Origin of the sequence: Nonomuraea sp. CA-143628 (assembly GCF_050942315.1) — a bacterium.
Classification (GTDB): Bacteria; Actinomycetota; Actinomycetes; order Streptosporangiales; family Streptosporangiaceae; genus Nonomuraea.
In genome coordinates, this window is record NZ_CP192072.1 from 9,548,117 (window position 1) to 9,663,459 (window position 115,343).

Annotated in this window: 78 protein-coding genes and 3 pseudogenes (2 of these 81 running past the window's edge); 39 read left to right on the forward strand and 42 right to left on the reverse strand. The window is 70.2% G+C overall.

The annotated features are described in order from the left end of the window. From ACQP2T_RS43390 to ACQP2T_RS43410, 5 genes are all read left to right on the forward strand, one after another. Positions 1 to 778, forward strand: partial view of an SseB family protein gene (locus tag ACQP2T_RS43390; RefSeq protein WP_433510677.1) — the 3' portion only. It extends 80 nt beyond the left edge of the window; only the last 778 of its 858 coding nucleotides appear in the window; its start codon lies off the left edge, out of view; it ends in the stop codon at positions 776 to 778. Beyond that, positions 775 to 1,173 carry a hypothetical protein gene (locus ACQP2T_RS43395; RefSeq protein ID WP_433510678.1) on the forward strand — a complete coding sequence of 133 codons (399 nt, stop codon included), beginning with the start codon at positions 775 to 777 and terminating at the stop codon, positions 1,171 to 1,173. Before ACQP2T_RS43390 ends, ACQP2T_RS43395 begins: the two co-directional genes overlap by 4 nt. Positions 1,174 to 1,270: 97 nt before the next feature. Further along, a complete protein-coding gene (locus ACQP2T_RS43400; protein ID WP_433510679.1) occupies positions 1,271 to 1,687 on the forward strand; it encodes a YbaB/EbfC family nucleoid-associated protein in 417 nt (138 codons plus the stop codon). Further along, a complete protein-coding gene (locus ACQP2T_RS43405; RefSeq protein WP_433510680.1) occupies positions 1,674 to 2,027 on the forward strand; it encodes a hypothetical protein in 354 nt (117 codons plus the stop codon). The genes ACQP2T_RS43400 and ACQP2T_RS43405 overlap by 14 nt, the downstream gene beginning before the upstream one ends. A 99-nt stretch (positions 2,028 to 2,126) precedes the next feature. Continuing rightward, complete coding sequence (locus ACQP2T_RS43410; RefSeq protein WP_433510681.1) at positions 2,127 to 9,590, forward strand: nucleotidyl transferase AbiEii/AbiGii toxin family protein; 7,464 nt, start codon at positions 2,127 to 2,129, stop codon at positions 9,588 to 9,590. Between the two features lie 70 nt (positions 9,591 to 9,660). Here ACQP2T_RS43410 and ACQP2T_RS43415 read toward each other — a convergent pair whose 3' ends face one another. Then, on the reverse strand, positions 9,661 to 10,458 hold the full coding sequence (locus ACQP2T_RS43415) for a hypothetical protein (RefSeq protein ID WP_433510682.1): 798 nt from the start codon (positions 10,456 to 10,458) through the stop codon (positions 9,661 to 9,663). Positions 10,459 to 10,598: 140 nt separating this feature from the next. Between ACQP2T_RS43415 and ACQP2T_RS43420 the strand changes: the two genes are divergently transcribed. The 8 genes and pseudogenes from ACQP2T_RS43420 to ACQP2T_RS43455 form a co-directional block, all read left to right on the forward strand. After that, positions 10,599 to 12,086: a mannitol dehydrogenase family protein gene (locus ACQP2T_RS43420; protein WP_433510683.1), complete on the forward strand. Its 1,488-nt coding sequence runs from the start codon at positions 10,599 to 10,601 to the stop codon at positions 12,084 to 12,086. Positions 12,087 to 12,275: 189 nt separating this feature from the next. Beyond that, entirely contained in the window at positions 12,276 to 13,688 is a 1,413-nt protein-coding gene (locus tag ACQP2T_RS43425; RefSeq protein WP_433510684.1) for an extracellular solute-binding protein, read from the forward strand. Continuing rightward, positions 13,689 to 14,603, forward strand: coding sequence for a carbohydrate ABC transporter permease (locus ACQP2T_RS43430; RefSeq protein ID WP_433510685.1), 915 nt, complete (start codon positions 13,689 to 13,691; stop codon positions 14,601 to 14,603). It abuts the gene before it with no gap. Then, positions 14,600 to 15,544: a carbohydrate ABC transporter permease gene (locus ACQP2T_RS43435; RefSeq protein ID WP_363991383.1), complete on the forward strand. Its 945-nt coding sequence runs from the start codon at positions 14,600 to 14,602 to the stop codon at positions 15,542 to 15,544. The genes ACQP2T_RS43430 and ACQP2T_RS43435 overlap by 4 nt, the downstream gene beginning before the upstream one ends. A gap of 8 nt (positions 15,545 to 15,552) precedes the next feature. Continuing rightward, complete coding sequence (locus ACQP2T_RS43440) at positions 15,553 to 16,566, forward strand: NAD(P)-dependent alcohol dehydrogenase (protein WP_433510686.1); 1,014 nt, start codon at positions 15,553 to 15,555, stop codon at positions 16,564 to 16,566. Positions 16,567 to 16,581: 15 nt separating this feature from the next. Further along, positions 16,582 to 17,691, forward strand: a complete 1,110-nt coding sequence (locus tag ACQP2T_RS43445; RefSeq protein WP_433510687.1) for an ABC transporter ATP-binding protein — start codon at positions 16,582 to 16,584, stop codon at positions 17,689 to 17,691. A gap of 717 nt (positions 17,692 to 18,408) precedes the next feature. Further along, positions 18,409 to 19,740, forward strand: a pseudogene (locus tag ACQP2T_RS43450) (PAS domain-containing protein); the annotation flags it as partial. A 204-nt stretch (positions 19,741 to 19,944) separates the two neighbouring features. Continuing rightward, positions 19,945 to 20,262 (forward strand): annotated as a pseudogene (locus tag ACQP2T_RS43455) (ATP-binding protein); the annotation flags it as partial. 68 nt (positions 20,263 to 20,330) lie between these two features. On the opposite strand, the gene ACQP2T_RS43460 reads toward ACQP2T_RS43455, so the two are convergent. The 3 genes from ACQP2T_RS43460 to panD form a co-directional block, all read right to left on the reverse strand. Beyond that, positions 20,331 to 21,560 carry a hypothetical protein gene (locus ACQP2T_RS43460; protein WP_433510688.1) on the reverse strand — a complete coding sequence of 410 codons (1,230 nt, stop codon included), beginning with the start codon at positions 21,558 to 21,560 and terminating at the stop codon, positions 20,331 to 20,333. Between the two features lie 187 nt (positions 21,561 to 21,747). After that, positions 21,748 to 22,707 carry a LacI family DNA-binding transcriptional regulator gene (locus ACQP2T_RS43465; protein ID WP_433510689.1) on the reverse strand — a complete coding sequence of 320 codons (960 nt, stop codon included), beginning with the start codon at positions 22,705 to 22,707 and terminating at the stop codon, positions 21,748 to 21,750. 206 nt (positions 22,708 to 22,913) lie between these two features. Beyond that, complete coding sequence (panD, locus tag ACQP2T_RS43470) at positions 22,914 to 23,330, reverse strand: aspartate 1-decarboxylase (RefSeq protein ID WP_433519908.1); 417 nt, start codon at positions 23,328 to 23,330, stop codon at positions 22,914 to 22,916. 130 nt (positions 23,331 to 23,460) lie between these two features. On the opposite strand from panD, the gene ACQP2T_RS43475 reads away from it, so the two are divergent. Next, the gene (locus ACQP2T_RS43475) at positions 23,461 to 24,471 is read left to right on the forward strand and encodes an ABC transporter substrate-binding protein (protein ID WP_433510690.1); all 1,011 of its coding nucleotides are present in this window, start codon (positions 23,461 to 23,463) and stop codon (positions 24,469 to 24,471) included. A gap of 131 nt (positions 24,472 to 24,602) precedes the next feature. Here the strand turns inward: ACQP2T_RS43475 and ACQP2T_RS43480 are convergent, their stop codons facing one another. Genes ACQP2T_RS43480 through ACQP2T_RS43510 form a run of 7 tightly spaced genes read right to left on the reverse strand, consistent with a single transcriptional unit; the run spans position 24,603 to position 55,787 of the window. After that, positions 24,603 to 48,332 (reverse strand): non-ribosomal peptide synthase/polyketide synthase, encoded by a 23,730-nt coding sequence (locus ACQP2T_RS43480; RefSeq protein ID WP_433510691.1) that lies wholly within the window; start codon positions 48,330 to 48,332, stop codon positions 24,603 to 24,605. 5 nt (positions 48,333 to 48,337) lie between these two features. Further along, positions 48,338 to 50,191 (reverse strand): ABC transporter ATP-binding protein, encoded by a 1,854-nt coding sequence (locus ACQP2T_RS43485; protein ID WP_433510692.1) that lies wholly within the window; start codon positions 50,189 to 50,191, stop codon positions 48,338 to 48,340. Beyond that, positions 50,188 to 52,017 (reverse strand): ABC transporter ATP-binding protein, encoded by a 1,830-nt coding sequence (locus tag ACQP2T_RS43490; protein ID WP_433510693.1) that lies wholly within the window; start codon positions 52,015 to 52,017, stop codon positions 50,188 to 50,190. The genes ACQP2T_RS43485 and ACQP2T_RS43490 overlap by 4 nt, the downstream gene beginning before the upstream one ends. Positions 52,018 to 52,070: 53 nt before the next feature. Beyond that, on the reverse strand, positions 52,071 to 52,361 hold the full coding sequence (locus tag ACQP2T_RS43495; protein ID WP_433510694.1) for an MbtH family protein: 291 nt from the start codon (positions 52,359 to 52,361) through the stop codon (positions 52,071 to 52,073). Further along, complete coding sequence (locus tag ACQP2T_RS43500; RefSeq protein ID WP_433510695.1) at positions 52,358 to 53,404, reverse strand: FecCD family ABC transporter permease; 1,047 nt, start codon at positions 53,402 to 53,404, stop codon at positions 52,358 to 52,360. Before ACQP2T_RS43500 ends, ACQP2T_RS43495 begins: the two co-directional genes overlap by 4 nt. Beyond that, positions 53,401 to 54,438 (reverse strand): FecCD family ABC transporter permease, encoded by a 1,038-nt coding sequence (locus ACQP2T_RS43505; protein ID WP_433510696.1) that lies wholly within the window; start codon positions 54,436 to 54,438, stop codon positions 53,401 to 53,403. Before ACQP2T_RS43505 ends, ACQP2T_RS43500 begins: the two co-directional genes overlap by 4 nt. Before the next feature lie 23 nt (positions 54,439 to 54,461). Next, positions 54,462 to 55,787 (reverse strand): lysine N(6)-hydroxylase/L-ornithine N(5)-oxygenase family protein, encoded by a 1,326-nt coding sequence (locus tag ACQP2T_RS43510; RefSeq protein ID WP_433510697.1) that lies wholly within the window; start codon positions 55,785 to 55,787, stop codon positions 54,462 to 54,464. A gap of 81 nt (positions 55,788 to 55,868) precedes the next feature. On the opposite strand from ACQP2T_RS43510, the gene ACQP2T_RS43515 reads away from it, so the two are divergent. The 3 genes from ACQP2T_RS43515 (at position 55,869) to ACQP2T_RS43525 (ending at position 60,583) form a co-directional block, all read left to right on the forward strand. Then, the gene (locus tag ACQP2T_RS43515; protein ID WP_433510698.1) at positions 55,869 to 56,807 is read left to right on the forward strand and encodes a methionyl-tRNA formyltransferase; all 939 of its coding nucleotides are present in this window, start codon (positions 55,869 to 55,871) and stop codon (positions 56,805 to 56,807) included. A 176-nt stretch (positions 56,808 to 56,983) separates the two neighbouring features. Further along, positions 56,984 to 58,549 carry a M28 family peptidase gene (locus ACQP2T_RS43520; protein ID WP_433510699.1) on the forward strand — a complete coding sequence of 522 codons (1,566 nt, stop codon included), beginning with the start codon at positions 56,984 to 56,986 and terminating at the stop codon, positions 58,547 to 58,549. 105 nt (positions 58,550 to 58,654) lie between these two features. Then, complete coding sequence (locus ACQP2T_RS43525) at positions 58,655 to 60,583, forward strand: cytochrome c oxidase assembly protein (RefSeq protein ID WP_433510700.1); 1,929 nt, start codon at positions 58,655 to 58,657, stop codon at positions 60,581 to 60,583. Here ACQP2T_RS43525 and ACQP2T_RS43530 read toward each other — a convergent pair. The 4 genes from ACQP2T_RS43530 to ACQP2T_RS43545 are packed head-to-tail and all read right to left on the reverse strand — an operon-like array spanning position 60,500 to position 65,561. Beyond that, complete coding sequence (locus tag ACQP2T_RS43530) at positions 60,500 to 62,419, reverse strand: hypothetical protein (RefSeq protein ID WP_433510701.1); 1,920 nt, start codon at positions 62,417 to 62,419, stop codon at positions 60,500 to 60,502. The two genes, ACQP2T_RS43525 and ACQP2T_RS43530, sit on opposite strands and share 84 nt — an antisense overlap. A 7-nt stretch (positions 62,420 to 62,426) precedes the next feature. Continuing rightward, the gene (locus tag ACQP2T_RS43535) at positions 62,427 to 63,317 is read right to left on the reverse strand and encodes a carbohydrate ABC transporter permease (RefSeq protein WP_433510702.1); all 891 of its coding nucleotides are present in this window, start codon (positions 63,315 to 63,317) and stop codon (positions 62,427 to 62,429) included. Beyond that, the gene (locus ACQP2T_RS43540; protein ID WP_433510703.1) at positions 63,307 to 64,179 is read right to left on the reverse strand and encodes a carbohydrate ABC transporter permease; all 873 of its coding nucleotides are present in this window, start codon (positions 64,177 to 64,179) and stop codon (positions 63,307 to 63,309) included. Before ACQP2T_RS43540 ends, ACQP2T_RS43535 begins: the two co-directional genes overlap by 11 nt. 11 nt (positions 64,180 to 64,190) lie before the next feature. Continuing rightward, the gene (locus ACQP2T_RS43545) at positions 64,191 to 65,561 is read right to left on the reverse strand and encodes an ABC transporter substrate-binding protein (RefSeq protein ID WP_433510704.1); all 1,371 of its coding nucleotides are present in this window, start codon (positions 65,559 to 65,561) and stop codon (positions 64,191 to 64,193) included. A gap of 101 nt (positions 65,562 to 65,662) precedes the next feature. Here ACQP2T_RS43545 and ACQP2T_RS43550 point away from each other — a divergent pair, with 101 nt between their 5' ends. Then, the gene (locus ACQP2T_RS43550; protein WP_433510705.1) at positions 65,663 to 66,430 is read left to right on the forward strand and encodes a FadR/GntR family transcriptional regulator; all 768 of its coding nucleotides are present in this window, start codon (positions 65,663 to 65,665) and stop codon (positions 66,428 to 66,430) included. An 87-nt stretch (positions 66,431 to 66,517) separates the two neighbouring features. Here ACQP2T_RS43550 and ACQP2T_RS43555 read toward each other — a convergent pair whose 3' ends face one another. The 3 genes from ACQP2T_RS43555 to ACQP2T_RS43565 all read right to left on the reverse strand — a co-directional run bounded on the left by ACQP2T_RS43555 (position 66,518) and on the right by ACQP2T_RS43565 (position 70,370). Continuing rightward, positions 66,518 to 67,963 carry an N-acetylmuramoyl-L-alanine amidase gene (locus ACQP2T_RS43555; protein ID WP_433510706.1) on the reverse strand — a complete coding sequence of 482 codons (1,446 nt, stop codon included), beginning with the start codon at positions 67,961 to 67,963 and terminating at the stop codon, positions 66,518 to 66,520. A 127-nt stretch (positions 67,964 to 68,090) separates the two neighbouring features. Then, on the reverse strand, positions 68,091 to 69,368 hold the full coding sequence (locus tag ACQP2T_RS43560; RefSeq protein ID WP_433510707.1) for an ABC transporter substrate-binding protein: 1,278 nt from the start codon (positions 69,366 to 69,368) through the stop codon (positions 68,091 to 68,093). 129 nt (positions 69,369 to 69,497) lie between these two features. Beyond that, on the reverse strand, positions 69,498 to 70,370 hold the full coding sequence (locus ACQP2T_RS43565; protein WP_433510708.1) for an AraC family transcriptional regulator: 873 nt from the start codon (positions 70,368 to 70,370) through the stop codon (positions 69,498 to 69,500). Positions 70,371 to 70,474: 104 nt separating this feature from the next. Here ACQP2T_RS43565 and ACQP2T_RS43570 point away from each other — a divergent pair, with 104 nt between their 5' ends. Both ACQP2T_RS43570 and ACQP2T_RS43575 read left to right on the forward strand, forming a co-directional pair. Further along, positions 70,475 to 71,341, forward strand: a complete 867-nt coding sequence (locus ACQP2T_RS43570) for a phytanoyl-CoA dioxygenase family protein (RefSeq protein WP_433510709.1) — start codon at positions 70,475 to 70,477, stop codon at positions 71,339 to 71,341. A 163-nt stretch (positions 71,342 to 71,504) separates the two neighbouring features. Further along, positions 71,505 to 72,467: a 2-hydroxyacid dehydrogenase gene (locus ACQP2T_RS43575; protein WP_433510710.1), complete on the forward strand. Its 963-nt coding sequence runs from the start codon at positions 71,505 to 71,507 to the stop codon at positions 72,465 to 72,467. A gap of 276 nt (positions 72,468 to 72,743) precedes the next feature. On the opposite strand, the gene ACQP2T_RS43580 is transcribed toward ACQP2T_RS43575, so the two are convergent. Continuing rightward, positions 72,744 to 74,234: an ice-binding family protein gene (locus ACQP2T_RS43580; protein ID WP_433510711.1), complete on the reverse strand. Its 1,491-nt coding sequence runs from the start codon at positions 74,232 to 74,234 to the stop codon at positions 72,744 to 72,746. A gap of 280 nt (positions 74,235 to 74,514) precedes the next feature. Between ACQP2T_RS43580 and ACQP2T_RS43585 the strand changes: the two genes are divergently transcribed. Next, the gene (locus tag ACQP2T_RS43585) at positions 74,515 to 74,838 is read left to right on the forward strand and encodes a L,D-transpeptidase (RefSeq protein WP_433510712.1); all 324 of its coding nucleotides are present in this window, start codon (positions 74,515 to 74,517) and stop codon (positions 74,836 to 74,838) included. A gap of 11 nt (positions 74,839 to 74,849) precedes the next feature. Here ACQP2T_RS43585 and ACQP2T_RS43590 read toward each other — a convergent pair whose 3' ends face one another. Beyond that, positions 74,850 to 75,689 carry a universal stress protein gene (locus ACQP2T_RS43590; protein WP_433510713.1) on the reverse strand — a complete coding sequence of 280 codons (840 nt, stop codon included), beginning with the start codon at positions 75,687 to 75,689 and terminating at the stop codon, positions 74,850 to 74,852. 162 nt (positions 75,690 to 75,851) lie between these two features. Here ACQP2T_RS43590 and ACQP2T_RS43595 point away from each other — a divergent pair, with 162 nt between their 5' ends. Both ACQP2T_RS43595 and ACQP2T_RS43600 read left to right on the forward strand, forming a co-directional pair. Further along, positions 75,852 to 76,406 carry a hypothetical protein gene (locus ACQP2T_RS43595; protein WP_433510714.1) on the forward strand — a complete coding sequence of 185 codons (555 nt, stop codon included), beginning with the start codon at positions 75,852 to 75,854 and terminating at the stop codon, positions 76,404 to 76,406. A gap of 243 nt (positions 76,407 to 76,649) precedes the next feature. Continuing rightward, positions 76,650 to 78,080: a PepSY-associated TM helix domain-containing protein gene (locus tag ACQP2T_RS43600; protein ID WP_433510715.1), complete on the forward strand. Its 1,431-nt coding sequence runs from the start codon at positions 76,650 to 76,652 to the stop codon at positions 78,078 to 78,080. A gap of 51 nt (positions 78,081 to 78,131) precedes the next feature. Here ACQP2T_RS43600 and ACQP2T_RS43605 read toward each other — a convergent pair whose 3' ends face one another. Further along, complete coding sequence (locus tag ACQP2T_RS43605) at positions 78,132 to 80,171, reverse strand: M14 family zinc carboxypeptidase (RefSeq protein ID WP_433510716.1); 2,040 nt, start codon at positions 80,169 to 80,171, stop codon at positions 78,132 to 78,134. Between the two features lie 224 nt (positions 80,172 to 80,395). Here ACQP2T_RS43605 and ACQP2T_RS43610 point away from each other — a divergent pair, with 224 nt between their 5' ends. From ACQP2T_RS43610 to ACQP2T_RS43635, 6 genes are all read left to right on the forward strand, one after another. Continuing rightward, a complete protein-coding gene (locus ACQP2T_RS43610; protein ID WP_433510717.1) occupies positions 80,396 to 81,667 on the forward strand; it encodes an alpha/beta hydrolase in 1,272 nt (423 codons plus the stop codon). 137 nt (positions 81,668 to 81,804) lie between these two features. Next, complete coding sequence (locus ACQP2T_RS43615; RefSeq protein ID WP_433510718.1) at positions 81,805 to 82,806, forward strand: LacI family DNA-binding transcriptional regulator; 1,002 nt, start codon at positions 81,805 to 81,807, stop codon at positions 82,804 to 82,806. A 26-nt stretch (positions 82,807 to 82,832) separates the two neighbouring features. Further along, positions 82,833 to 84,098 (forward strand): sugar ABC transporter substrate-binding protein, encoded by a 1,266-nt coding sequence (locus ACQP2T_RS43620; RefSeq protein WP_433510719.1) that lies wholly within the window; start codon positions 82,833 to 82,835, stop codon positions 84,096 to 84,098. Continuing rightward, positions 84,095 to 84,994: a carbohydrate ABC transporter permease gene (locus ACQP2T_RS43625; RefSeq protein WP_433510720.1), complete on the forward strand. Its 900-nt coding sequence runs from the start codon at positions 84,095 to 84,097 to the stop codon at positions 84,992 to 84,994. Before ACQP2T_RS43620 ends, ACQP2T_RS43625 begins: the two co-directional genes overlap by 4 nt. Next, the gene (locus tag ACQP2T_RS43630) at positions 84,994 to 85,800 is read left to right on the forward strand and encodes a carbohydrate ABC transporter permease (RefSeq protein ID WP_433510721.1); all 807 of its coding nucleotides are present in this window, start codon (positions 84,994 to 84,996) and stop codon (positions 85,798 to 85,800) included. Before ACQP2T_RS43625 ends, ACQP2T_RS43630 begins: the two co-directional genes overlap by 1 nt. A 10-nt stretch (positions 85,801 to 85,810) precedes the next feature. Beyond that, on the forward strand, positions 85,811 to 87,175 hold the full coding sequence (locus tag ACQP2T_RS43635) for a sulfatase-like hydrolase/transferase (RefSeq protein ID WP_433510722.1): 1,365 nt from the start codon (positions 85,811 to 85,813) through the stop codon (positions 87,173 to 87,175). Between the two features lie 45 nt (positions 87,176 to 87,220). Here ACQP2T_RS43635 and ACQP2T_RS43640 read toward each other — a convergent pair whose 3' ends face one another. The 7 genes from ACQP2T_RS43640 to ACQP2T_RS43670 are packed head-to-tail and all read right to left on the reverse strand — an operon-like array spanning position 87,221 to position 94,743. Continuing rightward, positions 87,221 to 88,138: a formylglycine-generating enzyme family protein gene (locus ACQP2T_RS43640; protein WP_433510723.1), complete on the reverse strand. Its 918-nt coding sequence runs from the start codon at positions 88,136 to 88,138 to the stop codon at positions 87,221 to 87,223. Between the two features lies 1 nt (position 88,139). After that, entirely contained in the window at positions 88,140 to 89,570 is a 1,431-nt protein-coding gene (locus ACQP2T_RS43645) for a sulfatase family protein (protein ID WP_433510724.1), read from the reverse strand. Continuing rightward, positions 89,567 to 91,018, reverse strand: a complete 1,452-nt coding sequence (locus ACQP2T_RS43650; RefSeq protein ID WP_433510725.1) for a sulfatase-like hydrolase/transferase — start codon at positions 91,016 to 91,018, stop codon at positions 89,567 to 89,569. Before ACQP2T_RS43650 ends, ACQP2T_RS43645 begins: the two co-directional genes overlap by 4 nt. A 14-nt stretch (positions 91,019 to 91,032) precedes the next feature. Next, a complete protein-coding gene (locus ACQP2T_RS43655) occupies positions 91,033 to 92,004 on the reverse strand; it encodes an aliphatic sulfonate ABC transporter substrate-binding protein (RefSeq protein ID WP_433510726.1) in 972 nt (323 codons plus the stop codon). Then, positions 92,001 to 92,786, reverse strand: coding sequence for an ABC transporter ATP-binding protein (locus ACQP2T_RS43660; RefSeq protein WP_433510727.1), 786 nt, complete (start codon positions 92,784 to 92,786; stop codon positions 92,001 to 92,003). Before ACQP2T_RS43660 ends, ACQP2T_RS43655 begins: the two co-directional genes overlap by 4 nt. Further along, positions 92,783 to 93,571 carry an ABC transporter permease gene (locus ACQP2T_RS43665; RefSeq protein ID WP_357952206.1) on the reverse strand — a complete coding sequence of 263 codons (789 nt, stop codon included), beginning with the start codon at positions 93,569 to 93,571 and terminating at the stop codon, positions 92,783 to 92,785. The genes ACQP2T_RS43660 and ACQP2T_RS43665 overlap by 4 nt, the downstream gene beginning before the upstream one ends. Next, positions 93,568 to 94,743, reverse strand: coding sequence for an ROK family transcriptional regulator (locus ACQP2T_RS43670; protein WP_433519909.1), 1,176 nt, complete (start codon positions 94,741 to 94,743; stop codon positions 93,568 to 93,570). The genes ACQP2T_RS43665 and ACQP2T_RS43670 overlap by 4 nt, the downstream gene beginning before the upstream one ends. A gap of 263 nt (positions 94,744 to 95,006) precedes the next feature. Between ACQP2T_RS43670 and ACQP2T_RS43675 the strand changes: the two genes are divergently transcribed. Next, positions 95,007 to 96,191: a helix-turn-helix domain-containing protein gene (locus ACQP2T_RS43675; protein ID WP_433510728.1), complete on the forward strand. Its 1,185-nt coding sequence runs from the start codon at positions 95,007 to 95,009 to the stop codon at positions 96,189 to 96,191. A 5-nt stretch (positions 96,192 to 96,196) separates the two neighbouring features. Next, entirely contained in the window at positions 96,197 to 96,808 is a 612-nt protein-coding gene (locus tag ACQP2T_RS43680; RefSeq protein WP_433510729.1) for a hypothetical protein, read from the forward strand. A 297-nt stretch (positions 96,809 to 97,105) separates the two neighbouring features. Here ACQP2T_RS43680 and ACQP2T_RS43685 read toward each other — a convergent pair whose 3' ends face one another. After that, complete coding sequence (locus ACQP2T_RS43685; RefSeq protein ID WP_433510730.1) at positions 97,106 to 97,423, reverse strand: helix-turn-helix transcriptional regulator; 318 nt, start codon at positions 97,421 to 97,423, stop codon at positions 97,106 to 97,108. A 28-nt stretch (positions 97,424 to 97,451) separates the two neighbouring features. Then, entirely contained in the window at positions 97,452 to 98,030 is a 579-nt protein-coding gene (locus tag ACQP2T_RS43690) for a cupin domain-containing protein (RefSeq protein ID WP_433510731.1), read from the reverse strand. Between the two features lie 154 nt (positions 98,031 to 98,184). On the opposite strand from ACQP2T_RS43690, the gene ACQP2T_RS43695 reads away from it, so the two are divergent. After that, complete coding sequence (locus ACQP2T_RS43695; RefSeq protein WP_433510732.1) at positions 98,185 to 99,138, forward strand: alpha/beta fold hydrolase; 954 nt, start codon at positions 98,185 to 98,187, stop codon at positions 99,136 to 99,138. 83 nt (positions 99,139 to 99,221) lie between these two features. Here the strand turns inward: ACQP2T_RS43695 and ACQP2T_RS43700 are convergent, their stop codons facing one another. After that, a complete protein-coding gene (locus ACQP2T_RS43700; RefSeq protein WP_433510733.1) occupies positions 99,222 to 99,761 on the reverse strand; it encodes a GNAT family N-acetyltransferase in 540 nt (179 codons plus the stop codon). 102 nt (positions 99,762 to 99,863) lie between these two features. Further along, complete coding sequence (locus ACQP2T_RS43705) at positions 99,864 to 101,087, reverse strand: MFS transporter (protein ID WP_433510734.1); 1,224 nt, start codon at positions 101,085 to 101,087, stop codon at positions 99,864 to 99,866. A gap of 57 nt (positions 101,088 to 101,144) precedes the next feature. Here ACQP2T_RS43705 and ACQP2T_RS43710 point away from each other — a divergent pair, with 57 nt between their 5' ends. Further along, on the forward strand, positions 101,145 to 102,164 hold the full coding sequence (locus ACQP2T_RS43710) for a DUF5937 family protein (RefSeq protein WP_433510735.1): 1,020 nt from the start codon (positions 101,145 to 101,147) through the stop codon (positions 102,162 to 102,164). Between the two features lie 2 nt (positions 102,165 to 102,166). Here ACQP2T_RS43710 and ACQP2T_RS43715 read toward each other — a convergent pair whose 3' ends face one another. Then, positions 102,167 to 103,381, reverse strand: coding sequence for a hypothetical protein (locus tag ACQP2T_RS43715; protein WP_433510736.1), 1,215 nt, complete (start codon positions 103,379 to 103,381; stop codon positions 102,167 to 102,169). Positions 103,382 to 103,729: 348 nt separating this feature from the next. On the opposite strand from ACQP2T_RS43715, the gene ACQP2T_RS43720 reads away from it, so the two are divergent. The 3 genes from ACQP2T_RS43720 to ACQP2T_RS43730 all read left to right on the forward strand — a co-directional run bounded on the left by ACQP2T_RS43720 (position 103,730) and on the right by ACQP2T_RS43730 (position 106,140). Continuing rightward, the gene (locus ACQP2T_RS43720; RefSeq protein ID WP_433510737.1) at positions 103,730 to 104,143 is read left to right on the forward strand and encodes a hypothetical protein; all 414 of its coding nucleotides are present in this window, start codon (positions 103,730 to 103,732) and stop codon (positions 104,141 to 104,143) included. Between the two features lie 186 nt (positions 104,144 to 104,329). After that, positions 104,330 to 105,478 (forward strand): sensor histidine kinase, encoded by a 1,149-nt coding sequence (locus ACQP2T_RS43725; protein ID WP_433510738.1) that lies wholly within the window; start codon positions 104,330 to 104,332, stop codon positions 105,476 to 105,478. Continuing rightward, positions 105,475 to 106,140, forward strand: coding sequence for a response regulator (locus ACQP2T_RS43730; protein ID WP_433510739.1), 666 nt, complete (start codon positions 105,475 to 105,477; stop codon positions 106,138 to 106,140). The genes ACQP2T_RS43725 and ACQP2T_RS43730 overlap by 4 nt, the downstream gene beginning before the upstream one ends. A gap of 152 nt (positions 106,141 to 106,292) precedes the next feature. Here the strand turns inward: ACQP2T_RS43730 and ACQP2T_RS43735 are convergent. From ACQP2T_RS43735 to ACQP2T_RS43750, 4 genes and pseudogenes are all read right to left on the reverse strand, one after another. Beyond that, positions 106,293 to 106,757, reverse strand: a pseudogene (locus tag ACQP2T_RS43735) (dethiobiotin synthetase). A gap of 466 nt (positions 106,758 to 107,223) precedes the next feature. Next, the gene (locus tag ACQP2T_RS43740) at positions 107,224 to 108,102 is read right to left on the reverse strand and encodes a hypothetical protein (RefSeq protein WP_433510740.1); all 879 of its coding nucleotides are present in this window, start codon (positions 108,100 to 108,102) and stop codon (positions 107,224 to 107,226) included. 462 nt (positions 108,103 to 108,564) lie between these two features. Then, positions 108,565 to 109,242 carry a GNAT family N-acetyltransferase gene (locus ACQP2T_RS43745; RefSeq protein ID WP_433510741.1) on the reverse strand — a complete coding sequence of 226 codons (678 nt, stop codon included), beginning with the start codon at positions 109,240 to 109,242 and terminating at the stop codon, positions 108,565 to 108,567. Between the two features lie 154 nt (positions 109,243 to 109,396). Then, on the reverse strand, positions 109,397 to 109,783 hold the full coding sequence (locus ACQP2T_RS43750) for a VOC family protein (protein ID WP_433510742.1): 387 nt from the start codon (positions 109,781 to 109,783) through the stop codon (positions 109,397 to 109,399). Between the two features lie 201 nt (positions 109,784 to 109,984). On the opposite strand from ACQP2T_RS43750, the gene ACQP2T_RS43755 reads away from it, so the two are divergent. Further along, the gene (locus tag ACQP2T_RS43755; RefSeq protein WP_433510743.1) at positions 109,985 to 110,335 is read left to right on the forward strand and encodes a DoxX family protein; all 351 of its coding nucleotides are present in this window, start codon (positions 109,985 to 109,987) and stop codon (positions 110,333 to 110,335) included. Positions 110,336 to 110,417: 82 nt separating this feature from the next. Here ACQP2T_RS43755 and ACQP2T_RS43760 read toward each other — a convergent pair whose 3' ends face one another. The 5 genes from ACQP2T_RS43760 to ACQP2T_RS43780 form a co-directional block, all read right to left on the reverse strand. Further along, positions 110,418 to 110,783 (reverse strand): DUF2809 domain-containing protein, encoded by a 366-nt coding sequence (locus tag ACQP2T_RS43760; RefSeq protein ID WP_433510744.1) that lies wholly within the window; start codon positions 110,781 to 110,783, stop codon positions 110,418 to 110,420. 144 nt (positions 110,784 to 110,927) lie between these two features. Next, positions 110,928 to 111,536 carry a TetR/AcrR family transcriptional regulator gene (locus ACQP2T_RS43765; RefSeq protein ID WP_433510745.1) on the reverse strand — a complete coding sequence of 203 codons (609 nt, stop codon included), beginning with the start codon at positions 111,534 to 111,536 and terminating at the stop codon, positions 110,928 to 110,930. A 9-nt stretch (positions 111,537 to 111,545) separates the two neighbouring features. Then, positions 111,546 to 112,469 (reverse strand): alpha/beta fold hydrolase, encoded by a 924-nt coding sequence (locus ACQP2T_RS43770; RefSeq protein ID WP_433510746.1) that lies wholly within the window; start codon positions 112,467 to 112,469, stop codon positions 111,546 to 111,548. Between the two features lie 218 nt (positions 112,470 to 112,687). Continuing rightward, complete coding sequence (locus ACQP2T_RS43775; RefSeq protein WP_433510747.1) at positions 112,688 to 113,347, reverse strand: dihydrofolate reductase family protein; 660 nt, start codon at positions 113,345 to 113,347, stop codon at positions 112,688 to 112,690. 59 nt (positions 113,348 to 113,406) lie between these two features. Then, entirely contained in the window at positions 113,407 to 114,129 is a 723-nt protein-coding gene (locus tag ACQP2T_RS43780) for a helix-turn-helix domain-containing protein (RefSeq protein ID WP_433510748.1), read from the reverse strand. A gap of 191 nt (positions 114,130 to 114,320) precedes the next feature. Here ACQP2T_RS43780 and ACQP2T_RS43785 point away from each other — a divergent pair, with 191 nt between their 5' ends. Beyond that, positions 114,321 to 114,977, forward strand: coding sequence for a hypothetical protein (locus ACQP2T_RS43785; RefSeq protein WP_433510749.1), 657 nt, complete (start codon positions 114,321 to 114,323; stop codon positions 114,975 to 114,977). A gap of 189 nt (positions 114,978 to 115,166) precedes the next feature. Further along, positions 115,167 to 115,343, forward strand: partial view of a transposase gene (locus ACQP2T_RS43790; protein WP_433510750.1) — the start only. It continues 186 nt past the right edge of the window; only the first 177 of its 363 coding nucleotides appear in the window; it begins with the start codon at positions 115,167 to 115,169; the stop codon falls past the right edge of the window.

Below are 115,343 nucleotides of genomic sequence, written 5' to 3' on the forward strand. Positions count from 1 at the left end.
GCGGGCGGCCGACTTCGCGATGCCGATCAGCGAGGCCGCCGCCGCCGGCGACGAGCCCATGGCCTGGGCCACTCAGGCCGACGACGAGCGTACGTGGCTGATCGTCTACACCTCGGCACGCGCCCTCAGGGCGGCCACCGGCGTCGAGAACCACCGGGTCGTGTCAATGGTGGAGCTCGCCGCGGGCTGGCCGGACCTCCGGTGGGGGCTGGCGGTCAATACCGGGCTGGAGCTCGCGTTCTTCCTGGAGCCGGGTACGGTGGCCAGGCTCGCCGTGCCCACACTGGCCCAGGACCACGCGGTCGAACCGGGTGTCCCGATCGTGCAGAAGCTGCTGGGGCCCGCGGAGATCCAGGCGCTGCTCGACGACGGCGAGCCGCGGGTGTCCGGATACTGCCACCACGCCCTCGACGTCGCCCACATCGCGACACCGTCCGTACTCGCCGAAGCGCTGTCGCGGGAGGACGCGCTCACCGACCAGGGCGCCCTGAACATCCTGCGCTGGCCCGCGATCGGCGTCGACCTCTACCCGACGCCCTACGGCGGGGAGGACGAGGAGGGGATGCGGGCCGTCGCCGGCTGGGTGGTCGAGGGGCCGCCCTTCGTCGGCATGGGACTGGTGCCGAGCGTAGATCAGACGATCAGGGAGTACAAGGTGACGGGAGTCGCGCTGCCGTACGGGGCGGAGATCGTGGAGTTGGGAATCGACGGGGTGACCCGTGGCCGCGCCGTCTTCGACGGGGACCTCGGACAGTGGCTCCTGCGGGCGGCGCGATGACGCGGTCCTTCTACCGCGCCCGCTGGGGCGGGGTCGACTACGAGGCGGCTCCTGAGCTGCGTGCCGACGGGGTGTGGCTGCGCCTGCGCGACACCTCCGCGGCCGAGGGCGCCGGATTCGAGGAGATCGCCCCCGGCGTCTGGGTCAGAGCGGTGCGCGCCACGGAGTGCGAACGGGTGGACCTCGTCACGACGGTCTGCGCGTGGAAGGGCGTGTCCTTCCTGGTCATCGCGGAGAAGGACGGCGAAGTCCTCCTGGAGTACGCCGGCGCGTCGGTGCCCGTGGCGATGGAGCTCGGGCTGGAGCGGGTCGAGCGAGGCGTGTACCGCCGCTGGGTCGCCCGTGACGAGGTGACCGCGCTGCGCGAGCACGCGACTGACCTCGGGAAACTCTAGTTTTTTGCGAATTCACTATGAACAACGGTGAATGACGCCTATATGATCCGTTACTCCTGGAGCGGTTGTTACCTCTCTGTAATAAGGAGATGACGGCGTGCGTTCGACTGAAGAAGCTGCTACATCTGGAATGCAGGCTTACGCCGATGAACTACGCCAGACGTTTATTCGGTTACAGGACGACGGGCTACGCCTTTTCGCGGAGGCGAAAGCCGTACAAGTGACGGAGAAATCCCAGGACGGCCTGGTCGCGGTAACGGTCGACGCGCGCGGTGAACTGGTCCGGCTGGATCTCGACCCCCGGATTTACCGCCGCCCCGATGCGCGTACTTTGGCCGATGTCATCACCGACACCACCCACCACGCGGCGGAGAAGATGCGGCAGCGCGTCGTGGAGATCTTCGAGCCGGTGATCCCCGCCGAGCAGATGCGGGCGCATCTCGACGGCGACGTGGAGACCGTGCTCGCGCAGCTCGCCGACCAGATGGCGGGGAGGGAGAATGCCGGCTCCTAGCCCCCGGACCCTGTATCTGGGCCCGTCCATCGAGAGCGGCATCGCCCAATGGAACACCATGGCTCTCGACCTGGAGCAGGCGTGGCCGGAGGTGTCCGCTGAGTTGAAGGCGCTCAACGCGGCCGCTCCCTGGGGGAACGGCGCGGAAGGCCGGATGTTCGCGCAGGCATACCTCAAGGACGACGGCCCCAGCAGGCTGGTCGAATCCGGGACCGAGCTGGTCGGCGAGATCGTGGACGTCGGGCCGCTGCTACGCGAGACCATCGCCAATTCCCGCTCCACGGACACCGCGATCGCGGAGGATCTCGCCTCCAGTGGCCGAATCAGAAGGGAAGTGTGACGGTCCAGCGTGGCGGGTCGCGGTGACGTCAATTCACAGACGCCGGATGGGCTGCCATCGGACAGGTTCGGGGGGATCTCGGCCAGCGATGTGCGTCCGGTGTGGGAGACGGAGAAGCTGCCGGACTGGGTGGTTTACTGGCTGATCCCGATGCTCATGTCGGGGCAGGCGTGGCCCGAGGCCAGCGAGAGCGGTCTGTGGCGGCTGCGGGAAGCGCACCGGCGGGCCGTGGACACCTATGTGGCCACGTTCGAGCCGACCGGCACGGCGGTTCGGACCATCGCTGCGGGGTGGGAGTCTCCGGCCAAACCCGTCACGTTCACCCGCGTGGAGCGGATGTACGACGAGCAGACCGGCGCGCTGGCCAAGATGGCCGCCCACCATCAGTACGCCCAGCAGGCCGATGCCTTCGCGCTGGAGACCCAGTACTCGAAGATCTCGATCAACGTGGCCTTCTGGGTGGCCGTCATCGCGATCGCCGTCGCGTTGCTCGTCTCGTTCTTCTCGGCCGGCGCGACGGCGCCGCTGGTGGGCCCTGCGGCGGCGAGCCTGCGGCTGGCCATCAGGAACATCCTCACCCGCCTGGGGATCGCGGCGGCCCGCCCCGCCGGGGTCACCGCTGCGGGCCGGCTGACCACCCTGGCGGGCGGCACTCTAGGCCGCCGACTGATGTCGGCCGGGCTGACCCACGAACTGATCGAGGAGATCGGTGAAGAGGTCTTCATCGACGCCTTCACCCAGTACAAGCAGATCCAGATGGGCACCCGGCTGAGCTGGGACTGGGACAAGACCATGGCCGCGGCGGTGGGCGCCGGTGTGGGCGCCGTCGCCGGCACCAAGCTCGGCGCTCCGGTGTCCCGGCTCACCAGCGCCGTCCCAGGGATCAGCCACCTCAACCGGACGGCGGGCGACCTGCCGGGGTGGGGCAACGCCTTCCGGCGATTCCCCGGCCGGGCGTTGAACACGGGCCTGAACAACGTGGTGGCCTCGCCTGCGGGCAGTTTCGTCGCCAACGGGCTCGTGTACGGGCAGTGGGAGCCGCCGACCGCCGACTCCCTGGTCGGTGGGTTCATGGGTGGGGCGGGCCGGACGAACACGATCAGCCCGTTCAACCCCAGCGTGGCCGGGGCGGTGCTGCACCCGATGAGCGCCCTGAACTCCGCCTTCGACACCGCGGCGGCCACCGACCTGGCGCGCGCCACCGACCTGGCGCGCGCCACTGACCTGGCGCAGGCCACCGACCTGACACAGGCCGACACAGACGCCCGGCCCGACACAGGCCCCGATACGGGCGCCCGGCCCGGCACGGATGCGCGGTCCGGCACCGACGCGCGGCCCGGCCACGGTCAACGGCCCGCTGGTGGTCCGCAGTCTCCGCCGAACGGGACGGGGTCCTACGGCGGATCGGCCTCCCCCACGGTCCCCCCGCAGGGTACGCCGGGCGGTCCGGGACGGCCGACGGCCGAGCCGCCGGTGAACGACTCCCGGCCGATGACCTCCCCGAGCCCTCCCGACACGCCCCAGACCAGGCAGCCCGCACCCCTGCCCGGGGATCCGCAGCCGGGTGGGGATCCGGGACAGCCCGGCTCCAGCGCATCGGCCCCCGGGCCGACCCGGCCCGCCGAGCCCGCGCCAGCCGAGGCGGCACGACCCACCGACCCCGCGGCTCTGGCCGACTCCACGGCACAGGCCGGTCCCGCAGCACAGGCCGACCCCCACGCGCAGGCGGATCCCGCACCACAGGCGGGTCCCCAAGCACAGGCCGATCCCGCACCACAGGCGGGTCCCCAGGCACAGGCTGGTCCCGGGACGCAGGTCGACTCTGCGACACGGCCCGACTTGGCGGCCCAACCGGATCCGCAAGCCGCCGGCCCAAGCCGACCAGGCCCGCAGGCGACGGGCGGCCAGGAAGCCTCGGCCAGCGGTCAAGGAGTCGGGGACGCGCCCGGCCAGCACTCCAGCCAGACGACCACGACGGCGCTCGCCACCGAGGGAGATCACCGGCCCGCGAGCATCGACGACCTCATCAACCGGGGCTCCGCACCCCGCACAGACGACCTCACCAACCGGGACACCACACCCCGTACAGCCGTGGACCACGCGACCCGGACCCCGACCCTCAACATGGACCCACCCCCCAGGTCCGGCCAGACGCTCGCCAACGTCCACAACCCCCGGCACGTCCCCCTGGCCGCCCAGTGGGAGCCCCTGCGCGGATCGGCCACCCCCGAGCCGATCACCGTCCCCCACACCGAGGGCGCGGCCCAAGTGGAGGCCCGCAGGCTGCTCGTCCCATGGCGGGGCGGGTTGCACCCCGTCACGGAGTTCACCGTCCGGGTCCAGTATCGCGCCGACCTCCGACTCACCCCCGAGGAGATCGCCGACGCGCACGAACGCCTGCTCGAAGGGATCGACCTCTACTACAACCACCAGCACAAACTGTCCGACGGGTCTCTCCTCCACGTACGGATGGAGTTCGTGGCCGCGCCCGACGAGGCGCCGGACGGCACGGTCGTCCTGCTGCACCCCGGGACCGGCACCCGCGCCGCCGACTTCGCCGACCGCCAGAGCTGGCACGGCGAAGGCGAGGTGATCAGCACTCCGCTGGACCAGCTGCGGTCCTACCGCGACCGGCCCCCGATCCACTACCTGAGCTGGTACGCGGGGATGGAGCCGGTCGTGTTCGCGCACGAGACGCTGCATCTGCTCGGCATGCTCGACGAATACGTCCACCCGCTCGCCGAGGACCGGCGCGACCTGGCCGCGGGCGGTGTGCACGCCGACTCCAACCTGCTGGGTCAGGCCCAGCTGTTCTGGTCGGCCGGCCGACCTGTGCTCGACCGGGACGGCCGTACGGTGGCCGAAACGGCGGGGCTCCGCGACCGGCACCTGGAGCACCTCTTCGCGCTTCTGCCGGAGAGCGACCTGCGGCCCAAGGTGCCGCTCACCCGGCCCGCCCCCGCCGCCCCGGCCGAGGAGTGGTCGCGGCCGGAGTTCGAGCCGGCCGGTCGTCTGCCGGGGAACGTTCTGAGGCTGGTCGAGGAGTTCCCGTCCGACGGGCGCCCGCTCGTGGAGCACCTCCGGCTGCTCGAACGCATGGACTGCCTGTTCGCCGACGGTCGCCCGCTGACGAACGAGCATCTGGCGTACACGGACGCGCTGGTCCGGATGACGCGGGACATCTACGGCACCGGGCCGGAGTACTCCTTCGCCATCGCCGAGCTCGCCGCCGTGAAACACCTGGCCGAGCTGCTGCTCGGCGACTCCGTACCGCGGATCGACCTGCTGCGGACGGCGGTCAACGCGTTACTGGGCCGGGACGCGACCACGGCGGTGACCACCCAGCAGGTCCACCTGCTGGTAAACCTCGCGGCTACCGTGTCGCCCCACCCCGGAGAGCCGGGAGCGGACACGCTGCGCCGGGCCATCCAGAGCTTCCGGCGCTCGATGCCGGGCGTCATCCAGCTCCGCCGCGCGGGAATCAGCCTGCCCACGACCCCGGCGCAGACAGACCCCACCGCAAAAGCACAGTCGGACCCCAGCGCGAAGAGACAGGCGGATCCCACCGCGACGGCGCAGGCGGTCCCCAGCCCGGATCGCAGCACGGATCGCAGCGCGGAGCCCAGCACGGATTCCGCCCCCAATCCCACCGACGGCCTCCGCTCCAGCCTCAGCCCCACCGGTGACCGCAACGCGGACAGCGATCCCCGCCAGTTCCTGCGCTTCTGGCGCGACCTGATGAACCAAGTACGCGCCGAAGCCCACCGGCGCGGGACGGCGCCGCTCGACGAGCTGCAGCAGTTCGCGCTCCAGCGCGCCATCGGCCGCATCTTCGCCGCCAACCCCGACGACTGGATGCTCAAGGGCGGCCAGGCGATGCTCTCCAGAAACCCGGGCGGGCGGGCGAGCACCGACATCGACCTCGTCCGGATGTCGGGGAACCCGGACCCGGACGCGATGGCCGACGAGTACGAGGCCGCGCTCGCCCGCGATCACGGCGACCAGCTGCGGTTCGTCCGGGAGTCCAAGACCTACATCCTGCACGGCAAGGCGGTCAGGATGGCGCACACGGTCTACTGCGGCGACATGGAGATCATGCGGCTCAGCGTGGACCTCGCCCCGCCGCGTACCCGTGCGGTGTGGAAGGAGCCGGAGATCATCCCCTTCCCCCAGCAGATCCTCGCGACGGGGCACCCCGACGAGAGCCCGCGCCTACGGGTGATCTCCTACCACGACACGCTGGCGCACAAGGTGTCGGGCATCTACACCCACGGCATCAGGACGCTGGAGACGCGCTGCCACGACTGCATCGCCCGTGGCAAGGGGTTGTTCAGCTGCAAGGCGGGCGACCTGCCGTACCGGTGCCAGGACCTGGTCGACATCCTGATGATCATTCTGAACTCCTCGTGGGACGGCCCGGCCACGCACGCGATGCTGCACGCGGAGTTCGCCTGGCGGCTGGAGCAGGGCGAGAACTTGAAGGTGCCGTCGGCCTTCGAGATTCCCAGCCCGGACTGGTTCCGGAAGTTCGACCAGTACGCCAGGACGACCCCCGGCCTGCCGTACGCCGGGCTCACCGAGGCCATTCCGGTCGCCCAGGCATTCCTCGATCCCCTGCTGCGGGAGGAGGCGCCGCCGCCGAGCCGCTGGGATCCCAACCTCCGCCGCTGGGTGGAGACGGACGACGTCACAGCCCCGGACGCCTCCGGCGACACGGTCGCGCCGGACGGCACCGCGGACGTACGGCACCTTCAGGTGCCCAGCACCGCACCGGCGTCGGCGGTGCACGCCGACCCGGACATGATCGCGACGTGGGACCGGCTGTCCGCGGGCGACCTCGACGCCGAACTGTCCGAGCTCAAGCAGCGCACCGACCTGTCCCCCGCCGAGAAGGTCGACTTCATCCGCAGCCGGATGATGTACGACAGCGGGTACGTCGAGCTGACCCGCGTCCCCGGCCCGGACAACCAGCACTTCAAGCACCTGCGCTTCTACGCCCACCAGCGCGGCGAGCTGTACAGCCACGCGGCGGCCCTGATGGCCGATCCGGACACCACGGTCGAGATCGCCTACGAGCCGGACCGCGGCTTCAAGACCTTCCAGTGGGACGCCCACCAGTCCCACCTGGCCTACCTCGGCACCCTGCCGAGCGGCATCACCCTGGACGAGGCCAACGCCGCCGTGCTCCACCAGATGATCAAGGGGCGCGCCGTCAACGACCCCAAGGCACTGGTCGACGCCCTCATCGAGCTGCACGCCAAGCCGCTCCGGGACGCCTTGGCCCTGCGGCAGCGGCTGATCGACGACTACGGCGTAGAACCGCACCGGGTCCGGCTGGCGTTCGCCAACACGAGCCAGAAGAGCCACTACAGCGAGTCGCAGTGGATGCGGGCCCAGCTCTTCGCCCTACAGGCGATCCAGGCCGACCCGGTTCAGGCGCGGCAGCGCATGGTGGACGCGATGCTCGGGCCGGACGAGGCCACGGCCGCGCGGCGCACGGCACGGGCCCAGGCGGTGATCGACCGACTCCACCAGGCGAACGGCCAGGCCGACAGGCAGGCGAACGGCCAGGTCGGCGAGTACGCCCTGCTCTGGGTCCGTGACACCCGAGGCCAGCCCGTGGGCGGCCGGCACGGCCCGCACCTGGACACCCGGCCCGAGGTCCTGCGTCAGACGATCGAGGCGCTGCGCGCCCGCCATCCCGGCCGGCGCGTCGTCCTCCTCGGCGACGACATCTTCGCCGGCCGTCCCGAGCTGGAAGAGGACTGGCGCCAGGAAGGGGTGCTGGACGAGGTCGACACACGGACGCTGGTGGAGTTCTGGGCGGCCGAGCGCAACGGCGGGCAGGCGTTGAGCTACGCCGAGCAGGGCCTGTTCTTCCATCGCCTGACCACCCAGAGCGACGTGGTGCAGATCGGGATGGAGAGCGGGGCGCTGGAGATCCCGGCCATGCTCGGCGTGCCCACCGTGTACTTCGAGGCCAGGGAGCACGACGGGAACAAGGGCAACCGCTGGCAGCTCTACTGGCAGGACTGGGCCTACGGCGACTCCGAGCCGGTCCTCGACGAGCGGGGCAATCCGCGCTTCGACCCGAGCGGGCGGCCGATCACGAGGTTCGTCACGACGGAGACCAGCCAGGCCCCGCTGCCGGCGATGCGGCGGCTGCTGTTCGGCCCCGACCTGCCCGACCCGGCCAACCGCCGGGGCCAGCCCGTCGCCGTCTACTACCCGGCCCGCGTCGCGGTCACGGTGGACCGGATCAACCGGCTCATCCGCGGCGGTGAGCTGGATCAATGGCCGGACCGGCTGGGCAGTAGCGCAACGCTCGACGGTGACCGCTGGACGTACTGGAGCGAGGAGGACTGGAAGCGCAGCGCGTACTACGCCGAGCAGCTGCGCCGATGGGTGCGCGTGGACGCCGGGACGCCCGAGGAGGCCGGCCGTAAGTGGCACGGCATCCGGCTCGCCCTGCTGGGCGTGCTGGAGCCGCAGTTCACCGTCGACCAGGAGTACGAGGGCGTGTCCCTGGCGCATCCGTACGCCGTGCTGCATCTTGAGCGCTCGCGCATCGACGTGGACGCCATCCGGATCTCCCGTGCGTACGGCCTGGATCCCGGCGAGCGCGCCGCCGCCGTCGCGAACGCGATCAAGTCCCTGCTCGACTCGCCGGGCTTCGCCCGCCAGGCCCTCGACGACCTGCGGCTCTTCCAGCTCGACCGGTCAGAGGTCCGCGACCTGGGCGAGGCGGTCGGCCGGGTGACGGCGGCGCCGGTGCGGCCGTACGCCGACCGGCTCGACGTCCCCTTCGGCGAGGGGCAGCCGACGCCCCGCCAGGTGCTCGACCGGTTCGACGCCACCAGGGCGGGGCTGCCGGAGGTGAGCGCGCGGGCGGCCGCCGCCTACATCGCGCGCCACGCCGCCGCGCGGCCGTGGCTGGCCGCCGCGGCCGGTCTGGACTCCGCCGTCCAGCGCGTGCTGGTCGCCATCGACCAAGGTCAGGGCCATCATCTCGCCCGGCACGGGGCGTTCGCCGCCGACGGCCGGCTGCACGGCCGTGTCGCGCGCCTCGAAGATCCGGCGCAGCTCGACGAGGAGCTGCGGGGGCGCGCCACCGACGCGTTTCGGCCGGGTGACCTGGAGCACCGCTGCCCGGACACGGCGACGGCCATCCACGATCCGGTCGCGTTCGCCGTGGCCTTCGCCCGCGCCCTTGAGCACCCGGTCATGCGCGGTGCTCTCGCGACCCCGTTCGACCCCGATCAGCGGCCCGGCCGGGTGTCCTTGCCGATCGACGAGCTGCTCGGCCCCGACGGCCATCTGTACTGCGCCGGATTCCGGATCGTGCCGGTCGACGGCAGCCCGGAGACCGCCGTCGCGAACCGGTTGATCTGGGTCAGGGCGCTGCGCGCCGGCGAGCGGCCGGGCGTGCCGGAGCCGCAGGCCACGCCCATGGAGAGCTTCGACGGCGGCACCGTCGAGTTCTTCTTCCAGGCCAACCGCCAAGGGGACGGGTACGAGATCTCCACGATGTTCGCGGATCCGCCGCCGCCGCCGGGGAGGTGAGTGAGCGCCAACAGCGGCCGGTCCACCGGAAGGTGAGTGAGCGTCAACAGCGGCCGGTCCGCCAGGAGCGTCAGGAGCGGCCGATGATTTCGGCGGCTATGTCCCAGCTCAGCGTCTCGTCCCCGCCCCCTGGGATCAGCCGCGCCACGGCGGGCTGCAGGTCCGCCACCCGGTCCGGATGCGCCAGGGCGGCGTAGCCACGCTGGTTACGGGCGGACAGCCCGGCCGGGTCCAGGTCGGGGAGGAAATACGCCATGAACTCCCGCCCATCCTCCGGGAACCCGTGCCGCCCGGCCAGCGGCGCCAGGTCCGCGTGGATCCGGCGCAGGTCGACGAGATCCTTCTGTACGGCGTCCATGAGGACGCGGCGCAGCTCGCCGTGCTCGGCCCAGCCGGCGGCGAGATCCGCGATCGTCCGGGCGGGAGCCGTCACCGGAATCCCCTCGACCACGCCCACCTCGTCCGGTTTCAGAGCCGCGACGTGCATCTTCGTCGCCCGCGGCCCCTCGAACTCCTCCGGCACGGTGAACGTCACCAAAGGGCTCGGCTCGGCGCCCAGCCCGTGCAGGCCGCAGGCCGACTCGTGCGACAGGACGGCGTCCTCATGCAGGCTCTGCGACCGCTCCCAGCGGAAACTCTCCGGCATGATCGCCAGCCAGGCGGCCAACGGGTAGGCGTAGCGCGGCCCCGTGGCCGACCACGCGAGCTGGTAGACCGCCCAATCCAGCTCGACCAGCAACGCGGACTCGGCGAAATGGAGCAGCGCCGGCTTGTCGATCTCCAGCCGGCCGGCCTGCGCCTCCGTGATCAGCCCGCTCTGGCGCGCGGCGACGGCCGAAAGCGTGGCGAACTGCTCTTCCCACATCATTCCTCCACCAATGATCCGCGTGACAAGGACAACCTAGCCGCCCCGGCCTCCGCCGCTGGTGCTCACGGGCATACACGCAGGTCAGGAGTTTGAAGCCGGTGGAGCTGGCCATGCTGAGCGTAGGGCCGAAGGGGGGACTCATGGCGGTGACGACGCTGACGCGGGAGACGATGACGAGCCTGTCGGAGCAGGTGGCGGTCCCCTCCTACGACCGGTCGCGGCTCACGACCGGCATCGTGCACTTCGGGGTCGGCGGATTCCACCGCGCGCACCAGGCGATGTACCTCGACCGGCTGATGAACGAGGGCAAGGCGTTCGACTGGGCGATCTGCGGGGTCGGGGTCCTGCCCGGCGACGCCCGGATGAGCGCGGCGCTGACCGCGCAGGACGGCCTCTACACGCTCGTGCTGAAGCACCCTGACGGAACGCGTGAAGCCCGTGTCATCGGGTCGATCATCGAGTATCTCTTCGCCCCCGACGATCCGGAGGCGGTCATCGAGAAGCTGGCCGACCCGGCCGTACGCGTCGTGTCCCTCACCGTCACCGAAGGCGGCTACAACATCCACCCCGTCACCGGCGAGTTCGACCCGGAGTCCCCGGCGATCCGCGCGGACCTGGCGCCCGGTGCGGTCCCGGCCACGGTGTTCGGCCTGGTCACCGAGGGGCTGCGGCGGCGGCGCGAGCGGGGCGTGACTCCGTTCACGGTCATGTCGTGCGACAACATCCAGGGAAACGGCGACGTGGCCCGCCGTACCTTCACCGCCTTCGCCCGGCTCGCCGACCCCGAGCTCGCCGCCTGGATGGAGCGCGAGGTGGCCTTCCCCAACTCCATGGTCGACCGCATCACCCCGGCCACCACCGACGAGGATCGCGAGGACGTGGCCCGGCGGTTCGGGGTCCGGGACGAGTGGCCGGTCATCTGTGAGCCGTTCACGCAGTGGGTGCTGGAGGAGCGCTTTCCCGGTGGCCGGCCGCCGTTCGAGGAGGTGGGGGTGCAGGTGGTCGCGGATGTCGAGCCGTACGAGCTGATGAAGCTGCGCCTGCTCAACGCCGGGCACCAGGCGCTGGCCTACTTCGGCTTCCTCAGCGGCTATTACTACGTCCACGAGGCGGCGGCCGACCCGGTGATCGCGACGTTCCTGCTCGACTACATGGACATCGAGGCCACGCCCACGCTGCGACCGGTGCCGGGCGTCGATCTGGACGTGTACAAGCGGACCCTGATCGAGCGGTTCTCCAACTCCGAAGTACGCGACACGCTCGCGCGCCTGTGCGCCGAGTCGTCGGACCGGATCCCGAAGTGGCTGCTTCCCGTCGTACGCGAGCAGCTGGCCATGGGCGGTTCGGTGACCCGGGCGGCCGCCGTGGTGGCCAGCTGGGCGCGTTATGCCGAGGGCGTCGACGAATCGGGGGAGCCCATCGCGATCGTCGACCGGCTGAAGGACCGGTTGACGGCCATCGCGCGGACGCAGCGCCAGGACCCTACGGCGTTCATCGCGAATCGGGAGCTCTTCGGTGATCTCGTGGATGACGAGCGGTTCGTCCGGCCGTATCTGCGCGCGCTGGAGTCGCTACGCGCCAAAGGCGCCCACGCCACGGTTCGGGAGCTCGCGGAGCACCGCACCTGACAATTTTACTTAACTCATGAAAGCCAAAATATCCCCTTATTTCTGCGAAAACCTCACATATGAGTTTTCAAACAATGTCGATAAGGGATAAACCTAGTCTCATCGCCCTTTTCTTATGCGGTATCGGGGGGTGAAGAGGCGGTGAACTATCCACCTCAACCGAGCAGGCGCGACATTCTCCGTGGAGCCATGGCCGCCGGGGCAGCGGTCACTCTCGGCGGCGGGCTGAGCGCTTGTGGATCTCGCGGGGACGTGGCGCGGGCGAGCACGACCGACCAGTGGCGCCAGTTCCAGGGCGCCACCCTGAACTTCATCTCGGAGAACACCGCCCCCACCGCCGCCATCGCCGCCAACACCAAGCCGTTCACCGATCTGACCGGGATCAACGTCAACATCGTCACGCTGGAGCTGACCGCCCTGGTCCAGCGGGTCGCCCTGGACCTGGCCTCGGGCCGGGCCCAGTACCAGGTGATCTACGCCGACCCCTACCAGGTGCTCGCCCCGTACCAGCGCGGGCTGGTGGACCTGCGGACGCTGGAGGCGGACCCCAACCTGCCCCGCCTGCCCGGCGGCATCGGCGACTTCATCCCCGTCCAGATGGACGCCGCGGGCCGGTTCGTCGATCCCGCGGCCTACTACGCCCTGCCCTATGACGCGCCGACGATGATCTGGCAGTACCGGCAGGACCTGTTCGCCAAGTACCACGACCGCATGGCCCACGACCTGGGGTTCGACCCCACGCCGGGCGGTGACCGGACCTGGGAGGAGTACTTCCGGATCGCCCAGTGGTTCAACAAGAACGCCACCTCGGACGTCAAGTACGGCACCGGGCACCAGGCCAGGCAGCACGACTCCCTCATGAACGACTTCAGCAACGTCCTGTGGTCCTACGGCGGCGCCTACTTCGACCACGGCAAGGAAGTGGGCCGTCTGGGCGCACGGGATCCGGGACCGTGCCGGCTCGACTCCGAGGCCGCCATCGCGGGCGCGGAGTTCTACAACCGGCTGCTGTCCATCGCCGACCCGGCCTCCAAGACGTGGGACTGGGACGGCGTCGGCGCCGCCTTCCGCGCGGGCCGGCTGGCGATGTGCCCGAACTGGCATGAGTTCGCGGCCAGCAACGAGCAGGTGCTGCCCGGCAAGGTCGGCTACGCGGTGCTGCCGAAGGGCCCGGTCGCCACGGCCAACATGTACGGCGGCACGGGGGTCGGGATCAGCGCGAACACGATGCCCAACGAGCGCGGCGCCGCCTGGCTGTTCCTCGTCTGGGCCACCTCCCCCGAGACGCAGCTGGCCAACCTCAAGAGCAAGGCCGGTGGCGGCACCCCCACGCGTACGTCCGTCTATGAGATGCCGGAAGTGCGCGCGGCCGAGAAGCGGCCGTCGTCGATGCCCAACATGCTCACGGCCGCCGCCGTACGGGAGGCATGGACGCCCGAGCGGATCGGCCTGCGACCCAAGATCCCCATGTGGAACGAGTGCAACACCGCGATCTTCACCCAGCTGTCCACGATGCTCAGCGGGGCGGAGTCACCGGCGAACGCGATGCGTTCGATCAAGTCCCGGGTCGACCAGATTGTGGCGCGAGGGTGGGTGGCCTGAATGGCGGAGGCGGCGGTACGCGGCTCGGCCCAGCCGAAGAGCCGCAAGGAGCCGCGGGTCGGCTTCGAAGGCTGGATGATGGCCCCCGGTCTGCTGCTGCTGGCCGCGCTGTCGATCGTGCCGTTCATCGCCTTGATCGCGATGAGCTTCTCCCGCGTCCGGCTGCTGGGCGGGGTGAAGCTCGACCTGGTGGGGCTCGGCAACTGGGCGCGCTTCTTCACCGACGCGGACATGTGGCTGTCCTGGCTGCGGACGATCATCTTCTTCGTGCTCACCGTGGGGCTGGAGATGGTCCTGGGAATCGGCATCGCCCTGTGCCTGTTCCGCGTGCTGCGCGGCCGTAACATCCTGCTCGGCCTGCTGTTGCTGCCGATGTTCGCCGCGCCGTCGATCGTCGGCCTGCTGGGGCGCTACCTCACCGACTCCACCTTCGGGCTCTACGCGTGGGTGCTGCGCGGGCTCGGGTACACCGGTGACATCCTCGGCGCCCCGGTCAGCGCCTTCGCCGCCGTCGTGCTCATGGACGTGTGGGAGTGGACCCCGCTGATCGCCCTGATCACCCTGGCCGGGCTGTCCAGCGTGCCGCAGTCGGTGCGGGAGGCCGCCGCGGTCGACGGCGCCCGGGGCTGGATGACGCTGCGCTACATCCTCTTCCCGGCGATCTCCAATGTGCTGCTCGTCGCGCTGCTGATCCGCTCCATGGACGCCATCCGCTACTTCGACATCATCTGGGTCACCACCAACGGCGGCCCCGCCGACGCGACCAAGATCGTGCCGGTCCGGCTGTACGAGACCGCGTTCCGCTTCTTCGACCTGGGCTACGCCGCCGCCATCGGCCTGGCGATGCTGGCCTTCTCGATCTTCATCGCGCGTACCTTCGTCCGGCTGCTGGACGTGAGGGGGTTGACCCGATGAGCACCTCGATGACACCGCCGGCGGCGCCCATGCCTCCGGAGACCCTTCCCGGCGAGGCCACCCGGCCACCGGTCACCGCCGCCCCGCGCGGCGAGGCCCAGTCGCCGCTGGAGGAGAGCAGCCGGCGTACGCGGTGGCTGGTGACGCTGCTCATCGTGCTGGCGCTGCTCTGGACGCTGGTCCCCCTGATCTGGATGCTGATGTCGTCGTTCAAGAACGCCGAGGCCGTGACGGCGGCCACGCCGCAGTTCTTCTTCTCGCCGACCTTGGACAACTACCGCAACCTGTTCACCGGCGCCAACAACCTCGGGCCGTACATCGTGCACAGCGTCCTGGCCGCCGGGATCTCCGCGCTGCTCGCGGTCGGCCTGGGCGCGCTGGCCGGGTACGGCCTGGCGCGCACCCACATGCGCGGGAAGAAACACCTGGCCTTCTGGATCATCTCCACGCGTATGGCGCCCATCGCGGCGGTCGTGGTGCCGCTGTTCCTCATCTTCCGCGGGCTCGGCCTGATCGACTCGATTCCCGGCCTGATCCTGGCCTACCTGACCTTCAACCTGCCCTTCGCCATCTGGCTGATGAGCGCGTTCTTCGCCGAGGTGCCCTCGTCGCTGGAGGAGTCGGCGCTGGTCGCGGGCTGCTCCCGCTGGCAGGCCTTCTGGATGGTCATCCTGCCGCTGACCAAGTCGGGGCTGGTCACCACGTTCATCCTGTGCCTGGTCTTCGCCTGGAACGACTACGCCTTCGCCGTGGTCTTCTCCGGGCCGAACTCCCAGACGCTGCCCATCGCCGCCTCCCAGCTGGTCACGCAGACGGGCATCGACTGGGGGCAGCTCACCGCGATCGGCACGATCGTGGTCGTGCCGATGATGCTCGCCGGGCTCGCCGTGCGCCGCTGGCTGGTCACCGGACTCACCCTCGGCGCCATCACCGGGGAGTAGGTGAGGCTATGCGCGCGGCCGTACTGCACGGCATCGGCAAGATCCTGCTGGAGGAGCGCCCCCGGCCCGAGCCCGGCCCCCGGGAGGTGCTGGTACGGGTCGCGTCGGTCGGCACCTGCGGCTCGGACGTGCACTACTACGAGCACGGCCGCATCGGCGACTTCGTCGTGGAGTCGCCGCTGGTGCTGGGCCACGAGGCGTCCGGCACCGTGGTCGTCAGCGGGCCGGGCGTCGGCCGTGAGCTTGTGGGGCAGCGGGTCTCGGTGGAACCGGGTACGCCCGACTTCACCTGCCGGCAATGCCGGGCCGGCCGGTACAACCTCTGCCCGCGGATGCGGTTCTTCGGCACCCCGCCGATCGACGGCGCCTTTTGTGAGTACGTCGTCGTGCGCGAGGAGCTCGCCTACCCCGTCCCCGACAGCCTGTCCGATGACGCCGCCGCGCTGATCGAGCCGCTGTCGGTGGGCGTGTGGGCCTGCCGGAAGGCCCGGGTCGAACCGGGCGCCCGCGTGCTGGTCACCGGCGCCGGCCCGGTCGGGCTGCTGTGCATGCAGACCGCCCTGGCCTTCGGCGCCACCGACGTCCTGGTCACCGACGTGAACCCCATACGGCTCAGGGTGGCCCGCGACCTGGGCGCGAGCGAGACCCTCGACGTGCGCGAGAACCCGCTGTCCGACGCCGGGTTCGAGCCCGACGTGCTGCTCGAATGCTCGGGTCAGCCGGCCGCGATAGGGCAGGCCATCCGCGCCGTCGGACGGGCCGGGCGGGTCGTCCTCGTCGGCATGGGCGGGGACGAGATCCCGCTGCCGCTGGCCCACGTACAGACCCGCGAGCTGGAAGTGACCGGCACGTTCCGCTACGCCGGCACCTGGCCGGCGGCCATCGCCCTGGCCGCCGCGGGCCGGGTCCAGCTGGACGCGCTGGTGACCGGCCATTACGGCCTGGCCGAGGTCGAGCAGGCGCTGACGGCCGGCGCCCGTGACCCCGAGCTGGTCAAGGCCGTCGTCCGGCCGCAGAAGTGAGTTTTGGGGGAGATCATGTCCAGAGTTCTTTACGACGAGGCGACCAGGGTCTATCCCGGAACCGAGCGGCCCGCGGTCGACGCGCTCGACCTCGACATCCATGACGGTGAGTTCCTGGTCCTCGTCGGACCTTCGGGGTGCGGGAAGTCCACCTCGCTGCGCATGCTCGCCGGGCTGGAACGGGTCGACGGCGGGCGTATCGCCATCGGCGACCGTGACGTCACCCACCTGGCACCGCGTGACCGGGACATCGCCATGGTGTTCCAGAATTACGCGCTTTATCCGCACATGTCGGTGGCCGACAACATGGGCTTCGCGCTGCGGGTGATGAAGGCGCCCAAGGAGGAGATCGACCGCCGGGTACGGGAGGCCGCGGGCCTGCTGGACCTGACCGAGTTCCTCGACCGTAAGCCCAAGGCGCTCTCCGGCGGGCAGCGGCAACGCGTGGCCATGGGCCGGGCGATCGTCCGCGAGCCGAAGGTGTTCCTCATGGACGAGCCGCTGTCCAACCTGGACGCCAAGCTCCGGGTGCAGACGCGCACCCAGATCGCCGCCCTGCAGCGCAGGCTCGGCGTGACGACCGTCTACGTGACCCACGACCAGGTCGAGGCCATGACGATGGGCGACCGGGTCGCCGTACTCAAGGACGGGGTGCTCCAGCAGGTCGACACACCGCTGCGGCTCTACCAGCACCCGGCCAATGTCTTCGTGGCCGGCTTCATCGGCTCGCCGTCGATGAACCTCGCCGAGTACCCGGTCGAGGGCGACGAGGCGATCCTGGACGACACCCGGGTGCGGCTGAGCCGCGAGACGATCCAGGCGCTCAAGGAGGAGGGCGGCAATCGCGTCATCCTGGGCTTCCGGCCGGAGGGCGTCGAGGTGGTGGGCGAGGGCACGCCGGGCAGCTTCCCGGTCACCGTCACCGTCGTGGAGGAACTCGGCTCGGACGCCTTCCTTTACGGCCAGTACGCCGACACGGCCGACCCGGTCCGCCTCGGACAGACCGTCATCGCCCGCGTCGACCCCAACATGCCCCCGGCCAAGGGCGAACGGGTCCGGCTGCGCATCCTGCCGGGCAAGGAACGCCTCTTCTCGGCGGCCACCGGCCGGCGACTGCCCGCCTGACCGGGTCCGTTGTCGTTCCTGTGTGGGCACAGCTGGGGGAAGAGGATGGCCAGGAACGAAACCTGGGCCGCCGGTTCTGAGAACGAGCGGCTTCGTGGGCTCGCGCTCGCCTCTGCCGGACTCAGTGAGACCGAGGTGCTGAAGTACGCGTTGGACCAGGCGGTCGCCGAACTGCGCGGGCTGAGCGGGATGGTGCACTGGTCCGGGACACTGGGCGGCGACAATGAGAAGCCGCGTCTGGTGGCGGCTTCCGGGATGCCTCCCGTCCGGCTGCAGGCCTGGGGCGAGATCCAGGGCGTCATCGTCCGGGTGTTGCGCGACGGAGCGCCCGCGTGCACATCCGTCGCCCTCGGCGCCGGGTGCGGGAGCGCTGAGAAGGCCGAGTACGGGAGCGCCGAGAAAACGGTCATGACCACCCCGCCTGTCGGGACCCTGACGACCGTGCCGCTGCGCGTACCCGACAGGCCCATCGGCGTGCTGTCCGTATTCTCCTGCGGGTCCGCCCAGCCGACCGGCCGCCAGCGGGCGTTCCTGCGATCGCTGGCCGGTTGGCTGACCCAGCGGCTGGCCATATCCGGCACCGGCTCGGACACCTGGCGCCCGTGGGAGGAGGACCTCTGCGCCGATTCTCATCTCCGGGAGGCGCTGAAGGCGACCAGGATCGGATCCTGGGACTGGAACATCGTCACCGGCGAGCTGTACTGGGACGAAGCCGCCATGACCATTCTGGGGATCGACCCGGCCACCGGCCCCCACACGATCGACTACTGGGTCGACCTCGTCCACCCAGATGACTATCCCCGGGTGATGGCCGCGACCGAGGAGGCCATCCGTACCAAGGCGCTGTACGAGGTCGAGTACCGTGCCCGCCGTCCGGACGGAACCACGGGCTGGCTGCAGGCACGCGGCCGGATGGTGCTGGACGAGGGCGGCGAGCCGGCACGCATGATCGGCACGGTCTGGGACACCACGGAGAGCCACATCGCCCGCGAATCGGTCAGCCGCGCGTTGCGCTACATGAGCGACGCCTTCCTCGCGGTGGACCGCGACTGGCGGCTCACCTTCGTCAACCTCGACGCCGAACGCCTCCTGGGGGTTAACGACCCCCACGGTCAGGTGCTGTGGGGGCTGCTGGCGGGAAAGTTGCCGAACCTACGGGCGGCGTGTCGCCGGGCCGTCGCCGAGCGGGAGCCGGCCACTCTCGACGTGCGGTGGCCGACCGACGGCCGCTGGTACCACGTGCGGCTGTTGCCGGTGCCCGACGGCCTGACCCTCTATCTCACCGACATCACCGACAAACGCCTGAGGGAGGCCGAGCGCGAGGCCGCCGAGCGGGCCACCGCCGAGCGGACCGCCTGGATCCAGGAGCTGACGCAGGCCCTCGGTGACGCCGTGACCGCCCGTGACCTCGTGCGGGTCATCGTCGAGCGGGTGCTTCCGCCGTTCGGCGCGGCGGGATTGATCATGCTGACGGTCGACAGCGGCCGCCTGCACGTAGCCGGAGCCTTCAACTACGCCGCGAACGTTCTCGACCGGCTGGAGGACCAAGTGCCCGTGGATCCGTCCGCCCTCTCCGACGCCCTGCGATCGCGTGCCCCGGTCTTCATCATCTCCAGGGCCGAGCACCGCCAGCGCTATCCGGACTTCGCCGGCTGGATGACCCCCAAGAGTGCCGGCAACTCAGAGGTGGGCGCCTGGGCGATCTTGCCGCTGCTCGTGCCCGGCCAGTATCAGGGGTGCTGCGTGATCTCCTACGACCACCCGCATCGCTTCCCCGGCGAGGAGCGTGCGCTGCTCACAGCGCTCAGCGGGCTGATATCCCAGGCTCTGGCGCGAGCCCGCCTCTATGACATGGAGCGCGCCCGAGTCAAGGAGCTGCAGCGCCTGCAGGCGGGGCTGCGCGAGTCCCTCGATCGGCAGCGGCGCTTCACCACCGACGCCTCCCACGAGCTGCGCACCCCGGTGGCCGGGCTGCGGGCCCAGCTGGAGGAGGCGCAACTCCACCCCGAGGAGACCGACCTCGGCGACCTGCTCGAACACACCTTGCGCGACGTGGACCGGCTGCAGGCCATCACCACCGATCTCCTCCTGCTGGCCAGGCTGGGGGCCGACCAGGACGTCGTGCTGGAGAAAGTGCACCTGACCCGGCTGATCGAGACGGAGCTTCCTTGCCGCGCGAACGGTCCGCGCCCCGTGCGATGCCGGCTCGAACCCGATGTGGTGGTCGAGGCCGTCCCCGGGCAGATCATCCGGATACTGAACAACCTGCTCGAGAACGCGCAGCGTCATGCGGTGTGCCGCATCGACGTCGGATTGCGGCGCGATGGCGACAACGCCGAGCTAACCGTCACCGACGACGGCCCGGGAGTCCCGGCGGCCGAACGCGAGAACATCTTCCAGCGTTTCACCCGGCTGGACACCGCGCGCAGCCGCGGCACGGGAGGCACCGGCCTCGGCCTGGCCATCGCCCGCGAGATCGCCCTCGCCCACCACGGCACCCTGCACGTAGAAGCCCCACCCACCCACGGCGCGCGCTTCATCCTCCGCCTCCCGCTCGCCCATCAGGGGTGAGGAGCCCGGTCAGCCGATCTCTGCGGCCACCGGTCGGCGACTGCCCGCCTGACCGGTGCCCGCTGGTCTCACGCCATCTTCTCCAGGAGGTAGGTTCCGGTGCCGTCCGCCATGCCGGTGCTGTACTGCCGCAGGGCCTCGCCACTCGCGACCCGAGCCTGACCGAACATGAAGCCGCCGGCCTTGACCTGGAGGCCGACCCGGTCCGAACCGGGCACGTCCCGGTAAATGTAGAAGCGCTGGCGGTCGTCCACGGTCTGGCAGCCACCCTCCTGAAGCCTGCCGCCCTCGTTGATCTCCTCTCCGGCGGTCAACGTGAGGCATTTGCCGCTGTAGTGGCTGAGGAGGATGTGCTCGGCCATGCCATTGCTCACCGGACCCTGGCACAGGGCCCACTGCGCGCGGGTGTTGCTCGACCAGCCCGCCAGGCGGATCTCGTCGGTTCCGTCGATGTTGTACCAGTTCAGCAGCCGGTCCGGGGTGCCGATCCGGAAGTAGCCGGGCTCGCAGACGAAGCCCGGCGGGATGGCGAACGGCGCCACCGCTCTGGCCGAAGCCTGCTCCTCCGTCTGCTTCTGCTTCTGTGCCTGCTTTCTCGCCTGCTCCTCTGCCTGCTTCTTCGCCGCCACACCGTCACAGCCGAGCTGGACCTGCGCCATCCTCATGATGCTGCCGGCGGGCACCACGTCCTCACACCGGATCGCACCTTCTTCCATCACCGAGTACGTCGTGTAGCTGCCGCCTGGCCGCTCGACCCACTCAGTGGCGTACTGGCCGCCGCCCTTGTCGACCCGGGTGCAGTTGAGGCCGCCGTATTCGCCGGTGACCTTCCGGGTCCCTTTGAACAGACCGTAATAACCCGGGGCGAGGAAGTTCCAGGTGATCGCCTGGACCTCCTTGTCCGTCGAGGCGGTGGTCTTCTTGACGGTCCGGTTCACGAACGCCTCGACCCTGCCGAGGACCCCGATGTTGAACCCGGCCAAGATCTGCGTCGTGGTGCCGACCTCGACCGTGACCGTGGTCGAGGTTTCGAGGGTGATGGTCTGAGAGCCCGTCGTGCCGGAGGTGACGAAGAAGGTCTTGAAGTGCGTGAGCGTCGGCGTCATCACCGCGCTTTTGACGATCGGGTAGCGCTTGCCGAGATCGGCCGCGGTGCAGGCTTCGCCCGGCTTCGGGTCCACCGCCGCCCCGGCGGAAGTGGACATCGCGTTCACGCCGACGAGCCCCGAGGCGGCGAGCATCACCAGGGTGAGCGCACCCTTGGTCCAACGACCGGGCGCGAAGCGTAACCGTTTCACTGTGCCTCCCTTCGGCCGAGCCCCACCAGCGGTCGGGGCCGGGCAGACCGTCGTTTGCTGAAAGCGCTTACAGCACGATTTACACAGTGATCAGCCGTGCTTACCCTGTCAAGACCCATGCGGGTTTGTGTCAAGTCCGCGCGCGGATTTGGGACCGTACCGAGGGGAGGACCGGAGCGCTAAGACGTCAGGCCGTTCCGCAGCCGCAGCTCCCCCGGATCACCAGCTGCGTCTCCAGCACCCGGTCGACCGCGGCCGGCCCGCCGCCCTCGATCTCGCGAAGGAGCAGCCGTGCCGTCTCCCTCCCGAGTTCGCGCATCGGCTGGTGCACTGTGGTCAGCCCCGAGACCGGCAGACCGGCCATCGGGATGTCGTCGAATCCGGTGACGGCGACGTCCTGCGGGACGCGATGTCCCATGTCAAGGAGGGCGAGCACGGCGCCGATGGCGGTCTCGTCGTTGACGCAGACCAGGGCTCTCGGCGGCGGCCCGGCAGCCAGCAGCCGGTTGACCGCGATGAACCCGTCGGACTGGGTGAGCCCCACCCGAACCGGCTCCGCCGGCATCGGCACCTGAGCCTGCCGGTGCGCCTGCTCGAACCCCTGCCACCGGTAGGTGGCGTCCGGCGAACTGCCGGGATCGCCGACAAACGCCAACCGTTCGTAGCGATGGTCGATGAGCAGATGCCTGGTCAGCCGGTCGAACGCCGAGACGTTCTCCACCCGCACAGTGGGAATGCCCACCCGCGGCCTGCTGGCCAGCAGAACCACCGGATCGCCCCGGTCCCACAAACGGTCCACGACGACGTCGGGCAGCACGCCGCCCATGACGGCGAGTCCGTCGACACGTGCCGCGGTATCCCTGACCAGCTCATCCGACTCACGCAGCAAGTGCGTGCCGAGAATGACGACCGCCAGCCGAGCCCGTACGGCCTCCTCCTCGAAGCCACCGATCACCTCGGAGTAGTACGGCCCTGACAAGCCCGGGAACACGATGCCGAGCGCGCCATGGGACCGCTTGGCGAGGTCGCGCCCCAGCCGGCTCGGCCGGAAGTCATGAAGCTCGATGGCGGCGAGCACCCGCCGACGGGTCTCCTCGGAGACCTGACCGACCCCACGAGCCACCCTGGAAACGGTCGCGGCGGACACCCCGGCCTCCTGCGCGACCTCCTGAAGGGTCGCAGGGCGCCTACCCCGCCTCGCCATCGCTCCCCCGTTCCCAGGCGCATCCGGCGTCTGAAAACGTTTGCCGAAATGTTTGCCGGGACTCTATTCCCCGGGAAACGAGGGTCGCAACCCTCGTTCCGCAGGGAATGTCGCTCGCCGGAGATCAGCGGGGCCGCCCGATTACTAGATCAACCGACCATTGAGCCCGACTTCTGGTCGAGGGAGCCCGGAACCGGAGCGGACGGGTCGGATCCGAGGTCGATGATCCGATTGCGCCCGTCGACGTGGACGACCGACGGGACGTACGACTTGACCTCGCTCTCGTCCACCTGCCGGTAGCTCATGATGATGACGAGGTCATCCGGGGACACCAGGTGTGCGGCCGCGCCGTTGATGCCGATCACCCCCGAACCCGCCGGCCCTTCGATGACGTAGGTCGTCAGCCGGGAGCCGTTGGTGATGTCGACGACGTGGACCTGCTCGCCCTCGACGAGGTCGGCCGCGTCCATGAGGACCTTGTCGATCGTGATCGAGCCGACGTAGTGCAGGTCGGCCTGGGTCACGGTGGCCCTGTGGATCTTTCCGCCGAGCAGGGTGCGCTGCATGTCCATGCCCTCCGAAGAGTCGGTAAAAGTTAGGTAATGCTATCCTAAGTACACCCATCGACTCCCGCCTGTGCAACCCCCCGGCCAGCGGTCACCGAGGCGCCGGAGGGCACAGAGACAAGGAACTCAGATGACTCCTCCCGGCACCATCCGTCCCTGGCAAACCGCGGCGATCGCCGTGGCGTGCGTCCTCATGGTGAGTTCGCTGATCTCGTGTTCGAGCTCCGCGCCGGCCCCGAAGCCCACGGCGGCGGCCGATTCGGCCTTCCCCGTCTCCATCGACCACAAGTTCGGGTCCACCACGATCAAGTCGCGGCCCACCCGGGTGGTCACCGTCGGGTGGAACGACCAGGACTACGCCCTCGCCCTCGGTGTCGTGCCGGTGAGCACGCGGGAGTGGTTCGAGGAATACCTCAGCTATCCGTGGGTCAAGACGGCGCTGGGCGGCAAGCCGCTGCCCACGTTCTCGGCGGAGATCAACTTCGAGGCCATCATCAAGCAGCGGCCCGACCTGATCATCGCGATCTACGAGACGATCAACAAGCAGACGTACGACAAGCTCTCGCAGATCGCCCCCACGGTGATTCAGTCCAGCGCGTACCCGGACGAGCAGACGCCGTGGGACGTCCAGACGCTCACCACGGGCAAGGCACTGGGCAAGTCCGCGCAGGCGCAGGCGCTCGTCGACAAGGTCAACAGCAAGATCGCCGCGGCGAAGCAGGCGCATCCCGAGTTCGCCGGGAAGGTTCTGGTGGTGGACTACGGTCCCGAGAACGGGCAGCACTACCTGATCCCGGGCCGCGACCCGCGCCGCGCGCTGTTCGACGCGCTCGGCTTCGCCGCCCAGAGCCAGAGCGGCGACATCAGCGAGGAGCGGCTGGACCTGCTCGACAAGGACGTGCTGTTCGTCAACGGCTCGACCAAGGCGAAGATGACCTCCTCGCCGGTCTTCTCCCGGCTGAACGTGGTCAAGACCGATCGGACCATTTATACGGACTTCTCCACTCCGCTTGGGGGCGCGTTGTCGTACAGCGGGCCGGACGCGCTGCTCTACGCGCTCGACGTGCTCGTGCCCCAACTGGCGATCGCGGCCGACATGAAGCCGTCGACCGCGATCACCGACCTGTCGAACGTCAGCTGACCGGCTGAACGGCCCTCCCCCGCCCAGCCCGGCCGAGGCCGTCTCGGCGCACCCGGCCCTCCCCCGCCCAACCCAGCCGAGGCCGTCTCGGCACACCCGGCCCTCACCCGGGCCCCGGCCCTCACCTGGCCTCACCGGGTGAGGTGGCGGGCGATCAGCGGGCCCAGGGTCTCCAGAGTGCGGGTGTCCAGCAGTTCGGAGTGCCCGCACTCGACGGCGAACGTCCGTAGCTCTCCCCCGACGTACCCGCTCCACTGCTCGGAGGCCGTCCCCACGAACCCCTGCTCCGGTACGGTCGCGTCGACGAAGACCAGGTCTCCGGGGAAGACGCCGTACTCGGCCCGCTCCATCAGGCGGTCGCTGGCCAGGTAGTTCTCGACTACCTGAGCGATCTGCTTGTCCTGCAGCGCTGCGACCCCACCGCCCAGATCCCGGACGAACCCGACCGCGTCGGCGATCGACAGCGTGGCCCGCCGCCCTTCCGGCACCTGGCAGCCCATCTCGGCCAGCAGGTCGGCGATCGCCGCGGGCCGATCCCATGCGCCTTCGGGTCTCTCGGCGAAGTCCTTACGCGTGTCGAGCATGCCGAGGAAAGTGACCTCGCGCCCGCCGGCCGCCAGGCGTACCGCCACCTGGTGGGCCACCGCACCGCCGAACGACCAGCCGAGCAGGCTGACGGGGCCCTCGGGCGCGGTCCGGTCGATCAGCCCGGCGTACTCCTCGGCCAGCTCGGGCATCGTCGTGGGCAGGTCGGTGGTACGGCTCAGGAGGGGCGACTGCAGCCCATAGAGGGGTACGTCCTCGGGCAGGTAGCGCTTGAGCCCGGCGAACTGCCAGCTCAGGCCGCTGGCGGGCGGCAGGCAGAACAGCGGTGGCCGGGTGCCGCCCGCTCGTAGGACCAGCAGCGGAGCCATCGCGTCGCCGGCGTGTGCGGGATCGCCGGCGTGTGCGACGTGATCGACGTGTGCGGCGTGATCGGCGGTCGCGACGTTGCCAGTGGGCGCGGCGTCACCGACAGGCCCTGCCTCACCGGTGGTTCGGGCGGGGGGCGCGTCGGCGATGCGCTGGGCGAGGGTGGCGGCCGTGGGCGTCGTGAACAGCTCCGCTATCGGGAGATCGGCGCCGAGCTCCCGCCGCAGGGCCGCGGCCAGCCGTACCAGCAGCAGGGAGTGACCGCCGAGGACGAAGAAGTCGTCGTCCACGCCGACCGAGTCGAGCCCCAGCACCTCCGCGATGACGGCGCAGACGGCCGCCTCGGTACGCGAGCGCGGCGCGGCGGGGGTGGTCAGCCGGGCGAAGTCGACGTCCGGCAGGGCCGCGCGGTCCACCTTGCCGTTCGGGGTGAGCGGCAGCTCGTCGAGCACCGTCACGACCGAGGGGACCATGTACGACGGCAGGCGCTGGGCGAGGTACTCCCGCAGCGCTGACGTCGATGAGGCGTCGCCGGTGGTGAGGTCCTCCCGCAGCGGCGGTGGAGATGAGGCGTCGCTGATGGTGAGGTTCTCCCGCAGCGCTGACGTCGATGAGCCGTCGCTGGTGGTGACGTACGTGAGAATGCGGGTCTCGCCTTGCGCGTCCTGGCGGACGGCCACCGCGACCTGCCGGACGGCGGGATGCCCGGCCGCGACCGACTCGATCTCGCCCGGCTCGATGCGGAAGCCGCGCACCTTGACCTGCTGGTCCGAGCGGCCGAGGAACTCCAGCGAACCGTCACCGGTCCAGCGGGCGAGGTCGCCGGTGCGGTAGAGGCGGGCGCCGTGCGTGTACGGATCGGCGACGAACCGGGACGCGGTGAGACCGTGACGGCCCAGGTAACCTCTGGTGACCTGGGCCCCGCCGAGATACAGCTCACCGACGGCGCCGGGCGGCACCGGGCACAGGGCCGCGTCCAGCAGGTGGACCGTGGTGCCCGGCAGGGGACGGCCGATCGTGGGGCGATCGCACCAGTCGGTGTCCACAGCGGCGGATGTCGCCCAGACGGTCGCTTCCGTGGGTCCGTACAGGTTCGTCACGCTCCGGGCTCTGGCCGCCAGCTCCCGGGCCAGCGGGGGCGGGAGCGCCTCGCCGCCGACCAGCGCCCGCACACCGCCGAGGTCGGCGCCGGGTGACTGTGTCAACGCCGACCACAGGGACGGGGTCGCCTGCATGACCGTGACCTGTTCTGCCTCGGCCAGCGTGGCGAGCAGTTGTGGGTCGCGTACCTGCTCTTCCGTGGCAATTACCACGCATCCGCCGGCGCGTAGGGGTGCCATCAGTTCGAGTACGGAGATGTCGAAGGAAAGGGTGGTGACGGCGAGCAACCGGTCGGAGTCGCCGATCGGGACGGCGGTGGCCACGGCGGCCAGGAACGTCTCCAGATCGCGCTGGGTGACCACCACGCCCTTCGGTCTGCCGGTGGATCCCGAGGTGTAGATGACGTACGCGGCGGCGTCCGGATCGGGCGAGACGGGATGGAAGGGGCGAGTGGGCGCGCCGTCCAAGTCGACGAGGGCCGTGCTGTCGAAGCCGGTGAGGGCCGGGTCGATGAGGGCCGTGCCATCGAAGTCGGTGAGGGCTCCCTCGACCGCCTTCCCCTCCATGTCCGCCTCCCGGCGGCCGAGGTGGATAAGCGACGTACCGTCACGCAGGGCGGAGAACAGCTCACGCGAGTGCTCGTCGATGACCACCACGGCGGGCCGGGCTTCGTCGATCATGAAGCGCAGGCGGTCGGCAGGGAACGCGGGGTCGAGCGGCAGGTACGCGGCTCCCGCCTTGGCGACGCCCAGCACGGCCACCAGCAGATCGGCCGAGCGCGGCAGGGCCAGCCCGACCAGGCTCTCCGGGCCGACGCCGAGGTCGGCGAGCCTGGCGGCGAACGCGTTCGAGGCCGTGTCGAGCTCGGCGTAGCTCATCGTCCGGCCGCCCGACACGCAGGCGTCCGCGTCGGGCGCCGCCTTCGCGCGTGCGGAGAAGCGCGCGTACCAGGACAGGTCAGCGGGTTCGGCCTGGGTAGAAACCCATGCGTATCCGGGCAGGTCATCCGATTCCACTGGCCCACCCGACCGCCACCTGGCGAGGTCGTCGAGGTCGCTCGCCGCGAGGATCGGGGCCGTGCCGACGGGCTGGTCCGGCCGGGCCGCGAGTGCGTCGAGCAGCACCATGAGGCGGTCGAGCAGGCGCCGGGCGGTGTCGTCGTGGAAGCGTCCGGCGTCGTACTCCAGGGTGAGTTCGACCGGCTGTCGTGGTCCGGCGTCGACGAAGGTGAAGTTCAGCTCGACCTTCGGGTCGGCGAAGTAGGAGGGCGCCTCGCCGGTGGGCATCCCCAGGACGGTGGCCCGGTCGCCCGGCCGGTGCAGGAAGCCGATCATCACCTGGAAGAGCGGGTTGCGCCCCTGCGCCCGTACCGGATTGACCACTTCGACGACCTGCTGGAAGGGCACGTTGGCATGCTCGAACGCGGCCAGGTCCGTCTCGCGTACCCGACGCAACAGGTCGGTGAACGACGGCGAGCCGGACAGGTCGGCGCGTAGGACGACAGTGTTGACGAAGAATCCCACGAGGTCGTTGAGCACGGCGTCGGCGCGGCCCGAGGTGGGACTGCCGATCGGTACATCGGTGCCCGCGCCGAGGCGGTGCAGCAAGGTAGCGAGTGCGGCGTGCAGCACCATGAACAGGCTCGCCGACTCGGCACTGCCCAACTCCCGCAGCGGGTCGATCAGCCCCGGCGAGAGCGGCACGGACACTTGACCGGCCCGCCGGGTGTCATGAGCTTGATCGGCCCGCCGGGCGTCGCGGCTCTGATCGGCTCGGCGGGCGTCCGGAGCCTGACTGGCCCGGCCATCGCGGGTCTGATCGACCCGGCGGGGGGCGCGTGCCTGCCGGGGCCGGTCGGCGGGGAGGGGGATCTCGTCCGGTAGGCCGCGCAGGCGCTCCTGCCAGTAGGTCCGCTCGGCGGCGTGCCTGCTGGCCGGGTTCCCGGGGTCGCCGAGCAGGTCGCGCTGCCACAGGGTGTAGTCCGCGTACTGCACCGGAAGCGGCTCCCACTGCGGGGCTCGACCGGCCCGCCGTGCGGCGTAGGCGGTGTCGAGGTCGCGCAGCAGCGGCCGGTCGGACCACTCGTCCATCGCGATGTGGTGCAGGATCAGGGCCAGCACGCTGTCCCCGGTGTCCTGCTCTTGGATCAGAGTGACCCGCAACGGCGGGTCCGCGGCCAGGTCGAAGGGTCGGGCCACCGCCGCCGACACCACGCTCCCGGTCTCCGCGGCCGGGCAGTCCACGACCGCGACTTCGATCGGGGACGGGTCGAGTACGTCCTGGAACGGCTGGTCGTCCATGACCGTGACCAGCGTCCGCAGCACCTCGTGCCGCGCCACGACGTCTCCGAGCGCGGCCCGGAGGGCGTCGTGATCGACGGATCCGCGGAGGCGGACGAGCAGCGGGTAGTTGTACGCCGTCGAGGTGGGGTCCAGTTGCTGGAGCAGCCAGAGCCGTTCCTGGGCCGCCGACAGCGGTGGGCGCTCCTGCCGCGGGCGGGAGGTGAGCTCGGGGGGTGCGGTCCCGGCTCGGTCGGCGAGACGGGCGGCCAGGCGCGCGGGCGTACGCGTGTCGAACAGGTCGCGCAACGACAGCTCGACGCCCAAAGCCGCACGCACCAGCCCGGACAGCTGGATGGCGAGCAGGGAGTGCCCACCACGGTCGAAGAAGTCGTCCTCAGCGCCGAACCCACCGGAGTCGCCGGGGTCACCCGGGTTGCCGAGGTCGCTGACGCCGAGGACCTCGCCGAACAGCTCGCACAGCCGCCGTTCCACCTCGTCCGCGGGCGCCCTCGAACTCGATGGCAGCGACCGTGGCGCAGGCAGCGCGGCCGTGTCCAACTTGCCGTTGATCGTCAGCGGCAACACGTCCACGACCGCATAGGCCGACGGCACCATGTATGACGGGAGCACCGACTTCAGGTCGCGGTGGAGCGAAACGAGCAGCCGGTCGACATCACTGGACGCGTCGAGGACGCCGACACCACCGAGCGCGTCAGGGACGACGTACACCACCAAGCGCTTGACTCCCGAGGGGCCGGGAACCGCGAGCACCGCGCTCTGGTGCACGCCCGGCCGTGCCCTCACGGCGGCCTCGACCTCCGCCGGTTCCACCCGATAACCGCGGATCTTGACCTGATCGTCAGTACGCCCCAGGAAATCGAGGTTGCCGTCGGCACGAGCACGTACCAGGTCGCCCGTACGGTACATCCGCCCGCCACGACGATGCGGATCCGCCACGAACCCCGAGGCGGTCAACGCGTACCGGTCGAGGTATCCACGGGCCAGCCCCGCCCCGCTGATGTACAGCTCGCCGGGCACGCCGACGGGCACCGGGCGCAGGGCGGCGTCCAGTACGTAGCCGCGGGTGTTCCAGATGGGCCGGCCGACCGTGGTGCCCGCGCTGTCCTCGGTGCCCGCGCCGAGGGTGTTGATCGTGTACTCGGTCGGACCGTACAGGTTGTAACCCGCCACCCCCTCGGCCTCGCTCAGTGCGTTCCACAACGTCTGCGGCACCGCTTCGCCACCGAGCAGCACCAGGGCCGGACGGTACGAACCGGGCGGCCCCCCATACCGCGCGCCGTCAAGCAGGCCCTGGTCGAGCAGGTGCTGGGCGTACGTTGGGGTCACGTTGACGACGTCGACGCGGTGCCGGTCGCAGTACGCGACGAGCGCGCGGGCGTCGCGGCGCAGCTCCTCATCGCAGATGTGCACGTGATGGCCCTCGACCAGCCACAACAGCTCCTCCCACGACATGTCGAACGAGAACGAGACCGTGTGCGCGATCGTGAGGATCCGGTTCCCGGCGGCGGCGATCGTGGGGGCGAAGATGGCCTCGCGGTGGTTGAGCTGCATGTTCGTCAGCCCCCGGTACGGCGTGACCACGCCCTTGGGCCGTCCGGTGGAGCCGGAGGTGTAGATGACGTACGCCGGGTGGTCGAGCCGTCCCGGACTGCCGGGTGCGAAGTCGCCCAGCTCGTGGTCCTCGATCGGGTCCGCCGATCCGGTACGCCCGCCGGCGCCGTCCAGGCACAGCACCGGCACGGGATGGGCGGCGAGCCGGGGCGCCACCGCTTCAGTAGTGACCAGCAGGACCGGCCCGGCGTCGGCCAGCATCGCCAGCAGGCGGTCGTCAGGATGGTCCAGTTCGAGGGGAAGGTAGGCGGCTCCGGTGCGGAGGACGGCGAACAACGCGGCCACCATGTCGACGGACCGGGGCACGGCCAGCGCGATGATCCGCTCGGGGCTCGCTCCCCGGTCGAGCAGCAGGCGCGCGAGCTGGTTCACCCGTGCGTCGAGCTCGGCGTAGGTCAGCGTCCGCGCGCCTGAGGTGAGCGCGGCGGCGTCCGGTGTCCGCCGGGCCTGGGCTTCCATCAGCTCCGCGATGGTCTCGGCGCCGATGGGATGGGTGACGGCGTCCCATCCGGCCTCCAGCGCCGCGCGCTCGTACGGGAGGATGACGGGCACGTCGGCCACGGTCGTATCGGGGTGTTCGGAGAGGTGGAGCAGTACCTGCTCCAGCCGGGACAGCAGCGCCCGCGCCTGCTCCGGCGCGACCACATCGGCGCGGTACTCCAACCGCACCGCCAGCCGCGCCCCCGGCGTGGCCACCCAGGTGAGCGGGTAGTGCGTGGCGTCCACGCTTTGCACGCCGACGATGCCGAGCTCCTGCTCCAGGTCGGTGAAGGTGTCGTCGTCGAGGAAGTTCTGCAGGACGTACAGGCTGTCGAAGAGCTGGTCACGGCCGGCCGCGCGCTGGATGTCGCCCAGGCCGAGGTACTCGTGCGGCATCATCTCCACGCGATCGGCCTGCACCCGCCGCATGACCTCCAACGCGGGCTCGCCCGGAGCCAGCCGGACATGAACCGGAACGGTGTTGAGGAAGACCCCGATCACCGAGTCGATGCCGTCCAGCTCGGTCGGTCGTCCGGCGACGGTCGTGCCGAACACGGCCTCCTGGCGGCCCGAGGCGTGGCTCAGCACCATCGCCAGCGCCGTACTGAGCAGCGCGTTGAGCGTCACCCCGCCACGGCGCGCCCGGTCGGTGACGCGCCCGGTCTGCTCCCGGGTCAACCGGAACGACAGGCTGGTGGCCAGCACCGGCGCGGTCTCTGCGGCCGCCGGGAACAGGATGGTCGGCTCCTCGACCCCGGCCAGCGCTCGCGACCACGCCCGCGCGGACTCGTCCGTGTCCTGCCGCCCCAGCCAGGCAAGGTAGTCGATGAACGTCGCCGTCTGTTCGGTTGGCGGCAGGTCGGGGTGGTCGGTGGGCGTCGCCATCTGCTCGGCGGTCTCCGGGGCCGAGCGGTCGTCGCGGGCGAGGGCGTACTGGCCGAACAGCTCGCGCAGCACCAGCTCGCGCGACCACCCGTCCCACAGCAGCAGGTGGTACGTGAGCAGCAGCCGGTCACGCCCGCTGGGCAGCCGGACCACGGTCAGGCGGCACAGCGGCGGCCGGGCCAGGTCGAACGGCCGCCGACGATCCTCCTCCATCAGCACGCGGAGCCGGTCATCGTCGACCGCTCCCGACCCGTTGTCGGCCGCTCCCAAGCCGTTGTCGGCCGCACCCGAGTCGCCGTAGACGGCTTCCGAGTCGTCGTCGGCCACCGCCGACAGGTCAACCACGCCGACTGAGCTGTCCAGCGCGGTCCCGACCAGGGCGACAGGCCGGGTCGTGCCCTCGGTGGTGAAGCCGAGCCGCATGGCCGGGTGCCGGTCGAGCACGGTGGCGTAGGCGCGGCGGAGGGCCTCGACGTCGAGCCGCCCGGCGAAGTCGAACGCGTTCTGCGCCACGTAAACGTCGGCGTCACCCGCGTAGCCCGCCTGGAAGTACAGGCCCTCCTGCAGCGGTGACAGGGGCCAGATGTCCTGTAGGTCGACGGGGGCCGCGGCGACCACCCGGTCGATCTCATCGGAGGTGAGGGTGGGGTGGGTGACCGGGGTGCGGCGGGCGGTCCCACTGGGCTCGGAAGACGCAGAACCGGAGGACGTGGCGGCCAGCTCGCGGGCGGCCGTCACCCAGCCATCTGCGAGTGTGTCCACGTCGGCCTCGGCGAGCCCCCCGTCCGCGTAGGTGAACACGGCGTGCAGTTCCGGCCCTGCCGCCGTGTCGTGGCAGCCGACGTTGATCTCCAGCAGGTACGGGGTGCCCAGGTCGGGGTCCGGATGTACACGCAGCGCCGTCGCCTCGGGTGCGGAGTCCCAGTCGCCGGATCCCCCGCTGGGGAATCGGCCGAGGTAGTTGAAGAGCAACTGGGGTGTTCGCAGCCGGGCGAGCGCGGGCGCGGTGCGCGCGTTGCAGTAACGCAACTGCCCGTACCCCAGGCCCCGGTCCGGGGCGGCTCGCAGCGCGTGACCCACGTCGCCGAGTACGTCTCGGGGGTCACCGGTAACGGCGGGCAGGCGTACGGGGGCGATGGCGGTGAACCACCCCACGGTCCTGGACAGGTCGTCTCCGTCGGCGATCTGCTCCCGCCCGTGCCGCTCCAGGTCGATCACCAGCGGCGTCCCGGGCTCACCGCCACGCGCCGCACGCCAGCGCGAAACGGCGAGATGCAGCGCGGCAACGAGCACAGCGGTCACATCGGCGACCGGGGCGGCCGACGCGGTGGCCAGCAGTGGTGCGGTCACCTCGGGGGGCAGGCGCACGACGTGGTCCCGGGTTCGGCCTGCTGTCAGGCCGATGGCCGGGGTTGACGGGTCGAGTTCGCCGCCCGGTGCCAGGGACGTCGTCCAGTGCTCGAACTCGGCGAGTCGGGCGGCCTGGGTGGCGTTCTCGGTGATGGACCGTGCGAAGGCGCGCAATGACGTGCCGACCGGTTCGAACCGGACGCGGCGCCCGGTGCTCACGGCCTCCCAGCCCTGTCGCAGGTCGTCGGTCAGGATCCGCCACGAGACCCCGTCGACCACCAGGTGATGTGCGACGAGCAGCAGCCTGCCCTGGTGCTCGGGTCCCCGATCGAACCACACCGCCCGCAGTACGTGACCGCCGTCGGGGTCCAGCCGATCGGCAGCGGCGTCGGACTCGGCGGCGACCAGGGCGCGCAGGGCCTCGTCGTCGAGACCCACCGCATCGACCGAGGTCACGGCGGGATCGGCAGCCGGGCGGACCTCCAGGGACCACAGCAGCGGAGACGGCCGATGGAGCCGCAACCGGAGCGCGTCGTGACGACTGATGAGCGCGTGGATCAGCGCGACAATCTGCTCGTGGGTCGCGCCAGGTGGGGTGAACAGCAGCTCGGACTGGTTCAGCCGGGAGATCCCCCCACCCAGCTCGGCCAGCCGGTGCACGATGGGCATCAGCATGACCTCGCCCACCCCGTCGGACAGGACCTCGTCCGGCTCCCAGCCAGAGCCGGACACGACCTCCGCCGACGCCCGCCCAGGGCCGGTGCCCGCGCCGCTGTGGCCGACCGCACCACGCTCACCATGGCCGATCGCCTCAGCGAGCGCGGCCGGAGTGCGGTGGACGAACACGTCACGGGGAGACAGCCGCAATGACCGGCGCCGAGCCAGGTTGACCAGTTGGATGGCGATGATGCTGTCACCCCCCAGCACGAAGAAGTCGTCGTCGGGCCCCACACCGTCCAGCCGCAGAACCTCCGCGTACAGCGCCCGCAACACCGCCACAGGCGACCCCCCAGTGTCGCCGACGACGGCGGCCCGAGCGGGCGAAGGAGCGGCCGAAGGGGCGGGCAGGGCCGGGCGGTCGAGCTTGCCGTTCACCGTGAGTGGCAGCGCGTCGAGCAAGACGAACGCCGAGGGGATCATGTAGCCGGGCAGCCTCTCGGCCAGGTGGGCGTGGGCCTCGGCGGCGCCGAGACGCGCCCCGTTCCGCACGACCAGGTACGCCACCAGCCGCCGCCGTCCCGGCTCGTCCTCCCGTACGGTGACGGCGGCGTTCACGACTCCGTCCAGCGTCAGCAGCGCGGACTCGATCTCGCCGGGTTCGATGCGGTATCCCCGTACCTTGACCTGCTGGTCGGAGCGACCCACGTAGACCAGGTCGCCGTCGGGAGTCCATCGCGCGAGGTCGCCGCTGCGGTAGAGCCGGGTGCCCCCCGCGTGCGCCACGAAGCGCTCGGCGGTCAGGCCGGGGCGATCGAGGTAGCCGCGAGCGAGCTGGTCGCCCGAGACATAGATCTCGCCGGTGACCCCCGGCGGGACCGGCTGGAGACGGTCGTCGAGCAGGTGTACGCCGAGACCGGGCAGCGGCCCGCCGACGACGCTGTCGCCGCTCGCGCCGGCAGCGTCGGCCGAGGTCAGCGCACGGAACGACACATGCACACAGGTCTCGGTGATCCCGTACATGTTCACCAGGCGCGGCGCTCCGTCCGCGTGAGCCTGATACCAGGGCGCCAGGCGCGCGAGGTCCAGCGCCTCGCCGCCGAAGACCACATAACGCAGGGCGAGCTGGCCCGGCCGCTCCCGTTCGGCCTCCATCAGCGGGTAGAACGCGGACGGCGTCTGGTTCAGCACGGTCACGCGCTCGCGTTCCAGCAGTGCCAGGAAGCGGCGCGGGTCGCGGGCCGCGTCGCGGTCGACGACGACCAGGCGCCCGCCGTGCAGCAGCGCGCCCCACAGCTCCCACACCGAGAAGTCGAACGCGTACGAGTGGAACATGGTCCACACGTCAGAGGGACCGAAGTCGAACAGCTCCCCAGCCGCCGCGAACAGCGACAGCACGTTGCGATGGGTCACCGCCACACCCTTGGGCAGCCCCGTCGAACCCGAGGTGTAGATGACGTACGCCGCGTTGTCCGCCGCCGCCGACGGGACCAGGGGCGGCGGGGCGGCGGAGTGGTCCGCGAGGAGGCGCGGGTCGTCCAGCAGCATGACCGGCACCGTGACGGGGGGCAGCGAGTCCAGCGTCGCGCTGTCGGTCAGCAGGCATACGGGGGCCGAGTCGGCGAGGATGTGGCTCAGCCGTCCGGCCGGGGCACTGATGTCCAGCGGTACGTAGCAGCCGCCCGCCTTCACGACCGCGAGCAGGGCGACGACGAGGTCCGCCGAGCGGGGCAGCGCGACGGCGACCCGCGACTCCGGCCGTACGCCCCCGGCGGCCAGCGCGCGGGCCAGCCGGTTGGCGGCCGCGCCCAGTTCGGCGTGGGTGAGCGCGGTGTCGCCCGAGGTGACGGCGATGGAGTCCGGCTGGACCGGCGCGGCGGCGTACGCATCGGCGAGCGTCAAGCCGTCCGCCACATGGGAAACAGCCGCTCCGGACGGCAACTCGGACAGCACCCCCGGCACGTCCAGCCGCGAGACCGGCGTGCCCGGCGCGGTGGCCAGCTGGTCGAGGACACGTCCCACCTGGTCGAGCAGCCGACGGGCAGCCCGCTCCCCCACCAGCTCGACGTCGTACTTGATCTCCAGCGTAAGCCGCTCCCCGGGAAAGGCCACCAGCGAGACCGGGTAATGCGGCGCGTCGGTGCCGGTGAACCCCAGCACGCTCAGCCCATCCCCCGCCCCCGCCCGTACGGCGGGGAAGTTCTCCACCACCACCATCGTGTCGAAGAACTCCCGGACCCCGGCCACGGCGGCGAGCTCCCCGAGCCCCACCTGCTGCACGTCCAGCAGGTCCGTCTGCTGCTCCTGCAGCCGGGCGAGCGCCTCCCGCAGCGTGTCGCCGGGACGCCAGGACATCGGCACCGGAACGGTGTTGATCAGGAGGCCGACGACCGACTCGACGCCGGGCAGCTCTCCGCCCCGACCCGACACCGTGGAGCCGAAGACCACCCGATCCCGCCCGAGCAGCCTGCCGAGCAGCAGCCCCCAGGCGCCGTGCACGAACGTACTGAGGGTCACCCCCTGCTCGCGGGCGGCCTCGACGAGGGCGCCCGTGCGTTCGGCGGGCAGCGCGACATGGACGCTGTCGTGCCGGGACACCTTCTGTCCCTGCGCGGCGTCGACCAGGCGGGTGGCGGAGCCGATGCCGGACAGCGCGCGGGCCCACACCTCGCGGGCCCGTACCCGGTCCAGGGCGGCCACAGCCTCCACATGGTCGCGGAACGTCACCGCCGGAGCGGGCAGGTCGTATCCGCTTCCGGACCGGCCGCGCTCGTAGGACTCCAGCAGGTCGCCGAACACCAACGGGTACGACCAGCCGTCGGCGAGAATGTGGTGCATGGTCTCCACGAGCCGATGTTCGGTGGGACCGAGCGAGACCAGCGCGTAACGCAGCAGGGGCGCGGCCGACAGGTCGAAGGGCTCGGCCAGCTCGGCGGCCGTGACCTCGGCCAGCCGCTCGCTCGCCACCGCCGCGTCCAGACCGGTCAGGTCCACCTCGCGCCACGGCACGTCCACGGCTCCGGCGATCACCTGGACCACCCGGCCGTCGGTCATCTCCTGGAAGCAGGCGCGCAGGGCGTCGTGGCGGTGGACCACCGCTTCCACGGCGCGGCGCAACGCCGTCCTGTCGACCGGGCCGGACAGCTCGGCCACCTGCTGCACGATGTACGTGTCGGTCTGGTCCTCGGCGAAGGACGCGTGGAAGTACATGCCCTCCTGCAACGGCAGCAGCGGAAGGATGTCCCGCACGCCGTCCGGCGCGAGCCGGTCCACGTCGCCCTGGGTCAGCTCGACCAGCGGGAAGTCGGAGGGAGTACGCCCGGCGAGCTCGGCGCACCGGGTCAGGGCGGTCAGCGCGGCCATCCACAACTCCGCCAGTTCGCCCACCTCAGCGGCCGTCATGACGCCGGACGGCCAGGACAGCGTGGCCGAGAACACGGTACCCGCCCGTCCGTCCTGGGCCAGCGCGTTGATCTCCAGTCCCATCGCGGGATTGTTCGGGTGGACGCCTTCGCGCAGCGCACCGGCCGCCGCCCAGTCCCCGCCCTCGTCGGCGGCGAACCGTCCCAGGTAGTTGAAGAGGATCTGCGGTGGTTCGCCCCGAAGGTCCGCCTCGCCGTCCAGGTAGCGCAGGATCCCGTAGCCCAGGCCCTGCCGGGGTACGGCGCGAAGCTGCTCCTTGACCCGCTTCGCCGCCGCCGCCAGGGCGGGCCCCGCCTCGGTGACCTCCGCCCAGCTCAGCGGCCCGGGGTCGAGGCGTACGGGGTAGATGGCGGTGAACCAGCCGACCGTACGGGACAGGTCCACGCCGTCTTGGGCGTCGCGGCCGTGGCTCTCCAGGCTGAGGACCATGGCGCTCTCACCACCCCGCCACTCGGCGAGTGCGGCGGCGAAGCCGGTCAGCAGGACGTCGTTTACGCCGCCGTGCATCGCGGCGGGCACGGCCGACAGCAGGGCGGCGCTCACCTCTCCGGGCAGCGAGACCGTCAGCGACTCCACGGTCGCGGCCGTGTCGGTCGCGGGGTCGAGCGGGCGCGTACCCAGCAAGGGGTCCTCGGTGGCGAGGACGGCCCGCCAATGGTCGAGCTCGTCGCGGAACGTACCCCGCGCGGTCGCCTCTTCGACCAGCTTCGACCAGGTACGGAAGGAGGTCGGCACCTCGTCGGGCACGGGCTCGCGGCCCGCCCGTACCTCCGCCCAGGCCCGCGTGAGGTCGTCGGCGAGCACCCGCCAGGAGACGCCGTCGATCACCAGGTGGTGGATGACCAGCAGCAGACGACCCGGCTCCGGCGCGAACCAGACCGCTTGCAGCATGATCCCGCGATCTGGGTCGAGCCGCTCGGCGGCCTGCCGGGTGGCCTCCTCCACGTCCCCTGGGGCGGACTGGATGAGCGCGTCCGCCGCGCTGAACGCCTCAGGTGGCGGCACCGACAGCACCCATTCGGCGTCGCCGTGGCGGTCGAGCCGGGCCCGCAGCAGGTCGTGGCGTTCGCCGACGGCCTGGAGCAGGCGTTCCAGCTGCGCGCGGGTCATGCCGGACGGGGTGCGGAAGACCATCGACTGGTAGAAATGCTCCAGTGGCGTCCGCGCCCGCATGGTCTCGACGAGCATCGGGGTGAGCGCGACCGTACCTTCGCCGTTGTCCCGTGGCCCGGCGCTCGGCGCGGCCTGGGGCGCGGCCGCGGCGAGCGCCCGTACGGTGCGGCGGCGGAAGACGTCGCGCGGGGTGAGGTGCAGTCCCGCCTTGCGCGCGCGGCCGGTCACGGCGATCGAGGAGATGCTGTCGCCGCCGAGGGCGAAGAAGTCGTCGTCGATGCCGACCTCCGGCAGGCCGAGCACCTCGGCGTAGATGGCGCACAGGGTTCGCTCGCGGTCGTCGCGTGGCCGGTCGCCGCCGCTGACGGGCGCTATGGGCTCGGGCAGGGCGGCGACGTCGAGCTTGCCGTTGACGGTCAGCGGCAGCTCGCCGACGACGCCGTACAGCGCGGGGACCATGTAGCCGGGCAGCCGCTCGGCCAGCGCGGCTCGCAGGTCCGCGACCAAGGCGGCGCCCTCGGACCCCTCCGCCGGGACCACATACGCGACCAGCTTCTTCAGGCCGGTCACCGCCGAGTCGGTACGGGCGATGACCGCGGCCTGCCGGACCTGGGGCAGCGCGGCCAGCGCCGACTCCACCTCGCCGAGCTCGACCCGGTAGCCGCGGATCTTCACCTGGTCGTCGACCCGGCCGAGGAAGTCGAGGTTGCCGTCCGGACGCTGCCGTACGAGATCCCCGGTCCGGTACATGCGCCCGCCCGGCACGAACGGATCCGCCACGAACCGCCCGGCGGTCAGGCCGGGCGCGTGCAGGTAGCCGTGCGCGAGCCCGGCGCCCGTCACGTAGAGCTCGCCGAGCACGCCGGGGTGGACCGGGCGCAGCCAGGCGTCCAGCACGTACGCGCGGGTGTTCCAGATGGGCCGGCCCACGGTCGGGGTGGCGCTGTCGCGCGTGCCCGCGCCCAGGGTGTTGATCGTGTACTCGGTCGGGCCGTACAGGTTGTAGCCCTCGGCGCCGCCTGGCTCGCTCAGCCTGTCCCAGACGGCTTCACTGACCGCCTCGCCGCCCAGCAGCACCAGGCGGGGCGGGTGCCCGTCCCGGTCAAGAAGCCCCTCCTCGAACAGGTGGTGGGCGTACGTGGGGGTCACGTTGATCACGTCGATGCGGTTCGCGCGGCAGTAGGCGGTCAGCGCGGCGGCGTCCCGGCGCAGCTCCTCGTCGCAGATGTGCACCTCGTGGCCCTCGACGAGCCACAGCAGTTCCTCCCACGACATGTCGAAGGAGAACGACACCGTGTGCGCGATGCGCAGCCGCTCCCGCCCGGCGCCGCGCGCGCGGGCGACGGCCGGGTCGAAGATCTCGGCCCGGTGGTTGAGCTGCATGTTGGTCAGGCCCCGGTACGGAGTGACCACGCCCTTGGGCCGTCCGGTGGAGCCGGAGGTGTAGATGACGTACGCCGGATGCTCCAGCCTGCCCGGAACCGTGCCGGCGAACGCCCCCAGCTCGGCGTCGCTCAGCGGGGGTGCGGCCGGTGTGGCCGTCTCGCCATCGAGCACCAGGCACTCTCCGCCCAGCCGCCGCTGCCGCTCGGCCAGCGATGTGCCCGCGTCGGCGCACACCAGCAGCACCGGCCGCGCGTCGTCGAGCATCTCGGCGAGCCGGTTCACCGGGTGATCGAGGTCGAGCGGGAGATAGGCGGCGCCAGTACGCAGGACGGCGAACAGCGCGACCACCATCTCGACGCCGCGCGGCAGCCCCAGCGCCACGATCCGGCCCGGTCCGGCGCCCTTGGCCAGCAGCAGCCGGGCGCAGTGGTTGATCCGGCCGTCCAGCTCGGCGTAGGTCAGCGACAGCTCCCCGAACACCAGGGCGACCTCGTCCGGGCAACTCGCGGCCCGCTCGGCGAGCAGGTCGGCGATGGTCGCCTCGCCGATCGGGTGCTCCGTGGCCGCCCACTGCCCGGCCAGCTCGGCGCGCTCCTCGTCGAGCAGCGGGTCCAGCGCGCCCGCCTGGACCGACAGGCCGTCGGCGAGCGACTCCAGCAGCCGCCTGAAGCGACGGACCAGCCGGCGCGCGTCCGCCTCCGTTACCGCGTCGGGCCGGTATTCGAGCTTGATCCGCAGGTTGGCGCCGGGGGTCAGCACCCAGGTGTAGGGGTAGTGGGTGGTGTCGACGTACTCCACTCCGACGATGCCCTGCTCGCGTTCCAGGTCGGTGAAGGTGGTGTCGGACAGGAAGTTCTGCAGGACGTACAGGGTGTCGAAGAGCTGCTCCTGACCGGCGGCGCGCTGGATGTCGCCGAGCCCCAGGTATTCGTGCGGCGCCAGCCGGATGCGGTCCTCCTGGGCCTGGCGCGCCAGCTCGATCACTGTCATACCGGGCGAGGCCGTCATCCGGGCCGGGACGGTGTTGAGGAACAGGCCGATCACGTTCTCGATCCCGGGCAGCCCCGCTGGTCGTCCCGCGACCGTCGTGCCGAACACGACGTCGGTGCGCCCGGTCTCGTACCCGAGGAGGAGGCCGAGCGCGGCGGTCAGCAGCGAGTTGAGCGTGACGCCGCCGCGCCGGGCCTGCTCGCCCAGCCGGGTGGTCACCTCGGCCGGGAGCGCGGCCAGGACGCGTTCGGACGGGATCGGCTCCCGGCCGACCGCCTCCGGGACGAGGATGGTCGGCCCGGAGACGTCGGCGAGCGCGGTGGCCCAGGCGGCGGTGGAGGCGTCGCGGTCACGGGTGGCGAGCCAGGCGAGGTGGTCGGTGAACGCCGCCTGGGTGGGCGGCAACGCGCCGCGCTCGCCTCGGGACTCGTACAGCGCGAACAGCTCGCGCAGCACCAGCTCGCGCGACCAGCCGTCCCAGAGCAGGAAGTGGGCGGTCAGCAGCAACCGGTCGCGGCCGCCGGGAAGGCGGATGACGGTCAGCCGGACCAGGGGCGGCCGGCTGAGGTCGAACGGCTCCTCCCGGTCGGACCGCAGCAGCTCCGCGAGGACGTCCGCCGGGTCCGTCGTGGAGTCGGTCGACAGGTCCACGACCGTGACCTCGGCCGGGACCTCGGCGCCGATGTACTGCACGACACCGGGCACGCCGTCGCCGGTGAATCCGGCCCGCAGCGTGGGATGACGCCGCAGCAGCGCCGCGAACGCCGTGGTCATGGCCTCGACGTCGAGCCGGTGGTCGAAGTCGAACACGTTCTGCGCGATGTAGGTGCCGGCGCCTTCGGAGTAGGCCGCCTGGTAGTAGACGCCCTCCTGGAGGGGTGAGACCGCCCAGATGTCGGCCACAGGAACCGGGCTGTTCGCCACGACGTGGTCGATCTCGGCCCGCGTCAGCGACACGGTCGTCAGCTCGGCCGGGTCCAGTTGAGCCGGAACCGGATGCGCCGCCGGTCCTGTCAGGTGCGCCGCGATGGCGGAGGGGGTGCGCAGGCAGAAGACGTCTTCCGTGGTCAGCTCGATCCCGTCGTCGGCGAGCAGGCTGACGACGCGGATGGCGAGGATGCTGTCTCCCCCGGCGGCGAAGAAGTCGTCGTGGACACCGATGCCGTCGAGGCCGAGCACCGTGCCGAAGTGCCGGCAGACCAGCGCCTCCCTGGGAGTACGCGGCAGTCCGCCTCTGGCGATGGGCTCGGGGTCCGGCAGTGCCCGGCGGTCCCGCTTGCCGTTGGGCAGGGTCGGCAGGCGGTCCAGAACGGTCACGGTCGCGGGGACCAGGTAGGCGGGCAGCTCGGCACGCAGGGTCGCGCGAAGGGCGTTGGGTTCGAGCTCCTCGCCCGGGGCGGGCACCACGTACGCGTGCAGGGAACGCGTACCGTGTGCGCCCGCACCCGCGCGTCCGTCCCAGCGCACGCCCACGCTTTCGCCGGTGGTGCGTACGGCGACCACGGCGTCGGCCACGCCTGGGCGGCGCATCAGGGCGGCCTCCAGCTCACCCGGTTCCACCCGATAGCCGTTGATCTTCACCTGGTCGTCGGCCCGGCCGAGGAACTCCACCCGGCCGTCGGCCGTCCACCGGCCGAGGTCGCCGGTGCGGTAGAGCCGGGCGCCGTCGGTGTACGGGTCGGCCACGAAGCGGGTGGCCGTCACGCCGCCCTGACCCAGGTACCCGAGAGCGAGCTGAACCCCGCCGACATAAATCTCCCCGACGGCACCGGCCGGAACGAGGTCGAGAGCGGCGTCCAGCAAGTAGACCCGCGCCCCGGGCACGGGCCTGCCCAGCGTCACCGGCCCCGCCGGTTCGACCTCACCCTGGAGTACGTCACCCACCACCTCCGAAGACCCATAGGAGTTGACGATCCGGGCATCGGGAGATGCCTGCCGGAGCGCGTTCACGCAGGCCCGATCGAGGGGTTCCCCACTGCAGATCCAGCGGCTGAGCGCGCCGAGCCGCACCGGTTCGGTGTCCGCCAGCGCACCGGCCAAGCTGGGCACGGCGAGCAGCTGGGTCGCCCCGGACCGCTCGACGAGTCTGGCCAGCGCGGCGCCGTCGGTGGCCTCGGTGGCGTCGGCGATGACCGTCGTGGCCCCGGCGACCAGGCCGCCGAGCAGCTCCGTGGTGCCGTCGATGAAGCTCAGCGAGCTCTTCGCCACCCGGACGCCGGACCCCCACTCCTGAGCGGCCCAGACCAGCCGATTGGCGAGCGCCTCCTGCGTCCCGACGACCGCCTTCGGCCGACCCGTCGAGCCGGAGGTGTACACGACAGAAACGGCGTCCTCCGGGCCGGCCGCCACGTCGGCGATGGGGTGCGCGTCGGCGATGGCGTCGGCCGCGGCTCGTACGGTGAGCGTCGGCAGGTCGTGCGGCGGCAGCGACCTGGCGCTCGCCTCGTCGGTGAGCACGCAAACCGGACGCGCGTCCCCGAGCATGAACTCGATCCGGGCCGCCGGATACCCCGGATCAACCGGAAGGTAGGCGGCCCCGGCGCGCATGACGGCAAGAAGAGCCACGGCCATGTCCGCCGAACGGCTCGTCGCCACCGCGACGACGTCGCCGCGCCGCACCCCCGCCCGGGTCAGCGTCCGGCCGACCCTCCGAGCGCGATCGTCCAGCTCGGCGTAGGTGAGCACGCGCTCCCCGCAGACGATGGCCGTACGCTCCGGATGCCCGGCCACCTGCCCCGCGAACAGCCCCACCACCGTGCCGCCCACCCGAGCCGGGGCACCGGAGCCGACGGCCGTCAGCCGCTCGCGCTCCTCCTCGGTCACCAGGTCCAGCCGCTCGCAGGCCCACTCGGGGTCGTCGGCGAGGGCGGTCAGCACCATCTCGTACTGGCGGGCCAGCCGAGTCGCGGCATCCGCCCCGACGACCCGCCGGTCGTGGGTCAGCGTGACGGCGATCCGCTCGCCCGGCTTGACCATCAGGGTCACCGGGTAGTGCGGCGCCTCGACGGTGTGCACCGCCGCGATCTGTATCTCGCCCGCCGGGGTGGGCTCGGCCGGGTAGTTCTCGATGACCACCAGCGTGTCGAACAGCTCCGGCACGCCCAGCCGCCGCTGCAGCCGGGCCAGCGAGACGTGTTCGTGCTCCACCACCTCACGCCGGTCGCGGGCGAAGCGCCGTACCGCGGTGGCGATGGAGTCCCCGGGCACCCACCGTACCCGCGCCGGAACGGTGTTGATCAGCAGCCCGACCATGGAGTCGATGCCCGCGACGTCGGCCGCCCCGCGGCCGGACACGGTCGAGCCGAACGTCACGTCGGACCGACCGGCCAACCGCCCGACGAGGATCCCCCAAGCGGCGGCGATGACGGCGCCGACCGTCAGCCCGTGCTCCCGCGCCCAGTCACGCACCCGGTCGCCGACGTCCGTGGGCAGCTCCCACTCGACCCGCCCGAATCCCCCGCCAACCTCGGCTTGAGGGGTGCCCAGCGCGTCGGCGAGCCTGGTCGGCTCCCGCACGTCAGCCAGGACGTCCGCCCATGCCTCGGTCGCCACGTCAGGGTCCTGCGCGGCCAGCATCCGCAGGAATTCCCGGTACCGCGCGGGCGCGGGCAACGCCTCGGACCGTCCCTCGGCCTCGTAGAGCGCCAGCAGGTCGCGCAGGAGCAGCGGCACCGACCAGCCGTCGGCCAGGATGTGGTGCACGGTGTGGATCAGCACGTGCCGTCGCTCGCCGAGCCTGAGCAGCGCGTACCTCATGGACGGCGGCCGACCCAGATCGAACGGCGCGGACCGCTCCGCCTCAGCGATGGCGGCCACCCGCGCTGCGACGTCCCCGGCACCAAAGCCCGCGAAGCCGTCCGCCCCTAATGCTGTGTCATCGGTGCTGGTGAGATCCTCCACCCGCCATGGCACCCGCGGACGGCCCGCGATCACGGACACGACCCGCCCATCCCCGACAGTATGGAAGGCCGCGCCCAGGTTGGGGTACCGGTCGATCAGCCGGTCCGCCGCCAGCCGCAACCGGTCGCCGTCGAGCGGGCCGGTCAGCTCGATGGACTGCTGGACGACGTACGGGTCGGCGTCGCGGGAGAAGGTGGCGTGGAAGTAGAGGCCGAGCTGCAGCGGAGACAGGGGAAGCACGTCCCGCAGGTCCGGTGCCGCGGCCTCGATGGCGGCCACGTCGCCGGGCTCCAGGGCGAGAAGGGGGAAGTCCGAGGGGGTGTGCCCGGCGACCGTCTCGCTCGTGGCGATGCCGGTGAGCACTTCGGTCCACAGATCGGCCAGCGCTCGCACCCGTCCGTCGTCGAGCACACCGCCGGGCCAGCTGAACCGCGTCTCCAGCACCGGCCCGTCCGCCGTGTCCACGGCGACCGAGTTGATCTCCAGTACGCGCGGCAGCGGCATGCGCGGATCGCGCCGCTCGACCACGATCTCGGTGTCACCGACGGCCGCCCACGCCTCGGCGGACCCGGCCGCGAACCGCCCGAGATAGTGGAACAGCACCTGCGGCGCCACCGCCAGGTCGGGACGGGGCTCGTCGCCGAGATAACGCAGGGCGCCGTAACTCAGCCCGCGCCCAGGGACCGCGCGGAGCTGCTCCTTGACCGCCTTCACCGCGTCGCCGTACGCGGTGTCGGCCGGGCCCGGATCGAGTACGGCGGGGAAGAGCGTGGTGAACCAGCCGAAGGTACGGGAGAGATCGACGTCCCCCACCGCGTCTTCCTCGCGCCCGTGCCCCTCCAGCTCCAGCAGCACCTCGGAACCGGCGTCCGGACGGTGCCCGGCCCGCCACCGGCCCAGGGCGCTCTCGGAACCAGCGTCAGGACGGTGTTCGGCCCGCCATCGGCTCAGGGCGATCGCCGCCGCCGCGACCAGCACGTCGTGCACGCCGCCGTGAACGGCCGCGGGCACCGCGCCGAGCAGCCGGGCGGCCACGGACGAAGGGACCGTGACCGTCAGCGACTCCTCGGCGGCCACCACGTCACGGCTCGGGTCCAGGGGCCGCTCTCCCAGCATCGGGTCCGGCGTGGCCGCGGCCCGCAGCCAGTACGCCTCGTCGGCGGCGAACGCGCCCGCGCGGGTACGTTCGCGCAGCAGGGTCGCCCACTGCCTGAACGAGGTGGGTGCGCCGGCCAGCGACACCGCCTGCCCGTCGCGTACCGCCGCCCAGGCGTGGCCGAGGTCCTCCAGGAGCACGCGGAGCGACACCCCGTCCACGATCACGTGATGGAGCACCACCACGAGCCGGCCCTGCGCGTGCGGCCCGGCATCCAGCCACACCAGATCGACCATCCGGCCACCGACCGGATCCAACCGCCGCGCCGCCGCCGTGACCTCACGGGCCACCACGAGGTCGAGCCACCGCACCGCCGGTGTGCTCTCGCCGTCGGGGACGGCCACCACCTGCGCCGAGTCGCCGCCGCTCACGACCGTCATCCCGCTGTCCGGGACGGCCGCCGCCTGCGCCGAGTCGCCGCCGCTCACGACCGTCATCCCGCTGTCCGGGACGGCCGCCGCCTGCGCCGGGTCGGTCACGTCCACGCGGGTGATCAGCTGTGCCGCCCGAGGCGAGCCCACCGGCTGGACCGACAGGGTCCAGGGGGAGGCGCCGTCGGTCCGGGCCCGCAGCAGGTCGTGGGTGGCGAGTACGGCGTCGACGACGCGTTCGAGCTGTTCGGCCGTCATGCCGGCGGGTGTGCGGACCGTCATCGACTGGATGAACCCGTCCATCGATGGGCCGGTGGCCTGGAGCCACTCGGTGATCGGGGTCGCGGGCACCTCCCCGACGGCGCCGGTGGCAGGCCCTGCGGTCGGGGCGACCTCGGTCACCGTGACCGCCAGCGCGGCGGGGGTGGGATGGGCGAACAGGTCGCGCGCCCGCACCACGAGTCCCGCGCGCCGCGCCTGCCGGACCACGCCGATCGCGACGATGCTGTCACCGCCCAGCGCGAAGAAGTCCTCCTCGGCCCCCACCCCCTCCAGGCCGAGGACCTGCGCGAATATCTCGCAGAGAGCCCGTTCCCGCGACTGGCTCACGCCCACCACCAGGCCTGGCGACGTGCGGCGACCCACCTCGGGCTCCGGCAGAGCTCGGCGGTCCACCTTGCCGTTGGCGGTGACCGGGAAGTTGTCCAGGACGACGAAGGCACTCGGCACCATGTACTCGGGCAACCGGTCGGCGCACCAGCGCCGCAATTCCGCCGCCGGAAGGTCGTCGTGGGAGGTCACGTACCCGATGAGGTGCCGTACGCCCGCCGCGTTCGTACCCACCGTGACGGCCGCCTGCCGGACCCCCGGGTAGGTGGCCAGCACGGCCTCCACTTCCTCCGGCTCCAGCCGCATGCCGCGGATCTTCACCTGGTTGTCCGCCCGCCCCACGAACTCCAGTGAGCCGTCGGCGTTCCAGCGCGCGAGGTCGCCGGTGCGGTACATCCGGGAGCCGCCGTCGCCGAACGGGTTGGCCACGAACCGGGAGCCGGTCAGCCCGGGGGCGTTGATGTAGCCGCGCCCGAGCAGGAACCCCGCCGCGTACAACTCCCCGACCGCACCCACGGGCAGCGGCTCCAGCCGGTCGTCGAGGACATAGAGCTGCGTGTGCGGGTTGGGGCGGCCGATCGAGGTCGCGATGCGCTCGGCGGTGTCCCGGTAGATGACGTGCGAGACACCGATGGTCGCCTCGGCCGGACCGTAGCCGTGGTAAAGGGTGGTGGACAGCCGGCTCCGGAACCGGTCGAACAGTTCAGGGGTGAGCACCTCGCCGCCGCACCAGACATGCTTGAGCCCGGACAGCAGCGAGGTCCCGTCGGCCATCTCCAGCAGGGTGTCGAGCATCGACGACACCAGATAGACGAACGTCACCCGCTCCCCCGCGATCAGATCCAGCAGGTATTGGGGGTCGCGTTCGCCACCGGGCTCGGCGACGACCACATAACCGCCGGAGACGAGCGGCAGCAGGATCTCGTTGACCGAGATGTCGAACGACAGCGGCGCCTTGAACAGCGACGCGTCCCCCGGCCCGAACCCGAGGATCTCCTCGACCTGCCACAGCAGCCGGGTGCTGATCGCCTCGTGCCGGATCATCGCGCCCTTGGGCGTGCCCGTGGAGCCGGAGGTGAACATCACGTACGCGAGCCGTCCCCCGCCGATGAGCGGCAGCGGCGGCGGCTCGACGGGTTCGTGGCCGTAGCGCCAGGTGCCGAGGTCCACCTCTATGACGGAATCACCGGTCTCCAGGCCGGGAGCGGCGATGACCAGGCCCGCCCCGGCCTCGGCGCGTACCTTGGCGCGGCGTTCCGCGGGCCAGGACGGCTCGACCGGCACGAAGGCGCCGCCCGCGACCATGACCGCCAGCACGGCGACGACCAGCTCCGCCGAGCGGGGCGTGGACACCGCGACGACGTCCTCCGCCCCCAGGCCGCGACCGCGCAGATGGTGCGCGAGCTGGAAGACATGGCTACTCAGCTCGGCGTACGTCAGGCGGGCGCCGGGCGCCACCACCGCGAGGGCGTGGGGGGTGCGGTGTACCTGTGCGGTGAACAGGTCGGCGACCGTGGTGATCGTCTCTGGAGTGGTCGCGTTGTTCCACCTGCGCAGTGCCTCAAGTCGCTCGCCTATGCCGTCCGGACGCCCTGGGTTCACGGTATTCGCCACGCGACTTAGGTTAGCCTAGCCTTACTTGATGGGGAAGTGGGTGTACCCGTCTCCCAAGCCCGCCACAGCTCGGCGTACCGGCCGCCGGCGGCGACCAGTTCGTGGTGCGGGCCCTCCTCGACGACCTTGCCGTGTTCGAGGACGACCACCCGGTCAGCCGACGCCGCCTGGGTGAGACGGTGGGCGACGATCAGGGTGGTCCGTCCCCGGGTCGCCGCTGCGGCGGACGCCTCGATATCGCGGGCGCCCAGGCTGCCCGCCTCCGCCGTGGCCTCGTCCAGGACGGCGATCGCGGGGTCGGCGAGTACCAGCCGCGCGAGAGCGAGCTGCTGGGCCTGGGCCGCGGTCAGCTCGTGACCGCCTTCGCCGACCACCGTGTCGAGGCCGTTCGGAAGGCTCCGCGCCCAGTCCAGCGCGCCGACGGTGTCCAGTGCCGCGGCGGCCTCGTCCGGCGAGACCCCCGGCCGGGCCAGGCGCAGGTCCTCGATCAGCGGCCCGGCGAAGACGTGGGTCTCCTGGGTGACGATCGCCACCCGCTCCCGCAGATCCGCCGGAGCCAGCTCCGCCAGCGGCACGCCGCCGACCCGCGCCTCACCGTGCCCGGCCCGCAGGATCCCGGCCGCGATGGCCGCGAGGGTGGACTTGCCCGCCCCCGTCGACCCCACCAGAGCCACGCGCGCACCGGCCGCGACCCGCACGCTCACGTCGTGGAGCACATCGACCTGGCCGTCATAGCTGAAGCGCACACCGGACAACTCAAGCGAGCCGTCGGCAGGTACACGTGGCGTCCACACCGAACGTTGGGGCGCCGGAGCGAATTCCACCACGCCGACGAGCCGGGCCAGGCTCGCGCCCGCCGCCTGTACCTCGTCGAAGGTGAACAGCAGCATCGCGATCGGGTTGAACAGCCGATGGAAGAGGACCGCCGCGGCGGCACTCTCGCCGACCGTCACCGACCCCCCGCGCACCAGCAGGAACCCCGCCACCAGGATCGCGGCCAACCCGAAGAACTCCGCCCGGTTGACCCGGCCGACGAAGCGCGTGAACAGCGTGAAGACCGAGACCGAGATGTCGCGGGCCCGCCCGGAGGCGATCCCGATGTCGTGCAGCCGCGCCTGCTCCAGACGGTAGGCGTGCACCGTGCGTACACCCTGCATGTTCTCGACCAGCAGCTGCGAGGAGTCCGCCACCGCCTGCCGCTCCCGGGCGTACTGGGGCGCCGCGCGCGGCAGGTACCACCGCAGCGCCACCGCGTACAACGGCACCGCCACCGCGCCGGCCAGCCCGAGCCGCCAGTCGATCCCGGCCATCGCGGCGACGCTCAGGACACCCAGCAGGAACGCCGAGATCATCGTGGGAATCACGTCGGAGGCCGCCTTGCCGATCGCGGCCGCGTCGCTGCCCACCCGCGAGAGCAGATCGCCCTTCCCGGTCCGTTCGAGCGTCGTGGCGGGCAGGGTCAGCGCCCTGGCCACGGTCGCCTCCCGCAGCACCGCGAGAATCTGCCCGCACAACCGGCCGATCAGGTACGTGGCCAGGCCGGTGGCCAGCCCGCCGACCACGGCCGCGACGGTGATCACGATCGTGATAGGCACGATCGCGGAGCCGGGGGCGTGCTCCCGCACCCGGTCCACGAGAGCGCCCAGCGCGTACGCCGGCACCACGGAGGCGACCGCCCCCAGCAGGCCCACCAGCAGCGCGAAGGTGAGGCTCGGCCACCGGGCGCGCAGTTCCCGCCACAGCCACGCCCACGTGAGGCGCGCGCCGGCGACCGGGAGCAGCTCGCGATCTCGCCCGGCGTCCGTCCCGTCGCCGCCTGATCCGGTCACGTCAGCACCGGCCTCGTCTGATCCGGTCATCTCAATACCGCCCGGTTGTAGTCGCTGTCGGTCGCGGCCAGTTCGGCGTGGCTCCCCTCGGCGACCACCCGGCCGCCGTCGATGACGACGACCCGGTCCGTCGCGGCCAGCATCGCGGGGCTGCTCGTGACCACGACGGTGGTGAACGGCCCCGCCTCGCCACGCGGGTGCCACGGAGGCAGTACGCCCTGCCTAGGAGGCTGTACGCCCTGCCCGGGGTCCTGCTCGGGGTCCTGCCCGGGATCTTGCCCGGGGTCCTGCTTGTGCCGCAGCGCCCGTACGCCCTGGGCGATCGCGTGTTCGGTGACGGCGTCCACGGCCGTCGTCGGGTCGTGCAGCACGAGGATCGGCGGCCGGGCCAGCAGCGCCCGGGCGAGCGCGACCCGCTGCCGCTGCCCGCCCGACAGACTGGCACCCCGCTCGGTGACCAGGTGCTCCAGACCCTCGGGATGGGCGGAGAGCACCTGGTCGGCGGCCGAGGCAGCCAGGACTCCAGCCAGCACCCCTGCCGATACCCCGGCCAGCGCCGGGTCCGCCGGGTCCGCCGCCAGTGCGCCAACGGTGAGGTTGTCGCGGATTGTGCCCGTGAACAGGTCCGTCTGATGGGGTTCCACCAGCATCGTCCGACGGGCGTGCACCAGCCGTATCTGGGTCAGCTCCCGACCGCCGACCAGGACCCGCCCGTCGTACTCCTCCGGCGCCACCCGCCCCGAGAGGACCTTGACCAGCGCCTCTCCGTCGGCGGAGCGGTGTGCCGCGACGCCCACGAACTCACCGGGCCGCACGAGGAGGTCCACCCCGTCGAGGGTGCCGTATCTGAGGGCGCGCACCTCCAGACCAGGCGCTCCGCTGCCTGACGCTCCGTTGCCGGACGCCCCGTTGTCGAGTGGCTCGGTGCCGTCGGGTACCAGTGGGTCCGCGTTCAGGATGACGGCCACGCGCTCGGCCGACGCCCGCGCCTCCGCCACCCAGCTCGGGACAATGGCGAGCAACCCGATCGGCTCCATCAGGAACTGGGCGAGCCCGATCACGGTGATCAGCTCCCCGGCGCTGATCCGCCCGGTCAGCGCGAACCACCCGGCCAGGATCGCGATGCCGCAGGCCAGCAGCGCGCCGCAGGTCGTCGAGGCGGCCACGTACACGCCCTGGGTGCGGGCCGCCCGCACGACGGCTCGCAGGGAACGCCCGCTGACCTCCCGGTAGCGCTGGGCGGCCGCGGCCTCGGCGCCGAGGCCGCGCAGCGGACGCAGTCCGCTGACCAGGTCGGTCGCCAGTGACGTGGCCTCCGCCGCGCGTTCCTGCTGCTCGGTCACCCGCTTGGTGATCAGCGGCGTGCCCGCCTGCAGCGCGAGGAGCACTACGGGCGTTCCGACGAGGACGGCCAGCCCGAGCCGCCAGTCGATCACGGGCAGCGCGACGGCGCTCACCACGGTCGCCGTCACCGCACCGGCGACGCGCGGCACGTAGTCCAGCAGGTACGAGGTGTTGTCGGTGTCGGTGGTCGAGACGGTGAGCAGGTCGCCGGCACGCTGGTCGGTACGGATGCCGCGCGGATGCATGATCTTCTCCGCCACCTCGACCCGGAGGGTGTGGGCCTCCACCGCGATGGCGAGCATGAGCTGCCGGGCGCCGAACCGGTACACGGTCGTCAGCACGACGAACAGCACCGCCAGGGCCGCCACCCAGAGCACGAGGGCGCCACCGTCGCCGGGACCGATGGCCCGGTCGACGATGACACCGATGAAAATCGGTACGAGTGACTCGCACACCTGGTGGAGGCTGATGAGAGCGGTGCCCAGGCCCAGCCGCCGCCGGTTGCGGGTCACCGTACGCAGGAGAACGCGCCACCCCGTCCGGGGCCGCGCCGTGGCTGACGTGTTCAGCTGTCGTTCACCTGGGCCGACGCGCGGGCCATGCTCTCACGCAGGCTCTTGGGACGCAGGTCCGTCCAGTTCGCGTCGACGTAGTCGAGGCACTCCTGCCGCTTGCTCTGGCCGCCTTCGCCGAAGACGATTCGCCAGCCGCCGGGCACCTCCTTGAAGGTGGGCCACAGGGAGTGCTGTTCCTCGTCGTTCACCAGGACGTAGAAGGTGCCGTTCTCGTCGTCGAAGGGATTGTCGGACACTGTGCCTCCTCGGCATCGGGGGTTGGTGGGGGTGACCAGGGTCATCGGCTGCGCGCCTGCCTGGCCAGCAGCCAGGCGAAGTAGACGCCGCCCAGCGACACCGTGACGATGCCGACCGGGAGCTGGGTGGGGGCGAAGGCCCGCTGCGCGAGCCAGTCGCTCGTGGCCAGCAGCAGCGCGCCCGTGACCGCCGACGGCATCAGCGCGATGCCGGCCGTACGCGTCAGCAGGCGGGCCAGCTGCGGGACGGCGAGCGCGACGAACGAGATCGGCCCGGCGGCGGCCGTCGCCACCGCCGTCAGCGCGACCCCGATGACGAGGTACGCCAGGCGCGACCGCTCCGTCCGTACGCCGAGCGCCGCGGCGGCGTCGTCCCCCATGGCCAGCAGGGACAGGCGCGGCCCGAGCGCCACCAGGAGCGTGGTCGGCAGCGCGACCGAGACGGCCACGGGCAGGACCTGGTCCCAGGTCAGGGTGTTCAGGCTGCCTTGGCCCCAGATGGCGGCGGCGACGGCGGTCTGGAGGTTCACCTTGATGACGAACCACTGGTTGGCCGCGCCGAGGATCGCGCTGACCGCGATCCCCACGATGATCAGCCGGAACCCCTGGACGCCCTTCCGGTAGGCCAGCAGGTAGACCGCTGCGGCGGCGAGCAGGCCACCCGCCAGCGCGCCGGCGGCCGTCTGGTAGTAATCGCGGCCGACGAACATCATCGTGACCAGTACTCCGGTGTAGGCGCCGGTGTTGAAGCCGATCACGTCGGGGCTGCCCAGGGGGTTGCGCATCAACGACTGGAACACGGCGCCGCTCAGCCCCAGGGCCATCCCGATGAGCAGGGACAGCAGCACCCGTGGCAGCCGCCACTCCATGATCACCAGCCGCGCGGGACCCGGCTCGCCGCCCAGCAGGACGCGGACCACCTCCCCCACGGGCACCTCGAACTCGCCGGTGCCGAGAGCCAGCACACCCACCGCGAGGGCCGCCAGACCCAGCACGCCGCAGATGACCGCCGTCCGCACACCGAACCGCAGCGACACCGACGCCCCACGCACGACCACGACCCTCCGGCCGACCGCCGGGCCGGTCACTGGCCGCTCACCGTTCTGCGGCGGATCAGCCAGATCAGCACCGGCCCGCCCACGAACGCGGTCACGATCCCCACCTGCAGCTCCGCCGGCCGGATGACCACCCGGCCGACGACGTCGGCGGCGAGCATGAGAACCGGCGCGCACACCATCGTGTACGCGAAGATCCACCGCTGGTCCGGACCGACGACCCAGCGGACGGCATGCGGCACCATCAGGCCCACGAACCCGATCGGGCCGACGGCCGCGGTGGCCGCGCCGGCCAGCAGGGTCACCGCGACCATGGACAGCGCCCGCGCCCGCGCGATGTTCGTGCCCAGGGACCGGGCGAGATCGTCCCCGAGGGCGATGGCGTTGAGCGAACGCGCGACGGCCAGTGCCAGGACCAGCCCCGCCGCGACGAACGGCGCCACGGCCCCCGCGATCGACAGCGGCCGGCCCGCCAGCGTGCCGACGTCCCAGAACCGCAGGTAGTCGAACGCCCGCGGCTTCAGCAGCCGGATCCCGGCCGAGACGCCCTCCATGACCGCGCCCAGCGCCACTCCGGCGAGCGTCAGCTGGATCGGCGTCGCGCCCCTGCTGCCCACCGACCCCAGGGCGTACACCAGGACCATCGCGACGGCGCTCCCGAGGAAGGCGAACCACACGTACGACCAGATCCCGGTGAGCCTCAGCACCCCGATCGCGAAGACCACGAACAGGCCCGCGCCCGCGTTGACGCCGAGGATCTGGGTGTCGGCCAGCGGGTTGCGGGTCACGGCCTGGAGGAGCGCGCCCGCGATGCCCAGCGCCGCGCCGACCAGCAGGCCCAGCGCGGTCCTGGGGACGCGCAGCTCGCGTACGAGCACCTGGTCGTCGGTGTTGGTGAAGTGGGCGAAGGCGTTCCAGACCGTGTCCGGCGCGATGTTCTTGGTGCCGATGACGATGCTCAGGACGCAGGCGACGGCCAGCAGCACCAGGCACACCGCCAGCCACGCGCTGCGGCCCGCGTTCGTCGCGGCGACACCGCCGACCGGCTGCTTCGGCTGCTTCAGCAAAGGTTGTGGGCGCAGGGATACCACTAGCTCGTGGCTCGCGCGCGGTTGGCGAGCAGCGAGTCGCGGATCTCGCCGGCGCGGACGGCCGTGGTGGACAGCAGGGTGGAAGTGATGCCGTGCGTGTGCTCGCTGGCCCCCTGTACGTAGATGCCGGCCGACACGTGCCAGGGCACCTCGACGCGGTAGTCGCGGCCGATCCGGACCTCGTCCTCCTCGTCGCGCAGGCAGAGCTTGGCCGTCTCGCCGAGCACGGCGCCGATGTCCTGGGGGCGGTAGCCGGTGGCGTGCACGAGGATGTCCGTGGCCAGCACCTCCCGTTCGCCGGTGGGCAGGAACTCCACCGTGACGTCCAGGCGGTCGCCGTTGACGCTGACGTCCCTGATGCGGGAGACCTTGAGGATGCGCAGGCGTTCGTTGCCCTGGACCTTCTCGCGGTACATGGTCGCGTACAGGGCCTCGATGAGGTCCATGTCGACCACCGAGTAGTTGGTGCCCCGGTGATAGTCGTGGAGCGCCTGCTTGACCGGGGGCGGAGCCTGGAAGAAGGTGTCGACGGCTTCGGGGTCGAAGATCCGATTCGCGAAGGGGCTGTCGTCGGCCGGGGTGTAGCCGTACTTCGCGAACACCGCGCACACCTCCGCACCGGTGAAGGTCCGGTGGAGATAGTCGGCCGTCTCCGCCGCGCTCTGCCCGGCCCCGAGCACCAGGATCCGGCGCACCTCGACGCCGGCCTCGGTGAGGGCGGCCACGCGCGGGATCAGCTCGCTGTTGTGCCACACCCGGTCGGACAGGGCGGCGTCCGGCGGCAGGTGGGGTTCGAGGCCGGTGGCGACGCAGATGTTGCGGGTCCGGCGGACGATGACGCGCTCCGGGTCGCCGGGGTCGCGGCTGGTCACGTCGAACAGGGGGACCTCGCCGTCCTCCGTGACGACCGGCTCGATGGACAGGACCTCGGCGGAGTACTCGACCATCTCCCGCATCCGGGCCGCGGCCCACTCGAAGTAGCCGTGGAAGTCGATCCGTAACGGGAACAGCGTCTTGTGGTTGAGGAAGTCGACCAGCCTGCCGCGCTCCTTCAGGTAGCACAGGAAGCTGAAGTCGCTCGCCGGGTCCCGCATGGTGACCAGGTCCTTCAGGAACGACACCTGCATGGTGGCGTCGTCGAGCAGCATCCCCCGATGCCAGCCGAAGGCGGCCTGCTTCTCCAGGAACCCGGCGCGCAGCCGGTCCGCTTCCGGGACCCGCGCGTTGTGCTCGTCGACGGCTATGGCCAGCGCCAGGTTGGATGGCCCGAATCCGACTCCCAGGATGTCGTAGATCGTGTCCGGACCACTCGGCAGGGTCTCCACCGCGGCATCGCCTCCCTTATCGGGGCAATAGTAGATAAGGTAAGGCTAACCTTTCAAGAAACATGACAGAGAGGATCGATCATGCGAGTGGTCATGTTCGGGTACCAGACGTGGGGCCATCGGACATTACGCGCCCTGCTCGACTCCGGCCACGACGTGGTCCTCGCCGTCACCCATCCCAAGAGCGAGCACGCCTACGAGAAGATCTGGGACGACTCGGTCGCGGAGCTCGCGGAGCGGCACGACGTGCCGGTGCTGCTGCGCAACCGGCCCGACGACGACGGCCTCCTCCAGACGCTCCGGGACGCCGCGCCGGACATCATCGTCGCCAACAACTGGCGGACCTGGCTGCCGCCGGAGATCTTCGATCTGCCGCCGCACGGCACGCTCAACATCCATGATTCGCTGCTTCCGGCGTACGCGGGCTTCTCGCCGCTGATCTGGGCCCTGATCAACGGCGAGCGGGAGGTCGGCGTCACCGCGCACCGCATGAACGCCGAGCTCGACGCGGGCGACATCCTGCTGCAGCGGGCCGTACCCGTGAAGGACGACGACACCACGACCGACCTCTTCCACCGGACGGTGGACCTGATCGAGCCGCTCGTACGGGAGTCGCTGGACCTGATCGCCTCCGGCCGTGCGCGCTGGGTCCCCCAGGACCGTACCCAGGCCAGCTTCTTCCACAAGCGGTCGGTCGAGGACGGCCGGATCGACTGGTCCTGGCCGGCGGAGGATCTGGAGCGGCTGGTCCGCGCCCAGTCCGACCCGTACCCGAACGCGTTCACCCGCCATCGCGGCGAGCGGATCCAGATCGTCTCGGCCGCGGTGTCGCAGGCCCGCTACGGAGGCACCCCCGGACGGATCTTCATCCGGGAGGGGGATGGCGTGGTCATCGTCGCCGGCGCGGACGCGCGGACCGGGCAGCGACGCGGGCTGGTGGTCAAACGGCTGCGGACACCGGACGGCGCCGAGCACGCGGCCACCGACTACTTCCGCACCATGGGCGGCTACCTCGGATAAAGCAACAGGTGCGGCTACCTCGGACAGCGCCACGACATGCCTGGCTGCCGGAGGGTGTCCGGTTTTCGTGGGGGCGGCTCCTAGTATGGGGTGATCATCTGACTGGCGGTCGCCAGGTTCTTCCCGGCTGATGGTGTCCGGATCGCACTGCACCCACCGCCAGTTGGAGGAGCCCTATGCGTACCGTCATGCGCGGGGGTGTCTACCGCGCCCTCACCGTGGTCGCGGCACTCACCCTCGCCCCCGTCGCCGCTCACGCCGACGCCGCCCCCGGCCCTGCCGAGGGGAGGCTGGTCGGTTTCGGGGCCCTCACGGCGGTCAAGGAGCACCTGCGGGCGTTGCAGGCCATCGCCAACATCCACCGCGGCACCCGCGCGGCGGGCACCCGCGGCCACGACGCCTCGCGCGACTACGTGGCCGCCAAGCTCAAAGCCGCCGGTTATCAGGTGACCGTTCAGCCATTCGACTTCCCCTTCTATCAGGAGAGATCCACCGCGCTGATGGAGCGGGTCGCCCCGGCGCCCAAGGTCTACGCCCCGACCCCGCCCGACGGCTCCAGCCTCGGCGACTTCGCCACGATGAGCTACTCCGGGCGCGGCGACGTCATCGCGGCCCTGCAGAACGTCGACCTGGTCCTGCCGCCCGGGCCGACACCGGGCAGCTCCACCTCTGGCTGCGAGGCCGCCGACTTCGCCGGGTTCACGCCGGGCAAGATCGCGCTGTTGCAGCGCGGCACCTGCACCTTCCTCCTCAAGGCGCGGAACGCCCAGGCGGCGGGCGCCGTGGCCGCGATCATCTTCAACGAGGGTCAGCCGGGCCGTACCGAGACTCCGCGGGGCAACCTCGGCGAACCGGTCTCCATCCCGGTCGTCGGCGCCTCCTTCGCGGTCGGCCAGGAGCTCGCCACGGGGGCGACGGTCCACCTGAAGACCGACACGATCAGCGAGGTACGCACCACCTCCAACGTGATCGCCGACTCCCCCTGGGGCGACCCGAACAAGGTGGTCATGTCCGGGGCGCATCTGGACTCCGTCCTGGAGGGGCCGGGCATCAACGACAACGGCTCGGGCAGCGCCGCGCTCCTGGCCGTAGCCGAGGCGCTCGGCAAGATCCCCACCCGGAACAAGCTCCGCTTCGCCTGGTGGAGCGCGGAGGAGCTGGGCCTGCTGGGCTCGAAGTTCTACGTGGAGCACCTGACTCCCGCCCGGCGGAGCAGGATCAAGCTCTACCTCAACTACGACATGATCGCCTCGCCGAACTACGCCCTCAAGATCTACGATGGTGACGACTCCGACGCCACGGGCGAGCCCGCCGGCCCGCCCGGCTCGGCCGAGATCGAGAAGCTGTTCGAGACCTACTACGACCTGCTGCAGCAGGGCCACAACGGGACCGACTTCGACGGCCGCTCCGACTACGGCCCGTTCATCGCGGCGGGCATCGCCTCCGGTGGCCTGTTCACCGGCGGCGAGGGCATCAAGACGGCCCAGGAGGCGGCCCTGTTCGGAGGTACGGCCGGACAGCCGTACGACGCGTGCTACCACAAGGCCTGCGACACCACGACGAACATCAACGACCGGGCGCTGGCGTTGAACACCGGCGCCATCGCCACCGCCGCCCTGGTCTACGCCTTCAAGCCCGTCCTGCCCGGCCCGGCCGCCGCCACGGAAACCGCCGCGGAAACCGCCGCGATCACCGCGATCGCCGACACCGGCGCCGAGCTGCGCGGAAGAACAAGGCGATAAATCCGTCCCCGGCGGCCATCGAACCACCACAGAGACGCGGACGTACCCGTCGATAGGGGGACGCTTACCCAACGGAGGGACACCCCCTGACAAAGGAGGACGCTGGTGCTGTCATCCGGGCGTCGGGCGCTGTTATACGCCGGTGTCGCCGTCGCAGTCGGCGTCCTGGCGCTGGTAGGCGCGTTATGGGTCGGCGGAGGCGGAACGCCGCCGCCGATCAAGGGACTCCCGACACCCGATCCGCTGACCGTCTGGGGAGTACCGCTGGCGTGGCTGGCGCTGGAGGTGTGCTCCGTCGGCACGGTGGGGACCCTGGTCGCCGGGGTGGTCCTGACCCGGCGCGACGCGCCGGAGGCGAGCGCCTGCGTACGCGCGGCGGGCGGCTGGGCACTGGGCTGGGCGGTCTGCGCGCTGCTGACCTACCTGCTGACGCTCGCGAACATCCTCAGCCTCCCGGCGAGCCACGTGTTCGGCGACTTCACCCTGCTGAACTTCGGCACCGCCCTCCCCCAGACGCAGGCCATGCTCGTGGTGACGTGCACGGCCACGGTCGTGGTGCTCGGCTCCTCGCGGGTACGGGACGGCCGGCGCCCCCGGTGGGCGGTGGCCCTGCTCGTGGCCGCCGCGTTCGGCCTGCTGCCGCCCACCTACGTCGGTCACGCCGCCTCGGCCGGAGACCACGACGTCGCGGTCTCGGCGCTGATGACGCACCTGCTCGCGGCGGCCGTGTGGGCCGGCGGCCTGGTGGCCGTGCTGATCCACTTCCGCCGCTCGGACCGGCTGGCCGGCGTCGTCGCCAGATTCAGCACGCTGGCCCTGTGCTGCTTCGTCGCGGTGACCGTGTCCGGAGTGGCCGGCGCCTGGGTCCGGCTGGACTCGGTGTCGCAGTTGTGGACGACGAGGTACGGCACGCTCGTCCTGGCCAAGGTGACGGCGCTGGTGGCCTTGGGCGTCATCGGGTGGACGCACCGCCGTCGGACCGTCGCCGGGATCGCCGGACGCTCCACGCGCGGCACGTTCGTCCGGCTGGCCACCGGCGAGATCGTGGTGATGGCGGCGGCCATGGGCCTGGCCGTCGGCCTGTCGCGCTCCGCGCCGCCGACCACCGGCAGCCACGACGACCTGCTGGGCTACAACCTGGCGCCCTATTCGATCGGCCACCTGATCACCGAGTTCCGGCCGAACCCGCTGGTCCTGCTCGCCCTGACGCTTCCGGTCATCGGCTATCTGGCCGGGCTGCGCAGGCTCGCCCGGGCCGGCCTGCCGTGGCCGGTGGGCCGGACGATCGCCTGGTTCGCCGGGGTGGCGGTGCTGGCAGTGGTGCTCGCCGGCGGCGTAAGCGCCTACGCGCGGGCCATGCCATCGGCGCACGCGCTGCAGTTCACGGTGCTCAACGTCGTCGGCCCGCTGCTGCTGGCCTTCGGGGCACCGCTGACGCTGACCGCGCGGGCCATCACACCCCGCTCACAGTACGGCGACGTCGTCTCCGCCATCCTGAACAGCCCCCTGGCCAGGCGGCTCACTCATCCGACGACCCTACTGGCCGTCTACGTCCTGCCGGTCCTCGTCCTGTACGGCACCGAGTGGCTGGCCTGGTCGGTCACCAACCAGGCGGTCCACCTGCTCACCCAGGGCCTGTTCTTCGGCACCGGGCTGCTGTGCTGCTGGGTGCTGGCCGGGGTCGACCCGCTGCCCCAGAGGATCACCCGAAGCGATCGCACACGGCTGCTCGCGGCCGTCGCCGCGGCGCAGGTGGTGGCCGGCCTGCTCCTGCTGTACGGGCCGGTGCTGGCCGGGGACTGGTTCGCGCAGGTGACCCCGCGCGGCGCGCCGGGCGTGGCGGCCGGGCAATGGCTGGCCGGCCTGATCTACCTGGCGCTGCCCGTGCCCGCCCTCGCCCTCCTGGCCGTACGAATGACCCGGTCGCGAAAGACCGCGAGGCGGAAAGGCTCAGTCCCACGGCTGCCGGTACGACGGCTGGTAAGCGTGCAGGCGCAGCCGCAGGGTCAGCGTGACGGTGGTGCCGGCCGGTAGCTCCACCGTGAGGTGCGGGCCGCCGACCGTGAGCTCGGTGGCCGACGGCACCGGCCGGTGGTGGATGTACTCGGTGTCGTGGCCGGTCCAGCCGGGTTCGGCCCCGGTCGCGACGGCGGTGGCGATCTCGTGCTCGCCGAACGCCCCCGCCTGGACGATGAGCACCCGGTCGTCGGTGGCCGAGAGGTTGACCAGCGTGACCACGGTGGCCTCCGGCTCGATCGCGCTGACCAGCGCGGCGACCTGCTCCGGAACGCCGGGGCGGCGGCGTTCGGCGTCGAAGTAGCGGACCCTGGCCTGCTGCAGGCCGCCGTTGTAGACGACCTGCGGGCCGCCCCACATCGTCTGGGCCAGCGCCTCGGTGACCACCGGGTTGACGTTCTGCCACAGGTGGATCGCCTCCTCCGGCAGGTCCCGGTCGGCGTTGGCGAGCAGCAGCGCGATGCGGCGCCGGGCCTGGGCGTGCGCGGCGGCGAGGATCTGCTGGGGGTAGTCCGGGTTGTCGCCGCACAGGTAGGCGTACCACGGCTCCTCGTGCCCGGCCTCCTCCTTGTCGCGGAACGGCCGCACCGTCGCCCAGTCATAACCGGCCGCGGCGCGCAGCGCGTCCAGGCGCGCCCGGTCCTCGGCCGCGCCGGTGTGGTGCCAGAGCGCGAACGGGACCGAGGTCTGGATCGGGTTGTAGTCGAACCAGCCTCTGTCGCTGTGCCGGTAGGGCACGAGCAGGGTGGAGGTGTCCACGTCCGAGCCGAGATGAGCGCGCCAGCGGCCCTGGTTGGCCGAGTCGCTCTGGCTGAACGGCAGCTTGACGCCCAGGCCGATGATCGCGTCCAGCAGCGACCGGAGCAGGTCGAGGTAGCCGTCGTCCCGCGTGGCCAGCGCGGCACTGAGCGCGCCGACGGCGCTCGCCTGGCCGACGCTGTACATGCCGTGCGGCCAGGTCCAGCCGTAGTGGCCGCCGTACCAGCGCCCGTCCAACCGGCTGCCGACCACACCGTCCAGGCCGACGTTGTCCGGGACGATCCCGCCGTTCTCTTGGGCCCGGCGCTGCCAGGCGCCGACGTACTCGCGCAGCCATGCGGCATACCGCTCGTCGCCGGAGACCAGGAAGGCGTTGCAGACCAGGCCGGCCACGCTCAGGTTGCCGACCGCGTCGCCCCGGCCCAGGCGCTCGCGCATCTCCGCGCCCAGCCGCGGGTCGTCGGCGAGCGGCGGCACCGGCGCGTCGGCCGGGACCAGCCAGTCCAGCGGGTAGCCGTACTGCGCGGCCTCGGCCTCGGTCCAGGGATAGGCGGGCGTGTCGGACAGCCCGTCGCGGGCTCCCCCGCTGCCGTTGTGCGGGGCCTTGATGATGCGATGGTCCGGGTCGTAGTTGGCCGGGCCCAGGTAGAGATCGGCGAACCGGGTCGCCCGCTCCGCCCAGGCCGCCGGGTCGGCGGCGGTGAGGAAGTAGGTGAAGAGCAGGCTCTCACCCTGGTGGAACCAGTCGTAGCCGATCTCGAACTCGTCGGCGAACATGCCGAGCTCGGTCATCTGCGCCGCCACACCCTCCCAGTGGTGTGCGCACGCCGGGAGCAGGTCGTCCGCGCCGCCCAGCAGGTAGAGCTGGGGCCAGTTGAAGAACGGTTCGAAGAAGTCGTCCGCGCCGTCGCGGCTGGACAGCCGGCCGGAGTAGCGCAGCGAGCCGTCAGGGCGGGTGTAGCGGGAGGAGAACAGCCGCCACCCGCTGTCCAGCAGGTCGAACAGCGCGCGCTGGGACAGCGCCCAGGCCGGTGGCTCGATGACGGGGACGCTCGCCGTGACAACGGGCGGGCGCCGGGCGGAGCTGTCGGTCATATACTCCTCATCCTTTGGTCGCGCCGGCGGTCAGCCCGGCGACCAGGAAGCGCTGAGAGAACAGGAACACCAGCAACACCGGCGCGATGGAGAGCAGGGTGGCCAGCACCAGTTCGGGCGGCTGCACCTCGGCGTTGGCACCGACGACGGGGTTGAAGGTGGGGGTCGCGGCCAGCATCTGCGTCAGGCCGACCTGCATGGGGTAGTTGCCGCTGTTCGGCAGCATCACGTACGGCAGGAAGAAGTTGTTCCAGTTGTTGACGAAGCTGAAGAAGGCGACCAGCGCGACGACCGGCTTGGCCAGCGGGAGCGCCACCCGGAAGAAGGTCGCGCTCTCGCCGCAGCCGTCGAGCCGGGCCGCGTCCAGCAGGTCGCCGGGGACGCTGGTGGAGAAGTAGATGTAGGTCAGGTACACGCCGAAGGGGAAGAACGACATCGGCAGCACGACCGAGGCCGTCTTGTTGACCAGCCCGAGGTAGCTGAGCTCCAGGAAGATCGGCAGCACCAGGGCGGTGGCCGGCATCAGCATCACCACAAGGGTGACGATGAGCAGCAGGCGGCGTCCGCCGAACCGCATGAGCGCCATCGCGTAGCCGGCCGGGATGCCGACCAGCAGGGTCAGCGCCACCGAGAGCGCCGAGTAGACGACGGAGTTCGTCATCCACGTGAGCACCGCCCCGTCCTGGAAGGACATGAGGTGCTGCCAGTTCGTGACGAGCGAGCCGATCGAGCCGGGTGACAGGGGGTTGGCATGGATCAGGTCGGCCGGGCTCTTGGTCGAGGCGAGCAGCAGCCACACCATCGGCAGGACGAAGAACAGCGCGAAGGCCAGCAGCAGCGCGGCGATCAGCCCCCGGCCGACCAGCCGGATGACGCCGGGCCGTTGATCAGTCCGCATCGAAGAGACCTCCCCGCGCGACGAACAGCCCGGCGCAGCACAACGCCACGATGAGCAGGTCGATCGCGATCGCCGCCGAGCCGTTGAAGTCGTTCTGGTCGAAGGCGTACAGATAGGCGAGCTGGTTGAGCGAGTAGTCGGTCCCGACCACCCCGAACCCGGCCTGCGAGACGAGCTGCGGCTCGACGAAGAGCTGCGTGCCCGCCGCGAGGGACAGGATGAGCATGTAGACGATCCACTTGCGCAGCATCGGCAGTTGCACCCGCAGCGCCGTCTTCACCGGTCCGGCGCCGTCCACCCGCGCCGCCTCGATCACCGTGTACGGGATGCTGTTCAACGCGCCGTACATGACCGTGATCCAGCCGCCCGCGCCGGTCCAGAAGGCGATGATCGTGAAGATCCACGGCAGGTGGCCCGGCGCGATCACCTGCACGAACGTGTCACCCCACAGCGAGCGGACCAGGCCGTCGACCGGGCTCACCGAGGGATCCAGCATGAACAGCCACAGCAGCACACTCGACGCCCCGGCCAGCGCGCCCGGCACGTAGTAGACGAACCGCAGCGCGGCCCGCGACCAGCGCGAGGCGAGCCGGTGCACCACCAGCGCGAGCAGCAGCACGAGCACGGTCAGGGTGACCAGCCACAGCACGAGGTAGGTCGCCACGTGCCCGAGCGCGGCCACGAACCGGTAGTCCTGGGCGGTACGCAGGAAGTTGCCGATCCCGGCGAAGCGCCCCTCGCCATCGGTGAAGGCCAGGTTGAGCGCGTACACCGTGGGCGCGATGCCGAACGCGACCAGCAGCACCACGTACCCGGAGACGAAGACGTGCCCGGCGGCAGGCCGCCAGGAACGACTCCGCACGTGCGTAACGCTCACTTGGTGACCTGGTATCCGGACACCTGAGCCTGCTGCTCGATCGCCGTCTGCCAGTCCGGCAGCAGCGACTCGATGGTCTTGCCGGCGGTCTGGGCGGGGATGACGGTCTTGGCCCAGACCGCCTCCTGGCTGAACTCCGGCGAGCCCCAGCCGGGCCAGACCTGTCCGGCCGCGGCGGCGATCGGGGCGGCGATGTCACCGGCGTAGTAGCCGCTGTCCTGCTGCTTCTTGATCCACTTCGTCGCGGCGGCCGAGAAGGCGGGGTAGCCCGGCGAGAGGGCGACCTGATACTCGTCGGCGGTGGCGACCCAGCTGATGAAGTCCTTGGCCGCCTTCAGGCGCGCGGTGTGCCGCGACAGCCACCAGGTGCCGCCGCCGACGTTGCCGGTCACCGGCTGGGTCTGGTCCGCCCAGTGCAGCGCGTCGCCGACCGCGAGCTGGCCCTTCGGGGTCTTGATCGTCCCCTGGAACACCGCCCCGCCGTACCAGGCCGGGCCGGGCAGCATGAGCACCTTGTCGCCCTGGTTCTTGACGAAGTCGGGGCCGAACAGCGGCAGCATGGACATCGTCTTGTTCGCGACGAGCTTGTCCAGCATCCGCGCGGTCCGTACGCACTTGGCGTCCGTCGCCTTGACGGTGATCGCCTTGGCGCCGGTGACCTGGTTGGCCGGGCACTCGCCGCCCCACATGTAGATCTCCGGCGCCCACGCGTCACCGGCCGTGCCGATGATGTATCCCGGGTGCTCGGCGGCCACCTTCTCCCCCAGCGCGGTGTATTCCTCCCACGTCTTGGGCAATGTGTAGCCGAACTTGTCGAGCAGCTTCTTGTTGTACCAGAGCACCACCTGGGCCAGGTCGTTGCGCAGGCAGTAGACCGTGCCGTCGATGGCGCACACGTCGAGCGCGCCCTTGGCGAAGCCGCTCAGCGTGGCGTCGTCGAGCAGGCCCTTGTTGAGCGGGGCGACGAAGGCGTCATCACCCTGCGAGGCCCAGGAGGCGGTGTTGTTGTCGGTGGTGAACACGACGTCCGGCCAGCCCTCGCCGGCCCGGTTGAACAGTTGCACCTTGGTCTTGAGGGTGTTGGAGCCGTTGGCGTTGCCGTCGTAGGTGACGATGTCCAGCGGCACGTTCGGGTGGGCCGTCTGGTAGGCCTTCGCGGCGTCGAGCCGGGTGGAGTCCACCCAGACCACGAGCTTGCCGTCCTTCTGCTCGGCTGTGCTGAACCCGTACTGGGAGGCGGCGCCGGTCGGCTTCGACGAAGCCGTGGGGTTGGGGGGACCGCAGGCCGCGACGGCGAGAAGAACCGCCGCGGCGGCGGTGGCCGCAGGTACCGCACGGCGGTACGCGGCATGACTGCGTCGTCTCATAGGGCCTCCGTTAACGGCATGTTTCGAGATATGACATCATACGAATGACGTCGACACAATGGCCTATACTCAAGGCGCTGTCGTGATCAAGGGAGGGCACGTTGACTCAGCACGCGGAGGGTCCGTGGACGGACGACGCGGTGCGGCCACCCGCGAAGCGGCCCCGCCGCGAGCGCGCCCCCAAGCTGGGCACCACGGTGGTCGAGCAGCTGGTCGACGACATCATCCGCGGCACGCTGCGCCCGGGTGCGACGCTGCCGCCCGAGGCCGACCTGTGCGAGGAGTTCGGCGTCAGCCGCACGGTGATCCGCGAGTCGGTCAAGGTGATCCAGGAGAAGGGCCTGGTCCGGATCGAGCACGGTCGCGGCACCCAGGTCACCGAGCCGAGGCAGTGGAACCTCCTCGACGACGTCGTGCTCACCTCAGTGATCGCGCACGACGAGACCGCGGCCTTCCTCGACGAGCTGGTCACCGTACGCACCGCGCTCGAAGCCGAGATGGCCGCCGCCGCGGCCCTGGCCCGCACCCCCGACGACGATCAGCGCATCGCCGAGGCGCTGGGCGTCATGCGGTCGAACCTCGCCTCTCCCCCCGATTTCGGCGCGGCCGACGTCCGCTTCCACGACGTGATCATGGCGGCCTCCCGCAACCGGCTCGGCCGCGCCATCGTCAACAGCATCCACGACAAGGCCCGCACCAGCATGCGCTACCACGGCCAGTACAACGAGGAGGTCATGCGCCAGACGCTGGACGAGCACCAGGCGATCAGCGACGCGATCTCGGCCGGCGATCCCGAGGCGGCGGCCGCGGCGATGCGCACGCACATCCTCGACTCCTGGAACCGGCGGCGTCCCACTCCGGCCCAGTGACCACGCTGGGTCCGATGACCGCCTGACATGACGAAGGCCCCGACGGCGATGCGTCGGGGCCCAGGTGTCGCTGCCGAGACGTTGCGGCTATCCGCAGTGCTCGGACGGGCTGTCGTAGGTGGACGCGCCGGCCTTGCCGCCCCACTTGACGCACTTGCCGGCCGCGTTGGCCCGCACCGGACCCGCGTAGTAGGCGAAGTTACCGCTGTCGCTGAGGCGCGCCTGGTCCTCCACCTCCAGGTAGGCGCTGGTGGCCGAGGCCGTACCGAGCTGGGTCTGCTTGATGGTGGCCACGCAGTTGTATCCGGTGGTCGAGTTGTAGGTCAGGTAGACGGTGCCCGCCGTGCCCAGAGGCGCCGAGTCGATCACCTTGAACCCGCTGCCGCAGACCGACTCGGCGGTGTGCGGGTTGGTGGGGCCGCTGCCACCGGTGACGTAGTTCATGTACGTGGTCCAGTTCCAGTTCGGACCCGGGTCGGTGTGGTCGGCGCCGGGCACCTCGCTGTGGCCGACGATGTGCGCCCGGTCCTTGGGGATGCCGTACCGGTCGGCGATGTTGCGGGTCAGCGCCGCCGAGGAGCGGTACATCGCGTCGGTGAACCAGGAGGCGTTGTCCACCCAGCCCTCGTGCTCGATGCCGACCGAGCGCCTGTTGTAGTCACCCGCGTGGAAGGCCCGGTCCTTCTCCCTGACCATCTGGGTGATGGCGCCGTCGGACGAGCGGATGACGTAGTGCGCCGACGTGGGGTTCGGCCGCGGCCCGGTCTGGAACCAGTCGATCGTCCCGGCGTAGGTGCCCTGGGTGACGTGGATGACGATGCGGTCGATCGCGTCGCTGGTCGGGCGGTTGGAGACGGCGAAGTTGCTGCTGTGCGCCGCCGCCCACGTCGCCCCCGGGTAGTCGACCGCCGCCGCGAGCGTGTCGGTCTTGCCCAGCTCCTGCGCCTTGGCGTACGAGCCGCGCTCGGGCTCGACGACCCGCGGCGCCGCCGTGACGGCCTCCCCCTCCGGGGTGGTGGCGCGGATCCCCTGGGCCATCAGGTCGTAGACGGTGTCGGCGTACAGGCGGGCGACCTCCGGCGAGGAGGCGCCGCCGTACTTGGCCACCGCCTGATACCACTTGGCGGCGTCCTTGCGGGCCTTGGCGTCCAGCCCCAGCTCGTCGGCGTAGGCGCGCAGCACGGCGGCGCCGCCGGTGATGTTGGCCGCGGCGTCCGCCTTCAGGGCCGAGACGGGCTGCTTCGTCAGCGTGGCCGCGCGCTCAAGAGTTTGCTTGACGGGGTTGCTGACCAGGTGCATCACGCCGTAGCCGCCGGACGCGCTGGGCTGGCCGCGGTGGCCGTCCAGGTGGGTTTCGGAGTAGGCGAGGGACACCAGCAGGTCGCGGGGCACCTCGTACGTGGCGGCCGCGCGGGCGAACGCGTCGGTCAGGGGATCGGCGGACGCGGCTCCGGCCGGTTGGCCGGTGAGCAGCGAGAGGGGGATGAGCGCACCGGCAAGCAGCGCGGCCGAACGACGGAGTCGGGCCTGCACAGGTTTCTCCTCAAGAACAGTTCCAGGGGGGCATCGAAAGGAGTGGAGGCCGCACGCGGCACCCGCTGATGATCAGCCTGCAAGCGCGGCGTACAGAATTCGTACAGGTGCCGGTGCGCTCCGAACCTCAGCTGCCGGGCTGGTGGCTGCTCCAATACTCGTCGGCGGCACCCTGGATGTCCTCAAGGACCTTCTGGTAGCTGTCCGGCTTGACGAGGAAGGCGCCGAAACCGTCCAGCGCGGCCGTGAGCACGGGCGGCGGCGTGGCCTCGAAATAGCGGTTGACCAGGCGATACTGTCCGCTGCCCGCCGCCTTGCTGACCTCCGCGATGGCCTGGTCGGTGATGGCGACCTTGGGGTTGGCCGAGACGTCTCCCCTGGCGGTCGCCCATTTCTCCTGCGCGGCCGGCGTCACCCACCACTTGAGATACTTCGTGCTGGCCTCGGGGTCGGGCGCCTTGGCCAGCGAGCAGAGCGGGCCGCTCTCGAAGATCATCGAGGTCTTGGGCAGCGCGGGGTTGACGTTCGGGATCGTGAAGTAGCCGTAGTCGGTGCCGGCCTTCAGATCGCGCTGCGTCATGCTCGTGTTGAACCACGTGCCGAACGACACCATCGCGGTCTTGCCGGTCTTGAGCACGTCACCCGGGTCGGTCTTGTCGCCGGCGTTGTTGAAGTATCCGGCGTCGATCATCGACTTCCACCGCTTCATGACCTCGACCACGCCGGGATCGGTGTACTTCGCCTGGCCGGTGGACAGGCGGTCGTACAGGTCGGGGTCGGTGCCGGCGAGCAGTTGCTCGAACCAGACGAAGGAGAACAGCACCGAGGTGTGGTAGAACGCGGGCACGCCGTTCTTCTTCAGCGTGTCGGCGATCTTGATCAGCTCGTCCCACGTGGTGGGGGGCTTGAGACCGTACTTGTCGAAGACCTTCTTGTTGTAGAACATCCCCCAGTAGGCGGCGTTCAGCGGCACGCAGTACTGCTTCCCGCCCACGGTGTAATACTTCGCCAGGTCAGCCGACAGGTCGCCGTTCTTGATGGCCTCCTGCCAGAGGGCGGTCGTCTCGGCCAGCTGCTTCTGGGCGACGACCTCGGCCAGCCCGCCGCCGGTCGTCCAGGTGAACAGGTCGGGCTTGACGTCGGTGCGGAAGGACGCCTTGATGAACGCCTGGTACGTCGGCTCGTCGGTGTAGCCGACCGGCTTCATCGACAGCCCGATCTGCTGCTTGGACAGGGCGCCCATCTGGTCGAAGTATTTGCTCCAGGCGCCCTTGTCGTTGTACAGCTTCAGCTCGGTCTTGCCCGCCTCCTTCGCCGTGTCACCGCTGGAGGAGCAGCCCGTGAGGGCGAGCGGGGTGACGACGGCGCAGATGGCGGCCATGCACAGTAAACGCGACCGGATCATGCCCGGCCTCCTGTTCGATCTTGGGGGGCGTCTCGTACGTGGGCGTCGAGTGGGAGGGCGTGCTCGTGTCCGCCGGAGGTGGATCGGGCGGCCGCACCATGCGTCCTTCGCCCAAGTGAAGTCATCTAATCACTTGATGTGTGGGGTGTCCAGGGCCGCAGGAACCACCGCCCGCCGGGTGGCCTCCCGATAGTCGCGGGGCGCCAGGCCGTATTTCTCGTGGAAGAGCCTGCCGAAGTACGACTGGCCGGAGAAACCGCAGCGCTGGGCGATCCGGCCGATGCCCTCGGTCGTCGTGGTGAGCAGCAGCGCGGCATGCTCCAGGCGGCGCCCGGCGACGAACGCGATCGGCGTGCACCCGTAGTGCGTACGCATGGAACGGGCCAGATGCCCCGGGCTGACCGCGGCCATCGCGAGCAGCCGGGGCAGCCCGTCGCGCAGGTTCTCCTCGCGGCTCATCGCCACACAGGCCGCCACCAGCCAGCCCGGCCGCTGGTCCACGGCGGTGCCGTCGGCCCGTTCCAGGAGCGGGACGACCGCCGTCCACAGCCCGACCAGGTCGAGTACGCGCGGCACGCCGGAATAGACGGCCAGCACGCGGGCGAACTCCGCCGCGACCGGCCCGTCCAGGTCGGTACGCGCCGCCAGGGGAAGGTCGCGCCGCTCCCATTCCGCCGTGCCCGCCAGCCCGGCGAGATCGGCGAAGGCACGCCAGCGCCAACTGGGGAAGGCGATGTTGATGAAGCGCATCCCATCGGCCGCCGTACCCGCGAACTCGTGCCGGTCGTGCGGCCGGACCAGCACCACGTCGCCCGCGCGCAGCGGCATCTCCGCCTCGCCGACGCGCTGCGCGCCGGCCCCCGCGGTCACGAAGACGAACTCATGGAAATCGGCATGACTGTGCGGCTCGGGCCGGTCACGACGGCCGCCGCTCACCGGCACCAGCGCCGCGTGGTAGGGCAGGCCGTACGCGAAATCCACCCAGCGCAGCACAGTCGGCATGTCAGGAAATTAATAGTTATGGGGCGGCGAGTGCTAGTAAGTCGGGGCGCGGAGGCCGAAAAATCGGGATCGATGTCCATCGCTCCCGCGCACAGGAGAACATCGTGACCCAGGAAGCCGACCGCACCCTCCCGGACTCCACCCGCCTCCAGGACCCCACCCGCCTTCAGGACCACGACCGTCTTCAGGACTCCACTCGCCTTCAGGACCGCGACCGTCTTCAGGACTACGACCGCGACGGCTACACGATCTTCCGGAACGTCATAGACCCCGGCCTGATCGCCGAGGCCGGCGACCACGTCGCCTGGCTCCAGGCCAAGCACCCCGAACTGCTCGGCGAGGACCTGGGCACCGAACTGGTGGCCGACGACCCGTTCTGGGTGCGGCTGATCTCCGACGATCGGCTGCTGGACATCGCCGAGCTCTTCGTCGGCCCGGACCTCGCGCTGTTCGCCTCGCACTACATCAGCAAGCCGCCCTTCTCCGGCAAGGCGGTCCTCTGGCACCAGGACGGTGCCTTCTGGCCGCTGGAGCCGATGCGGGTGATCACGCTCTGGCTGGCCGTCGACGAGTCCACGCCGGAGAACGGCTGCATGCGAGTGATCCCCGGCTCGCACAAGGAGGCCCTGCACGAGCTGCGGCAGCGCGACGACGTCGCCAACGTGCTCGGCTCGGAGAGCGCCGTGACGGTGGACGAGTCCCAGGCCGTGGACCTGGTGCTGTCACCCGGCGACGTGGAGGTGCACCACCCGAACATCCTGCACGCCTCCAGCGCCAACACCTCCCCCAAGCGCCGCTGCGGCCTGACCATCCGCTACATCCCGACCTCGACCCGGATCACCAGCGAGGAGCAGCCGTTCGTCTCGGCGCTGCTGCTGCGCGGCCAACCGGGCGCGAACGTCTACCAGCCGTTCCCGAAGTACGTGGAAGGCGAGCACATGCCCTTCACCGGAGCCACCGAGCCACGCTGATCCGACCTCTCCTCCCCCGCCCGCTCGTCCCCCACCCGCCCCCTGACTTCGCCAACCTCGTCTGCCCACCCTCCCCCTGACTTGGTCAACATCCAGGTGATCTATGTTGTTGGAGGGATGTTGTCCGTGCTCAGGCCGGACCCCATCGGGAGGAGAGAGCAATATGCAGGCGACGGCGCCGATCGTGGTGGTCACCCGGCCTACCTTGCCGGGCACGGGTCTCGAACGGCTCGGCCGCGTCGCCCAGCTACGCCAGTGGTCGGAGGTCACGCCGCCGCCGCCCGAGCGGCTGGGCGACCTCCTCAACGGCGCGGACGCGCTGCTGTGCCAGAACTCCGACCACGTCGACGCCGCGGTGCTCAAGGCGGGCGAGCGGCTACGGGTGCTGGCCCTGCCGAGCGCGGGCTACGACGGCACCGACGTCGCCACCGCGCGGGAGCGCGGCATCGTGGTCACCAACACCCCGGGTGTCCTGCACGAGACCACCGCCGACACCGCCTTCGCCCTCATCCTGATGGCCCGGCGGCGGCTGCTCACCGCGGCCGACAGCCTCAGGAACGGCGAGTGGACCGGGAGCCGGCTGGACGCCTACCTCGGACTCGACGTGGCGGGGGCAACCCTGGGTCTCATCGGTTATGGCGAGATCGGGCAGGCCGTCGCCCGCCGGGCGGCCGGGTTCGGCATGACCGTCCAGCACACCTTGTCCCGTAAACCCGATGACGAGCTCTCCCAGGCGGTCTCCCTGCCCAAGCTCCTGAGCACCAGCGATGTGGTGTCTCTGCACGTACCGCTCACCGATCAGACCCGCCGCCTCATCGGCGCGGACGAGCTCGCGATGATGAAACCCACCGCGACCCTCGTCAACACCGCCCGTGGCGGCGTCGTCGACGAGGCCGCGCTCCTCGCCGCCCTGCAGGCCGGGCGGCTCCATTCGGCCGGGCTGGACGTGTTCGGCCGCGAGCCGCGCAACGGCGTCGGCGACCCGCTGATCCAGCACGAACGTGTAGTGGGGCTCCCGCACATCGGCTCGGCTACGGAGGCGACCAGGGCCCGGATGGTGGACCTCGCCGTCGACAACATCATCGCGGTCCTGAACGGCGAACCACCGCTGACGCCCGTCCCCTGACGCCCATCTCCTCCGAACGCCCGCCCTCTGACGCCCACCCCTTGACGTCCGCCCGTTGACGCCCGCCCTCTGACGCCCACCCCTCGGCGTCCGCCCGTTGACGTCCGTCCTCTGGCGTCCGCCCCTCGACGCCCGTCCTCTGGCCTCGCGCGATGACTCTCTGCGCGACCGACCTCGGCGCTCACAGACGCCGATCGGCTGCGGCGATGTGCGGGATGGCCTCAGCGAGCCGGTCATCCCGCACATCGCCCCGAAACAGTCAGCCGGACAGGATCGTCAGCCGGCCACGCGCAGGCGCGAGCCGACCGGGACGGGCTCGGGCGCCGGTTCGAGCCCGCAGTGGTGACCGCAGTTGTGGCGGTCGCGGTGGTGATGATCACGGTGGTGATCGGGTGTGCTCGTCCTGGAAGTGGATGTCGCCGTGGGAGTGGACGTCGCGGTCGCCGTCGGAGTCGACGTCACCTTCGGAGTCGCGACCGTTTGAGGAGTCACAACCGTCTGGGGAGTCGAGACCACCTTCGGAGGCGTAACCACCTTCGGAGGCGTAACCGTCTGGGGAGTCGAAACCGTCTGAGGCGTCGGCACCGCCTTCGGAGGTGCGTCCACCTGAGGCGTCGAAACCACCTTCGGCGTCGGAGTCGGCTTGACCGGCTGGGCCGGGGTCGGCCGCTCTATCGGAGTCGGCACCGGCCGCACCGGCGGAGTCTCCGCGCATGGCGGGAGGGCGGGCGGCGTGACCTGGTGCGCCAGAGGGCAGTCGTCCTTGACGGCCGTCTCGGTCCCGGGCCTCCCCTGATCCTCCTTGACCTCCTCGTCGACCTCTTCATCGACCGGTACGGTCACCTCCGGCATGGCGCCGGTCGTCACCGTGTTGCCCACCTCCCAGAAGACGTTGCAGTCCTGAGCGCCACCGACGAGTTCGACGTCGCTGTCCGGGCCGGTGAAGAACGTGGTGCCGATCTGGAAGATGAAGACGGCGTCGGGATCGCCCTGAGCGTCGAGGGTGACCGTGCCGGTCAGCTCGATCGAGGACGCGGCCGTGTAGACGCCCGGTTCGAGGGTCATGCCTTCGAGATCGCCCGAAATGCTGGTGGCCGGGCTGTCGCAGACGTCCTCGTTTTGGTGGCATGACCGCGGCTGGGCCGCCTTCGCACCGGATGGCCATGTGGTCAGCAGAGCCCCGGCGACGACGAGCACGAAGGCCCCCGCCAGCAGAGAGACCCATCGCGACCGGTGGGAAGCGCGACCAGAGATTACTTCCATGTAGTGAATCTTTTCTATAGGGGAGCGCGCTGGACACAGCCGGCTTCCACCCGCGCAGCGAGGTGAAACGGCAAGCAACTCGGCATGATATTCGGGGAGATCAACGACCGCTGACAACCGACCGGTAAAGGCGCGACAAAGCCTCTTCCACTTATCGACCAAGACCCGAGACCATCCGATAGAACGACTTATCCCAATTCTCGGACCAAGACGCTCAAGACTCCGCCGTAAACTGCCTCTGCTCACCCCGGAAATAGTGGAGGCCGCCTTGCGCGATCGCATGGAACTGGACAGGAACGGCAATGCGCGGCCGATCGCGTGGAGCACGGCATTGGCCGCCATGACCATGGCCGCGGCCTGCGGAACGACCGCCCCGCCACCGGCCACCGCACCGCTCGCCGCCCCGATCCAGCAGGTCGCGCCGGTGCCGGTGTCAGCCGCGCAGCGGGCTCGGCTGACTCGCTCCACGACGTACACGAGATTGCGCGGCGCGCCGAAAGACACCGCTCCTTTCGAGCCGGGAAATGGGCACGTGACACATCCCACGCAACCACAGGTGGTTTATGCCAGTCCCGGCGGCGCACCGGTGGGGATATTGCCGACCACTTCAGTGGGCGGCCCGGCTTGGGTGCCCATAGTGGAAGAGCAGCCGGGATGGGTGCGCGTTATGCTGCCGAGCCGCCCGAATCTGTCGACGGGCTGGATTTATACCGCGGGCGGCGGGTTGCGGAATGCATACAGCCCTTATTACGTACGCATCGATTTGGCCGCTCATCAACTCACGGTGGTCAAGTCCGATCGCAGTCTGGGCACGTGGAAAGTCGCCACCGGCGCCCCGTCGACCCCCACGCCGACGGGACGGACGTTCCTGCTCGCCTCACTGACTCCTGAGGACGCGACGTACAGCCCGCGCATGCTCGCGCTGGGCTCGCACTCGGCCGTCCTCCAGACCTTCGACGGCGGGCCCGGCACGATCGGGCTGCACGGCTGGCCGGACGAGAGCGTGTTCGGGCAGGAGGTCAGTCACGGTTGCGTCCGCGTCCCGGCCGCCGCCCTGCGCGTCCTGGCGCATGTCCCGTTGGGCAGCGCGGTCGTCATCAACCCATGAATGCTCGAAACTCAACCTGGGTCGTCCTGCTTGTTCCGGACCACGGCGAGCGGGCACGGGGAGTGGTGCAGCATGGCCTGGCTGACCGAGCCCATGACCATGCCGGCGAACGCGCCGTGCCCGTGCGAGCCGACCACGAGCAGGTCGGCGCCCTCGGCGGCCTGACGCAGCACCTCCACGGGGTGACCGTGCACGGCCTCCTCGATCACCTCGACGTCGGGATGGTCCTGACGGTGTCCGGCCAGCGCCTCGCGCAGGACGAGCCGCCCGTCCCGCTCATCCTCCTCGCTCGTGGGCTGGAACCCGCTCCAGGCGTGTACGGCCCGCAGGGTCACCCCCCGCAGCTCCGCCTCGGAGAAGGCGAAGTCCAATACCCGGCGGCGGGTCCGCGGCGAGCCGTCCACCCCCGCCACCAGCTCGCCACGAGGAAGGGACGGCAGTTGGCGCACGACGACCACGTCGCACGGCGCGTGCCCGGCCACCCCGTACGCCACGGACCCCACCAGCAGCCCGCGCACTCCCCCGAGCCCGTGACTGCCGATGACCAGCAGCTCCGCCTCCTTCGCGGCCTCGATCAGGGCGGCTCGGGGATCTCCGGGCAGCAGCATCGTCCTGATGCCGATCTTCGGGTGCTCGCCGCGCGCCCGGTCCTCGGCCGCGGCCAGCGCCATCTCGCCCCCGTCGCGCATCCACTTGGCCACGGCGGCATAGCGGCCGGACGCCGTCTCGCAGGCCCATCCCGGCATCGCGTGCACCACGGTCAGTGGCACCTCGCGCAGCGTGGCCTCCCTGGCGGCCCACCCGACGGCCTCGAGGCCCGCCCGCGAGCCGTCCACCCCGACAATGATCATGATCCGCCCCCGTCCGACGTCCCCTTCCCCGACACCCCTACCCGGCGAGCCGAAGTTTCCGCAGGTCAAGCCGGTGGAGCTCATGGGGCCACTCCCCATTACGGCGTGATCGAACCGAGACGTCCGCTGGGCCGTATCTGCACATGTGAGCGGTGATCGCGCGTGAGCGCCGATCAGAACGAGCCCGCCGGACGCGTCGTGCGCGCGGCGGTGTTCGCCGTCGTCTGCGTGTACGCCGCGCTGGGCATGCACGTGCTGGCCGGTGGCACCGGCGCCGGGCTGGGGATCGTCGCCGCCGCCACCGCCGTGACCGGCGCGGGGGCGTACGTCCTCGCGCGTCGGCGCCGGAGCATGGGGACGCTGCTCGTCGCCTCTTTCGCCGCGCAGTACGGCATGCACCACCTCTTCGGCCCCGGCCCCGGCCTTCCGCTGACGGGACACCACCTCGGCGGGCTGTCCGCCGGGGTCGGGATGCTGCTGGCGCACGTGCTGGTCGCCACGGTGTCCGCCTGGTGGCTGGAGCGCGGGGAGACCGCGCTGGCCACGCTGCTGTTCCTGCTGGCCTGCTCGCTGCGCGACCTGTGGCGCCCGCTGACCGACCTGCTCGTGCCGCCCTCGACGCCGCGCCGCGTGGCGCCGGTAGTGGAGGTCACGCCGGGGATGCTTGCCGCCCAGGTGCTGGCCTGGGAGCTGTGCCGCCGGGGGCCGCCTCAGTAGGCGACGCCTGCTGAAGCCGACCATTTACCGGCGCCGCGTGCCGCCGGGACCGACCGCGTGCATCGCCGTCGTACCCCCGGAGCCGCAACGTCCGGTCCGTCATGACCGCACGACGATCACGGCCCTCGCGGCCCGATCGTGCGTCGAAGCCCCGATCGCGCCTTGAAGAGCCGATCGGCCGGTCATGACCGCCCCCGCTGTTCGCGCGCCCTGAGACGGGCGCGTCTCCAGAATGGAGAACCCATGACCTCTGTAGAGGTACGGCCGCCGACCGTCCAGCCCACCCCGGCCCCGTCGTCCCAGCGCTATCGCATCATCTGGCGCTGGCATTTCTACGCCGGGTTGTTCGTCGCCCCCGTTCTGCTCATCCTCGCCATAACCGGGTCGATCTACCTGTTCAAGGAGCCGTTCGAGGAGTGGCACTACGCCGACGTCCGCACGCTCGCCGCGCCCGTGACCGCCGCGAAGCCCCTGTCGGAGCAGATCGCCGCCGCCCGTCAGGCGCGGCCCGGCGCAGCCGTCATGTCGATCATCCCGCCCACTGCCCCGGACCGGACCACCCGGGTCATCCTCCAGGGCGCCGACACCGGCCCCTTCGCTCAGGGCGTCTCGGTCTACGTCGATCCGGCCACGGCCCGCGTGGTGGGGCAGATCGACGACGGCACCACCTTCATGCGCGTCATACGCACCATCCACGGTGAGCTGATGGCGGGCACCATCGGCGACCGGGTCGTCGAGATCGCCGCGTGCTGGGCACTGATCCTCATCGCCACCGGCACGTACCTGTGGTGGAGCGGCCGGCGTACCCACAAGCGGGCCAAGCGGTCGGGGCGCGGCCGGCTGCGCCGCCTGCACACCCTCACCGGAGTCGGCGCCGGGGCGGTGGTCGTCTTCCTCGTCCTGTCCGGCCTGCCCTGGTCGGGCGTGTGGGGCGATGGCCTGCAGCGCATCCAGGACAGTACGGGCTCGACCACCCCCAGCGCGGACTCCTTCCCGAACACCTCGACGCTGTCCGGAGACCTGTCCACCAACCCCGACGCCAAGGTGCCCTGGTCGGCCGAACGACTCCCCGTACCGCAGTCCGAGGGTCACGCCGCGCACGAAACGGCGGGCGGCGTGCTGCAACCGGGTGCGGTGCCCATCGAGCGGGCCCTGGCCGCCGCCCGTCCGGTCCTTCGTGACTGCGCGCCCGCCGAGTGCGACGTCAAGGTCCTGCTCCCCAAGGACGCGAAGGGCGTCTACACCGTCGTGACCGACAACCGCCGTGACCCGGCCGCCGCGCAGACGCTCCACGTCGACCAGTACAGCGGCCGGGTGCTCGTCTCCTACGGCTGGGCCGAGTACGGCATCATGGCCAAAGCCGTCGAACAGGGCATCGCCCTGCACGAGGGCCGCCGCTACGGCACCGTCAACCTGCTCGTCATGCTCGCCGCCTGCCTGTCCCTGATCACGCTCGTGGTCACCGGCACGTGGATGTGGTGGAAGCGCCGCCCGCGCGGGCGGGCCGGAGCGCCCGCCCGCGCCACCAACAGGCGCGACGCGTACGGAGTGATCGCCGTCATGGCGGTGCTCGGCCTGCTGTTCCCGCTGGCGGGGATCACCATGGCGGCCGTGCTGCTGCTCGACTGGCTGGTGCTCCGGCGGATACCGGCGGTGGCGCGGGTGATCGGCTGACGCCCCGGCACGCCCGGCCGCCGCTGCGGCCGGGCGTGCGAGACGTGCTCGTCACGGCTCGCGATAGTCGGCGGCGACCCCGATCAGCGAGATGAGGCCGGAGGCGAACTCCATCGCCTCCGCGTGCCCTTCGCTGAACGGCGGCTGGAATCCCACTCCCTCCCACATCCGTGTCGTGGGGTTCCACAGGTCGCTGCCGACCTCGAAGTCCCACCCGAAGACGCCGTGGTCGTACCAGAGCTCGTCCGCGGAGTTGCCCGCCGCCGAATACAGCACGTCGGTCACCGGCCCGGTCTGCTGGGGCCAGGTGACCGTGCCGCGTTCGGCGGCGATGGCCTGCTCAATGGTGCGGGCCGAACGCAGGAAGTACGCCTCCTGCCGGGGTGTGGGCCGGGGCAGGGTGACGCGGCCGTCGAGTTTGTAGGCGCCGGGCGGCCACATGAAATAGCCGCCGTAGCTGTGGACGTTCATCGCGAACTTGATGTTGCGATACCGCTGCGCGAGCCAGATGACGTTGCGGCTCTCGGGTTCGGAATGCTCGGCGGGACCGGCGTACGTACCGCTCTGGCAGCTGGCCGAGGCGCCGAAGTACCCGTCCGACAGCGAGCCCACGGCGTAGTTGCGGTTGACGTCCACGCCCCAGGTGTTGCGGAGCGCCGGGTCGGACTGCTGCGCGGGGCAGTGGTTGGTCATGTTCTTACGCTGGGAGTTGAAGTCGTAGAAGCTGTAGTTCGCGCCGTCGGGGTTGACCGTGGGCACGATGAAGATGTCGGTGCGCTTCAGCAGCTCGCGCGTCGCCACGTCGCGCGCGTAGTTGCGCAGCAGCCGCTCGGCCGCCTCGATGGTGACCAGCGGCCCCACCCATTCCCTGGCGTGTTCCTGCGCGTAGGCGAGCACTCCAGTGCGCGAGCCGTCCCGGTGCACGCCGACGCGCAGGGCCAGCACCCGCCACGGCGCGCGGGGGACGTCGGCCGGCGCCTTGAGGAAGTCGCTGAGCTGGGTGAGCGGGGCGGGCGCCATGACGCCCTGTCCCGCGTCGGTGCGGTAGGTCGTGGCCTTGACGGCGATGCCCGGCGTCGCGTTGATCGCCGCGACCACCTGGGCCGCGGTGCTGGTGGGCGTGCCGGAGCCGTCGGTGGCCAGGCTGACGGTGATCTGCTTGCCGTTCACCGTCACCAGCAAAGGGCGGTCGGCGGCGCCGGGGGTGACGAGCTCGATGGCCAGGTCGTTGCCGCCCTCGGAGCCGTAGGCGTTCGAGGTGACCACGACGGCGGCCCCGGGCGAGGTGCCGATCAGGGCCTGGGCGTTGCGCCGGTAGCCGTTGGTCGGGTTCGGCAGCGTGATGATGTCGGTGAGCTTGGGGAAACGCCGGTGCAGCGCCTTGACCCGCTCGTTGAGCTGGGCCGGCGGCATGTACTGGCTGACGAAGTCCTTCTCGTAGCCGGGGCCCTGCCGATCGGGCCGCTCCCCGTCGGGCCACTCCTGGACCCGCGCGTCCGCCTTGCCACCGGCCGCCGACGTGACGGTGACCCACTGCGGCCGGCTCTCCGCCGGCACGGGGGTGCTGAGCTGGTGGCCCAGGTACGCGCCCGCGTCGACGTACGGCACCATCGGCGCCTGACCACTGGCACCGCCCTTGCCCGTCCAGCTCACGCTGAGCGTCGCCGTCGCCCCCGCGCTGCTGGACGCCTCGACCGACAGGAAGTACCCGTCACGGCTCTTGAACCACACCGCCCGCTCGATGACCAGCTGATCCGGCACGGCGGCGCCTTTCGGCGTCGCCCGGGAACCGGGCGGCGTGCCGGGCGCCAGGGTCGCGCCGAGCGCGGCGAGCGCCGTCAGCTGGCTCGGCGTGACGACCGCGTCGACCTGGACGCTGCCGTCCGCCTGTGGCCGTACCCGCTCGGTGAGGTCCGCCCCCGAGGCCGTCAGCCGCTCCATCGTGGCCTGGTCCGGCACGGAGAGCGTGACCAGCGAGGCCGGCTCCGGGTCGGACGGCCCGGCGACCGCCGGGACGGATTGCCCCGAGGTCAGGAACGTCGTGAGAAGAACGATCGCCAGAACGACTGCGGACGCCCGTAAGCCACGCATCGGCCCCTCCTGGATCACCGGTATGGAGATCAGTGAAAGCCGACATGACAAAACTGGCAAGACCCACTCGAAAGCCGCAATACGCCAGGCGACCTACCGCAGGAGTTGTACGCGGCCCCGGCCCGCGGCGTGAAGGTTGACCGCTTTCTCCACCCGGCGGTTGACGCGGAAATCGGCACTGCTTTGTAGCTTGATGCCCGGTTTCCCACTTGGAGGAGGAAACGATGCGAGGTTCCCCACGGTGGTTGTCGCGCGCATTGACCGGGCTGCTGCTGATCACCGGAGCGGTCGTGGTCCCGGCCGGGACGGCGCGGGCGCAGACCTGCTCGACGACCCTGCCCCACCCCGACGGCTACGGCATCACCTGCGTGAGCGTGGACCGGCACCTCCAGGACAACGGGTCCGAGCTGCGGGACATCACCATGACCTCCACGGCGATCTTCCAGGCGTCCGGCGGCACTCCGGCGATCGACCCGCTGGCCCGTCCCATCACCGTACGGATCTATCTGCCCAAGGACTACGACCCGGCCAGGAGCACCCGCTACCGCTCGCTCTACCTGCTCAACGGCGGCGGGGACAACTACGACGAGTGGACGACGAAGACCGATCTGGTCTCCCTGGTGGAGCAGGCGCGGGCCTATGACGGCATCGTGGTGATGCCGACCGGGGGGATGACCGGCTGGTACAGCGACTGGGTCGGCCGCACTGACGGATATTTCGCGCCCAAGTGGGAGACGTACCACATCGCCCAGCTCATCCCCTGGATCGACGCCAACTTCAACACCATCGCCAATCGGTCCGGGCGCGGGCTGGCCGGGCTGTCGATGGGCGGCTTCGGCACGCTCAAGTACGCCGCCGCGCACCCCGACGTGTTCTCCGTCATCGGCGCCTTCTCCCCCGGCATCGACCTGCGGGGCATGCCCGCCCAGCGGACGATCTCCGACTCCATGTGGGCGTCCGGCGCGGCGATCATGCCGCTGACGGACTGGGGGGCGTTCCGGGTCAACAAATACGAGGGCGGCATCCTGGTGCTCGACCAGGACAAGCAGCGGCGCTACCGGCTGGAGACCCTGTTCGGGCCGTACACGAGCACCGTCTTCAACGGCAAGACGGTCGACGACTGGCCGTCGGCCAACCCGGCCGAGCTGGTGACCCAAGGCAAGTACGCGCCGTACAGCGGCCGGTTCGGCCTGTACGCGGGCGGCTGCAAGGCGCTGCCGGGCGCTCCCGGCAATCCCGAGCTCGCCGACGGCCACCACCCGGCACCGGACGAGTGCGCCTACAACAGCGCCGCCCATGACGACGCCTTGACGGTCGACGAGAGCATCCTCGGCTCGTACGCGAGCGACTTCGACAAGACGCTGACCAGCCTGGGCGTGAACCACCGCTACTGCTACGGCACCGGCGGCCACGACTGGAACTCCTGGCCGGACGACCTGGTCGACTTCCTCCAGTACGCCTACGGCACGGCCCCGGCCCACTGCCCCAACGCGTAGACCCATCCCCCCAGGGAGTCTCTCTGGGGGTACTAGCGCTCAAAGATGTTAATCGTTTAACATCACACCGTGATGACCAATCAGGCACTACGAGGTCAGAGGTCTGGAGCTCCAGCGCGTTGTGTTAATCGACTAACATGAGACCCACAGCGCGACAGGTGGCCGAGCTGGCGCAGGTGTCGGTGGCGACCGTGTCCTATGTGCTCAGCGGCCGCGACCGTCCCGTCGCCGCCGAGACGAGGCAGCGGGTGCTCGACGCGGCCAGGCAGCTCGGCTACACGCCCGACCAGGCGGCCAGGAGCCTGCGCAAGCGCCGGACCCAGCGGGTCTGCCTGGTTCAGGCGTCACTCGGCGGAAATCCCAGCGACGAGCGGCTGGCCAGGGACCTGCACGAGATGGCCGACGTACACGGTTACTCCGTCATCACGCTCGCCGTCTACTCCGAGGGCCGCGCGCGGGCGGCGGCCGACGTGCTGCGGAGCGGGATCGCCGATGGCGCGCTGGTCAATCAGACCGGTGACCACCTCACCCACGATCTGCTGGCCGAGATCATCGCCGGCGGACTGCCGATGGTCGTGGTCCGCAACGAGAACGTGCCGGCCGGCTGCGACGTCGTACGGACACCGGAGACCGAGGTCAGTGCCGAGGCGGTCGAGCATCTGCTGGCCGAGGGCCGCACCCGCATCGCCTTCATGGCCCACCGCAACGAGCTCTACCGAGACCAACCCACCGGCAGGCTGCTGGGCTACACGACCGCCCTCGACCGGCACGGCGTGGACCGGCGGATCATCGTCTCCGGCGCGGACGACCGCGTGGCCGCCTACCAGTCCGCCACCGAACTCCTGCGCTCCCCCGACCGGCCGGACGCGATCTTCGCGGCTTCCGATCGGGCGGCGATCAGCGTGATCAACGCCGCCAGGGACGCCGGGGTTGACGTGCCCGGCGACCTCGCGGTCATCGGTGTCGGCAACATCGACGAGGGTCTCATCAGCAACCCGCAGCTCAGCACCGTCGGCCCGCTCAGACACGACTACACCGACGTCGTACGCCTGCTCTTCGACCGCCTCCAGGCCGATGGGCCCCTGCCCGCCCGCGAGGTGGTCCGTCCCTGGACGTTCCTGCGGCGGGGCTCTTCCTAAGGGCTCTTCAAGAAGGGAAACCCGAGATGTCCCCCGATCTCTCCCGCCGCGACCTGCTCCGCCTGGCCGGGGCGGCAGCCGCCGTACCGGTCCTGTCGTCCTGCGCCGGAGCCCCGGCCACGCAGGGCGCCGCGCCCGGAACGTTCACCGTCTACTGGAACGCCGGACACGACTACCAGGCCTACCGCAAGGTGATCGCCGAGTTCGAGCAGGCCAACAAGGTCAAGGTCAATCTGCAGAAGTACCAGTGGCCCGACCTGCGCACCCGGCTGCTCGCCGACTTCGCCTCCGGAACCGCCCCGGACGTGGTCGAAGAACCGGGCGGCTGGGTGCAGGAGTTCGCCATCTCCGGCAACGCCCGCCCGCTCCAGGACTACGTCGACCGCGACGGCGGCGCGATGGGCTTCCCCGCCGACTGGCGCCCGGCCACCGTCGAACGCAACTCCTACCAGGGCAAGGTGTACGGGGTTCAGCTCCATCTGACCTGCAACACGCTCTTCTACAACAAGGCCATGCTCCGGGACGCCGGGCTGGAGCCGCCCACCACCTGGGCGGAATTCCTGGCCGCCGCCCAGAAGCTGACCAAGGACGGCGTCTACGGCGTGGCCCTCAACCAGGACCACACCTACATCTGGCCCTGGCTCCTGCAGGCAGGCGTCACCCCATACGACCCCAAGACCGGAAAAGTCATGACCCCGGTGGCGGACGCGGTCGCCGCCCTGCAGTTCCAGGCGGACCTGATCCACAAGCACAAGGTGGCCCCCGTACCGGTGTCGAGCACCGACTACTCGGGCCCGCAGAAACTGTTCTCGGCCAAGCGCGCCGCGATGATCCTCACCGGCCCGTGGGACCTCGGCCCGATCAAGAAGACCAGCCCCGACCTGGAGCTGGGCGTGGCACCGCCGTTGAAGGACAAGCGACAGGTCACCCAGGCGGCGGGCGTCAGCATGTTCGTCCCGGCCAAGGCGGCCAGGCCCGACCTGTCGTGGGACTTCATCAAGCGCGTCACCACCCTCCAGACCGAACAGGCCGCCACCAAGGAGGTCGGCATGCTGATGCCCCGCACCTCCTGGGCCGACCTGCCCGAGGTGCAGGCGGACCCGGTCATCAAGGTGTTCGCCGACGCGCTCGGCTCCGCCGTCGACCCAGGGCAGCAGGTACGCCTCACCGGCCAGTCCGGCAAGTACGAGGAGCAGCTCAAGGTCATGTACCAGGAGGTGCTCATCCAGAACCAACCCGCCGAGTCGGCGCTGCGGAAGTTCAGCGAGGCGGCCGAGGGCTTCCTGCGATGACCCGCCTGAAGAGCCGGCGCAGACCCCGCGGCGAGACCCTCTCGGGCCGGTACGCCAGGACCGCCTACCTGTTCCTGACCCCGGCGATCCTGTTCTTCGCGGCCTTCTTCTACCTGCCGATCGGCAACGTGGTCGCCACCAGCCTGCGTACCGGCCCGCAGGCCGACCAGTTCGCCGGACTCGCCAACTACGGCCAGGCCCTGACCGACCCGGCCGTGCGCCACTCGTTCCTGGTCACAATCGTCTTCGCGGTGGCCGTGGTGATCGGCTCGATCGTCCTCGGGTTGATCCTGGCGATGGCGCTCGACCAGCCGCTCAAGGGGCGGGTGGCCTTCCGCGTGCTGCTGCTCGTGCCGTACCTCACCTCGGTGGCGATCGTCGGCCTGCTCTGGCGCAACATCCTGGATCCCGAACTCGGCGTACTGAACCGGTTGCTGGCCGCCCTGGGACTGCCCGAGCAGCAGTGGCTCAACACCGCGCCGCTGCTCACGATCGCCGCGATCACGCTCTGGCAGAGCGTCGGCTACACGATGGTGCTGTTCCTGGCCGGGTTGCAGGGCATACCCGAGACCTTCCACGAGGCGGCGAAGATCGACGGCGCCGACGCCTGGCTCCGGTTCTGGCGGATCACGTTGCCGCTGCTCGCTCCCACCACGCTGTTCGTCTCGGTGATGGCGGTCATCTCCGGGCTGCAGGCGTTCGGTCAGGCGTACATCATCACCAACGGCGGGCCAGGCGACGCCACTGACCTGTCGGTCTTCCACATCTTCAACGTCGCCTTCCGTACCAGGGACTTCGGCTACTCCTCGGCGCAGTCGGTGCTGCTCCTGGTCGTGATCGTGGCGTTCACGCTGGTCCAGCTCCGGGCCGGACGGCGCGGGGAGGTCCAATACTGATGCGGCGCGCTCTCCTCTACACCCTGCTCGGGCTCGCCTCGCTGGTGACGGTCGTGCCGCTGCTCTACATGCTGTCACTGTCGCTGCAGACCGAGGCGGAGACGCTGTCGGCGCACGCGGTGCTCTGGCCGGACTCACCCCAGTGGGGCAACTACGCCGAACTGTTCGCCCGCGCGCCCTTCGGGAACTTCATCGTCAACAGCCTCGTCGTGGCGGGCGCCATCACGCTGGCGCACCTGCTGTTCGACCCGCTCGTCGGCTACGTGTTCGCCAAGTTCCGCTTCCCGCTGCGCAACACGCTGTTCGTGGCGCTGCTGGCCACGCTGATGGTGCCGTTCTTCGTGCGGATGATCCCGCTGTACGTGCTGATGGCCAACCTCGGCTGGCTCAACACCTATCAGGGGCTGGTCACACCGTTCCTCATGGACGCGTTCGGCATCTTCCTCATGCGGCAGTTCATCCAGCCCATCCCGGACGACCTGATCAGCGCCGCCCGCATCGACGGCGCCTCCGAACTGGGCATCTACCGGCGCATCATCCTGCCGCAGACCAGGCCGGCGCTGGCCGTGCTCGGGCTGTTCACCTTCATCTTCCAGTGGAACGAGTTCCTGTGGCCGCTGGTCGCCACCACGACCCCCGAGATGCGCACCATCCCGGTCGGGCTCACCCTGTTCAATCAGGAGTACTTCACGCTGTGGCACCTCACGGCCGCGGGCTCGGTGATCCTGTTCGTCCCCACCGCCGTCCTGTTCATCTTCACCCAGCGCTACTTCGTGCGCGGCATCGCCCTGACCGGCCTTCGATAGGAGCTCCTTCTTGCGCCCGAACGTGATCGTCGTCTTCACCGACCAGCAGCGGTGGGACACCGTAGGACCCTTCACCCCGAACCTCGACCGGATGGCCCGGCACGGCACGCAGGCCACGGTCGCGCTGACCCCGCAACCGGTGTGCGCGCCCGCCCGCGCGGCCCTGCAGACGGGCCGCTATCCGACCACGACCGGGGTCTACCGCAACGGCCGCGCCCTGCCCGCCGAGGAGCGCACGCTGGCGCACCACTTCGGCGCGGCCGGATACGCCACCGGCTACATCGGCAAGTGGCACCTGGCCGCCACCGAACCGGTGCCCGAGGAGCTGCGCGGCGGCTACGGGTCGTGGCTGGCGGCCAACGCGCTGGAGCACACCTCCGACGCCTACCGCACGATCGTGTACGACGAGGCGAACGACCCCGTCTTCCTGCCCGGTTACCGATCCGACGCCCTGGTCGACGCGGCCGTCCGGTTCGTCGCCGACCACCACGACGAGCCCTTCTTCCTCTTCCTGTCCTTCCTGGAGCCGCACCACCAGAACGAGGTGGACAACTACCCGGCCCCCGACGGCTACGAGGAGCGCTACCAGGGCCGCTGGACGCCGCCGGACCTGACCGCGCTGGGCGGCACGGCCGCCCGGCACCTGGGCGGCTACCTGGGCCAGGTCAAGCGCCTGGACGAGGGGCTGGGCCGGCTGCTCGACGCGCTGCGGAGCATGGACCTGCTGGACGACACGATCGTCGCCTACACCTCCGACCACGGCAACCACTTCAAGACCCGCAACGGCGAGTACAAACGGTCCTGCCACGACGCGTCGCTGCGGGTGCCGCTGGCCGTGCGCGGGCCGGGGTTCGACGGGGGCGGCGCGATCTCCCGGCCGGTCAGCGTCATCGACCTGCCACCCACGCTGCTGGACGCGGCCGGGCTGCCCGTACCGGAGAACATGCAGGGCCGCTCGTTCCTGCCGCTGCTCAGCGACGCCCGCGCTCCCTGGCCGGACGAGGTGTTCTTCCAGGTGAGCGAATCGGAGGTGGGGCGCGGCATCCGTACCTCGCGCTGGAAGTACTACGCCGTCGCCGAGGACGCCGACCCGGTGGCCAGCCCCGCCTCCGCCCACTACCGCGAGCAGGCCCTGTACGACCTCGACAGCGACCCGCACGAGCTGGTCAACCTGGCGGGGCACCGGTCCCATCTGGAGGTGGCGGCCGGGCTGCGCGCGCGGCTGCTGCGGCGGATCGTGGCGGCGGGCGAGGCCGAGCCGGTCATCGAACCGGCCGTCGAGGTCGAGGCCCGGGACCAGGCGCTGACCGACCCGGCCGTCCGGCTGCGCGGCCCTGAACCGGTCAGGTTCGGCCACCAACCGGCGGCCTCATAGCGCCACGGTCGGCTTTCCGGCGGCCTCATAGCTTTCCGGCGGGCCTCACAGTGCCACGGTGCGGAAGCCGGCGTTGGCCATCGAGGAGTCGGGCGTGTTCGAGGACCGCGCCGCGTTCCGGTAGCGGTTGCAGTAGGAGTCGTGGCACAGGAAGGAGCCGCCGCGCAGCACCCGCGTCGTGCCACGGAGCGGGCCGCGCGGATCGGCCGACGGCGAGTAGGCGTAGTAGTCGGGGGCGTACCAGTCCGAACACCACTCCCACACGTTGCCGACCGTCTGCCAGAGCCCGTACGCGTTCGGCTCGAACGTACGGACCGGAGCCGTGGTCAGGTAGCCGTCGGCCAGCGTGTTCCGAGTGGGGAAGACTCCCTGCCAGATGTTCACCCGCCACTCGTCCTCGGGCAGGTCGTCGCCCCACGGGTAGCGGACGCCGTCGAGGCCGCCACGGGAGGCGTACTCCCATTCGGCCTCGGTCGGCAGCCGCCGGCCCGCCCACGAGCAGTAGGCGAGCGCGTCGTTCCAGCTCACGTGGACCACGGGGTGGTCGGCCTCCGCTGACGACAGGGCGCCGCCGGGGTGCCGCCAGTCGGCACCGTGGACGCCGACCCACCAGGGGGTGCCCGGGACGGGGTTCATCACGTCTTCCGGGCGGGCGCGCAGGGCCAGGTGGAAGACGGCGGAGAAGCCGTACTCCTCGGCCTCGGTCCGGTAGCCGGTCGCCTCGGCGAAGGCGGCGAAGTCGGCCGTCGTCACGCAGGTCGCGTCGATCGAGAACGGTGCCAGGACCACCGGGTGGACGGGCGTCTCGCCGTCGCCCCGGTTGCCGTCGCCGGTGGCGTCGCCCATCTGGAACTCGCCGCCGGGCAGGTCCACCTGCTCGATCGCGTGTGTGCCCTGTGCCGCGAACCGGGTCGGCTCCAAGGGTGCGGCCGGGGTCGCGGGTGTGCAGCAGCTACCCGACATGTCACACCCCGCCGGGGTGCAGCTGGCCGGGGATCGGCTGGCTGGGGTGCGGCTCGTCGCCGAGTGCCGCCTGCGCCTGCCACATGCGGGCCTTCATCTCCTCGCGGACCGCGAGATAGTCCGGCTCGAAGTAGACGTTGCGCAGCTCAGCGGGGTCGGCCTCCAGGTCGTAGAGCTCCCACTCCCCGCTGTAGGTGAACGGGCCCGTGCCGGGCAGTCCCATGCCGTCGTTGTAGAAGTAGATGATCTTGTAGCGGTCCGTCCGGTACCCATAATGCGCCGGCGCCTTGTGGAAGACGTCATCGTGCTCCCAGTAGCGGTAGTACATCCCCTCGGCGGGAGCAGGGCCGGGCTCGCCGGTCAGGTCTGCCAGGAAGCTGCGCCCCTGCATACGGGGATGGTGCGCCACCCCGGCCACGTCCAACACGGTCTGCGCGAAATCCACGTTCGTCACGATACCGGGGTGTACCTGACCAGCCGGTACGCGCCTCGGATAGCTCAGGACGAGCGGCATCCGCAGCGACTCCTCGTACATGAAGCGCTTGTCGAACCAGCCGTGATCGCCCAGGAAGAAGCCCTGGTCGGAGCAGTACATCAACAGCGTGTCATCGAAGTCGCCACGGGCCCGGAGCCAGTCGACCACCCGGCCGACGTTGTCGTCGACCGAGGCGACGACGGCCAGGTAGTCCTCCATGTAGCGCTGGTACTTCCACAGCGCCAGCTCCTCGTAGGACAGCCCCTCGGGCGGATCCTGCTTGAGGTCCTCGGCGTTCAGGTGCTCGGCGATCCGCATCGCCGCCCGCCGCGCCGAGGACGAGCGCGTCGCGTGGTCGTCGGTGAACGTCGCCGGCACCGGGATGGGCTCGGCGTACATCCCGGCGTGCTTCTCGTCGGGCTCCCACGGGCGGTGCGGCGCCTTGTGGTAGATCAGCAGGCACCACGGATCGTCACCGTCGAGCCCGTCGGCCCACGACAACGCCAGATCGGTGATGAGATCGGTGGCGTAGCCGGGGACGGTCCGCAGTCCCTCCGTCGAGAGGAACCGCGGATCGAAGTACTCCCCTTGCTCGATCAGCACGTCCCAGTAGTCGAACCCCTGCGGATCATGACCGAGCCCGTCCCCCATGTGCCACTTGCCGACGATGGCGGTCCGGTACCCGGCCTCCCGCAGCAGGCTCACGAACGTCGGCTGGGCGGCGTCGATGGGCGTCACAAGCGTCGAGACGCCGTTGACGTGTGAGTACGTGCCGGTCAGGATGCTGGCCCGGCTCGGCGAGCAGAGCGCGTTGGTCGCGAAGCAGTTGTCGAACCGGGCTCCGGACGCCGCGATCTCGTCGATGCGCGGCGTCCGGTTGACCACCGACCCGTACGCGCCGACGGCGTGCGAGGCGTGATCGTCGGTGAGGATCATGACGATGTTGGGCCGTCTCACCGGTAGGTCGCCTCGTCCAGCCCGCTCATCGTCGGGTCGTAGGAGACGTCGCCGACGTCGTACATCGACGTCATCCAGTGGTAGAAGTTGTCACCCCGATCCCGCAGCACCTGGTACAGCCGCCGCATCAGCCGGCCGCGCACCGCCTCCATCTCGGGATGCGCGTAGACGTTGAGCAGCTCGTCCGGGTCGGTGAACAGGTCGTACAGCTCGTTCGTCGAGTCCGGGTTGACGACCAGCTTGTAGCGGTCGGTCCGGATCATCCGCTGCGGGTACGGGAAGTGGTGCCCGTGGAACTCGCAGACGATGTCCTGCTCCCACGCCACCTCGTCGGCGGAGGCGAGCGGCACGAGGCTGCGCGAGTCGACGGCGGGAGCGGGGTCGATCCCGGCCAGGTCGAGGATGGTCGCCGTGCAGTCCAGCAGGCTGACGAACTCCGACCGGACGACTCCGGGCTCCTGCCCCGGGACGCGGAGCAGGCCGGGCGTGCGGTAGATGTCCTCGTACATCGCCGGGCCCTTGTCGTGCAGCCGGTGCGCGCCGGTGAACTCGCCGTGGTCGCAGGTGAAGAACACGGCCGTGTCGTCGACCAGCCCGAGGCGCCGCATGGCGTCCATGACCCGGCCGATCTGGGCGTCGATGAGCGCGACGTACCCCCAGTAGACGGCGATGAGCTTGCGCGTCACCTCCAGCGGCATGGTGTCGAACGTCCAGTGCGCGCTGTAGTTGGCCTGCACCGCGGGCTTGCCGGCGAAGGTCTCGGCGATCGACTTGGGCAGCTCGACCAGCTCGGGGTCGAACATGTCGAAGTACTCGTCCGGCACGATGTACGGCAGGTGCGGCCCGAAGAAGTTGAGCTGCAGGAAGAAGGGCCGCTGGTCGGCCGCGTACCGCTCCAGCATCTCGATCGTCCGCGTCGCCAGGTAGTGCTCGAACGTCGCCTCGACCGGCTGACGCAGCCGCGCGGCGAGCAGGTTGCCCGGCCCGCCGTTGGGCAGCGTCCCCCGGATGTGGTCGTGGATCTCGTACGGCGGCAGCCCGTTCTCGGCCAGGTAGTCCAGATAGTCAGGATGGTCCACGGGGTTGTGCCACCCCGGCAGGTCCGGCCCGTCGAAGCCGAAGTCGGCCGCCCGCCGGTGGTGCCCGACGTGCCACTTGCCGATGAGCCCGCAGTTGTACCCGGCCTCCCGCAGCGCTTCGGAGAAGGAGTACTGCCCGTCGGGCAGGTCCTCCATGTAGCCGACGTTGCGCTCGTGGTTGGCCAGCAGCTTGTGCCGGAACGGCGCCTGCCCGGTGAGCAGGCTCGCCCGCGCGGGCGTGCAGATCGCGGTCGGGGTGTACCAGCGGTCGAACCGGGTTCCGGTCCTGGCCAGCTCGTCGAGCACGGGGGTGGCGGCCAGGCGGTTGCCGTACGCGCCGAGGGTGTCGACCCGGTGCTGGTCGGTCATCAGGAACAGGATGTTCACTTGGCGGCGCCCGTGAACAGGTCGGCCGTGTAGTAGGTCTTGGGGGCGACGGCGCCGGTGAGCTTGCCCGCGCCGACGAAGTAGTCGTTCATGCCGGTCAGCCACTTGTCGATCGTGCCGTCCTTGGTGTAGCCGTCCAGCTCGGACAGCGACAGCACCTTGGAGTTGGCCGCGTCGGCCTTCACCTGCTCGGCCGGCTGGTTGAGCATCTTGGCGGTCGCGGTGATGGTCTCGTCGAGGTGCTCGCTGCGGTACTGGATCGCGTCGCGGAGCACGGCGATGACCTTCTGGGCCTTGTCCTTGTCCTTGGCGACGACGTCGTTGCCGGCGACGAACGCGGTCGGGAAGGACACCGTGTCGGCGAAGTCCTCGTTCTTGGCCAGCTCGACCAGGTCCGGAACGGACTTCTTGATGGTGGCGATGGCCGGATACCAGAAGCCGGCCGCGTCGATCTGCTTGGAGGTGAACGCCGAGACGATCGTCGCCGCGTCCATCGGGACGATCTTGACGTCGGTCTTCGCCAGCCCGGCCTTCTTCAGGGCGAGCGTGAGGATCATGTCGCCGGAGGTGCCCTCCGGCACGCCGATCGTCTTGCCCTTCAGGTCGGCCATCGAGGCCGTACCGGCCTGCGCGATGACGCGGTCGGCGTTGCCGAGCGTGTTCATCGCGACGACCTTGGCCTTGCCGGTGGCCGGCAGCCACATGGCGCCCGGCCCGATGTAGCCGAAGTCGAGGTCGCCGGTGCCCAGCGCCTGGATCTGCAGCGGGCCGTTGGTGAAGACGCTGGTCTTCGCGTCGACGCCGTGCTTCTTCCACAGGCCCTGCTGGTCGGCGACGGCGAGCAGGCTGGCGCCGTTGAAGTCGCCGATGTAGCCGAAGTTGACCTGGGTTCCGGCGTCGCCCGACGAGCAGGCGGCCGTGCCGAGCGCCAGCATGAGGGCGGCAGCGGCGATGGTTGTCTTTCTCATTGCGCGGGCTCCTTGACTTGCCGCTGGTGGTACACCGAATGCCAGACGCGGTTGCGCAGGTTCCCGAACTCGGGGCTCAGGCGCATGTCCTCGTCGCGTGGGTAGGGGAGGTCGACGTCGATGACGTCGGCGATGCGGCCGGGCCGCGCGGCCATGACGATCACCCGGTTGGCGAGGAACACCGCCTCGTCGACGTCATGGGTGATGAACATGACCGTCCGCCGCTCCTGGCTCCACGTCTCCAGGAGTTGCTCCTGCAGCCGCACCCGGGTCAGCGCGTCCAGCGCGCCGAAGGGCTCGTCCATGAGCAGGATCGACGGGTTCACCGCGTACGCGCGGGCGATGGCGCAGCGCTGCTTCATGCCGCCGGACAGCGTCTTGGGCAGCGCGTCCGCGAACCGTTCCAAGCCGACCAGGCCGATGAAGTGCTCGGCCCGCCGTCGCCGCTCGTCCTTGGGCACCTTGGCGGTGCGCAGACCGAACTCGACGTTCTCGCGGACGGTCAGCCACGGGAACAGCGCGTACTGCTGGAAGATCACGCCGCGCTCGGGACCGGGGCCGGAGACCGGCTTGCCGTCGACGAGCGCGGTGCCGCCGGTGGGCTGCTCCAGCCCGGCGAGGATGTTGAGCAGCGTGCTCTTACCGCAGCCGGAGGGCCCGACGACGGTCACGAACTCGTTGTCGGCGATGTCGAGCGAGACGCCGCCGAGGGCGACGAAGTCCTCCTTGCCTACGGGGTAGACCTTCTCGATGTCGCGTACGGAGATCTTGGGGGTGGTCATCGGCTCTCCTGCCAGGCCGTGAGCTTGTTGCCGGCCAGCATGAGCAGCCGGTCCATGATCAGGCCGAGGATCCCGATCGTGATGATGCCGACGAAGATCGTCGGCAGGTCGTAGTAGAGCTGCGCGTTCTGCATCCGGTGCCCGAGCCCCGCCTGCGCGGCCAGCAGCTCGGCGGCCACCAGCGTGCCCCAGGCCGAGCCGAGCCCGACCCGCATCCCGACGAGGATGAACGGCGTCGAGGCCGGCACCACGACCCGCGCGAAGATCGTCCCGTCCCCCGCGCCGAGGACCCGCGCGGCGTTGACGAGGGTCCGGTCCACGTTCACCACGCCCTGGTAGGTCGAGATGACGCAGGCCAGGAACGCCGCCAGGAAGATGACGAAGATCTTCGGGCTCTCGCCGATGCCCATCAGGACCAGCACCAGCGGCAGCATCGCCAGCGGTGGAACGGTCCTGAAGAACTGGATCCACGGCTCGAACAGGCCGCGCGCGATCGTGTACCAGCCCATGAGGAAGCCGATCAGGACCGCCGCGACCGAGCCGAGAGCGAACCCGGCCAGCACCCGCCCGAGCGAGGCGCCGACGTCGGTGACGAGCGTGCCGTCCAGGAGCATCCGCCAGGCGGCCGCGACGACCTCCCCCGGGGTCGGGAACTGCAGCCCGGCCAGGGACAGCCCCCACCAGATCGCCAGCCCGGCCACCACCGAGCCGATGTTGAGCATCAGCAGGGTACGGCTCTTGCGGGGGCGGACCTTCGTGGCCGCCGCCGCTTCCGTAGTGATCACGGCCACCTTTGGCCTCCGTCCGTTGTGACGTTCGCTTCGTATCCGGCCAGCAGCGGGGACTCGTGGAACAGGGCCGCGATGGCCCCGAGCGCGCCGCCGTCGTCTGCCAGCAGGGCGGCGCGGATCACCGGCGCCGCGTCGGTCAGCCACGACAGTTCGTACGTGACCGTGGCCGCGACCTGCTGCACCAGCGTGGGCGCGATCGTGACGATCTCGCCGGCCAGCACGATCTCGCTGGGGTTGAGCGTCATCGCGGCGGTGCCGAGCACCCGGCCGACCGCCGCGCCGGCCGCGCGCAGCACCTGGTCGACGACCGGGTGCGCGATCTCCACGGCGGCCCGCAGGTCGTCGAGCGTCCGCATCGGCAGGCCCAGCTCACGGCAGCGCCCGAGGATCGCCGGGACCGACGCGACGGTCTCCACACAGCCGCGCTTGCCGCACCGGCACTGCGCGCCGCCGGGCACGACGGTCACATGGCCGAGCTCTCCAGCGTAGCCCTTGGAGCCTCGTACGAGCTGGCCGCCCACCACGAGCCCGCCGCCGACGCCGTCGGACAGGCGCAGGTAGATGAGGTCGCGCACGGAGTCCGACTGGGCGTGCAGCGCCTCGGCCAGCCCCGCGAAGCGCACGTTGTTGTCGACGATCACGGCGGTGTGGAAGCGCTTGGCGAACAGCTCCGCCACCCCGTCGGCACGCGAGCGGTCACCCCAGCCCGGCACGCCGATCCCGATGGCCTGGAGTGCGCCGTAGTGGACACCGGTGTCGGCGCTGATCCGGTCGATCAGCGCCAGCCCGGCCTCGACCCGCTCAGGCCACTGCGCCGACTCCTCGTAGCGCGAGGTGCCGGACGCGATGATGTCGTGCGCCGCGTCGGCCACCAGGACGTTCACCCGCCGGTGGCCGAAGTCGACGCCCATGTACTGTCCCGAGCCCGGATCCAGCGCGAGCCGCTCGGCCGGCCGGCCGCTGCCGACGCGCTCGACGGCGTCGGTGTCGACGACCTGGATCGCGCCGCGCCCGATCAGGTCACTGGTGATCTCGGAAACCGTGGTGCGCGACAGGCCGACCCGCGTCGCGATCTCGCTGCGGCTCTGCGCGCCGTGCTGGCGTAGCAGGCGCAGCACTCGTTCCTCGTGGGACCGGCGGACGAGTGCGTGCGCTCCAGGGGGCATTGACACGCTGGAAACTTATGGTTCGTCCATTTTTTCCGTCAACCTTCCGGCAGAAAGAATCCGGAAATCTGTCGTGAGGCCGACGAAAACACCTGACCAGCCTTTTCCTCGCTCCGGCGACGGCTCAGAGGACGCGGCGGGCGGCGAGCCCTACGCCCAGGTGGGCGCGCATGCCGAGCAGCCAGGCCGCGCTGACATACACGGAGAAGGTGGAGCCACCCTTGAATCAAGATAGTATTCTTGATTCAAGAAGGGAGGCGGCCATGGATATCCGCGCCATCGGCGAGCGTGTCCGCGCCGAACGGGAGCGGGCCGGACTCAACCAGCGGGACCTGGCCGGGCCGGCCGGGCTGTCGCAGCCCACCCTGGCCCGGATCGAGCTGGGCACCCGCACCCGGCTGACCGTCGCCGAGCTTGACCGCATCGCCACTGCCCTCGGCATTCCCCTGGCTGATCTCACGCGCGGCAACCCGGTTCGCGAGCGCATCCGCATCGCCGCACGCATCAGCCAAGCCGAGCCGGAGGCAACCGCGGCGGCGGTAAGGCAGGCCGTCGACATCCTGGTCCTCGACGACCGGCTGGACCAGTTGGCCGCACCGCACCGCACCCCCGTCACAGCAGCACCAGGACTGCCGGATCCCGGCCTTCCACCAGATGTGCAGGGGCAGGGGCTTGCTCGCACGGTCCGCCACCTCCTCGACCTCGGCGGTGCTCCGCTGGCCGACCCGGGAGAGCTGGCAGAACGGCTGACCGGTGCCGACACCGCAGTGCTCGACTTCCCCGCTGGAATCGACGGGTTCACCATCACCGATCCCGTCCGCGGCGTCGTCCTCATCACCGTCGGCTCCCGGGCCGTCGCCGAACGGCAACGCTTCACCTTCGCCCACGAACTCGGCCATCTACTCTTCGGGGACGGCACTCACAGCGATGCGGTCAGCGCCTGCCGTACCCCCGCCGAAATCCGTTGCGACGCCTTCGCCCGGCATCTGCTGGCTCCGCAGGACGGGATCCGCGCCTGGCTCGGTCCCGCCCACGGCCCGCTCGACGAACGGGCCTGCGCCCTGCTCGCCCGCCACTTCGGCGTCAGCCTCATGGTGATTCTCATCCAGCTGCAACACCTGGGCCTGCTGACCGCAACCCAGGTGGACGCGCTGCGAGGCCCGACCGGGGCACAGCTCGCGCGCCGCTACGGGTGGAGCCGGCAGTACGAACGCGAGCAGGAAACCGCCCGCACCCGGCGTCCACCCCGCCGGGTCCTCGAACGCGCCACCATCGCCTACCGTGCGGACCGGCTCGGCATCCGGGCCTTGGCCGGACTCGAAGGCCGCGACCCTGATGACCTTGAAATCGGCCTCGCCGACGCCGGCATCAGCCCATGCCCCGCCAACATTCGCCACGCCGATCTCGGACGGCTCCTCACCCGTGCCCGCACGAGCGAGGAAGCCTAACCCACGTGTCCGATCCCGACGACGACATATGCATCCTCGACGCGGTGATCTGCGTCCACTTCACCGGCGCCAACCTGCACCCGATCCTGATCGACGTGCTCACTCGGGCCGGGCTTGTCCTCCTGGTCCCCCAAGAGGTCTGCCGTGAGATCGCCGGAAAGGACGGGAAATACCCAGGCCTGCGACAACGCTGGGCCAGGCTGGAAGCAAGCGATCGCATCCGCGTACTCCCCGAACTCGAATTGACAACCGCGCCACCTCGTGTCGTCGAGGTGATCGAGGAGATCCGCGGGCTCGAACTCGAACAGGCCATCCGCGCCCGCCGCGATCTGGGCGAGGTCGTCGTGGTCGCTCACAGCGTCCACCTCGCCGAGCAGGGCCATGAGGTCATCGCTGCCATCGACGACCAGGAAGGACAGCGACTCGCCGCGCGCTGGCGTATCCCCGTCCTCAGCATCGAAGACGTCCTCAGCCTCGCCATCCAGCTCGGCCACTTCCCCGCACTCACCGACCTCCGCCAGGCATACACACGACTCCGCCAGTACGGCGACGGGCTCTTGCCCCTGGAAAAGACCGGCCTACTCGATATTCATCAGCAATGGCTCCAGACCTCCTGATCGCCGATGTGATCGAGCGTGCAATCGGCCTGCCCGGCGTCGATCATCCGCCACAGCACACGCTCTCGTCGGGAAGACCTCGGGATAGGTGCGCATCTCGCCGTGCTGCTGGTCTCCGGCGCGAACTGGGAGGGCACCGGTGTGCAGCCGGACGTCCCTTGCGCTGTCGCAAAATCCCTCGACCAGGCACACGCACTGGCCCTCGCCCGACTGGCAGGTTGACGCAGTCCCCGGAACACAGCCCGCCGACAACCCGAGAGGCCGGGCAGCCCCTGGGTGGCGCGGACATCCTGATCGTCACCGAGCCCCTTCACGGACAGGAAGATCGGGCGAGGCGGACGTACGGTACCGGCCCGGCGCCACGCCGAAGGTTCGGGAGAACGCGCGGGAGAAGGCGAACTCCGAGGTGTAGCCGACCTCCCTGGCGATGGCGGCCAGCGGCTCCCCGCCCTCCCGCAGCCGGCGTGCGGCCAGTTCCATGCGCCGCCGTCGCAGGTAGCCCAGCGGCGGTTCACCCATCACACGGGCGAACCGCCGCATGAGCGATACTCGCGACAGCCCCGACAGGCGGGCCAGGTCCTCCAGTGTCCATGACCGGGCGAGATCCTCGTGCATGGCGTGGACCGCTGCGGCGACCGCGAGGTCACTCCACGGTTTGATCCGAGGGGGCCGCGCTGCCAGAGGGCAGCCAGAGCCGCACGGCCTGGACCCACAGGATGTCGGCGAGCCGGTCGACGATGGTGCGCGAGCCCGGTAGGTCTTGGGCGGTCTCGGTCATCAGCAGCCGCAAGGTGTCCGACAGGCCCGCCAGCCGCCGAGCGGGGACGTACAGCATGGCGGGAAGCAGAGCCCGCACCGGGGCCGGCAGGGCGCTGCTCGGCGGATATCCCGCGCAGAGCGACCGCATGCGTGGGCCCGCACCTGGGATGTCGATCTGTGGTGTGCCGGCACGACTTCGTGACCGGCCGCCGAGCAGGTCCGTGTCGAGGACGAGAGGGCCCCGCGGATGGCTGGACAGGGCATGCCCGGCTCCGTCCGGCAGGAGCACGAAGTCACCGCTCGCCAGCCGCAGCGGCTGCTCTCCCGGTACGCGCAGCCAGCAGTCACCCTGCGTCACCAGGTGAAAGCCCATGGAAGAAACCGGCGCCCGCTGAACGCCCCAGGGAGCGGCGGCGGTCAGTGTGACCGTTCGCACCTCGCCCGCCCGCGTTGGCGACAACATGTCGATCACGTTCATACGTGAGCGTATCAATCGGATGCATCGCTCCTGCGGCTGAGCCGTTCGGGCATCAACACGAGCATTTCGGCCATGGCCCTGCTGACCTGCGTACTCGTAGCGTCGAGGGGACAAAGGCAATCACACGAAGGACACTCTGTTGACCGAGATCACTCATCGTTTCGTCCAGGCGGGCGCGCTTCGGATGCATGTCGCCGAGGCCGGCTCCGGGCCGCTGGTCCTGCTGCTCCACGGTTTCCCGGAGACCTGGTACTCCTGGCGTCACCAACTCCTGGCGCTGGCCGAGTCCGGCTACCACGCGATGGCGGTCGACCAGCGCGGCTACGGGCGCACCGACCGGCCGGACGGGGTCGCGGAGTACACGATCCTGCACACCGTAGGCGACGTGATCCGCCTCATCGACGAACTCGGCGAGAACCATGCCGTGCTGGTCGGGCACGACTGGGGCGGGTCGGTCGCGTGGAATGCCGCCCTGATGCGGCCTGACAGGGTGCGCGCGGTCGCGTCCTTGAGCGCACCCTTCCAGCCGCGTCCCGACCGTCCGCCGCTAGGCACACTCCGAGCGAGCGCTGGTGACAACTATTACTCCGTCTACGTTCAGGAGCCAGACGTCGCCGACGAGGAACTCGCTCGTGACCCACGCGCGACCGTACGCCGCGCCCTGTACGGCGCCTCCGCCGACGGCTACCCGTGGAACCCTGTCATCCCCGACGGCGGCCGGCTACTCGACATCTGGCCCGAGCCGGCCAAACTACCTGGCTGGATCACCGAGGAACATATCAACACCTGCGCCACCGACTTCGAACGCACCGGTTTCACCGCCGCCCTGAATTGGTTCCGCAACTACGACCGCAACTGGGCCCTCACCAACCCCTGGCACGACGCCGTCGTCCAGCAACCCGCCCTCTACATCACCGGCGATCGAGACCTGGGCGGCATGGGGCAGGGCGCCGCGGCACTGATCGCCGGCCGGACGGCCGCGGTGCCTGATCTGCGTGAGGCGATCGTGCTGCCGGGTTGCGGTCACTGGATTCAGCAGGAGCAACCCGATCAGGTCAACGCGGCATTGATCGCTTTCCTGCGATCTCTGTGAGGCCTGACAGGTGCTCAGACGCTCGCTCCTTGTCGCTTTCTGAACGTCGCTTTCTGAACCTCGCTTTCTGAATGCGAAAAACGTCAGGACCTCGTACTACGAGCGATGCGGTACAGCACGTTCGGACGCAGTGGCCCTTCAGGCGCGGTGGGGTCGTCGAAGTCGTCGGCCGGATCCCGGGTCATGCCGATCCGGCGCATCACCGCCTGGGAACGGAGGTTGGTGGCTGTTGTCACAGCGAGGATCTCGGGAAGTTCGAGGGTGTCGAAGCCGTGGGCCAGGACTGTCAGTGCGGCCTCGGTTGCGTAGCCCTGCCCCCAGGCCGAGCGGGCGAGCCGCCAGCCGATCTCCACTCCCGTGAACGGCATGCCGTCGTCCACCGGATCCAAGCCCGCGAAGCCGATGAACTCACCGGTGGTCCGCACCTCGACCGCCCACCACCCGTAGCCTCGCTGATCGAACTCGGCCTGGAACCGAGCCACGGAAGCATCGCTCTGCTCGCGGGTCAGCAGGTCGCCCAAGTGCTGCCGAACCTCGGGATCGGCGTTCATCGCCGCCCACGGCTCAAGGTCGGAGTCGCGCCATCGACGGAGGGTGAGGCGATCGGTACGCAGTTCAGTCATGCGGTTCAGCCAACCGAAGCCATGTGTCCGAGGCAATTCCTTTTCTTCAGGGTGACACCGCCACGCAGAAGGCTGACGAAGCGACCACCGACCCGGCACACGCTAGGCGGCGGGGATCATCACAACTGCGTGCCGGGCCACCATGGCGGCGGCCGTGCCGGCCAGGACGAAGAGGGCGGCCAGGCCCATCCAGCCCGCGGTGCCGTGTTCGACGGCGGTGGTGGCGAGGATCGGGGCGAACATGGCGGCGATCGCGTAGCCGGTCTGGCTGAGGCCTTGGTAGGCGCCGGCGCTGCGTTGGTCGGCCAGCTCGAAGGCCATGCCCCAGCCGCCCGCCTCGCCCAGGATCTCACCCATGGCGTGGGCGAACGCGGCCAGGACGAGCAGGACGCAGGCGACGATCATGTTTCCGTAGCCGGCCAGGGCGTACAGACCGCATGCCGTCGCGAGCAGCCACGACGCGCGCCTGACCGTGCGCCCGGCCTTGCGCACGTCGTCGGTGCCGCGTGAGGCGCGCACCTGGAGTGCGGCCACGACCACGGTGTTGAGGACGAGGAGCACGGAGACGATGGCGGTGGGCGCGCCGGTGGTGGCAACCCAGAGCGGCATGCCGATGTTCAGCAGGCCGAACTGCGTGGCCACGACGGCGTTGCACGCCACGCTCGCGATGTACGTACGGTCCCTGAGCGGCGAAGGCCCGGTGGACGCGGTGCGCTCCCTGACGGCGCTCATCCTGGCGGCGAGCTCCGGCACCTGACGCCCGAGCCCGGCCAGCGGCACGGTGGCCGCCAGCAGCAAGACGCCGGCGACGACCATCGCCACACGGTACGCCGACGCGGTGCCGATCAGGAGCGCCGCCGCGGCGGCCACCGTACCCAGGCCGATGAAGACGTTCGTGACCACGCGCATCCGGGCCCGGACCTCGACCCGCTCCGGGCCGGTGTACCACCGCGCCAGCATCGTCTGCTTCGCCGAGGAGCCCACCGAACGCGTGATCACGGCCAGGCAGGCGATCAGGGCGAACACGACGGCGTCGGAGACGAACGCGTAGGCGAGCAGCGCGATCCCGTTGAGCCCGGTCGCCACCGTCTGGACGTGGTGCGCGCCGACCCGGTCGGCCAGCCATCCTCCCGCGTACGAGGCCAGCACCCCGGTGCCGCCCGCGATGCCCAGCCCGAGACCCACCGTCGTCGCGCCGAGCCCGATGACGAGCGTGAAGTACAGCGTGCTGACGGTGTAGAAGACGCCGCTGGAGAGCGCGAACGCCATCGTGCTGACGGTCAGTGAGCGGGCGACGCGGTCTTGAGGGAAGAAGGTCTGGATCACGGGCGCCTTTATCCCGTAATAGGGCCTTTGTCGCCAATTGATGTAGCGTATGGCTTCATGGCCGGGCTGATCGAGTACGAGCTCGCGGGGATGGACGTGGCCGACGTCCGCTTCGCCATCTCGCCGCTCAACGAGCTCACGTTGTCGTTGCGCACGTTCCGCGACCCCGGTCGCTATCCCGTGCACCTGCCCTGGCTGCGCCGCACGGAGCAGGCCCGATCCACGCTGGACTTGCCCCTGCTGCACGCGCTCACCAACGACGACATGTGGACACCGGACTACCTGTCACCCCGCCCCCACGCCCCGCTCACCCGCATCGACGACGAACTCGCCGCAGTCGCCCGCGTCCCGGTGGACCGGGTGCTCAACGACCTGCGCACCCTCCACCCCCGGCTCCCCGAGCCGCTGCGCGGCGACCCGTCGGCCCGCATCCTGGACGCGCTGCGGGACTACTGGCGCACCTGCTTCGCGCCCTGGTGGCCCAGGATGCGCGCGGTCCTGCAGGCCGACGTGATCCACCGCGGCCAGGTCATCTCGGCCCACGGCCTGGCCGCGATGTTCGCTGACCTCAGCGAGCGCGTTCAGCTGAAGGACGGCGTCCTACGCATGAGACTGATCAGCCACACCCGCTACCGGCGCTCCACCAGCGGCGAGGGCCTCACCCTGGTCCCGACCCTCTTCAGCCGGGCCTCCACCGTCCCCATCTCCCCGTCCGAGCCCCCTTTGATCATGTACGGCACTCGGGGCGCCGGCACACTCTGGCAACCGGAGCCCCGTCACTCCCCAGGGGTGCTCACCGACCTTCTGGGCGCCACCCGGGCAGGGCTGCTCACCATGCTCGAGACCCCCGCCTCATCGACCGAACTCGCCGGCCGCCTGGGCGTCACCCCCTCGGCCGTCAACCAGCACCTCCGTACCCTCCGCGCCGCCGGCCTCCTCGCCAGCGCCCGCCACGGCCGCTCGGTCCTCTACCTACGCTCGGAACTCGGCGACGCCCTCGTCACCGGATCAGGCCCCCGGGCCGTCGGCGTCGACCGCGAAGCGGAGGACGCCGCCGGCCCCGGCCCCGGCCAGTAGGTTCAGCCGGTGACCCGGGCCAGGAACTGGCCCTTGGCGTGCTCGTCGGTCTCCCGGGTGCCTAGGCCGGTGGCCCACAGGCCGCCGCCCGGCACAGCGCCGAGCTGCTTGATCCGGTAGTCGTCGAGCAGCGGCGGTTTCGGCGCCTGCTGCCAGGCGGTGCCGTTCCAGCGCAGCAGCACACCGACGCTGCGCGCGGTGTCGTCGTCCTGCCCGCTGCCTCCGGCCCACAGCTCGGTGCCGTTCCAGGCCAGCGAGGTGATGGAGGATCCGTACCAGCCGGTGATCGCCGGGGTCGGCGTCGCCGTCCACGCGCTGCCGTTCCAACGCATGGCGAACGCCTCGCGCTTCTTGACCGAAATGCCGTTGGCCTCGTAGGTGGTCCGCTGACCGGCCGCCCACACCTCGCCGGACCGCGCGGCCACCGCGTCCAGGGCCGTCTCGACCAGTGCTTCCTTCGGCGGATCCGGCAGCCGGGACCAGGTGCGGCCGTCCCAGTGCAGCACCAGGGTGTGCGCGTCGGTGCCCGACCCGTAGCGGTTGGTGGTGCCGACCGCCCAGACGTCGTCCGGCGCCAGAGCATGCACCGCGCTCAGGTCGGTGTTGCCCGCGAGCGGCGGGAGGCTCATCTTCTGCCAGGCGGTGCCGTTCCAGCGGATCACACCCGCCGTGGAAACCTCACTGCTCGGCTGGTACGACCTGCCGACCGCGAAGGCGGTGCCGCCCACCGCGGCGACATCATCAAGGTAGAAAGGGTTGTTCTGGTCGGTCGGGTACGGGGTGAGGGTCCAGGCCGTACCGTTCCAGTGGTAGGCGATGCTCGAACCGATGGCCCACACGTCGTTCGCCGCGGCGGCCGACACCGAGGTCAGCGCGCCCCGGCAGTTGATATCCGGCCGGTCGTTCACCCATGTCTGACCGTTCCAGCGGAACAGGTCGGGACAGACCGTACCCGGCGGGTTCGGCCAGCTCTCCATCCGCACCTGCCCCACAGCCCAAGCTTGGGTGCCGCTCAGCGCGGCGACATCGTTGAGTTCCTTGAGTTGCTTCTCGGATTCGACGTACCCGTAGGGAAAGGACGGCTGGTCCCAGACCGGCGCGAGTGTCGCGCCCGCCGGGGTCGCGGTCGCCAGGCTCGCGGTCGTCAGGCTCGCGGTGAGCGCGACCGCGCCGAGAATTCTGCTGGATGTCAGGGATAATATCTTTCGCTTGGTCACGAACGATTTCGTACCATCGCCGGTCAGCCGCGCCCATGGCCTGGGGAATGCATAGGGGACCCTCGAGAAACCATAGGGGTCCTAGGGGGTGCTCCACTGGCGCGCCCATTATCGATAGGCATTGGCCAATGACGTTTTCTCGCTGAATTTCAGCTGATCTGCCGGTGTTCGAAATGGAGGAGAACCACAGGCCGCCGGGCACTTCGTGCCTGATACCTACTCCCTTTGGTGTAGCTCGTACAGCGAAAGGTGCAAGGCCAAGTGACGATCAACGGACGACGCGCTCCCGCTGCGGTCCGGCCTACCGTTTCTCGTCGAGATAGCCGGATGAGAACTGGAGGAATCGCCATGAGCAAGAGAGTGATGACTGCGATCACCGGGCTGAGCTTGACCGCCGGTTTGCTGGGATTGGCCGGCGTGCCGGCTGGTGCCCAGGCCGGCGCGGCCACCGCTGCGATGGCCGCGCCGAATCCGCCGAAGGGCGCCAGGGCGGTGGTGCAGGTCAGCCCCAATCCCACTACCAAGCGAGGCCAGGAGGTGACGATCACCGGCAACTGCGGCGGCGGCAAAAAGCTTAAGGCCGTGCTCGCTGGGATCGACAGAGACCGCCCGACGCTGGAGAACATCCGCATCATTGACGACAACTCGCAGGGATTCGTGGCGAAGGCGGTTCTCCGCCCCACGATCGGTAACGGCGTCGGTCCCGTATTCGTCGACTGTGGCGGCGAGGCAGGCGTGGCCCTCCTGGTCACCCACGTCTGATCCGAACCTTCCCACCCGGGCTGGTAAACAGATCCAGAGCTTCCGCGGTCCTTGAGCCCGCCGGTCCACGCGACTATGGAAGCCGAACATCCCGACGGCGTCGCCCATGTGACCACCTGGCCGACGCCGTCCGGTACGCCCCGGCCCGGCGTTAACACCCGTCGCCCCTCGAGAAAGAGTTTCCGCATGGCCGAGCCGCCCGCACGACGCGAACCCGCGCCTGTCCGGCACTTTGCCCGGATCATCGATATCGCGCTCGCTGCCCTCACCCTGGTCTTCTTCGTCGCCGTAGCCCTCGCCACCGGGGTGCATTCCCCCTGGCGGGGCACGATTCCCCTCGGGCTGCTTCTCGGAGCGCTCCTGCTGGTCAGACATCGCTGGCCGATGGCCGTGCTGCTGCTGTCGATCGGCGGGATCTTCGTCTATCACCTCACCGGACATGGGTCTCCCGCCGGTTGGATCTGGCCGGCCGCGGTCGCCTACTTCACCGCCGCCACCACACCACGTGTGCGCTGGGTTGCCGCCATCGGCCTGGCCCAACTGGTCTACTCCGCGGTCGACGCCCGCTGGATCCTGGACAGGAACCTGACCCGGTACCTGACCCACGTCGCGGGGGAAGGACTGCTTCTGGCGATCCTCATCGCCGCGGGCCTCACCTACGTTGCCGCGATGCGCTGGCGCGAGCGGCTGCGCGAAACCGACAGCCGTGTGCACGCCGCCGAGGAACGGCTGCGCGTCTCGCACGAGGTTCACGACGTCATCGCCCACACGCTGGCCGTCGTCGGCGTGCAGCTCAATGTCGCCGCCGACTCTCTGGAGGAGGACCCGGCAGCGGCCGCCGCCGCGCTGCGCCTGGCGAAGGACGTCAGGAACCGGGCGATGGCCGACCTTCGCTCCCTCATCACGGTCCTGCGCGACAACCCCGCTGACACCGCGCCCCAGGCGGATCTGGCCTCCCTGGACACTCTCATCGCCGACGCCCGCGCCACCGGGCTCGAGGTGACCCTCAACGAGCATGGCGACCGCGCGGCTGTCCCCGCCATTACCGCCATCGCCATTCACCGTGTCGTACAGGAGTCCCTCGCCAACACGCTCAAGCACGCGGGAGCGAGCAAGGCCGAGGTGACGATCGACTACCAGCCCCGCTCGATCACCGTCGAGATCACCGACGACGGCCGCAACGTCCCAGGCGGCGCCGAGGTCGCTGAAGGCCATGGCCTGGCCGGCATGCGCGAGCGAGTGAGCGCACTCGGGGGCGCGCTCACCGCAGGACCGATCGCCGGCGGCGGCTTCGCCGTGCGGGCCGACATCCCTGTGGCAGGCTCGACGGCATGACGATCAAGGTGCTCCTCGCCGACGACCAGGCACTCGTACGGGCCGGCTTCCGCAGCCTGCTGGCCCGCTCCCGGGACATCACGGTCGTCGGCGAAGCCCAGGACGGCGATGAAGCCATACGGCTGGCCGCGAGTACCCGCCCCGACGTGATCCTCATGGACATCCGCATGCCCGGCACCGATGGGATCACCGCCACGCGCCGCATCATCACCGGCTCGACCACTCTGAGCTGTCGCGTCATCATCCTCACGACGTTCGACACCGACGAACACGTCTTCGCCGCCCTGCGCGCCGGCGCCAGCGGCTTCCTCACCAAGGAGGTCGAACCCGCCGAACTGCGCCGGGCGGTCGCCGCCGTCGCCGACGGAGACGCGCTCCTGTCTCCGGGCGTGACCCGCCGCGTCATCGAGCAGTTCGCCCACCGGCAGGACCTCACGCCCAGCGCGGGGCAGCGATTGGCCGCTCTTACCGTCCGGGAACTGGAGACGGTCAAGCTCGTGGCGCTCGGTCTTTCCAACAATGAGATCGCCGAGCGGCTCGTCATCAGTCCGCTCACCGCCAAGACCCACATCACCAGGGCCATCGCCAAGCTGAACGTGCGCGACAGGGTCCAGCTGGTCATCCTGGCCTACGAGAGCGGCCTGATACGGCCCGGTGCGTGACCTCGGGATCAAAAGTCAGCCACCAACGCCGGAACCAGGCATCCATCTCCCTTGGTTCGCTAAACATGCGTCGCTCCTGGCAACTGTGCGTGGCGACGGCGGCGTCCAGAACCAGGCTCTACATTCAGTCGTGATCTACCGCCACAAACCTGTCAGCTCGATCGCGTGTTCAGGACTATCGGCGTAATGAATGCCTGGAATCGGTTGCCCAAAGCGATCTTGAATGCGCCACCTCCGAGCTGGACAACGGGGCTTCGTCCTCTCCTCATCGCCAAGGCCAATTCGGAAAGCGTTCCCCAGGAGCCGCCGACCACAATCACGGCGTCACCCGAGTTGACGATGACGTTATTACGAGCTTCGCCGATCCCTGTAGGAATGACGAGGTCAGGTCGGGGTTGATGTGCTCTCGGTCAGCGCGGGAGGATACCCACCACCGTTCCACCCGCGGCGACCGCCGCCATGACGCCTGTGTATCCGCCGCATATCATTACCGCTCCACGTTCGGCCAGCATGCGACCCAAGTCGCGGGCATTGCGACGGTCATCTTCGGTACAGTCACGCGGCCCACATACCGATACCTGGATAGCCACCAAAGACCTCCTACGCCGTGACCTCACCCAGGGGGCGCTGCGGCCCTTCCATGGGAGGCCGCCCCCATACTGCGACTGACCAGGAGCTATTGATCAGGGTTATACACCCCCTGCGGCGCCCGTCACACGCTGCCCTGCCTGTTCATTCCGTCTGTCAGGGGCGCGGCAGACGAAACGAACAGGCCACCACCTCAGCCGCTTACGAAAATCCCGTTCGGCGCGGACTCAATCACTCTGGAGACCGTCCCCGCCGGAGGCGGATCTTGGTTCAAAGCATCAACACCACGGGGTCAGGGCTCCGGCGTTCTCGCGATAGATGCTTGAACATCCGATTCCCGTCGTAGAAGGGTCACCGTGCTTTGACACGCCACCGGCGTAGCGGCTGACTTTCGCCGCTGGTCACCCATGTGCCGTCCCGACCGCCGACAACTCCGCCTCGTTGGTCGTCCGTATAAGGGGCCGGATAGCGTATCCGCCCGGCCACTCGCAGCGTTTATACATCCAGCAACGCATGCTCGATCTCGTGCTGCTGTCGGCGTGGTACCAGTACTTGGTGCTCTGATGCGAAACAACCGGTGCCGTAGTCGAAGGGATCATCGTCGTCCATGACGTCGTAGAACCTGATCGGGTCGGCGCCGTCGAACCGGCCGATGACGGGGCGGCCGAACTCGCTTGCCAGCCAGCGATTCCGGTCCTGGTGGAGGTCCACGGGGATCGCGTCGGCCTTGGCGATCACCTCCGCGTCCGAGTCTGTCCAGCGCGTCCAATCGCCGTACTGCATGTGTCCGTCGGACGATCCGGTGCCGAGAATGCGTCCGCTGGAGTGGATCACCAAGCCTGGTTCGAAATATCCGGCGTACATCCGGGACAGCACGCGGCCTTCGGCGAGATCGATCACCCAGCGTTCGAGGAACTCCGCGCCGTCCTCCTCATCGTTGCCTCCTTGAACCGGCACGAATGCCCAGAGCTGATCACGGTCGGCCGGGAACACCACTGCACCGGGGAAGGACTCGGACCATGCATCTCTCATGTGGGGATGACGTGTCTGCCATACGATCTCACCCTCGACACCGACCGCTGCGATTTGCCCGAAACCCGCGAATGCCGCCCACCGGCCATCTTCGCTTACCACAGACTCATGCCCGCGGAATATCTCCTCATCCTCGGATGCACCGGTCAGGTCTACTCCATCGGGTGGCGCAAAACGTGCGGCTACCTGTAAGTCTTCATCGAGCAGCAACGCAGAGTCATCGATCCCGGCAACGCACCAGCCTCCCCGGATCCGGGTCGGCGACCCTGTCGTGTCACCGGGCCCCTCAGCGATCAAGGCTGCCGTGAAATCGACATGTTCAACTTCCGCTGGATTCGGCATTCGGCGATGTTAGCGTCTCGCTTCGCCAACCGGCCTTGGACGACTGCTTGGCTCCCGCAACCAGCGCCGCGCTCCCCGCTATGAACTGGGGACGGTCAACAAGCGGCCCACGGCCCTGACCGACAAACGCGACCCCGAAGGTTAAAGAACAGACTTAGGGCCCACGCGGTGCAAGAAGTCTGCCACCCCGCGAGCTCCGAGATCACCTCAGTCACCGTCTCCCGCGTCACCCGCTCGACCTCCAGACGAGCGGTCAACTCAGCGATCCGGGACTCCAGCTCCTCCACCCGAGCACGAGCCGCAGTCTCCCGCGCCTACAACTCTGCGACCAACGAACCCACCGTCACAGCCTCCTCCACCCCACGGTAGAAGAACGTCACCCCGGCCACAGCCCCCATCAGCGAACTTGCAAATCAGCGCTTCCGACGGGAGGAGTCGCACTCTCCCTGGAAGGTTTGTTGGTCAGTCAGCCGGTGGTAGGCCAATCCCGAGGACTGGCAGGCAGTCGTCGACGGCGACGAGTTCGATGTCGTCGCGCCGCCGCTTGATCCACTGCTCCCGGGTCAGCCGCCACCGCTTGATCTCTGCCGGCTCGCCGCGCCGGGTGTCCCAGTCGACGCCGTTCGGCACGTAACCCAGTGCCTGCGAAACGCGGTTCGAGGCGTGGTTGTCGACGAAGGCATCGCTGCCCGCCTCACGGGCCCCGAGCCCGTCGAACGCCAGCTGCAGCACCGCCTGCCGCATCTCCTTGCCCAGACCGCCGCCCCGGACGTCCGGGCTGAGCCAGGAGAATGTGGTGACCGTGCCGAACGCGGCGAAGTCGCGGCCGATCAGATCCTGCATGCCCACCGGTTCGCCGTCGACGACTACAACGAAGTACAGACGCCACAGGCTCTCGCTGACCTGGCCCCGGCCCCGCCACACCGCCCGCAGCCAGCCCCACTCGCGCTCCGGGCTGTCCGCATAGAGGGACATCGGATCGTCGAAGGGCCACGGGGGCTTGATGGCCACGCCCTTGCGCACCGTCGGGACCAGGCGTTCAAGGAGCTCATCTGTCGCTCCGAGCAAGGACAGCCGAGGTGTGTGCACCTGCACGTTCAAGGGGGGATACGCGGACAGAGGCGAGCCAGTCGTCGGCATAGGCGCAACCGTACGGGCCGACCGGCACGGCGCGCATCACATATTCGGCCTGGCCCCTGAGCAGGTCGTTCGCCTCGTGCACTCTCACAGGCCATCCGCAGTCGAGACGCTTCCGCGCACGGGAGCTGACCCGCCTGGTCTAGCAGCGACAGGCTCAGGGCCAGGTCTTGGCCTCGGACTCGAACACCGCGCGGTCGCTCTCCACGGGCAGCACGCACATGAGATGACCGCCGGGGACGCGCAGGGTGCGGCACTCCTGCCACCGCGCCACCTCACTCGCGCCCAGGGCGAGCAGACGCCGGGTCTCCGCCTCGACGTCGTCGGTCTCGACGTCCACATGGAAGCGGGGAGCGTCGTCGACCGACTGCACGGCCACGAGCGGGCCGGGCTCGGGCAAAGCGCCGTGCAGCGAGATGAACTGCTCCTCGGAAGGCAGCGAGCGAGCCGTGGCCCCCAGCGCCGCGGCCCAGAAGGCGGCCGCCGCCTCGGCCTCCGACGTGGGGGTGTCGATCAGGAAGGCGTAGACACGACTGCGATGCATGGTGATCATGCTAAGCGGTCGACCTCATAAATCCTTCGGGGGGTGACGTGAGAGCCGATCGTGCGGGCGCTCAACCGACCATCCCTGGCGTCGGCCGACGGAGCTGTGACTCTCATCACATGCCGGGCATGTCACGCTCCCGGCAGTTCAGCTCGTCCGTGTAGTGCGCAACCGGCCTATCACTCGCACGGACAAGGGGACATGGTGTTCGCCGTCTACCTCGTGATCACTCTCCTCGCCTCGGCCGTCATCGGCCTGGCCGCCATCGCCAACTTCATCGGCCATGAATACCCCAAGAAGCAGGCGGACCAGCTTGGCGTGCCCCGTTCCTGGATGCTCCCGCTGGGCGTGATGCTGGCGGCGGGCTCGCTGGGACTGCTGGCCGGGTTCGCCGTTCCGCTGCTGGGCCTGCTCGCCGCCGCCGGCCTCGTGTTGTACTTCCTCGGCGCGTTCTGCGTTCATCTGCGGGCCCGTGACCACCACTTCGGCGCCTGGTCCCTGTTCTTCACGCTGGCGGTGGCCGCCCTGGCCGTGAACGTGACCTACTACTGAGTTCCGGGTCGGCGCTCCCGATGGCCTCGCCGCTGTGAGAGCATCCGTACCGCCAGCGTGCCGGTGGGGTGGCGTCCGAGAGTCAGCCGGTCTGATCATCGGATCGGACCAATCGGCGTTCCCAGGCCAGGGCCACGACCACACCGATGGCATAGGCGACCAGGTCCCATGGGTCGGGGAACGCGCCGACCAGCACACCGCCGATGCCCGGCGGGGTCATGCCGACTATTTGGTAGAACTCGACGGCGGCGGCGATCGCGGCCGTGGCCAGGGTCCGGCGTGCGGCGGTGGTACGCCACAGCAGCCCCAAGAACGCGTAGACCAGCATGGTGGCGCCGACGTCGCTCACGTAACCGCGGATGAACGGTTGTCCCGGGCCCCGGTAGAAGAGGGTGAACGCGCCGACGGCGAGGGCGACGACACCCAGAACGACCATGGCGCGGCGCATGAGATTGACATCTTCTCCGAGCCTCAACGATCAGGACGAACTGATCATAGAGCTCGTCCCCTTATAGCGGCATGCTGATTGCGTCAGGTCAGCGACCGCGGTGGAGTGCCATGGCAGCGGCATGTCAGTAGTGGTCCCGCTGGGTCAAGCCGCTGCCGGCCCGAACAGGCGGTCCAGATGATAGTCGATGATCTTGGTGGCGGCCTCGTGGCTGCGCTGCCCGCTCAGGACGCTGGAGGTCAGGCCGTTGGCGAGAGCCAGAAGGCTGGCCACTTCGGTACGCGGGTCACGATCGGGGGCGATGTCCCCGGCCTGCTGCGCGGCGGTCAACCGTACGGTGAGAAAGTTTTCCAGTGCGTTGGGCAGGGTGAGCCCGACGGCGGCGAGCGCCGGGTCGGTGAGGGCGGCGGTGTAGTAAGCGGTCCAGGCCATGGAGTCCAGGCGGCTCTGCTCATCGGAGGGCAGGGCCGCGTCGAGGACGGCGGTGAAGACGCCTCGCGGTGTCAGCTCGCCCGCGGCAGCGGCGGCCCGCTGCTTGACCCGGCGGTCCATGCGAGCGCCAAGCTCGGTGAGGCCGGACTCGAGCAGGGCCTGCTTGTTGGTGAAGTAGTACTGGACGACGCGCAGCGAGACCCCGGCCTCGGCGGCGATCTCACGCATCGACACTGCCTGCAGGCCGCGGGTGCTGGCGATGCGCAGCAGCGCCTCGGTCAACTGGCGCCGCCGCTCGTCATGATCCACCTGTTTGGGCATGCCGGTTTCCTAGCTGTGCTTCGGCGTTGCTGTGCCGGGCCGCGCCTGGCTGGGAAAGGTAAGGATACGCTCGGCGACCAGGTCCGGAGCTTCGACGGGCAGCGAGTGTCCGGTGCCGGGGACGATCTCCACGCGCCAGGACGGCGCGATGTCGGCCAGCCGCGCGGCCACCGCTCGCGCGTCGAGCAGCGCACTGCTGGCGCCCAGCAACACCTGCACGGGCACGGACACCTCACGTATCTGCTCGTCGGTGTAGGGGGGTGGGATGAGCACGTGCCGACGGAAGGACCATCCGCCCGCCCGCGTCAGCCTGATCAGCCCATCCTCACGCAGCGCCCCGTTGCCTACGACGCCTGCCATGCGGTGTCGCAACGAACGAGGAAGCATGGAGGCGATGGCACAGAGGGTGGCCCATCGGATGAACCGCCCGGTTATCGGCGCGAAGCCGCCCGGGTCCACCAGCGTCAGCGCCGCGACCCGGCCGCTCCCGCCGAGTTGCTGCTCCGCCGCGGCCCATACCGAGGTCCAGCTGCCGGCAGAGAAGCCCGCCACATGTGCTCGCTCGGCTCCAACTGCGGCCAGTACGTCGGTGAGCCAGCCGCCGACCTCGGCAGTGCTCGCGAGCCTCCGCCTCTGGACCGAGCGACCTGGCTCGCCGAGCGGGTCGAGGGCAAGGACCGGGCGCGTGCGCGCCAGCGGCTCGATGTAGCGGTACCAGGACAGTGCATTCCCGCCGGCGCCGGCCACGAGGACCACGGGATCCCCCTCGGCGGGCCCGGCCCGGTGGATCCGCACAGTGCCGGCGCGGGTCTCCACGTCGAGGGCGTCCACCGGCACCGGCCACAGCTCCCCGAGCACTCGGTCATAGATGGCGTAGTACCTGTCGCGGGCAGAGTCGCTGGTGAAGGCGGACGGCCGGTCAGGAATGCGCATGGTAACCCCATCTCCCGAATGGATACAGTCGTATCCTAACGGATGGCGGTGCACGCGGGCCTGGTACGGGCTGTACATCTCGACATCGTCAGCGAGGACGGCTTGGATCGGACCTCCGCGAAGAACCTGCTTGGCTGAGCCGCGTCCTCACGCTGTCGTAGGAGTTCGCAACAATCAGCCCCGGCGATCAGTCTCCCGAAGCCGATCGGGCACCGGTGTCAGTCGATGACCGTCGCCGAGCGCCCCTCGTCCACGATGTACGCGCCTGCGGAGATCGCGCCGAGGCTCGCGGGGTTGAGGGTCAGCGAGACGACGCCGCCAGGCAGTACACGTGAGCACTCTTCGACGGTTGTGAACGCCGCGGGCGTCGATCCGTCCGGGAACAGGCGCTTCCCCCTCCCGACGACGACCGGGTACTGGAGTAGCCGGTAGATGTCGACGAGTCCTGCCTGGTGCAGAGTCTGCACGAGCTTCCAGCTTCCGTGAACCTGGAGCTCCTTGCCGGGAAGCTCCTTGAGGCGGCGTACCTCGTCGACCAGATCACCGCGTAGGACCGTCGTCGGGCTCCAGTCGGCTTCCTCGTCGGTCAGCGTCGAGCTGACGACATACTTCGGCAGCGTGTTGAGCTTGGTGGCGATCAGGTCGTCAGGTTCGGTGACCTTCGGCCAGTACCCGCCGAGCAGGCCGTAGCTCGTGCGGCCGAAGAGAAACGCGTCGGCCTCACGGAACCAGCCCTCGACGACCTCGTTGGTGTGCGCCGAGGCGTGCGGGACGAGCCAGCCGCCGCGGTCGAAACCGTCGGAGCGGTCCTCGTCAGCGGCTCCGGGTCCTTGCATGACGCCGTCGAGACTGACGAAGGTGTTGACGCTGAGCAGCACGGTTCTCCTCCGGAATTCGGATCGCGGACAGCCGGCCAGGGCCGGCCGACAGGCGGACGCTAGCTGCCGGGCCGAGGGCGGGTCTTGTACAGGAACGACATCGCGGCATGATCGCCCGCTCGCAGCTCGCGCGCGGTGCGCCCGACGTAACGACGTAGCGCATGTGCGAGGTGGGCTTGGTCGAAGTACCCGAGCGTCTCGACGACCGTGCGCCAGTCGTGGCCGTCGCGCAACATCGTGGCTGCGGCGTTCACGCGGTCGATCTGCCTCACGGCGGTTTGCGATAGTCCAGTGATCGCGCGGTAGCGACGCTGACGGGTACGCTCGGTCGGGCCGGCCTCGGGATGCTCGGCGACATGCTCCTCGTCCCCGAGGCGTGATCGCACCAGCAGACCCGCGTCCCGCAGTCGCCGCACGAAGTGCTCGATGTTCTCGTACGTCGGCACCTCCCAGTCCTCGCCGCCGATGACGATCCTGCCTGAGTCCGTCACTGGGAACGGCACGTACCCGTCGATGATCGAGGCCACGGAATGCGGCCGGAGAACCGTGCCGAGTGCGAACCGGACCCCGAGGAACTCGGTGTCCGGCGGGACCGGTGCGGTACTCGCCCTCGTCTCCGGCCCGCGCAGGCCGGCGAGCAGGCGTCCCTGCGTCCGCGAGAGGATCAGCTGCCAGCAGGTGCGCGCTGCCGACGTCATCGTGTCCTCGGCGTCGCTGCGGGTGCGCCACACGCGGTCGACGATGCTCGCGTCGTTTTCGGCGTCGCGATGCTCGAACCGCAAGCCCGTGGCCTCCTCCGTCTTCAATCTGCTGAGGTTCCCCGGAGCGTAGAGAAAAATCGACAGCCTCATCCAGGGTTTGACGTCAAAGCGATACCTAGCAGGGATTGTGGCGGGGTTGGGGTCCTCCTCGTGATCGAAAAACGTCGTGATCGGTCGCTATCCTGCCGTCTCGCTTATCGAGGAGGAGGCGCATGAGTCCGGTCACGCCCGAGATGATCAACTACTACATAGAGCTCCTAAAGGATCTGGAACGGGTGAAGGGTGGCAGCACCGACGCGCTGTTCTGGATGGTCGTGCGAGGCCGTGAGGAACCCATCACGGTCGCCGATGTCGCTCGCCGGCTGGGCTCTGGCCCCAACGCGGAGGGGCTCCGAATGGTGCTGGAACCGGCGGAACATGCCGTGTTGGAACAGAGCGACCACGGCGTGATCGTGCTGGCGGCCAACGTCTATATCGACGGCCCCGACATCTGGGCTCGCCTGACCGAGAACGCGCAGGCGTGGGGCTTCTGGTATTTGATCAACGCTGCGAACAGGTTGTTCTACGCGGCCGATGGGCAACTCGTCACCGAGGTGGACACCCTTTATCCCGAGCCTTCAGGGTGCTGGGGCCAAAATCCCCGTGCTCTGGATTCTTACCTGGAGACCCTACGCGCTCTTGCCGATCAGAAGCGGACAGACGGCCAGGCCGGTGTGACACCCTCCGCTCCTTACCCTGAGTGGGAGACCGCGCTGGCGACCGTGGAAGCGATGACCGGCGTGCGCTTGGACGTAGACCGATTCGCCCGGGAACAACAGTGGGTCCGCCCTCTCGGAGGCCGGTTGAATGTGATCTCCACAGAGTGGTAGTCGAGGGAGCGCTCAGCCCAGGCGAGGTTGGGCAGGATGGTGCTGACCATCGGATTTCTCCTGGCCGTCCACCAGGAACCAGGTGGCCATCTACCTAGACCGACATGGCCGCCAGCCAGGATTTGCTCATGACCGCTTACACTCCGCCGGACGGCTGGTGGACTGGGCTCGGGCACGCTGTGGACCACCATGGAGATCGTCCGCAAGTCTGCTGTCCAGCGCGGGTTCAACGTCATCTCGCGCAGGTGGGCGGTGGAGCGGACGCTGGCCTGGCTGACCGCCTGCCAGCGTCTGGCCCGCGACTACGAACGCGATCCCGCTGTCTCCGAGGCGATCGTCCGCTGGGCGGCCATCGCCGGCATGGCC

Coding starts and splice junctions, on each gene's coding strand:
- ACQP2T_RS43395 (WP_433510678.1), top strand. CDS start 775: ATGACGCGGTCCTTCTACCGCGCCCGCTGGGGCGGGGTCGACTACGAG.
- ACQP2T_RS43405 (WP_433510680.1), top strand. CDS start 1,674: ATGCCGGCTCCTAGCCCCCGGACCCTGTATCTGGGCCCGTCCATCGAG.
- ACQP2T_RS43415 (WP_433510682.1), bottom strand. CDS start 10,458: ATGATGTGGGAAGAGCAGTTCGCCACGCTTTCGGCCGTCGCCGCGCGC.
- ACQP2T_RS43420 (WP_433510683.1), top strand. CDS start 10,599: ATGGCGGTGACGACGCTGACGCGGGAGACGATGACGAGCCTGTCGGAG.
- ACQP2T_RS43425 (WP_433510684.1), top strand. CDS start 12,276: ATGGCCGCCGGGGCAGCGGTCACTCTCGGCGGCGGGCTGAGCGCTTGT.
- ACQP2T_RS43430 (WP_433510685.1), top strand. CDS start 13,689: ATGGCGGAGGCGGCGGTACGCGGCTCGGCCCAGCCGAAGAGCCGCAAG.
- ACQP2T_RS43435 (WP_363991383.1), top strand. CDS start 14,600: ATGAGCACCTCGATGACACCGCCGGCGGCGCCCATGCCTCCGGAGACC.
- ACQP2T_RS43440 (WP_433510686.1), top strand. CDS start 15,553: ATGCGCGCGGCCGTACTGCACGGCATCGGCAAGATCCTGCTGGAGGAG.
- ACQP2T_RS43445 (WP_433510687.1), top strand. CDS start 16,582: ATGTCCAGAGTTCTTTACGACGAGGCGACCAGGGTCTATCCCGGAACC.
- panD (WP_433519908.1), bottom strand. CDS start 23,330: ATGCAGCGCACCCTGCTCGGCGGAAAGATCCACAGGGCCACCGTGACC.
- ACQP2T_RS43475 (WP_433510690.1), top strand. CDS start 23,461: ATGACTCCTCCCGGCACCATCCGTCCCTGGCAAACCGCGGCGATCGCC.
- ACQP2T_RS43485 (WP_433510692.1), bottom strand. CDS start 50,191: ATGACCGGATCAGACGAGGCCGGTGCTGACGTGACCGGATCAGGCGGC.
- ACQP2T_RS43495 (WP_433510694.1), bottom strand. CDS start 52,361: ATGACCCTGGTCACCCCCACCAACCCCCGATGCCGAGGAGGCACAGTG.
- ACQP2T_RS43515 (WP_433510698.1), top strand. CDS start 55,869: ATGCGAGTGGTCATGTTCGGGTACCAGACGTGGGGCCATCGGACATTA.
- ACQP2T_RS43520 (WP_433510699.1), top strand. CDS start 56,984: ATGCGTACCGTCATGCGCGGGGGTGTCTACCGCGCCCTCACCGTGGTC.
- ACQP2T_RS43530 (WP_433510701.1), bottom strand. CDS start 62,419: ATGACCGACAGCTCCGCCCGGCGCCCGCCCGTTGTCACGGCGAGCGTC.
- ACQP2T_RS43535 (WP_433510702.1), bottom strand. CDS start 63,317: ATGCGGACTGATCAACGGCCCGGCGTCATCCGGCTGGTCGGCCGGGGG.
- ACQP2T_RS43545 (WP_433510704.1), bottom strand. CDS start 65,561: ATGAGACGACGCAGTCATGCCGCGTACCGCCGTGCGGTACCTGCGGCC.
- ACQP2T_RS43560 (WP_433510707.1), bottom strand. CDS start 69,368: ATGATCCGGTCGCGTTTACTGTGCATGGCCGCCATCTGCGCCGTCGTC.
- ACQP2T_RS43565 (WP_433510708.1), bottom strand. CDS start 70,370: ATGCCGACTGTGCTGCGCTGGGTGGATTTCGCGTACGGCCTGCCCTAC.
- ACQP2T_RS43575 (WP_433510710.1), top strand. CDS start 71,505: ATGCAGGCGACGGCGCCGATCGTGGTGGTCACCCGGCCTACCTTGCCG.
- ACQP2T_RS43590 (WP_433510713.1), bottom strand. CDS start 75,689: ATGATCATTGTCGGGGTGGACGGCTCGCGGGCGGGCCTCGAGGCCGTC.
- ACQP2T_RS43600 (WP_433510715.1), top strand. CDS start 76,650: ATGACCTCTGTAGAGGTACGGCCGCCGACCGTCCAGCCCACCCCGGCC.
- ACQP2T_RS43605 (WP_433510716.1), bottom strand. CDS start 80,171: ATGCGTGGCTTACGGGCGTCCGCAGTCGTTCTGGCGATCGTTCTTCTC.
- ACQP2T_RS43610 (WP_433510717.1), top strand. CDS start 80,396: ATGCGAGGTTCCCCACGGTGGTTGTCGCGCGCATTGACCGGGCTGCTG.
- ACQP2T_RS43615 (WP_433510718.1), top strand. CDS start 81,805: ATGAGACCCACAGCGCGACAGGTGGCCGAGCTGGCGCAGGTGTCGGTG.
- ACQP2T_RS43620 (WP_433510719.1), top strand. CDS start 82,833: ATGTCCCCCGATCTCTCCCGCCGCGACCTGCTCCGCCTGGCCGGGGCG.
- ACQP2T_RS43625 (WP_433510720.1), top strand. CDS start 84,095: ATGACCCGCCTGAAGAGCCGGCGCAGACCCCGCGGCGAGACCCTCTCG.
- ACQP2T_RS43630 (WP_433510721.1), top strand. CDS start 84,994: ATGCGGCGCGCTCTCCTCTACACCCTGCTCGGGCTCGCCTCGCTGGTG.
- ACQP2T_RS43640 (WP_433510723.1), bottom strand. CDS start 88,138: ATGTCGGGTAGCTGCTGCACACCCGCGACCCCGGCCGCACCCTTGGAG.
- ACQP2T_RS43650 (WP_433510725.1), bottom strand. CDS start 91,018: ATGACCGACCAGCACCGGGTCGACACCCTCGGCGCGTACGGCAACCGC.
- ACQP2T_RS43655 (WP_433510726.1), bottom strand. CDS start 92,004: ATGAGAAAGACAACCATCGCCGCTGCCGCCCTCATGCTGGCGCTCGGC.
- ACQP2T_RS43660 (WP_433510727.1), bottom strand. CDS start 92,786: ATGACCACCCCCAAGATCTCCGTACGCGACATCGAGAAGGTCTACCCC.
- ACQP2T_RS43670 (WP_433519909.1), bottom strand. CDS start 94,743: ATGCCCCCTGGAGCGCACGCACTCGTCCGCCGGTCCCACGAGGAACGA.
- ACQP2T_RS43675 (WP_433510728.1), top strand. CDS start 95,007: ATGGATATCCGCGCCATCGGCGAGCGTGTCCGCGCCGAACGGGAGCGG.
- ACQP2T_RS43685 (WP_433510730.1), bottom strand. CDS start 97,423: ATGCACGAGGATCTCGCCCGGTCATGGACACTGGAGGACCTGGCCCGC.
- ACQP2T_RS43690 (WP_433510731.1), bottom strand. CDS start 98,030: ATGTTGTCGCCAACGCGGGCGGGCGAGGTGCGAACGGTCACACTGACC.
- ACQP2T_RS43700 (WP_433510733.1), bottom strand. CDS start 99,761: ATGACTGAACTGCGTACCGATCGCCTCACCCTCCGTCGATGGCGCGAC.
- ACQP2T_RS43710 (WP_433510735.1), top strand. CDS start 101,145: ATGGCCGGGCTGATCGAGTACGAGCTCGCGGGGATGGACGTGGCCGAC.
- ACQP2T_RS43720 (WP_433510737.1), top strand. CDS start 103,730: ATGAGCAAGAGAGTGATGACTGCGATCACCGGGCTGAGCTTGACCGCC.
- ACQP2T_RS43725 (WP_433510738.1), top strand. CDS start 104,330: ATGGCCGAGCCGCCCGCACGACGCGAACCCGCGCCTGTCCGGCACTTT.
- ACQP2T_RS43730 (WP_433510739.1), top strand. CDS start 105,475: ATGACGATCAAGGTGCTCCTCGCCGACGACCAGGCACTCGTACGGGCC.
- ACQP2T_RS43740 (WP_433510740.1), bottom strand. CDS start 108,102: ATGCCGAATCCAGCGGAAGTTGAACATGTCGATTTCACGGCAGCCTTG.
- ACQP2T_RS43745 (WP_433510741.1), bottom strand. CDS start 109,242: ATGCCGACGACTGGCTCGCCTCTGTCCGCGTATCCCCCCTTGAACGTG.
- ACQP2T_RS43750 (WP_433510742.1), bottom strand. CDS start 109,783: ATGCATCGCAGTCGTGTCTACGCCTTCCTGATCGACACCCCCACGTCG.
- ACQP2T_RS43755 (WP_433510743.1), top strand. CDS start 109,985: ATGGTGTTCGCCGTCTACCTCGTGATCACTCTCCTCGCCTCGGCCGTC.
- ACQP2T_RS43760 (WP_433510744.1), bottom strand. CDS start 110,783: ATGCGCCGCGCCATGGTCGTTCTGGGTGTCGTCGCCCTCGCCGTCGGC.
- ACQP2T_RS43765 (WP_433510745.1), bottom strand. CDS start 111,536: ATGCCCAAACAGGTGGATCATGACGAGCGGCGGCGCCAGTTGACCGAG.
- ACQP2T_RS43770 (WP_433510746.1), bottom strand. CDS start 112,469: ATGCGCATTCCTGACCGGCCGTCCGCCTTCACCAGCGACTCTGCCCGC.
- ACQP2T_RS43785 (WP_433510749.1), top strand. CDS start 114,321: ATGAGTCCGGTCACGCCCGAGATGATCAACTACTACATAGAGCTCCTA.